Consider the following 109,289-nt stretch of genomic DNA (forward strand, 5'->3'; position numbering starts at 1 on the left):
TGATTGTCGGCCAATCCGGCCGCCTGCAATACGAGGCCGTTCTCTTTGCTGCCTCGCTGCGCGCCATGTCGCCGCAGTTTTCCGGCAAGCTTTTCGTGGCCGAACCCCAGCCGGGCCCCAGATGGGAAAAAGACCCGCGCATCTCCAGCCCCGACGTGCGCGCGCTTCTGGAAACATTCGATGTCACTTTCCTGCCGTTTGAAAACCGCCTCTTCGGGCAGTCCTATCCCGAAGGCAACAAGATCGAATTGCTGACCGCCCTGCCCAGGGGCGAACCTTTCGTGTTCTTTGATACCGACACCCTGATTACCGGCGACCTGACGACGGTGCCATTTGATTTCGACCGCCCCTCCGCCTCGTTGCGCGTCGAGGGGACCTGGCCCCAGATCGAGCTTTATGGCCCCGGTTACACAGAAATCTGGCAATCACTATATGACAGGTTCAGGTTGGATATGACGTCTACTCTGGACCTGTCCCAGCCGGATGAGTACTGGCGCCGCTACATGTATTTCAACGCGGGCTTTTTCTATTTTCGCTGCCCGTATGAGTTCGGCACCCGGTTTGCAGACTTCGCACAGAGCATCCGCAACGATCCCCCGCCCGAGCTGGTCTGCCAAAGCATGACGCCCTGGCTTGACCAGATTGCGCTGCCACTGGTCATTCACTCCTTCGGTGGTGGACGTGACAGCCTGCCCAAGGGGTATCTGGACGGCAAGGTCAGCTGCCATTACCGGGTGCTCCCCCTGCTTTATGCGCGGGAAGGTGACCACGTGGTCGAGGTCCTCGAACAGGTCTCCGCCCCGAACAGGATCAAGAAAGTTCTGAAACAATACGATCCGTTCAAACGCATGATCTACCAGGGCCGAGGACACAAGGTCCGCGCCCTGTTCGATCGCGATTTCCTGCCGCGCCGGGAACAGGCGATTCGCAACACCATCCGCAAAAACGGGTTCTGGATGCGCTAGACCGCGCCCCGCATCTTTCTTTTTCCAGAAATACCCCGGGGGTGAATTGAGCCTCCAGGCTCAAGAGGGGGCCCGCGGCCCCCTTCCCTGCAACATGCCTCAGGCCTGTCCAATCATGGTGCGCCCGCGCCGGTCATTGCGCAAAGCGGCATAAAGCACATGCGTGCGCCAGCGCCCGTTGATCTGCAGGTAGCTCTGCGCGACGCCCTCGTATTTGAAACCGGATTTCTCCAATACCCCGCGTGATGCGATGTTCTCGGGCAGACAGGCCGCCTCGATCCGGCTCAGGTCCATACGCTGGAACGCGTGATGCACCACCGCTTCGATCGCCTCGCGCATGTAACCGCGGCGCGCGAATTCCTCTCCGATCCAATACCCCAGCGTTCCGGCCTGTGCCGGGCCACGTCGGATATTGTCCAATGTGATCGCGCCCAGCAGAGTCTCATCGCGCCGCCGCACCAGAAACAGGGGCAGTGCGCTGTCATTGCTGATCGAACGCTGCGCCCAGTAGACCCGGTTCGTAAAACTTTTGCGGCTCAGGTGTGTGGGCGACCAGACCGGTTCCCAAGGCACTAGAAAACCGGCGCTGGCGCTGCGCAGCTCGGCCCAGTCGCGAAAATCCGAATGCACCGGCGGACGCAGGACCAACCGTTCGGAATCGATCCGCACCTTGCGCCGGTTCAGGAGCATCAGGCAGCGCGCCTCTGCTGCAGCGCATCCAGGTCGGGCGCACCGGAGACCGGACCATAAAGCGCCATGGCCGGACGCGCGGCGACCGCCATGTGTTCGGCGATGCGACGCACATCCTCGTCCGTGACGGCGTCAATCCGCTCCACGGTTTCGCTCAACGCCGGGATGCGATCCCAGATTGCCAGCATCCGCGCCAGCCGTTCGGCACGGCTGGACGGGCTTTCCAGCCCCATCAGGAGGCCGGCCTTCATCTGGGTTCGCGCGCGCGCGATTTCCACCGGGCTCATGTCTTCGGCCGCACGCTTAAGTTCATCGATCGTGATCTGCGCCAGTTCGGCAATCTGGCCTCCGGACGTACCGGCGTAGATCGTGGTCATGCCGGTGTCGGCATAGGCCCCGGTCTGGGCAAATATCGAATAGCACAGGCCCCGCTTTTCGCGAATTTCCTGGAAGAGACGGCTCGACATGCCCCCCCCCAGCGCAGTGGTGTAGATCTGCGCGGAATAGATATCCGGGCTGCAATAATCCGGGCTTTCGAGCCCGAGCGCAAAATGCGCCTGCTCCAGCGCCTTCTCGGTGCGGTATTCGCCACCGCCAAATCTGGCCGGTGCAATCTCGATGCGGGGGCCGCGCTCGAGATGCCCAAACATCTCCTCGGCCAGCCTTACGATTTCTTCATGGTCGATGCCGCCCGCAGCCGACAGGATCATGCGATCCGGGCGATACTGTTCTCGCACGAAGGACGACAGGTCATCTCGTCCGAACCCCCGCACATGCGCCCCTTCCCCAAGGATGGTACGCCCCAGCGGCTGATCGGGATAGGCGCGCTCCTGCAGCCAATCAAAGATCACGTCATCCGGCGTATCGAGCGCCTGTCCGATTTCCTGAAGGATGACACCACGTTCGATCTCGATTTCGACCGGATCGAAAACCGGGTTCAGAACGATGTCCCCCACCACATCCAGCGCCAGCGCCACGTCATTGCGCAGCACGCGCGCGTAATAGGCCGTCACTTCGCGGCTGGTATAAGCGTTGATATAGCCGCCTACGTCCTCGATGGCTTCGGCGATCTCGAGCGCGTTGCGCCGCTTTGTTCCCTTGAAGGCCATGTGTTCGAGGAAATGCGCAATGCCGTTTTGCTCGGGGCGTTCATGACGCCCTCCCGCATTGACCCAAATTCCGATGGCTGCGGATTCCAGCCCCGGCATGTTCTCGGTGACGATCCGGAAACCGTTCGAGAGTGTGTGCAGTTCTACGGTCAACGCTGGGCAATCCGTTCTTTGATCAGGGCTTCGAGATACGCAAGGTCATTGGGCACCCGTGTCACGTGCTCCTCACGATCCATCATGTCCGCCATGTGCGGAGGCAGATCGGGGCGGCGCCCCATCGCCTGTTCCACGGCATCGGGGAATTTCGCAGGATGGGCTGTGGCCAAGGTTATCATCGGTGTCCCGGACAGGTTCTCGTTACCAACTTTTACCCCAACTGCCGAATGCGGGCAAAGAACTTCTCCACAAGCGGTAAACTCGTCGCGAATGGTGGCCATAGTCTCGTCTTCCGAGGCGCGGCCCGACTTGAAAGTCTCGCGCAGGATTTCCATCGCCCCCTGGCTGATCGGGAAGGACCCGTCCTTCAGTTCTTCCATCAATTGCGCGACCGCATTCCCGTCGCGCCCGTAGGCATCAAACAGCGCTCGCTCAAAATTTGAACTCACCTGAATATCCATCGACGGGCTGATCGAGGGCGTCACACCTTCCTTGGTGTAGGCGCCGGATTCCATCGTGCGGTGCAGGATGTCATTCTGGTTCGTGGCAATCACCAGGTCCTTGATCGGCAGTCCCATCTTCTTGGCAATGTAGCCCGCGAAGATGTCACCAAAATTGCCGGTCGGCACGGTAAACGACACCTCGCGATACGGTGCGCCAAGGCTTACGGCGGAGGTGAAGTAATATACCACCTGCGCCAGCACCCGCGCCCAGTTGATCGAGTTCACCCCGGCGAGCTTCACGCCGTCGCGGAAATCGAAATCGTTGAACATGTCCTTGAGCTTGGCCTGACAATCGTCAAAATCACCATCCAGCGCCAGCGCGTGCACGTTGGCATCGTCCGGCGTGGTCATTTGTTTGCGCTGGATATCGCTGACCCGGCCATGCGGGAACAGGATGAACACATCCACGTTGTCCAAACCCCGGAAGGCTTCGATTGCCGCCGAACCGGTGTCGCCCGAGGTGGCGCCAACGATGGTCACGCGATCATTCCGTCGCCCCAGCGAGAACTGGAACAGCTGGCCAATGAGCTGCATGGCAAAGTCTTTGAAGGCCAGCGTCGGGCCGTGGAACAGCTCAAGAAGGAAATGGTTCGGCGCCAGCTGCACCAGTGGCGCGCGGGCCTCGTGGCGGAAGCCCTCATAGGCGCGCGCGATGATGCCCTTGAATTCGTCGTCGGTGAACGCGTCACCAACAAAGGGGCGCATCACCCGGAATGCCGCTTCTTCATAGCTCACCCCGGCCAGCGCGGCGATCTCGTCCGCGCTCATTGTCGGGATGGTTTCGGGCACATATAGGCCACCATCGCGGGCAAGGCCGGTCAGCATGGCTTCTTCGAAGCTCAGAACAGGAGCGTTTCCGCGGGTCGAAATGTATTTCACCGGTCTCAGGCCTTCTTGGTTTTGCGCAGTCGGCGCAGGTAATAAAGCGTCATGATCACCCAGACAATCGCCAGACCGTACCAAGTGACAACATATTCAAGGTGATCGTTGGGAATCCCCGCGCTGTCGAGCGGCAGGGGCGTCACCGGAGGGTCGTTTTCAGACGTTTCACGCAAAACGATCAGAACAGGTTCGGTTGTCAGCGCCGCCGCCATGGTATCCACATCGCGTGCGAACCAGATATTCCCCGCCAGATCGTTTTCCGGTGTATAGCTGTCGATCTCGTCCGGCCAGTGCAGATTGCCCACAATGGTTGCGTCGACAGGCGCGCGGGCGGCATTCTTCTGGGGTGTTTTGATCCAACCGCGATCCAGCAACAGGCGGCGCCCATCCTCGGTCTCAAAAGCCGCAATCACACGATAGACCGCGCCCACGTCGCGGGTAGACGCCAGTACGTGCAGCTCTTCGATCGTGATCGTGCCACGTGCGGTGACCGGCAGAAAGCGGTCCTTGTCCGGGTCGGGCTCAATCGGGACAGCCACGGGATCCGAGGCAATCCGTGCGTCGATCTCGGCCAGTACGTCTGTTTTCCATGCCAGTCGCTGCACCTGCCAGGTGCCAAGGCTCACCAGCACGACAGTGCCGAGAATGCCAAAGAACAGGGGCAGAATGTAACGGGTCACACGGGCCTCATTTGAGCAAAGAAAATCGCGGGCAGCACCGGGCTGCCCGCGACGTGTTATTCTCTGTTTGGCAGCAGATTTCAACCGCTGCCGAAAGGCTTACTGGCCCCAGACGTAAATCGCTGCGAAGAGGAACAGCCAGACAACGTCAACAAAGTGCCAGTACCATGCGGCGGCTTCGAAACCGACGTGTTTCTCGGGGGTGAAATGCCCCTTCATCAGACGCAGCAGGCAGACGAACAGGAAGATCGTCCCGATGATGACGTGCGCGCCGTGGAAGCCCGTCGCCATGAAGAAGGACGCGCCGTAGATGTTGCCGGCAAAGCCAAAGGCCGCGTGGCTGTATTCATACGCCTGGAAACCGGTGAAGATCACACCCAGAGCGATGGCGATGATCAGGCCCCATTTCATATCCTGGCGGTTATTTTCATGCACGAGCGCATGGTGCGCCCAGGTGGCGGCCGCGCCCGAACACAGCAGGATCAGCGTGTTGATCAGCGGCAGGTGCCATGGATCGAAGGTCTCGATTCCCGCGGGTGGCCAGACGCCGTCCACCATGGGGCTATCGGGGCCCATCGGGTACATGGCGTGTTTGAAGAAGGTCCAGAACCATGCCGAGAAGAACATGACTTCGGACATGATGAACAGAATGAAGCCATAGCGCAGCCCGATCTGAACAACGGGTGTGTGATCCCCGGCATTGCTTTCCGCGATCACGTCAGCCCACCAGCCGAACATGACATAAAGAACGGCAATCAGGCCGATCAGGAACATCCACGGGCCATTGTCGTGGAACCACAGGACCGCACCAAACAGCATAATGAAGCCGCCCAGCGAACCCAGGAAGGGCCACCAGGAGGGGGCCAAAATGTGATAGTCGTGATTTTTAGCGTGCGCCATTTTTTTCTTTTCCCTCGTTGGAAGGCTTGCCTTAGTTTACGTCGGTCTCCCCCGCCCGCGTCAAGGACGCGGTTTCCTCGGGAAGATCTATTTCGAAGAATGTGTAGCTCAGTGTGATCGATTTGACGAACTTGGCGTCGCGGTCGTTCACGATCTCGGGGTCCACAAAGAAGCTCACCGGCATCGTCACCCGTTCGCCGGGCTGCAATACCTGCTCTTCAAAGCAGAAACAGTCGATCTTGGTAAAGTAGCCGCCCGCATCAAACGGGGCGACATTGTAGCTGGCCGACCCCGCGATCGGGCGATCGGTGGGGTTGTAAGCTTCGTAGAAAGCCAGTCCGGTCTCGCCGATGCGAATTTCCATCTCGCGCTGCAGCGGCTTGAACTCCCACGGCATGCCGCGTTCCTTGGAAGCGTCAAAGCGCACCTTGATGGTTTTTTCGAGGATCACGTCCGAGCCGCTGTCGGCGACATTCGTTTCCCCGCCAAATCCCGTTACCCGGCAGAACCAGTCATAGAAGGGCACCGAGGCCCACGCGAGCGCCCCCATGAGCACAACCACGCCCACGGTCTGGAACAGGGTCTTGTTCTTGCCTTCCATCGCCATCAGTTGCTCACCACCGCGTTTTCAGGTTCGTAGTCACCGCGCGTGACCTTGACCACGGTCAGGCCGAACACGATCACGATGAAGCCAACAAGAACCAGCGCCACACCCAGATTGCGCCCGAACCGACGCTTGTGCAGTTCATGATCGTCACGAAAGCTCATGGTCACCAGCCTCCCCACCCGTATGGTGCCAGCGCCGCTTCGGCGAGGATCGCACCGAAATGCAGGAACAGGTACAGAAGCGACAGGCCAAAGAATGCCTTTTCGCGCTTGTAACCGTCACGCTCGGCCACGGTTTCATCACGCCGCCAGATTGCCACTGCCCCTGCCAGGAACAGCGCGTTCAGCACCAGCGAGGTCACGAGGTAGATTGGACCGCCCACTCCGGTGAAGGCCATGCCCACCGCGATGATTGCGAGAAGGATCGTGTAGACGAGAATATGGTTGCGGGTCACGCGGTGCCCGTGGGTCACGTGCAGCATCGGCACGCCCGCGTCCTTGTAGTCGGATTTCATGAACAGGCAGAGCGCCCAGAAATGGGGCGGGGTCCACATGAAGATCAGGGTGAACATCAAAACGCTCTCGATCGAGATGCCCCCCGTCACCACGGCCCAGCCGATCATCGGAGGGAACGCCCCAGCAGCGCCGCCGATCACGATGTTCTGCGGCGTCCAGCGCTTGAGCCACATGGTATAGATCACCACGTAGAAGAAAATGGTAAAGGCCAGAAGTCCTGCAGCCACCCAGTTGGCAGCCAACCCCAGCATCACGACGGCGAATCCCGACAGCGCCACGCCGATCGCCATGGCTTCGTCCGGGGTTACCTTGCCCGAGGGGATGGGACGGCTCTGGGTGCGCTTCATCACCCGGTCGATATCCGCATCCCACCACATATTCAGCGCGCCCGAGGCGCCGCCGCCCACGGCAATGAACAGGATCGAGCAGAACGCCACGAAGGGATGTACCCCGCCGGGTGCGGCGAGCAGACCCACCGCGGCGGTGAACACCACCAGCGACATCACGCGCGGCTTGAGCAGAGCGAAGTAATCGCCAAAGCCCGCCTCGCCGGTGTCGGCCCGTGTGTTGATACTTGTGTCACTCATGACTGCGTCCTGTTCAATCGCTGCCGTTCGGATGGTCGAAGGCGGGGTCTCCCCCGCCATCAAGATCAATCAGCCGCGGCCACCTTGACCGAAGGCAGGGTCGACTTATCGCCTGCATATTCTTCGATCGCGCCTTCGAGCCACTTGTCATAGTCGGCCTGCGAAACCACCTGAACGGTGATCGGCATATAGGCGTGGTCCTTGCCGCAAAGCTCCGAACACTGGCCAAAATAGATGCCCTCACGCTCGGCGTTGAACCACAGCTGCGCGATGCGGCCCGGGACGGCGTCCTGTTTCACGCCAAAGGCGGGGATGGTCCAGGAATGGATCACGTCCGCACCGGTCACGTCCATGACGACGGTCTTGCCAACCGGCACGACAACCTTGGTGTCGGTGGCCAGAAGGTATTCATCGCTATTGTAACCGTTCTCGGCCAGTTCCTCTTTCGGCAGCAGAAAGCTGTCAAAGGCGAACTCGTGGTCGGTGTACTCGTAGCCCCAGTACCACTGATAGCCCGTCACCTTGATGTGCACTTCGCCTTCCGGGATTTCCTGCTGGTTGAACAGAACTGGCAGCGAGAAGGCACCGATGAACACCAGGATGATGATCGGGCCCAGCGTCCAGGCGATCTCGATCGGGGTGTTGTGGGTAAAGGTCGCCGCGTTCGGGTTGGCCCGGCGGTTGTAGCGCACGATCACGATCAGAATCAGCAGGCTGACAAAGGCCACAATGGCGGTGATGATCACCAGGAGAAGGTGGTCCAGCGAGTGGATCTGGCGAGCCAGTTCGGTGGCGGCCGGTTGAAAGCCGAGGCCGCCGGGCGTGGGTTTGCCAACGGTTTCAACGCTCTGTGCGAGCGCCGGAACGGCGGTAAAGGCTGCCAGGAGGCCCAGGATTGTCGAGAGAATGCGCATGTTTCACCCTGATCGGTTACTGTGTTGTTCTATTACGAGTCGGCGAGTCGCACCGGAAAACCGGCACAATCCCGCTGTTGTTTCGCGCCTAGAAACCATATTCTATCCCACAGATAAAGATCGAAGCATGCGGCAAACAGGCGCTTTTTTTGATTTAGATCAAAAACCGAGGGAAAACCACACATGACTCAGAACAACTTTCGCCCTTTCGAGACCGCCCTGGACGAGGGTGCCGCGCTGCGGCATCTGCGCGCGGCGACAGACGGGGCCGAGGATGGCGAACTGTTCTTCGAGCGCCGCAGTTCGGAGGCGCTGGTGTTTGATGACGGGCGCCTTAAGACCGCCAGTTATGACGCGGGCGAAGGTTTCGGCCTGCGCGCTGTCAAAGGGGATGTGTCGGGCTATGCCCATTCCTCGGACATCTCCGAAGCCGCGATTGGGCGCGCCGTGGAAACCGCCCGGCTGGCCGTTGGCGCGGGCGGAGGCGTGCTCGCCGAGGGGCCGCAACCGACCAACCGCAAGCTTTACACGGATGCCGACCCGATCGGCGGCATCGCCTTTCCGGTCAAGATCGAAACCCTGCGCGAGATCGACGCCTTTGCCCGTGCTCTTGATCCGCGCGTTGTTCAGGTTTCGGCCACGCTCGCCGCATCGCATCAGGAAGTGGTGATCCTGCGCCCCGATGGCACGCATGTCACCGACACCCGCCCCATGACGCGCGTCAATGTCTCGGTAATCGTCGAACAGGATGGACGCCGGGAATCCGGTAGCGCTGGGGGCGGTGGGCGCATCGGCCTCGATGGGTTGCTCGACCCCGCCGACTGGCAAGCCAAAGCACAAGAGGCGCTGCGCATTGCGCTGGTCAACCTTGAAGCGGTCCCGGCCCCAGCCGGCCCGATGCAGGTGGTGCTTGGCCCCGGCTGGCCTGGGATCCTGTTGCATGAAGCCGTCGGGCACGGGCTTGAAGGCGATTTCAACCGCAAGGGCAGCTCCAAGTTCACGGGCATGGTCGGCCAACAGGTCGCCGCGCGCGGCGTGACCGTTGTGGATGACGGTACCATTCCGGACCGGCGTGGCTCGATCACCGTGGATGACGAGGGAACGCCGTCCACAAAGACGACACTGATCAAGGACGGTATCCTTGTCGGCTACATGCAGGACCGCCAGAATGCCCGGCTCATGGGCGTGGCACCGACGGGCAACGGACGGCGCGAAAGCTATGCCCACACGCCGATGCCGCGCATGACCAACACCTATATGGAGGGCGGCGACAGCGATCCTGCGGATCTGGTGGCCTCGCTCAAGGACGGGATCTATGCGGTGGGTTTTGGCGGCGGGCAGGTCGACATTACCAATGGCAAGTTCGTGTTCTCCTGCACCGAGGCGTATCGCGTAGAAAACGGCAAGGTCGGCGCCCCGGTCAAGGGCGCGACCCTGATCGGGGACGGAGCGACGGCCATGATGCAAATCCGCGGCCTTGGCAATGACATGGCGCTTGATCCTGGCATGGGCAATTGCGGCAAGGCCGGGCAATGGGTTCCCGTCGGGGTTGGGCAGCCAACGGTGTTGATGGATGGGCTGACGGTGGGCGGTTCTGCAGCTTGAGCGGATGGCCGGCTTTTCGGACCGACAAAGAGGCCGCCGGAAAGGTTTTCTGGCGGCACCATGCGATTGCCTGCGCTGCTGTTCTCATAGTCCCATCGCTTCTGGGTTACATATACCTGATCCTCTTTATCTCATCCGAGACCAAGGCCACATTGAGCTGGGGCGGTGTTGACGGGCTGACGATCGGCCTGTTTGCAAGCTTTGCTGCCTTTTCCTTCTATTTCTCATGGATAGGGTTATTGATGGGCGTTCCGCTTGCCATCGCGGCCCTGAAACGCGGGATCGCAGGCTGGGGAATGGCGCTACTTGCCGGGGCGACCGTTGGGCAGGTGGTCGCGCTGGTTCTTTCCATGCCCATCGCGCTGGCGATGGGGCCGTTTCTGGCCTTGATCTACTGGATCGGCCTACGCCTGTCAGTGCCAGGCGCATTTGTTGGCTAAATCTGTTTACGGTTTACGCGCCATTAACCACCCGCGCGCTACATCTGATTCTGCAAGCGGATGGAGCCACGGATGACTGAAGACAATTATTCTTCCACTCACCCCCAACTCCCACCCACCACGGAAGAAGTTCGTTTTTCGTGGCTCCGTCTCTTGCGCTCTCGCCGGGTTGGCATTTCTACGTTCAATCGACTGATGGAGGAGCACGGCACCGCAGATGCGGCGCTTGACGCCCTGCCCGAAATTGCCCAAGCCGCCGGCGTCGAGAATTACGAACCCTGCCCCGAAGCCGTGATCAATAACGAGCTCAAGGCGGGATATGCGGCCGGGGCGCGTCTCCTGCTGCGCAGTGATCCGGACTATCCTGACGCTTTGCGCGATATTGCTGATGCCCCACCGGTCCTCTGGGCCAAGGGGCGCGCAGATCTATTGCAAAAACCGATGATTGCCATGGTCGGCGCACGCAATGCGTCGTCTCTGGGAACCCGCATGGCGCGCGCGCTTGCCCGCGATCTGGGGCAGAAGGGATTCGTCGTGGTCTCCGGCCTTGCGCGTGGCGTCGACACCGCCGCCCATATCGCCGCCCTGCCCACCGGCACGGTTTCGGTTTTCGCCAGCGGCATCGACATTGTCTATCCTGCCGAAAACACACGGCTGGCAGAGGATATCGCCCAACAGGGCCTGCGCCTGTCCGAACAGCCACCCGGCCTGATGCCCCAGGCGCGCCATTTCCCGGCGCGCAACCGGATCATCTCGGGCCTGTCACGCGCCGTCGTGGTTGTCGAGGCCGCCGTCAAGTCCGGCAGCCTGATCACCGCACGCAACGCCCTTGACCAGGGCCGAGAGGTTCTGGCCGTGCCCGGCCATCCCTTTGATGCACGGGCCTCCGGGTGCAACCTGTTGATCCGCGACGGGGCACAGCTTGTGCGGTCGGCGGAAGATGTGATCGAGGCGCTCGGACCGCTGGCAGGCTTGCAACTCGACACCCAGCCCGAACTTCCCAACTTGCCACCGCCCCCGAAACCCCGGAAACGCAGCCTGCGGGAAATCTCGAACCTGCACATGCAAATCCTGAACCGGCTGGGCCCGGCCCCCGTCGCTGAAGATCAACTGGTCAGGGACCTGCAGGCCGAGTCCGAAGACGTGGCCCCTGCGCTTGTCGACCTCGAGCTTGATGGCAAGATCACCCGACAATCCGGCGGGCTGCTGAGCCGGGTTTAGTTGATCCCGGTGCAGAACTCGGCGATCACCGGCCGGAACACCCGACAGGTCGGCGCCCAAGCCCACCAGACATCGGTCGCCCCCAAAGACCATTGCACTGCGACCCAAGTTGACCCCGATTTTTTGTAAAGCACATGGTACCAAGCCCCATCCATGTCTTCGGGATAGAGCTCTCCGCGCTGATAGGCCGGTGTGTCATAAAGGTTGATCGCACCACCGCCCGGGCGCTGCGCCCGCAACGAGGCAAAAGCGATGTCATCTGCGCGGCGCAAGTCTTCGACCACGAATTGCACCGGCGCGCCCAGCTGCCATTCTGCATGGGGGCGGATGGCGTCCATCAACGCCGCGCGCGTTGCCGTACCGCGGGCCGGTTCTTCCCACGCCAAGGCGGGAAATGTCACAGCCATGGCCAACAGGATCATCAACGCTCTCAACATCGCCATACCTCTTTCTGCATCCTTTGCACATCACCTTGCCACGGCGAAAATGCCACCGCATTGACAATTCCCCCTTTCACCCCACATTTTTCGCCGCCATAACGCTCGTCCCGAGTCGAGAGGAATTTTCATGCCCGTTGTCGTTGTCGAATCCCCGGCCAAAGCCAAAACAATCAACAAGTACCTGGGGTCCGATTACACGGTGCTGGCGTCTTACGGCCATGTGCGCGACCTGCCACCCAAGGACGGATCGGTCGACACGGATGATGACTTTGCGATGAAATGGGAGGTCGGCACCGACTCTCGCAAACATGTGAAGGCGATTGCCGACGCGCTCAAGGATGACAACAACCTGATCCTCGCAACCGACCCCGATCGCGAGGGCGAGGCGATCAGCTGGCATCTTGAAGAAGCGCTGCGCAAACGCCGCGCCATCAAGAAGGACACGCCGGTATCGCGCGTGGTGTTCAACGCGATCACCAAGTCCGCCGTGACCGAAGCCATGCAGAACCCGCGCCAGGTGGATCAGCCGCTCGTCGATGCCTATCTCGCCCGGCGCGCGCTCGACTACCTCGTCGGTTTCAACCTTTCACCGGTGCTTTGGCGCAAGCTGCCCGGCGCGCGCTCGGCCGGGCGCGTGCAATCGGTCTGCCTGCGTCTGATCGTGGAACGCGAGATGGAGATCGAAGCCTTCAACGCGCGTGAATACTGGTCGGTCAAGGCGGTGCTCACCACGCCGCGGGGTCAGGAATACGAAGCCCGCCTGACGGTTCTGGGCGGCAACAAGCTCGACAAGTTCGACATCGCCAACGAAACAGCGGCCGAACTGGCGGTGCAGGCCATCAATTCGCGCGACCTTTCGATTGCCAAGGTCGAAGCCAAACCGGCCAGCCGCAACCCTTCGGCCCCTTTCATGACCTCGACCCTGCAACAGGAAGCCAGTCGCAAGTTCGGCATGGGTGCACGTCAATGCATGTCCACTGCCCAGCGGCTCTACGAGGCCGGACACATTACATATATGAGGACCGACGGCATCGACATGGCCCCCGAAGCGGTCGCAGCCGCGCGAGACGCAATCAAGGATCGTTATGGCGCTGAATATGTGCCTTCCGAACCGCGCATGTACAAGAACAAGGCCAAGAATGCGCAGGAAGCGCACGAATGTATCCGCCCCACCGACATGGCGCGCGATGCCGCCGCGCTGAAGCTGTCCGACGATGATCAGCGCAAACTATATGACCTGATCTGGAAACGCACGATCGCCTGCCAGATGGAGGGTGCCCGCATGGAGCGCACCACCGTCGAGATCGCCAGCGGCGACGAGCAGGTTGGCCTGCGCGCCACCGGTCAGGTGGTGTTGTTCGACGGGTTTTTGCGGGTTTATGAAGAGGGGCGCGACGACGTGGTGGACGACGACGACAAGCGTCTTCCACAGATCATGGAGGGTGAGGCCGCGACCAAGAAGTCGGTCACACCGGAACAGCATTTCACCCAGCCGCCGCCCCGCTATACCGAAGCGACGCTGGTCAAGAAAATGGAAGAACTGGGCATTGGCCGTCCCTCGACCTATGCCAGCGTGATCACCACGATCCAGGACCGCGAATATGTCCGCAAGGAAAAGAACCGCCTTTTCCCCGAGGACAAGGGCCGGATCGTCACGATCTTCCTGCTGAACTTCTTCCGCCAGTACGTCGGTTACGAATTCACCGCCAATCTCGAGGAAGAACTCGATGACGTTTCGGCGGGCAACCGCAACTACAAGAACGTGCTGGCCCGCTTCTGGAAGGATTTCTCCGCTGCCATTGCGGAAACCTCGGAACTGCGCATCACCGAGGTTCTTGATGTACTTGACGATGCGCTGGCCCCACAACTTTATCCGCCGCGCGAAGACGGCTCCGATCCGCGTATCTGCCCGAAATGCGGTCAGGGGAAACTGCACCTCAAGACCTCGCGCACCGGGGGCTTCGTCGGCTGCGGCAACTATCCCGAGTGTACATACACTCGCCCAATTGCCGGAGAAGGCGCCGATGGTGACGAACGGGTTCTGGGCGAGGATGCAGGCGACGAGATCTGGCTCAAGGCGGGCCGGTTCGGGCCTTATGTGCAGCGCGGCGAGCCCACACCCGAGAACAAAAAGCCACCGCGGGCGTCACTGCCGCGCGGATGGAACAAGGATGACATGGATCTTGAAAAGGCCCTGACCCTGCTCAGCCTGCCGCGCGAGATCGGCGAACATCCCGAGGGTGGCATGATCAGCGCCAATTTCGGTCGGTTCGGGCCCTATGTCATGCACCAGCTGCCTGACGAGGCCAAGCCGGTCTATGCCAACCTCAAGGATCCCAACGACGTCTTTGAAATCGGCATGAACCACGCGGTCGAACTGCTCACCGAAAAGCGCAACAACCCGGGCCGCCGGGGCGGGCGGGCGGCTGCCAAGCCACTCAAGGAACTGGGCGAACACCCCGAGAGCGGCGGCGCCGTAAACGTAATGGATGGGCGCTATGGCCCTTATGTGAAATGGGAAAAGGTCAACGCGACCATTCCCAAGGACATCAAGGCTGAAGATGTTACCATGGAGCAAGCCATGGAATGGATCGCCGAAAAGGCCGCCAAGAAGGGCACCAAGCGAAAGGCCCCGGCCAAGAAAAAGGCCCCGGCGAAAAAGGCCGCAGCCAAGTAATGCCTCTTTGCTATGAATGTCAGACGGCGCCGGATGTCCGGCGCCGCCTTTTTTTGCGGGCACCTCGCGACTGCCTCAACAACTCGTGATTTGAATTCGTCACTGCGCCTCGACATTTTCGTGTCAAAACGAGCAGATTCAGGACCAATTCATGACCGACACGCGCTTCACACGCCGCGCGCTTTTGCTTGCGGCCCCTGCCCTTGCCCTCTCGCGACTGCCCGCCCACTCAGACGAGCGCGACACGTCCGTCCCGCCCGTGCCTCGGAATATTTCGTCCTTCCGCACACAGGATTGGCGCGATCATTTTGACACGCTCGGTGTCGCCACCATCGTGGCCGACACCACCTCGCGTGCCCTGCATTTCTGGAGCGGGGACGGCAGCGATTACCGGATGTTCCCGACCTCCGTGCCAATCTCGGAAGAGCTGACCAAGCGCGGATATACCAAGATCGTGCGCAAGCGCGTTGGCCCCGACTGGACCCCGACGCCAAGCATGATCGAGCGCAACCCCGAGTTGAAGTACATGCCCCCGGGCCCCGACAATCCGCTTGGCACTCACGCGATGTATCTCGACTGGCCCGCCTACCTGATCCATGGCACGCATGACACGCGCAAGATCGGGCGGCGCAGCTCGGATGGCTGTATCGGGCTCTACAACGAAGCGATTGCTGAGCTGTTCGAGATCACACCCGTCGGCACCCAAGTCCGCCTGATCTGAGCCCTCTCCCGTAGTAATACGGCCCTAACCAAGCCGCATTGACTCCGGGGCGACGTGGCGTCAAAACCCGTACAATTCCGGATTTGAGGGAGAATTCCATGAAAAAAGTCTATGCGAATGCCACCGAGGCACTCGACGGGCTGCTCAAGGATGACATGCTGATCGCCTCGGGCGGTTTCGGTCTCTGCGGCATCCCCGACATGCTTCTCGAAGCCATCAAGGAGTCGGGCGTCAAGGACCTGACCTTTGCCTCCAACAACGCGGGCGTTGACGGCGCGGGCATCGGCATCCTGCTGGAAACCCGGCAGGTGCGCAAAATGATCTCGTCCTATGTGGGCGAAAACGCGGAGTTCATGCGCCAGTATCTCTCGGGTGAGCTTGAACTGGAATTCACCCCGCAAGGTACACTGGCCGAGCGTATGCGCGCCGGCGGTGCAGGCATCCCCGGCTTTTTCACCCGCACCGGCGTGGGCACCGTGATTGCCGAAGGCAAGATGGAAAAACAATTCCCCACCGGCCCCGACGGTGCCATGGAAGACTATATCATGGAAGAAGGCATCTTTGCCGATCTCGCCATCGTCAAGGCATGGAAAGCCGATGAAACCGGCAACCTTGTATTCCGCAAGACCGCGCGCAACTTCAACGCGCCTGCCGCAACCTGTGGCAAGGTCTGCGTGGCCGAGGTCGAAGAAATCGTGCCCACCGGCTCGCTGGAACCGGACAGCATTCACCTGCCTGGCATCTACGTGCACCGCATCATCAAGAGCACCGCGGAAAAACGCATCGAACAGCGCACCGTACGCAAGCGGGAGGAAGCATAATGGCTTGGGATCGTAACCAGATGGCCGCACGCGCGGCCCAAGAATTGCAGGACGGCTGGTATGTGAACCTTGGCATCGGTATCCCGACGCTGGTGTCCAACTACATCCCCGAAGGCGTCGAAGTGACGCTGCAGTCGGAAAACGGCATGCTGGGCATGGGCCCCTTCCCCTATGAAGGCGAAGAAGACCCGGACCTGATCAACGCCGGCAAACAGACCATTACCGAACTGCCCCAGACCGCCTATTTCGATAGCGCGCAGTCCTTTGCCATGATCCGTGGTGGCAAGATCGCCATGGCGATCCTTGGCGCGATGGAAGTGGCCGAAAATGGCGACCTTGCGAACTGGATGATCCCGGGCAAACTGGTCAAGGGCATGGGCGGCGCGATGGACCTCGTGGCCGGTGTTGGCCGCGTGGTTGTCGTGATGGATCACACCAACAAACATGGCGACTCCAAGGTGCTGAAGGAATGCACCCTGCCGCTCACCGGTAAGGCCGTTGTTGACCGCATCATCACCAACCTCGGCGTCATGGACGTGGTCGAAGGTGGTCTGAAGCTGGTTGAACTGGCAGACGGTGTGAGCGAGGGTGAGTTCCGCGCTGCAACGCAGGCGACGCTGGTCAACTAATCGCGCCCTATCTGATTGAAAAAGCCCGGCAAATGCGCCGGGCTTTTTTGTTTTACGCTTCTGAAAACTCCAGCGTGTCGGGCAGGAACAACTCCTCAATCGTCAATTCGCGGGACGCCAACCCCTGTTGATGCGAATAGCGGAACAAGGTTTCCAGCGTCTTGCGGTTGGCTTCGATGCCATAAGGGTAAAAATTCCGCCCCATCAACTCCTGGGTCGCCTCAAGCTCAGACGCGTACCAAGGCAACATGTCGGTTGCCCAGCTCAGCCGCGTCTTGGTCGCATAGGCGGCTTCCTTGGCTTGGGAAAACGCCCTGACAGCGGCCATCGGAACGTCGGGATGGGCCTCGGCAAAGTCGCGCCGGATCGACAACACATGCATGATCGGGAAGACACCTGTGCGACGGAAATAATCCTGCTCGACGCGGCGCACATCCGGAAACAGACGTTTGATCCAGGGGTCGCCCTGAAGATAGGCCGCAGGCGTGGCCGCATGGATCAGCGCGTCCACCTCTCCTGCCAGCAATAACTCGGATTCATCCATCCCCGCAGGGCCCGAAATGATATCCACCCCATCCGCGCCGCGCTGTTCCTGCGCAGAGATTTTTCCCGCCTCAGCCGCCGAGCTGTCCTTGTTGGAAATCACCCAGGTCATGTCTTCAGGTTTGACGCCGTATTCATCTTCCAGCAGGCCGCGAATCCATGTGAGCGAGGTCGAGGAATAGCCGGGCGTGCCCACCCGACGCCCCTTGAGGTCCTCCGGGTGGGCAATGCCCGCATCTGCATGGACGAAAATACTCTTGTGGCGGAACTGGCGCAGCAGGAACACCGGCAAAAGCGCGTAATCGCGGAACCCCTCATTGGCATGGGCCAGCATAAAAGGATGCAAGCCAACTTCGGTGATCTGATGCGGGCCCTCACCCGAAAAAGCCAAGGTGTTCATGTCGCCGATGCCTGCTTCCACAAAGGTGGCCTTTACGCCGTCAATGGCCACCGTCCCGTCAAACAGTGCGGCGGTACGATCAAGGCGATACCCCGCCACGCTGACAGGAACGTCGCTCGCAAGGGCGCGGCTGGCAACCAGCGAAGGCGCGGCCAAGGCCGCACCGCTCATCATCATGAATTCTCTGCGCTTCATGGGGCTCCCCTGTCTCAATGATCTGCTTGCGCAAGCTTAGGCACACCGCGGGTCAAAGCGAAATGACAAAGCGGACAACGTCTGTGTCCCCTGTGGTCACACGATCAGCGGCACGCGACAGGATAGGTCAGCGCAAAGCCTCCCGAAATCGGCGTGCCCAGACAGCTTACCTTGCCGACACCGCCCGCCCATTTCAGATGCGGGTCAATGGCCACCCGCCCCTGCCCCGGCATGTCCTGCCAAAGTTCGAAATGCAGGTGCGGGAAACCCCCGGCAAGCGCGCCTGTTTTTCCCAGCGTCCCGATCTGCCCTCCGCGCGCCACAGTCTCCCCTTTGCTGACCAAGCGGCTGTCCATATGGGCATAGCGCGTCCAGCGGCGCGGCGATCCAACATGCGCAATCAATACGACATTGCCGTACGCCGGATCAAAGAAGGATTGATCGACTTTTCCGGATGCTGCAGCCAGTACAGGTGTGCCGACATCGGTGTGGATATCAATCCCCGCATGTTCGCCCCATTCCTGCCCTCGCGGCGAATGGGTGTCGGGGGCGCGGAACTGCTGTGTGATGGACGGCGCGTTGCGGGGAACCACGACCGCGATCGGATCGGGATAACGCGCGACGTAAGGCGCGCTTGCACCGAACGGCGCAAGTCCTGCCGCGCAGGCCGCCAGCGCCCCGACGCAAAGCCACAGCCATTTCCGCATTGATACGTTCCTTATTGTGCCGTCCAGCCCCCATCCACGGGAATCGAGGTGCCCGTCACATTATGGGCAATTGGGGCACAGAGCCACCGCGCAAGCGCGCCGATTTCCGATGGATCCGATGTGCGTTGCGAGGGCTGCTTTTCCGCTAATAGATCGGCGATGGCCTTGTCCCGATCGCCACCAAAGGTTCCGGCACGCGCGTCTATCTGCGGCTGGATGATTGCAGTTTCCGTCCAGCCCGGACAGATACAGTTCACCGTGACACCACCCGCAGATTTGCGTCCTTGGTTGGCATATTCCAACGCGGCCACCCGGCTCAGACCGACAAGGCCAAACTTGGCCGCGCAATAAGGAGCCTTTTCCTTGCTGGCGACGATGCCGTGCACGCTTGCAATGTTGATCACCCGACCATAGCCCCGTTCCGCCATCCCCGGCATCGCGGCACGCATGGTGTGAAAGGCGGCGGAAAGGTTGATGGCAAGGATCGCATCCCATTTTTCGGGCGGCATCTCGGCAAGCGGCGCGGTGTGTTGAATACCGGCGTTGTTCACCAGAATATCCACCCCGCCCCACGCCGCGACCGCGGCCATCAAATCGTCGATCTGTTGGGGGTGGCGCAGGTCGCCGCGAAAGAACTCGGCCTGTTGCGCTCCCTTGTCACGCAGATGGTGGCAGACCTCTTCGATTTGCGCATCCCCTGCAATCCCGTGCACCGCAATCCGTGCACCCGCCTCGGCCAAAGCCTCTGCGACCGCCAGACCGATGCCTTGCACCGACCCTGTGACCAACGCGGTTTTTCCTGCCAGTTCAGTCATTTACATGTCCTCCATCATCTTGCGCAGCTCGGTCTTGAGAACCTTGCCGTAATTGTTCTTGGGCAGTTCGGTGAGCGCAAAATAGTCCTTGGGTCGCTTGAACCGTGCGATCCGTTCAAGGCAATGCGCATCCAGCGCCGCCGTATCCATCTCGCCCTTGGCCACCACGAACGCGACGACATCCTCGCCCCATTCGGGATGGGGCCGTCCCACGACGGACACCTCGATCACCGAAGGATGGGTCAAAAGTGCCTCTTCCACCTCGCGCGGATAAATGTTGGTGCCCCCCGAGATAATCATATCTTTGGACCGGTCCTTGAGCGTCAGGAACCCGTTCTTGCTCAGACAGCCCACATCCCCGGTCTTGAGCCAACCATCGACCACCGTCTTGGCCGTGGCTTCCTCATTCCGCCAATAGCCCGGCATCACCGCATCGCCGCGCACCATGATCTCGCCAACCTCGCCTGCGGACAGGGGCAACCCGTTCTCATCGGCAATCGCCACCTCAACCACCGATTGCGCCCGACCAACCGAGGCCAGCCGCGCCTCCCAGCGGGGATGCGTGCGGTCCGACACCTCCTGACGGCTAAGTGCCGTAATGCACATCGGGCATTCGCCCTGTCCATATATCTGCACGAAAATCGGCCCGAAATGGTCCACTGCCTCGACAATGTCCGCCACGTACATCGGCCCTCCGCCATACACGATCGTGCGTAGCCCTTCGCCGCTTTCGCCCGATGCCGTGGCCACCATCGTGAGACGTTTGACCATGGTAGGCGCAGCAAACATGTGCACCCGCCCATGATGCCGTGCGAGGGCGAAAATCTCGGCTTCCTCAAATCCCCCACTGACGGGAAGCACATGACGCGCGCCCTTGAGCACATGCATCACGTTGTAGATCCCTGCCCCATGGCTCATCGGCGCGGCATAAAGCGCACAATCCTCGCCCGTCACCTCATCAACATCGGCAAAGTAGCTGAGCGCCATCGCCACCAACATGCGGTTGGTGATCATCACACCCTTGGGCCGCCCCGTGGTACCGGAGGTGTAGAACAGCCAGCACAGGTCTTCAGCGTCGCGCGGGGTCGCCGTTTCGAGCGGTCCATTCGCAATCGCCGTGGCCCAGACGGATCCGGTAACATCGACACAGGGCATATCGCACACATTACTTAGCGCGCCATGTAATCCCGGAGAGGTAAAGCACATGGCCGCATCCGCGTCTTTCAGAATCCACGCCGCTTCGCGCCCGTGCAGTTTCGCATTAATAGGCACAACAACAGCCCCAGCATACCACGCACCATATTGCGCGATCAGATATTCGGGCAGGTTCTTCATGAATATCCCGACCCGGTCACCCGGCGCGATGCCATGCGTGCGCAACCAACCGGCCACAGAAAGCGCCTTGGCATGAAAGCTGCCATAGGTTTCGACGCTATCCTCTCCCAGGAAAATCGCCGGGCGTTCCGGGTCCAGCCGCGCGGTACGCTCAAGCCATGACGCTATATTCATGTCCCATCCCTCCCTAACATGACCATAGAGCTATGCCGCGCCGTGTCCCAAGCGACAATTCGTAGAAATACGCCGCCCCTTGGCCTTTAAGACGGCTTGTGCCATCAACATGTCCATGGAACTGGACACCCTCGCCTTTGAACATGCCCCAGTGGGCCTTGCCATCCTGGAAAACCGCATCATCCGACGGTGCAACCTGCATTTTGGCGAGATGTTCGGCGAGGATCCTGCGGCCTGTGTCGATGTCTCGCTTGGCGAATTCTACGCCTCGGAGGAAGACTTTCAGTCCATCGGGGAACGCGGATTGGCCGCCATGCGCGAAAGCGGTCGGTATCACGACGAACGGGTCATGCGCCGGCGCAATGGCGAACTGTTCTGGTGCCGGGTGCGCGGCCAATCTCTTACCCCGGACAGCCCTTTCCAACGCGGAATCTGGTCCTTTGCCGATCTTTCGGACGAACGCCCGATTGTCGAGTTGACCCAACGCGAACGCGAAGTGGCGATCCTGACCTGCCGGGGCCTGACCTCCAAGGAGATCGGGCTCGAACTCGACATCTCCTATCGCACAGTCGAAGAATACCGTGCCCGGTTGTTGCGCAAGTTCGGCGCGCGCAAGCTGGCCGAGCTGGTGGCAAAACTCTCGGGCATGCCGCTCTGAGGCTGTTTTCTTTCCGCGTTTCCCCTCGAAAAACTGCGCACACATCCCTATTTTGCACAGTCAGTTCAGCTTTCATCGCCCGCGCTTTTCACCTATAAGCGCCGCAGGGGAAACCAACCAACGACTGGAAACGCGCAAAAGCGCCGCACAGGGTATAACAAATATGAGCAAATCCAATCACGAGTCCGATGTCGCCTTCATCAAGGCGCTGGCAGAACTTCTGCGCGAAAACGATCTGACCGAGCTTCAGGTCAAGCGCGACTACGGCGAAGATGACAGCCTGAACGTGCGCGTCAGCCGCCAACAGCCCGCGCCTGTCGCCGCGGCCCCCGTTGCAGTGGCCGCGGCCCCTGCCGCCGCTCCGGCACCTGCCGCTGCAGCTCCCGCGGCGCCGGCCGCAGGCGCGGCTGATGACCCTGCCAGCCACCCCGGCGCAGTGACCTCGCCCATGGTTGGCACCGTCTACCTTCAGCCTGAACCCGGCTCGCCCGCCTTCATCAGCGTTGGTGCGCAGGTGAGCGAAGGCGACACGCTGCTGATCGTCGAAGCCATGAAGACCATGAACCACATTCCCGCCCCAGCCTCGGGCACGGTCAAACGGATTCTTGTTGGGGATGGCGACACCGTCGAATATGGTGCACCTCTGGTTATCATCGAATAAGGCACTGACATGTTTCAGAAAATCCTGATCGCCAACCGCGGAGAAATCGCCCTGCGCGTGATCCGTGCGTGCCGCGAAATGGGCATCCAGTCGGTCGCCGTGCACTCGACAGCCGATGCCGACGCGATGCATGTACGCATGGCTGACGAGGCCATCTGCATCGGTCCGCCGCCGGGCACGGAAAGCTATCTCAACATGGCCGCGATCATCGCGGCCTGCGAAGTCACCGGCGCACAGGCCATCCACCCCGGCTATGGCTTCCTGTCGGAGAACGCCAATTTCGTGCAGATCGTCGAAGATCACGGCCTGACGTTCATTGGTCCGACCGCCGAGCATATCCGCGTGATGGGCGACAAGATCACCGCCAAGGATACGATGAAGGCGCTTGGCGTGCCCTGCGTGCCTGGCTCTGATGGAGGTGTAGCCGATCTCGACGCCGCGCTGAAAATTGGCGAAGAATTCGGCTATCCGGTCATCATCAAGGCCACGGCGGGTGGCGGCGGCAAGGGCATGAAGGTGGCCAACAACGCCACCGAGATGAAATCGGCTTTCCAGACTGCGCGCGCCGAGGGCAAAGCCAACTTTGGCAATGACGAAGTCTATATCGAGAAGTACCTCACTACGCCCCGCCATATCGAGATCCAGGTCTTTGGCGACGGCAAGGGCAACGCGGTGCATCTGGGTGAGCGGGACTGTTCGTTGCAGCGCCGCCACCAGAAGGTATTCGAAGAGGCCCCCGGCCCCTGCATCAGCGCAGAAGAGCGCGCCCAAATCGGTAAGGTCTGTGCCGACGCTGTGGCCAAGATCAACTATATCGGCGCAGGTACGATCGAGTTCCTTTACGAAAATGGCGAGTTCTACTTCATCGAGATGAACACCCGGCTTCAGGTGGAACACCCCGTGACCGAGGCCATCTTTGGCGTCGATCTGGTGCGCGAACAGATTCGGGTGGCCGAAGGTCTTCCCATGTCTTTCACGCAGGAAGATCTCGAGATCAACGGCCACGCCATCGAGGTACGGATCAATGCCGAACGGTTACCGAAATTTTCGCCCTGCCCGGGGCGCATTTCGCACTACCACGCCCCCGGTGGGCTGGGCGTGCGGATGGATTCGGCGCTGTATGACGGCTATTCGATCCCGCCATATTATGATTCGCTGATCGGCAAGCTGATCGTGCATGGGCGTGACCGCACCGAGGCACTGGCGCGTCTGAACCGGGCCCTGGGAGAGTTGATCGTCGACGGCATCGATACGACTGTGCCGCTGTTCCACGCGCTTCTGGGCGAGGACGATATTCATTCAGGCAACTACAATATCCACTGGCTGGAACGCTGGCTGGAAACCAACCTGAACGAAGGCTGAACCAAATGGGCGCGCGTCGGCATGGGTGAACTGACACCCGACCTGCTGATGCGCGCCTATGGCATGGGGGTGTTCCCCATGGCCGAGCATCGCGACGACCCCGAGGTGTTCTGGGTCGACCCGATCCGCCGGGGGATCATCCCTCTCGACCGCTTCCACATTTCACGGTCTCTCGCCCGCGCCATTCGCCACGCGGATTACACGGTCACGCTCAACCGTGACTTCTCCGGCGTCGTGGATGGATGCGCCAACCGGGCGGAAACATGGATCAACGCGGAAATCCGGCGCCTTTACATGGCTTTGCACGAACGGGGCGATGCGCATTCCCTGGAAATCTGGCACAATGAGACCCTTGCGGGCGGCGTCTATGGCGTGACGCTCGGGGCGGCCTTTTTTGGGGAGAGCATGTTCTCGCGGCGCCCCAATGCATCAAAGATCGCGCTGGCCTATCTGGTCGAACATCTGCGCCGCTGCGGTTTTACCCTGTTTGATACACAGTTCATCACAGACCACCTGGCCAGCCTCGGCGCGCTGGAAATCCCGCGGGCGGACTATCACAAGGCGCTGACTTGGGCGACGGGGCAGCAGGCCGATATCACGGCTCAGTCGTTGCCGTCCGCCTGGGATGTCTTGCAACGCAGAACCCAGACATCGTAGCGCGGGTGATCCAGCGCGTTGAGTGCGGGAGAAGAGGCAATCATCCATCCTTCGAAAACGGATGCCCCTTCGCCGTTGTTTTCCAGGATGGTGAGATAGGCATAAGCCTCGCCCGTGGCATTGTCCTCGGGGTGGCGGCATTGGGCCATGTCCACACGCAGCGCGCCGAAGTTCAGACTATAGCCGTTCTGCAATTCGAAATCGACCAGATCACCCGTCAGCTTGTCCAGCCCACGCAGCAGCGCACCTTCTGCGACCACGGCCCCGACAACGGTTTCGCTGGTGACATCACCTAATGGTTGGCGCAACGACTCAAAGGTCTGCGGTTCGATCTCAAGCGTTTCAACAACGATCTCTTGCGCGCTAGCCACAAACGGCGCGCAAATCGCCATTGCTGTCAGGAACCGCTTCATCCCTCTTCGTCCCCGCCTGTGACAAACTTCAACAAAAGCGAAACCAGGCTGACCGAGCTTTGCGTATCCTCGATCTCATCCCCTTCGGCGAAATTGAAGGGAGAGCCGCCCGGCAGGATTTCAACATAGTTCCCGCCAAGCAGCCCTTCGGAAGAGATCACGACCGCGCTGTCATCGGGAAGCTCAACCCCCTCCGCAACGGTAAACTCGGCGTCGGCGCGGAACGTCGCGGGGTTCAGGGTAATGTCCGTGACCGTGCCGATCTTGACACCGGCCAACCGCACATCGGTGCCCACGCTGACCCCTTCAATCGAACGGAACGACGCAGTGAGCGCATAGCCGGAGCCGTCACTGCGCAGGTTCGTGAACTGGCTGGCATAGACCAGAAACCCGATCGCCACGGCAACAACCGCAGCACCAACGGCAGCCTCTGTACGAACGGCCGACATGGTTTACTCGGGGCTCCACGCCTCGTAGTCGCGGCGCTCCTGCGGGGTGCCAGCGCGGATCGAACCGGCAGGTGCATAGGCCAATGCGGTACCCGACAGGTTTTCCTGATGCGGCTTTTCCCAGTCCTTGTGCTTGAGCGGCTTGTCGCTGGGAGCTTCGTCAAAAGTGTTGTGCAGCCAGCCATGCCAGTCGGCGCCGATCCGGCTCGCTTCGACTTCGCCGTTAAACATCACCCAACGCTTCGAATCATCGGCGTTGCGATAATAGACGTTGCCCTGATCGTCCTCGCCCACTTTGATACCCTTGCGACGCGTATAAAGCCGCGTGTTCAGGGTGCCACCGTTCCACCAGGTCAGGACGCTGTTGATCGTGCTCAGAATGCCCATGGATGCCTCCGCAAATTCCCCTTCCATATGAACCATTCCGCACCAAAGGTCCAGTGGTCGCCGAAAGGGAAAGGGGCGGACAAATTGCCCACCCCTCTCAAATTTCTTCCGTTTAACCTCAGCCCGCCGTTGCGGGCTCTTTCTCGGCTTCACCGTGAATCATCAGCGGCGCAGCGGCCCCGGTCGCGGCCTCTTCGTTCACGACAACCTCGGTCACACTATCCATACCCGGCAGCTCGAACATCGTGTCCAGCAGGATGTCTTCGAGGATTGAACGCAAGCCACGGGCGCCCGTCTTACGCTCGATGGCGCGCTTGGCGATGGCCTGAAGAGCATCATCCGTGAAGGTCAGCTGTGTGTCTTCGAGTTCGAACAGGCGCTGGTATTGCTTGACCAAAGCGTTCTTGGGAGCGGTAAGGATCGTGACCAGCGCGTCTTCGTCCAGATCTTCTAGCGTTGCCAGAACCGGCAGACGCCCCACGAATTCCGGGATCAGGCCGAATTTCAACAGGTCTTCCGGCTCAAGATCCTGGAAAATCTCGCCCACGCCACGTTCATCATTGTCGCGCACGTCGGCGCCAAAGCCCATGGCGCTGCCCTTACCGCGAGCCGAGATGATCTTGTCCAGCCCGGCAAAGGCACCGCCGCAGATGAACAGGATGTTGGTCGTGTCCACCTGCAGGAATTCCTGCTGCGGATGCTTGCGCCCGCCCTGCGGCGGCACGCTGGCCACGGTGCCTTCCATCAGCTTCAGCAGCGCCTGCTGCACGCCCTCGCCCGAAACGTCGCGAGTGATCGAGGGATTTTCGGACTTGCGGGTGATCTTGTCGACCTCGTCGATATAGACGATGCCGCGCTGCGCGCGCTCGACATTGTATTCGCTGGCCTGAAGCAGCTTGAGGATGATGTTTTCCACGTCCTCGCCCACATACCCCGCCTCGGTCAGCGTGGTCGCATCGGCCATGGTGAAGGGCACATCAAGGATTCGCGCCAGAGTCTGAGCCAGCAGAGTCTTACCGCAGCCCGTCGGGCCGATCAGCAGGATGTTGGATTTCGCCAGTTCGATATCACCGGATTTCGACGCGTGGTTCAGGCGTTTGTAGTGGTTGTGCACCGCCACCGACAGCACCCGCTTGGCCATCGCCTGACCGATCACATAGTCGTCCAGAACGTTGCAGATCTCGCGTGGGCTGGGAACACCTTCCGAAGCCTTCAGCCCACTGGCCTTGGTCTCTTCACGGATGATGTCCATGCAGAGTTCGACACATTCGTCACAGATGAACACCGTCGGGCCCGCAATCAGCTTGCGCACCTCGTGCTGGCTCTTACCGCAAAAGCTGCAGTAGAGGGTGTTCTTGCTGTCTCCGCCGGAATTGTTCGCCATATCCTACCTTTCAGGCCCTGTGAAGCCGCCCGGTTTCCCGTTTGGCGCCCGCGTTTCAGCCAGCTTAGGCCAGCCGTTTGGCGGGTACAATGTGAAATTGCCCCGCGCGCTGTGCATGCGCGGGGCGTCACGCATCAGCTCTCAGCGTCGTCACCCTTGGCGCGGCTTTCAACGATTTCATCAATCAGGCCGAACGCCTTGGCTTCTTCGGGCGACATGAAGTTGTCGCGCTCAAGCGCGGCTTCCACGTCTTCCAGTTTCTGGCCGGTGTGCTTGACGTAGATTTCATTGAGGCGCCGCTTAAGCTTTAGCGTTTCCTCGGCATGGATCATGATATCTGTCGCCTGCCCCTGGTAGCCACCCGAAGGCTGGTGCACCATGACCCGGCTGTTAGGAAGCGAAAAGCGCATTCCAGCCTCACCCGCAGTCAAAAGAAGCGAGCCCATCGACGCCGCTTGACCAATCACGAGGGTCGAAACCTTGGGTTTGATATATTGCATCGTGTCATAGATCGATAGGCCCGAGGTCACGACGCCACCGGGGCTGTTGATATACATGCTGATTTCCTTCGAGGGATTCTCGGCCTCCAGGTGCAGCAGCTGCGCAACGATCAGGCTCGACATACCGTCATGCACGGGACCGTTCAGGAAAATGATCCGCTCTTTGAGCAGGCGGGAGAAGATATCGTATGCGCGTTCGCCCCGGCTGGTCTGTTCCACCACCATGGGCACCAGGGTATTCATATATGTCTCGAATGGGTCTGTCATATCCGCCTGCCTGTTGTTCGCCTGGGGCCATCAATTGGCTCCCTCCCCCAGAGTCTTAGTGCTGCGCAAAAGGGGCTGCAAGACCAGCAGACAATTTTAGGGTTAACACCCGGTAAAGCTCCTGTGCGCGGCGTTAGCGGTACGACACTCTTGTCCCTCACAAACCGCGCTTCTTTTCCAACAAAAAAGGGCCGCCAACCGGCGGCCCAGTGGAGAAGTCTGTGATCCAGCTTAGCCGAACATGTCGCTAGTGATGCCCGCGTACCAGCCAACCGATTCCTCGAATGTGCGTGCGCGCAGCTCCGCACTCTCACCGGTCGCCGAGATAAACCCGTCAACCTTGGCAATCTTCTCGTCGGTCGCCTCATAGGTCGCCCCCACCTTGACTCCGTCTTCGGTGTCGATCAGCGACCAGCAGGTGTTCGAGAACTTGGCAGGGAAAACCTTTGACCCGGTCAGCGCGCCGCGAATGGCCATCGCCGCCACCTTGGCCTGGCTGTTGGCCGAGAACCCGGATTTCGGCATGTCGCCCTGCGAACTCGCATCGCCCAGTACGTGAATATTTTCGTCCGCGCGACTTTGCATCGTATGCGGGTTCACCGGCGCCCAGTTGCCCTCGGTGATCTCCGCCATCTCGCAGATACGCCCCGCCTTCATGGCCGGGATCACGTTACAGGCATCAACCTTGGTCACTTCACCATCAATGCTCACCGTCATCTCGTCAGCGTTCACCTCTACCACATCGCCCCCGAAATCCGGCCCGATCCAGTCGATCATGCCGTCGTAATGGTTGGCCCAACCTTCCTGGAAAAGCGCCATCTTCGAGAATTTCGGCTTGGGATCGGCAATGATGATCTTGGCCGTCGGGTTCTTTTCTTTCAGAACATGCGCCACCATCGACACGCGCTCATAGGGTCCCGGAGGGCAGCGGAACGGGTTCGGCGGGGCCACCATCGCATAAACACCGCCCTGCGGCATCGACTCGATCTGCGCCTTGAGCAGCTCGCTCTGCGATCCAGCCTTGTAAGCGTGGGGCATCTTGTTCTGCTTGGTAACATCCCAGCCCTGAACCGCCCCATCGACAAAATCGATCCCCGGCGACAGCACAAGCCGGTCATAAGGCAGTTTGCCGCCCCCGGCGAGGCTCACCATCTTGGCGTCACGGTCGATCCCGATGGCCCAGTCATGCACTACGTTGATGCCATACTGGCTGGCCAGCGTGCCATAGCTATGCGCAATCGACGACAGCTCGCGGAACCCACCGATATAGAGGTTCGAAAAGAAACAGGTGTAATAGCTGCGGGTCGGTTCAACGAGGGTGACGTCAATCTCGCCCTTGCTGCCCTTGGCGATATAGCGTGCCGCCGTGGCCCCGCCTGCCCCGCCGCCAATCACGACAACGCGCGGCTTGCCATGGCTCGCGCCCATCACCATCGGAGCCGTCAGAGCGGTCGCCGCCGCAACCCCGGTGCCAATAAATTTACGTCTGTTCAATGTCATGTTTTTCTCCTCCACAAGAAAACAAAAAAGCGCCCGAGGATTACTCGAGCGCGCCAAAATAGGATGCCAGTGCCGCGATCTCTTCATCCGAGAGCCGCCCGGCCATCATCTGCATCACCGGGTGTTTACGAATGCCCCGTTTATAAGCATGCATGGCGAGGACAAAGTCTTCGTCATACCATCCCGTGATCACCGGAATGCCGTCATAATCGCCGCTGGTCTGGTGACAGGTGGTGCATTCCGTCGACAGGTATTCGCCGTAATCCGGATCCCCTACGATGGCGAGAATTTCCGGTGACAACGCCACTTCCTGGGGCACGGCGGTTGGTGCAGCTTCGGGAATGTCCTGCGGGCTGGATGAGAACTGACGCAGATAGGCGAGCACGTCGCCGCGATCCTTGGCCTCTTCCATCCCCGAGAAATTCATGTTGGTGCCGCTCACCAACAGCTTGGGGTTGGTCAGATAGGCGTCAAGATTGGCAAGGTTCCAGACCATGCCATCGCGCCGCGCGCGGTTGATGCCTTCGGAATAGGCAAAATCTTCGAACTGGGCGATCTTGCGGTCGAAAATATTGTTGAGATGCGGCCCCTCGCCTTCGCCCGTGCCATGGGCCGCGCCATCACCAACTTCGTGACAGCTTCCGCATTTCTGAAAAAACAACCGCTCACCACGATCGGTATCCCCGATCGCGGTGGCGGTTTCCTCGGCCTGGGCCGCGCCAACCAGCGCCGCCCAGACAAAAAGAGCTACTCCTCCAAAGCGCACTGTTTACTGCACGCTCTTGAGGTATTCGAGGACGGCCGCGATTTCCTGCTCTTTCTTCAGTCCAGCAAAGGACATCTTCGTGCCCTTGAGATAGGCTTTCGGCTTGGCGAGGAAAGCAGACAGTTCGCCTTCGCCCCATACGGCGCCGGCTTCACCCAGCGCCGCCATGGGCTTGGAATACTTGAAGCCTTCAACCACCCCAACGGGTGCGCCAACGATACCGGTCAGCACCGGACCGGTCTTGTTCTTTGCGCCCTCGCCAACCTGATGGCAGGCCTTGCACTTCTTGAAGACCTTTTCACCCTTTGCCACCAGCTCTTCGTCAAGAGCGGCCACCGCCGCTTCTTCGACTACGGGCGCAGCTTCCTCGACCTTGGCCTCTTCCACCACGGCTTCTTCGGCAGGCGCGGCAGAAACTTCCTCGCTACCCTCTTCTTCAGGGGTCACATCCAGAACGGCGGCGCGCATGGTGATCTCGACGCTTTCCTTGCAGTTGCTCATGCAAGGCTCGGCCTTCCAGAAATGCTTCTCGCTGGTTTCGCGGTCATCAATGATGAACCCGCCAGCGTTGGGCATTTCGACGTCGAGGAAATTCTCGTTCGAAAGCTCGAAATCGTCATCCACGAGGTCGTTGGAATAAAGGATATAGGCCACGATGGCATAAACCTCATCCGGGGTGAGCGACTGCGCGTTGCCAAAGGGCATCGAGCGGTTCACGTAATCCCAGGTGGTCGAGAGATACGGCCAATAGGAACCCACGGTCTTGAGCGGATCGTCATGGTTCAGCGTATCCATGCCCCCGGCCAGCTTGGGCCAGTTGTCCACGCCTTCGGCAAAATCGCCGTGGCAGATCGCACAATTGTCGGCAAAGACTTCTTCGCCGGTGAACACGTCACCCGAGCCAACCGGCAGGCCCGTGCCATCGGGCGACACGTCCAGATCCCATGCGGCGATCTCGTCGGCCGTCGCAGGGCGGCCAAGGCCGTATTTCTCGGCCAGCGCAGGCGCGACCATCAGGGTCGAGGCCAGCGCGGTCCCCGCGACAAGCTTAAGAAACTTCGACATTTTCTGCCTCCCCGTTTGCCTTGACCCACCAGGTCTGGATGCAGTTGTTGTGATAGATCGAATTCAGGCCGCGCGTCTCGCGCAGTTCGGCCTTGGTCGGCTGGACATAGCCCGAGCTGTCGCGCGCCCGCGACTGCAGGAACATCTCTTCGCCGTTCCACTCGATATCGAGATAGAAGCGCGTCAGCGCCTTGTCGGTGCCCGGTGCGGCGAGACGGGCCTCCTGCCAGTTCTTGCCACCATCAATTGATACGTCCACGCCGGTGATCGCGCCACGGCCCGACCATGCCAGGCCGGTGATGACCAACGGACCTTTGCCGTGCTTGATCGGTGCTTGCGGGCTGGGCGAGGTGACAACCGATTTGGCGTCCATGACCCAGGTCCACTTGCGGCTGGTGCCGTCTTCCAGCGTGTCGGTGTATTTGCTGGTTTCTTCCCGGCTTTCAATGGCTTGGTTGGTCACTTCAATGCGGCGCAGCCACTTGACCCACATGTTGCCTTCCCAGCCCGGAACCACGAGCCGCACCGGATAGCCGTGCTCCTTGCGCAGCGCCTCGCCATTGGCCTTGAACGCCACCAGAACATCATCCAGCGCCTTTTCCATCGGGATCGAGCGACCATTGCTGGACGCGTCCGCGCCCTCGACATAGACCCACTTGTCCTTGAGATCACCCGCCGCATCCAGACCCGCCTCTTCAAGCAGTGTGCGCAGGCTGACGCCCGAGTATTCCATGTTGTGGATCATGCCATGGGTGAACTGGGCGCCGTTGAGCTGTGCCCCGGCCCATTCCATGCCCGTGTTCGCCGCACATTCGCAGAAATACACATGGTTTTCGCGCGGGAACCGTTCCAAATCTTCGTAGGTGAACACCAGCGGCGTGTCGACCAAGCCGTTGATCATCAGACGGTAATCTTCTTTCTTCAACTCGATCGCCCCCGAATGGTGACGTTCAAACGCGCAGCCCTGCGGCGTGATCGTCCCGTCCAGCGCATGGATCGGGGTGAAGTTGATCGAACTGATCGTGTCAGCGGTGAGCCACTCCACATTACGACGCACAACATCGCTCTCGTACTGGATCGGTAGACCGTAAGGGGTGGCGTCAACGCCCTCACCCGTAGCCTGTGCCCATTCCTGCACCTCGGTAATAAGCGGATCACCCGCTGCCTTGGCCGCACCCGCAGCCACGGCCCCTGCCCCGGCTGCCGCCGCGCCGGTCAGAAACTGACGGCGCGAGGGCTTCATGCCTTTGAAGCTCTCAGTCATCTGGCTTTGCCTCCTAAAAATATAAGGGGATTTGAAGAGGACGCGGAATTACGCGCCCACCACTTTCACATTGTCGCGCGGGGTCACGTTGACCGTGCCCAGCTTGCGGATATGGTTTTCCACCACGTCCCAGATCTGCGGTCCCTCGGTGCCCTCGTTGACCGAGGCCCAACCGGCGACGTTATAGGTCTTGGCCGGATCAATCGCCTCGCCCGTGCTCAACAGGGTCATCTCGCTGATCCGCTCGCCCTGCGGCTTGTTGATGTCGATGCGATAGCCCATGCCACCAATCCGCACCATGTCGCCGCCCTGCTGGTAATAGGGGTCCGGGTTAAAGATGTTGTCGGCCACGTCCTCAAGGATTACCTTGATGAATTCACCTGTCATCTCAGTGCGATAGGCTTCACCATAGCTCATCGAGGTGACGTTCCAGATATCCTCGCGGGTGATGTCCTGACCGGGCACGATGCTCGGCCCCCAGCGCACGCCGGGGCTCATCGCTATGTCCGCTTCCCGCTCGGAAATGAGCGCATCGCAGATCAGGTCGTCCCATGTGCCGTTGAAGTTGCCGCGGCGGTAGAGCAGGCTGTCAGCCTGACCGATCACCTCGGAGAGCTGGTCGGCAAACGGCGCGCGCTGTTCATCAATCAGCTTGGTGATCATCGGGTCCGGCGCGATCACGTCCGAGAAGATCGGGATCAGCTTGTGCTTCAGGCCCATCATCTGCCCGTCGCGCACGTCAAGATCGACGCGGCTCACGAACTTACCGTTCGATCCCGACGCGATGATATGGGTTTGACCAACCAGCACCGGCTCGGGCAGCGCGTCGTGGGTGTGACCTGACAGGATCACGTCGATACCGGACACGACGCTCGCCATCTTCTTGTCCACGTCGAACCCGTTGTGAGACAGCACGACCACCACGTCGGCACCCATGCCGCGCACTTCGTCCACCATCTCCTGCATGTTCTCGTCACGGATCCCGAACGAATACTCCGGGAACATCCAGCGCGGGTTGGCAATCGGCATATACGGGAACGCCTGCCCGATCACGGCAACCTTGGCGCCACCGCGCTCAAAGAACTTGTAGGGCTTGAACAGTTCGGCCGGCTCGTCCCACTCGGCATCAAAGATGTTCTGACCCAGGGCGGCAAAAGGCAGCCCCTCGACGATCCCGTTCACCCGCTCGGAGCCAAGCGTGAACTCCCAGTGGAAGGTCATCGCATCCGGTTTCAACGCGTTCATCACGTTGACCATGTCCTGACCTTCGGTCTGATAGCAGGTATACGAGCCATGCCACGTGTCGCCGCCATCCAGCAGCAGCGCATCGGGGCGATCCGCACGGATCGCGTTGATCACGGTCGAAACCCGATCAAGCCCACCCACACGCCCATAGGCCTGCGCCAGCGACGAGAAATCATCATAGGTCAACGCATAGGCCGACGGGCTGCCGTCATTGATGCCATAAGCCTTGCGGAAATCGGCGCCGGTGATGTGGGGGACCTGGCCCTTGTTCGACCCGACCCCGAGGTTGACCGACGGTTCGCGGAAATAGATCGGCTTGAGCTGGGCATGGATATCCGTGACGTGAATCAGGGAAATATTGCCGAAGGTCTCAAATTCCAGAAGCTGGTCCTGCGTCAGCGCCTGCTGCGCGGCCAAACGGGCCCAATTGCCAAAACCGCTGGTGCCCAGCATGGCCGAAGCAGCCATGGAGACCTGGAGGAAATCACGACGGGAGATCATCAGGAACAAGCCTTTCCAAGTGTCAATGCGACATACATTCGCATGTGTGAATTTGTTTAAGCAGAAAAACCCGCGCCAGTCTCCCGGCGCGGGCTTTGATACGTTTAGTTACGAACCGACGGACCCTCGACCGACAGACCGTTGGCGCGCGACGAAACATAAAGCTCCAGCGCAATGAACTCGGCGGAGCCGGGCTTGTAGGTTTCGGCGCGGGTGTCGCGCACGCAACCCTTGAAGCGGCTGTGCACACCGTTCAGCTTGGCATTCTTCAGACGGTAGGCCGGGAAGCCGTTGACCTGGCCCTGGCTGAGGTGGTCAGCACGGATCATGTTGCCATAGTTGTCTTCGTGGCAGTTGGCGCAGCTCAGATCAAGCTGACCGGTCCGGGTATAATACAGCTCTTTACCCAGTTCCCAGGTGGCCTGTGCGGGGCCGTCGATGGCCACGTTCATGGGCATGCCGCGCGACACGCTCGACATCAGGGCAACCATTTCAATGGCCGGCCCCTTGTCATATCCCCATGCCTCGGCTCCCATCCGCTTGGTGCGGCAGTCGTTCATGGCCATCTGCAGCGTGTACACGGTTTCGGCACCATCGTTCCACTTGGGATAGGTTGGCTTCACGCCTGCCATGTCCTCTGGTGCACCATGGCAGCTTGCGCAGGACTTGCCTTCGCTCCCCTCGGGTGTTTCCCAAGCAGCCATCGCGTTCTCGACAAACACCATGCCGGGGTTGTCAAAATCGTCCGCCTGCATCGTCTGGGTTTCGTCCGAGCGGAAGTGCCAGCCCGACATGACCTCGTCCATAGCGTCCGACAGATGCGCGGGTGCGGCGGTTTTCGTGACCATTTCAGTCTCGCCGTTCAGCACCAGAACGTCGTCGTCCGGATCGGCCATGGCCCACATCGGCACCGTTATGGCCAGCGCGGCAATTGTGCTCATTGCCTTGAATTTCATCGCATTTCCTCCCTTGGGTCCGTCCCGCCCCCTCAGCGGGGCGGAACTTTCTTGCCTAGGTTTTTCCGGGGCGCTTAGCCGACCGCAACCTTCTTGGTCTCGTCGTAGACCGACCCGTCATCATCGTACCAGGTGAACTTGAACTCGCCCGCTTCGGGGACAGTCGCGTCAAACTGGAAATAGGGGTTGGTCGAAACCGCAGGATGGATCTCGACGTCGATCACCGACTCGCCGTTGAATTCGCAAGTGAATCGGTTGATGATCGAACGCGGAATGAGGTTGCCCTCTTTATCCTTGCGCTGACCCGATTCCATCTTGTGGCTGATCAGGGTCTTGATGGTGATCGCCTCACCAGCAGCGGCTTTTTTCGGGACTTTTACGCGGGGTTTTACACCAGATGCCATGTCTCTAACTCCTTTGCCTTAGCCGCCGCAGCCGCCAATGGTCACTTTCACGGTCGACGACGCTTTCACAAAGCTGCCATCGGCCAGTTTGGCCACGGCCACCACGTCCTGCGTACCCGCGAGGCGGATACGGGTCGACGCGGCCTGGCTAGCGGCCAGCGGGCCGAAGTTGAAGGTCGCCACACCCGGGGTCGGGTTGCCTGCGGCCAACACCATGATGGCGGATGCACCCGGCGCCGATACTTCGATCGGAACCGTGTTGCCGTTTTCCGCGATTTCAGGCGCGGTCAGCTCGATGCCACCCTCGCCCACGTCTGCGCCACCGGTAAAGGCGGCAATGGCTTCGTCCGCCAGACCGCCATGCGAACCGGCAAATGCCTTCAGCGGCAGAGCGGCTGCCAAAGCAGCACCCGCGCCGAGGGCCAGGGTTTCACGTCTCGTGAAGTCCATTTCTGTCTCCTTCGTCAGAATACCTTGATCACTCTTCTTTGAGCGTCATCAGGAATGCGATTACGTCTTCGATTTGTTCCGCGCTCAGCAGGGGCCCGAACGTATCGTCCGCCGCCTTGCCGGTATAGGCCTTGCCCGGGCGCGTGAAGCCATCCACCTTGTAATAAGCCGGCATCACGGTCCCTTCGAAGGTCATCTTCGAGTTGACCAGAATGCCGCGCAGTTCTGCTTCATTCCAGCGGTCGGCCACACCATCCAGCTGCGGACCGACATTGCCCGGGAAAGCCACGTCCTGCGTGGTGATCTCGTGGCAAGCGACACAGTTGCCAAGCTTCTTGGAGCCGTAAACTTCGGCGCCCTTCGCGGCATCTCCGGCTTTTCCGGTCAGCGAGGCTTCGACGGCCCCGTCTTCGGTAAAGGCCACTTTCGTCGGTGCAACCATCTCGGCGTGCGCGACGCCCGCGACCATAACCGCCGCCGCTGTCAGTGTTGAAAGCTTCATGTTTCCTCCCTTGGCTCCCTGTTCGTTCCCTGGGTAAGCTCGGCATACCGTAGTCCACCGGTCGTGCCGAACGCAACAACAAATTCACGAATATGAATTTTTGAAAGCAATTTTCTTACCATGCTCCAGTGAAACAAGGCGTGATTGTTGTTCCATACGTGCGTTCGCAGGGCCAAATCCTGCTCTACATAGCGGAATCGGCCAATCGGGCCCTGATCGGCCCTAGTCGGTGCTTCCGTCGCTGCGCTCTCGAATCATGCGGGCATGATAGCGCTGAAAGTCCTCCTCGGACTGATCGAGATACCGCTCCTCCCTGACCCAGGTCAGAAGATCATAGGTGGTACCCGGCGCAAAGGCCCCCGGCATGATGGCAACCGCCTGTGCCGAGGCAGAGGCGTCCATGTCGACCTCCGTGGGGAAGAAGATCATCGTGGGAGTGAACATGATGCCCCACTTGCGAGCCATGGCCCTTTCGCTCAGTTCCTCGCCATCCGTGTCAATCATCTCGGTCGCGCCATGCAGGTTGATCTGCACAGGAAAGAAATCCTCCTCCAGCCGCTTCATGACCCGCGGATCCAAAAAAGTGGTCTCGTGCATCTTGGCGCAATAGATACATCCGCGCTGCTCCACGATCACCAACAGCCGTTTGCCCTCTGCCGCCGCTTCGGCGGCATCCTCCTGCAAATCCTTGAACGTATCGCGATACCACGCGGTCTTGTGTAGACCGTCATCACCCAATTCCGCCGCCCAGACCGGCAGCGCCATCAACGCGCCCGCAAGCGCACCCAACCAAGCTTTCATTGTCGCACTCCTCCCAAAGCCCTTATCCAATGGCGCCGAAGCCGGGCACCCATTCAATCATGAATTGCGCAATCAGGTTAACCGCATTCGTCGCGATCAGGATCGCAAAAATGATCAACATCGCCCCCATGACCTTTTCCACATAGGCGAGATATTTCCGATTGCGCTGCATCCAGCGCAGGAACGGCTTGGCAAACAAGGCTGCGATGACAAACGGGGCCGTCATGGCCAGCCCGTAAACCAACAGCAACAACGCGCCCTTCCAGATGTCGCCCATGCCACTGGCCACCATGAGAATCGACGCCAGCGCCGGCCCCACACAGGGCGTCCAGCCAAAACCAAAAGCCAACCCCATCACATAGGCCCCGATGACCGTGGTCGGCTCTGCCTTGCTCTCCAGCCGCGCCTCTCGATAAAGGAAAGGCACCTTGATCACGCCCAGGAAATGCAGCCCGAACAGCGCCAGCACCGCCGCAGCCAAATAGGAGAGCGGGTCCCGCCATTGTGCAAAGGCCTGCCCCAGAGCCGTTGCCCCCATTCCCAGAAGAACAAAGATCGTCGTGACGCCCAGCGCAAAGAAAATGGCCGACACCACAAGCCGCTTCTGCGCGCCCGGCGCGATTCCCCCGTCGCCCTGCAACTCGGACATGGATATCCCGGCCATGTAGCACAAGTAGAACGGTACCATTGGCAACACACAGGGCGTAAAGAACGACAGCAAACCCGCCAAAGCCGCCCCGGCATAGGAAATCTCGAGCATGCGCGCTCCTTGATCAATTCACATATTCATATTATGTTGAGTGTAACGAGACACCGAATGAAGGCAATCATGTTTTTGCGCTCCTCTCTGTTGGCAACCGCGTTCGCCGCGTTTTCGACCCTGCCCGCGTGGGCGGTGGAACTGATCATAGTGGAACAGCCCGGGTGCTACACCTGCAAGCAATGGAATGCCGAGATCGCGCCGATCTACCCCAAAACAGAGGCTGGTCAATTCGCGCCCTTGCGCCGCGAGCAGTTGCGCGAAAAACCGGACGATGTGACCTATGCGCGTCGCGTGAACTTTACCCCGACCTTCATCCTTGTCGAAAACGGAACCGAGGTCGCCCGGCTCGAAGGCTACCCCGGTGAAGATTTTTTCTGGTGGCATGTTGAAACCATGTTGACCGAACATGCCGGGTTCAAAGGCGCAACCCGGTGAATCACCCCAAAGCGTTGCCTTATCGCTGCGCTTTCTGACGAACCTGAACGGCCCACTGGCCAAAAACGGACAAATAAATTAACGAGCGCCACAAAACCGGCCCGTCGCCCCCCCATTTCACCCCGGGTCCGGTTCACCAAAAGGGGACAGACCTATGGCACTACCCGTCTTCAGTGACGACATCTCGGACGAAGAAATGGACCGCATGGTCGATAACGCGACCACGGCCTCGAACTTCCTCAAGGCAATCAGCCATGAAGGCCGCCTGATGATCCTCTGCCATCTCGTGTCCGGCGAAAAATCCGTGACCGAACTCGAAGACCTGCTGTCCGCTCGCCAGGCGGCTGTATCGCAACAACTTTCCCGCCTCCGCCTCGAAGGTCTGGTGATCCCGCGCCGCGAAGGCAAAACGATCTATTACCGTTTGGCAGACCACCGCCCCCGCCGTATACTCGAAGTGGTCTACGACCTGTTCTGCAACGACGAGTGACTGCGGAACCCGGTCAGACCCCTGTGTGGTTGTGCGAGTGGGGAGGCTCTGACCAATGCTAGATTCGCTGATTGAGACGCTGGGCGACAACAATCTGGCGACCCTATTCGGCCTCCTTGGCGGCATCCTTCTGGGGCTGGCTGCGCGTTTGGGCCGGTTCTGCACACTCGGCGCAATCGAAGATCTGCTCTACGGTGGTTCCACCCTGCGCATGCGCATGTATGTGCTTGCCATCGGAGCCGCCATCCTAGGAAGCTTTGCCGCTATGGCTCTTGGCGGCCTGCAGCCCGAAACCTCTTTCTATTTCTCGATTCGCTGGATGCCGGTTGCCTCGGTCCTAGGTGGGTTGATGTTCGGCTATGGCATGGCGCTGGCCGGGAATTGCGGCTACGGCGCCATCGCCCGGCTTGGCGGCGGCGATCTGCGGTCTTTCGTGATCGTTCTTGTCATGGGGGTTTCGGCCTATGTCGTTCTGGCAGGCCCGCTGGCGCCTTTGCGCAACATGGTCTTTCCACAGGTCGACGTTACCGGCACCCCCCCCGGCATCGCCCACTACCTCGGCGCGTCACTTGGCCTGTCGCCGATCTCCATAGGCCTCGCCATCGGAAGCGTGATCACCATTGCTGCCCTGGCATCGCGCGACTTCCTGCGCGAACCGGTTTCAATCTTCTGGGCTCTCGCTGTGGCGTTTGCCGTCGTGTCCGGATGGGTTGGCACGTTCTGGATTTATCGGAACGGCTTTGAGGGGCTGCAACTGGTCTCACACAGCTACTCCGCCCCGGTCGGCGAAAGCATCCTCTACGCCATGACCGGCTCGGTACGCCCGCTCTCCTTTGCCGTCGGGTCGGTTGCGGGCGTCTGGCTTGGCGCTTTCATCGGCTCGATGATCCGGGGCCATTTCCGCTGGGAGGCCTGTGAGGACCCCCGCGAGCTGCGCCGCCAGATCCTCGGCGCTGTGATCATGGGCGTTGGTGCGGTCATCGCCCTTGGCTGCACTGTCGGACAGGGCATCACCGCCTTCTCGCTTCTGGCCATCTCTGCCCCGATCACCCTTTTGGCGATCTTCGCCGGGGCCGCCCTCGGATTGCGCCAACTGATCGAAGGCTTCCAGGTCGCGGAATGAAGCCCCGGCCCGCGCGGGCCGATCTTCGTTTTGCCCAAAGTACTCCCACCGGAGGCATCCTGCCCCGGCCACAAGGACCAACCGATGCGCCCCTTTGACGACATTTTCGCCATCTCCGCCGAACGCAAGGGCGGAATTGACGCCCTCGAAGCCCTTTTGCCGGTCCCTGCCCCACCCGAGGCACTCGCTAAAATTCCTGAGGACCGCTGGCTCGCTCAGCTGACCAAAGGCGTGTTTCAGGCCGGGTTCAACTGGCAGGTCATCGAAAACAAGTGGGACGGGTTCGAAGAGGCCTTTCACGGTTTCGATGTCGACCGCTGCGCCTTTCTGCATGACGAAGACTTGGACCGCCTGATGTCCAACACCGCCATTGTGCGCAATGGTCCCAAAATACGCACCGTGATCGACAACGCCCATTTCCTGCAAGGGTTGCGTGATCAGGGCGGCGCCGGCGTAGTGCTGGGGGGGTGGCCCTCGACCGATTACGTGGGACTTCTGGAGTTCATGAAAAAGGAAGGGTCTCGCATTGGCGGCAATACCGGCCAATATGCAATGCGCTTCATGGGGCGCGACAGTTTCATCCTGAGCCGCGACGTCGTGTCCCGACTGATTGCCGAAGGGGTAATCGACAAGCAACCCAGTTCCAAGGGGGCAATGCGGGCAGTTCAATCCGCCTTCAACACGTGGATGGAGCAGTCTGGACGCGGCCTGACACAGATTTCGCGCGTTCTTGCCATGAGTGTCTGATCGGCACATCCGCCCAATTGGGCTTCAAAGAATTCTGCGTTTTCGCAATGCTCTTTCAAAAATTCATTGAAAAAGTCGTCTCGGCAATGCGCTATACTGGGGGCAAAACACCCCCGCGCCGCAAGTGCAAGAGACCCACATGCCCTATCTGGAAAGCCTCAAAGTGTTCGTGCGCGTGGTCGAGCTCGGCTCGATCACATCGGGCGGGCGTGATCTGCGCCTGACCCCGGCGGTGGCCTCGAATAGGGTCAAGGAACTTGAAGCACGTCTTGGCGTGCGCCTGTTCAACCGCACCACACGGAACCTTTCGCCAACTGAAGTGGGAAAGGTGTTCTATGACCACGCGCGCAAGGTGATTGATGCGCTGGAAGAGGCCGAGGCCGTGGTCGCCGGGTTTTCGGACACCCCGCGCGGCACCATACGGGTCACCGCACCGTTGGGGATTGGGCGGCGCGTGATTGCGCCGTTGATTCCCGAATTCACAACACTCTACCCGATGGTCGACGTGCGCCTGCGCCTGTCGGACCGAAAGGTCGACCTGTTCGAGGACGGGCTCGACGTGGCCTTTGTTTTGGGTGAGCTCAAGGACTCCAACCTCAAACTGCGCAAAATCGCCGATTGCGACCGCATCCTTGTCGCCGCGCCGTCCTACCTCGAAAACAAAGGCACGCCGCAGACGCCCGATGATCTCCTGAGCGGGCACAACTGCCTGCTGCTGCGTTTCCCCCGCTCGCCCGAGTATTTCTGGACCCTGCAGACCCCTGCAGGGGTGCGCAAGATCGAAGCCAAGGGGCGTTTTGATGCCGATGATGGTGATGTTCTCACGCAGTGGGCTCTTGATGGGGCAGGCATCGCGAACAAACCACGTTTCGATGTAGCCCGACACATCGCTGCGGGAGCGCTGGTCGAAGTGCTGCCCGCCACTCCGCCCCTGCCCGCCAGCTTTGGCTGCGTTTATCCGCACCGCAAGTTTCAGGACCCCAAGATCCGCCTGTTTGTCGATTTCATGACCGCCGAGGCCCGCAAACGCATGGACATGATCGCCAACGGGTGACGGTTTCATGTCAAAGGACGTCTGGCGAGTCTTTCTGGCGCGGACAAGGTGCAAAAATCGTATAGGTCGCCCGCCCTTTGTGCTTGGAGGCATAAAGGGCCCGGTCTGCATCGGCCATCAACTGATCCACCGTTGCCTCGACATCACCGGGGAAGACGGCAATCCCCACGCTTGCGGACACCTTGCAAGTTTGTTCCTGAAACGCGATGGGTTTTTCCACTTCGCTGATAATGCGTTGCGCAATCCGCCCCAGGGTCTCGTCATCGGTGATCCCGCGAAAAACCAAGACGAACTCATCCCCGCCGACCCGCGCTACACAATCGTCATCACGGCTTGACTCCACCAAAACCCGCGCCACGCGTTGCAGGACGTGATCGCCGGCGGGGTGGCCCATCGTATCATTCACTGCCTTGAAGAAGTCCAGGTCCAGGTGCATCAGCCCGAAGGCACGCCGCTCCTGCACCAACCGGGGCAGGATATGATCCAACGCCCGACGGTTTTTCAAACCGGTCAGTGTATCGGTAAAGGCCTGCTCCTCCGCCGCGATCATCGCCCCCTGAAGCCGCTGGTTGAGCTTGCGTGACGCGGCCATTGCCGCCGACTTGGCCTCAACAAGGTAGAGCATCTCGATCGTCAGATCGGTCGCCGCAAAATCCGCCGAAGTCAGCGCGTAGTCCCGCACGGCATCCAGGATCGAGATCCCGAAACTCAGGTTGACAACCGCCCCGCCCCCATCCGGAAGCGGCACGAGAACACCCTTGATCCCGCTCTGCGTCGGCTCGCGGGTACGTAGATGAAGCTTGACCCCGGCCACCTGCAGAAGCTGCGCCATAGACGTCACCGCGCGTGGGCGCAGCAGCTCGAACAGTTCCAGAAACCGCTCTCCGACCAGCGGGCGATCGCCGGCAATCTTCACGGCGGTCGGCCCCGCATGACTGACATGGCCCGATGTGTTCAATACCACATGCATCGGGCACAGCACGTCCAACAATGCGAACAGAGTGCGCTGACAAGTCATCGTCTACCCGGCCCTCGCCCCAAGATCGAATTGCCGCCCTCGTGCAAACGCGGTTTCGATCAGGGTGATGTCGATCACCTCAAAGCCCTCTTGCCCGCCCTGATGCTCCAGAAAAACGAGCGCGCCATAGTCATCCGCAAGCGTTCGCAAAATTCCCATCATCACGTGACCAAAACCCGGATGCGAATAGCGACAGGTCAGGCTGAAGCGGTCACTTGCATGTTCCCGCAGTTCCAGCGCCGGGAGGCGCAGGTCATCCACGGCCAGTCGCGCGCGGTCTGGGAGGTCATCCAGCGAATGCAGAAACTCGACAAAATTCACCCCGCCAAACCGCAATAACCGACGCAACGCTTCGACATTGGGGTGCGAGACCAGGTAGGTACCGATATCTTCCAGAACGGTTTCGCGTGGGGCGCCGATTTCCACAGCCGCCGCATCAATCAACTGGTCCGTTATGGCATCCTCGTAATGCAGCATGGCCTCGAACTCGAGAATATCGAGTCCCGCGCGCTCGGTCACATCGACCCATCGCTGCTGTCCATAACTATCTTGAACGAAACATTGAATCGCCCTGTTGATCAGCCCGTGCATGACTGTTTCCCCTGCATTGCCCAAGCAGTCTAGGCGGAAGGGGCTTAAGAAAATCCCAACGGGATCAGTTCTCGGGGAAAAGTTCCGTTTCGCCGACCCACAGCGACCGCCGGCTTGATGGCGCAACGCGGTATTGCCCCGCTGCAATCGCCGCAACATCACTCCGGCTCAGGATACCGGAGCCATAGCCTCCGATATAGCTGCCCACCATCACCCGGCCGGCTTCGATCCAGACATGCATGGCATCATAGGTCTCATTGCGGCCGGGCAGGAACACGATACCCTCACTTCCGGCACGGGACGGGTTGAAATCCGCCATCACCAGCACACAACCCGGCGCCCGCGCCGCGCTGCAAAGCCGTTGCCAATCCTCGACCAGATAGGCCGGAAGCGTGCCCAGCACATCCGCGCCCGGTGCCGCCCCTTCGGGCAGCACCTGCAACAGGGCCAAAACCGCCTCGCCACGCAATCCACCATCAGGGACAGACGTAGCCCGCTCGGTTTCGGCCGCCACCATCGCCTTTTGCAACGCGTCCGCCTTTTCTCCGGCTTTGGCCAAACCGCGCTCAAGCGCCGCCCGTCCCGGACGCCCCCAATCATGGGTCATCTCCCAAACCGCGCCCTGTCCGATCTCGACCCGACCGTCCAGAATGCGCGCCATCTGGCTTCTCGCCGCAATCGCCTCTGCATTAAGCACCGGGGTTAACCACACTGCACAAGCCACCAGAATGCCCCCCGCGATCATCATGTTCGCCCGCCGGACATGCGCCATCCACGCACCACGCAGCGCCACCGCAACGGCATAGCTCACGGCATAGGCCAGCACGAACAGTGCAATCACCACCGCAGCAAGCCGCCCTGGCGTCCAGCCGTGTTCCCCAACACGCAGCCACAGCGCATAGGCCGCCATGCCCCCGATCACCGGCAGCAAAAGCGCCAAAAGCGCCGCCGCGCTCCGCATCCAGCCTGCGCGCACTGCCCTGTCATCCTGCTTGTCGATTGCGATACTAACCAGCGACACCATGCCCAGCGCCACCGCCAAAAGCGTCGCCGTCGGACTCAGCCCCCCAAACAGCGTTCCGGGTCCGCGCAGCAAAAGCGCCCCGACGAACACGATCACCACCACCAGCATGACCGGCACAAGCAGCCGCAACAGGCGCAGCAGCAGGAAGGGAGACAGGTACTCGCGCATCTCGTAGACGACCGCCAGCGCCAGCCCAAGCACGGCGCCAATGACAAGATGCGGCACCAGATCATGGTCCAGCAGGTCCTCGATGATCGACACGCCAACAAGCTGCAGCAAAGCGTCCGACAGGAATACCACGGCCCAGAATACGCCCACAAACAGCCATGCCGCGCCATAGCGCACCACGATGCCCCATGCACAATCAAACAGCCGCGCATAGTCCCTGACCTCGCGCGGATTTTCGAGCCACGCGGCAAGGAATGGTGTGCCGACAAACAGGAGCACGATCCAGGCAATCACCGGATGCCCCGCATCGAAAAAGGCCTCCAGCGTATCAAATCGCATGCTGGCCCAACCGGCCAGCCCCGCGGCAGGAAGGCTGAGCACCCCCGCCGCAATACCGGCCCGCCGGATATTCGCCGGACCGGCCAGCGCCAGCAGCACCGCAAAATACCCGGCCACGGCGCTGGCCACGGTCAGGAACAGGTGCGGATTGGTGAGGACATCAGGCGCCTTTTCAATCAGCACCCACATGGCCAGCCCTGCCAGCGCCCCAATCAGCGTCAGCTCGGCGCGCCCCACAAGGCTCTGTCTGTCTTTGGCCCGCATCATGCTCTCCTGCAAAACTGCCTCAGTCTAGGCCCGTTTTGCATCCCGGAACAATGCGCCATTCACGCAAGTGCCCCCACGACATCAGAAATCTGTCGGTGCGCCTCCCTCAGCCTTGCGTCGCGCCACGAAATCGGCCAACTCCTCGCGGATTGCCACATCCATGGCAGGTTCTTCGAAATCGGCCAGGATTTCCTTGTAAACCTGATGCGCGCGCTCTGGAGTCCAGACCGCCCCGGCCGCCTCCCATGCTTCGAAATTGCGCCAATCCGACACGAAGGGCTGATAAAACGCGCTCGTATACCGGTCCTGCGTGTGTTGGATACCAAAGAAATGCCCCTCGCTCCCCACGGCCTTGATTGCGTCGATAGCGATTTCGTCTGGCCCTGTCGCCCAGACTTCGGGTTCCATGTACCGCTGGATCATCTGCAGCACTTCGCAATCCATGACGAATTTCTCGGGCGACGCGATCAGCCCCCCCTCAAGCCAGCCCGCCGCGTGATAAACCATGTTGGCCCCCGACTGCACCGCCGACCACAGGCTGTTGCTTGTCTCCCACATCGCCTGCCCGTCCGGCACGTTGGCCGCACAAACGCCGCTGGCCCGCATCGGCAAGCCATAATACCGGGCCATCTGTCCCGTCATCTGCGTGGCACGCATGTATTCCGGTGTCCCAAAGGCCGGGGCACCCGATTTCATGTCGACATTGCTGGTAAATGTCCCGATCGCACAGGCGGCACCGGGCCGGATATACTGCGCCAGCGCAATGGCACACAGCCCCTCGGCCAAAGACTGCGCCACCGCGCCCGCCATGGTTACGGGCGCCATAGCCCCGGCCAGCGTGAAGGGCGTCACCACCAGCCCCTGGTTGCGGCGCGCCATCCGCATCCAGCCATCCATCATCGGCTCGTCATGCTTGAGCGGCGACGTGGAATTGATGTTGGTGTACATCTTCGGGCTGTCTTCGAACTCCGCGTCCGTCCAGCCGCCGGAGATGCGCACCATCTCCATCGCGTCTTCCACCCGCTCCTTACCCAGCGAATAGGTGTGCGCCACCTTGTCGGTCAGCGTGAGCTTGTCAAACAGCACGTCCAGATGCCGAATGCTGGCATGGATGTCCTGTGGCTCCACAGGGTAGCCACCGACAAAGTGGATACAGTTGAAATACTGGCTCAACTTGAAAAGATTGGCGCACATCTCGCGCGTGCCGGGCACCTTGCGCCCGATTTCCATGTCCCAGAAATTCGGCGGCGAGCTGACATTGCCAAACAGGATATGGTTGTCACCCATCACGATCTGGCGGTCCGGGTTGCGCGGTGTCAGGGTCCAGCTTGGCGGCGCTTTCTTCACCATCTCCATGATGAACTCGCGCCCCATGCGCACGTTGTCCCCGTCAACGATACAGCCTGCTTCTTTCAGGATGTCGCGCGCCTCGGTATTGTAGAACTCGATACCGATCTCTTCGAGAATGCGCATCGCGCCTTCATGGATGCGCTCGACCCCCTCCGCACTCAGCGGTTCGGTTGGGCGGTCCATGTTGACGGGCAAGCGCCAGGGCATCTGTTCGATCGCCCCCTTCACCTTGCGCCGCGCTGCATTTCCGGCACGTCCACCACCGCGCCGCCGCCGTGTTTCGCCTTCGCCCATTTCGGCCTCCCGTATCGCTGTCACGATTCAGAAGATCACGAGCCCGCGCCGCGAACCCGTGCCTTTACGACACACCCTGTCGCATTTGATGCATCAAGCGCCGCGCCCGCCCATTGCGACTTCGAATTCTCTCGCGATGGCGGGGACGATCCCGGTCTTTTCTCAGGCCCGCAGCCATTCCGGCAAGTGCCCGATATCGTCCAAAACCACGTCCGCGTGCGGATAAAGCTCCTCGGTTCCGGCCATGCCGGTTAGCACGGCCACAGTCTGCATCCCCGCCCGACGCCCGGCGATCAGGTCATGAGTGCTATCCCCGACCATCACGACACGTCCCGGATCAAGCTGCAGCGCGTCGGCAAAAGCCAGAAGCGGGCGGGGGTCAGGTTTGGCCCCGAACCCGCTGTCAAACCCGGCTATGAAATCGAAATGGCCCTCGACCCCCACAGTGCGCAGTTGCGCGCGCGCGGCGAACTCGGTGTCATTGGTCATCACCCCAAGGCGCAGCCCCGACGCGGCCAACCCCTCAAGATAGGGCGCAAGGTCAACCGCCGGCACAAGCGGAGCCTCGGCAGCATCCTCCATGAGCTTGATCTCGATCTCGCCCACGTCTGCCCCCGGCAGCGCCCGCGCCACCGCCTCGGCGGCTTCGCGGTTGGTCCCGGCAATCACGAAGCTTTCGGGCAGGAAAGCGCCCGCCTCGAGGTCAAAAACCAGTTCCTGCGCGATACGTCTCGCAAGCGCTTCATCACCCTTAGCAAATCCCCGGATCGCATCCGCCGCCCAGACATTCCACGTCGCCCCGAAATCGAACAACGTACCGTCCTTGTCGAACAAGATTCCATCTGCGCGCATGTTCTGCCTCTCTCTAATTTCAGGACGCACACTGCCCCGCCAAGTGCCATGGCACAAGCGCAATACGCTTGGAGGACATGTATCTCAGGTCCAGTGCATCCGCGCCTCGCCCGAAAGCGTCTGCGCCGCCATCATTGGCGTTTCATAAGGAAAGCCTTCCGCATCACAGAATGCCACCACCCAGGCGTCATCCATCGTCAGGAATTCCAGAACCGACCCGAGAAAACCGCCATCAGCAGCCTGCCCCTTGAGGTCATCCACGGACGCCCCCGTCGCCCCCAGGAACACGGGAAGCAACTCGTCATTGGCCACAAGCCAGGTCAGGGCCCGAAGAGCAATCGTTTCGGCGGTTTCGACAGACAAGGACATTTTTCACAGCTTTCGAAATGTTTTCTTAACCAATGCACATACAAATTGATTCAACCCTTTGGCAACTTCCCAGGTTCTTTCATGCCCGGACGTATTCTGATCATCGACAGCGTTGCCACGAACCGCATCGTACTCAAGGTCAAGCTGTCCTCGGCCTTTTACCAGGTTGAACAGGCCGCGACTGCCCAAGATGCACTGGCCCAGATCACCCGTACCGCACCCGATTTGATCCTTCTTGGCAATGACCTGCCCGACATGACCGGCCTGTCACTTTGCCAACGACTCAAGACGCGCGAAGTGACCGGGCAGATTCCGGTGATCATGGTGGCGCCGGACAACAGCCGGGGCGCCCGGCTTGCCTGTCTTGATGCGGGGGCGGATGACGTGATCTGCAAACCGCCCGAAGACGCCGTGTTGCTGGCGCGCATCCGCAGCCTGATGCGGGGGCACGATACGATAGAAGAGCTGCGCCTGCGCGATACCACCGCCCGGATGCTGGGCTTTGCCGAAGTCGCGCCAAGATTCGAACACCCGGCCTCGGTGCTTTTTGCAACTGCGGCACCGGACCAGGGGGTGCGCTGGCGCACCCATCTCAAACCACTGGTTCCCTATGAACTACGTCACCATCCGCTCAGTGTGGCACTCTCCAATCTCGCCAAATACCCGGTTCCAGATGCTTTCGTGATCGCGCTCGATCCCGACGCACCCGAAGAGGGGCTTCGTTTCATCGCCGAGATCCGCGCGCGCTCTGCAACCCGCAAGGCGGTCATTCTTGCCGTGCTGTCCACTCCGGACAACGCCACCTGCGTCGACGCGCTTGACCTTGGGGCCAATGACGTGATGACCGAAGGGTTCGACGCCGAGGAGCTGTCTTTCCGACTGGCGACACTGATCAAACGCAAGCGTCTCGTTGATCGCTTGCGCCAGAACGTGCAGGACGGGTTGAACGCCGCCGTGACCGATCCGCTCACCGGTCTGCACAACCGCCGCTATGCGTTGCCGCAACTGGCCCGCATCGCCCGACAGGCACGCACGATGAACCGCAGTTTCGCGGTCATGGTGGCCGATCTGGACCACTTCAAGTCCATCAACGACCGCTACGGCCACGCGGCCGGTGACGTCGTGCTGGCAGAGATCGCCCGCCGCATGCGAGAAACCCTGACCGAGGCCGATCTAATTGCCCGGATTGGCGGAGAGGAATTCCTGATCGTGTTGCAGCGGGCAGACAGGGCACACGCCACTAATGTTGCCCGCCGCCTCTGCGCAGCCGTGCGCGCCGATCCGGTCTACCTGCAAGGGAGGGACATCCAGATCCCGGTCACGGTCAGCATCGGTGTCACCATCGGCAATCCACCCGCTTTGCCCAAGGCCGGGGAAAGCCCTGCCCACAGCGCCACGGACCTGATCGATCTCGCCGATCAGGCGCTTTACGGCGCCAAGGCCCATGGCCGCGATCAGGTCACACTTGGACAGGCCCCGGCCTAGGCCTAGGCCACACAGCGATCAGTCGCGCTTGTCGTACTTCTTCCTGTTGCCGTGTTTAAGGCTATCCTCCAGCCGATCCGCATAAGCGGCACGTTCCGCACCGCTCATGGCTTCGACTTTTTCAAGCCAGAGCCCCTGCGCCATGTCGCGGCGAACCGCACTTCCGCTGGCCTGTTTGACCAGTTCTTCGCGCAAGGCATGCCTATCCAGCGGTGTCGCGCGCAACAGGGCGACCACGCGCTCGAAACTCTGCCGATCACCGTGCCGGTCCACATCCGCCTGTCGATAGGCCTGCCGCAGGGCCTTGCCCATCTCCCGCCGGTGTTCGTGCGAAAACGCCCGCACATAGGGAGAGCCGAACCGGTCCGGGTGCCCGCCAAACACGCCCCGCTGGTGGGAGATCACTGCGCCGCCGACGACACCCACCACCAAAAGGTTGAGCGCCAGCGAGCCGATCAGCAACAACCGCAGTCCGCGCCGCATTCCGGGTTTCTTTTCCGTGTCTTGCGTCATGATCTTCCCCTAGTCCAATAGGAACGCATAACTATTGTCGAACTCGGACAGAACCGCGTCCTGCCCTCCTGACAACACCTGCGCTCCAAGCGTGCTGCCGATCTGGCTGGTCGATCCTGCGATCCCGATCCAGAGCCCGGCGACCGCCGCCGTTGCCAGACCACCTACCGATGGCCAACCACCCAGGTTGCGCAACAGAGCCCTCCAGAACCCGTCACGTCGCCCCTGCACTGCCCCGGGCTCTGCTATTTTCTGCAACGCCGACGCATCTTCCAGCACGCGCGCCATCAGCGACGCTGACGGGGTGGCTGCTACGTCCTCACGCGCAGCGTCAAACAGGGCGTCCAGCATCTTGTCGTCCGTGTCTTTCTCAGTCATCCGAATACCCCAACGCTGCGCGCTGCCCGGCCAATGCCGCCGCCAGCGCCCTTTTTCCCCGCGCCGTCAGGCTTTCCACCGCCTCGACGCTGATCTCCAAAATCTCGGCAATCTCTGGATTGCCCAAACCTTCGATGTGGCGCAGCACCACCGCCTGACGCTGCCGATCGGGCAACTCACCAAGCGCTGCCTGCAACGCATCCATCCGCGCCTGCTCAAGCAAGGTTTCTGCCGGCCCACGCGCGTCGTCCGCCGGTTCGGCCACCGCATCCAGCGCCACACCCCGCGCCTTGCGCAGTCGATCCGTGCAGAGATTGGCCACCACCCGATAAAGCCATGTCGTGACCTTGGCTTCTCCTTGCCGCCAGTCCGGCGCGACCTTCCACAACCGGATCAATGCCTCCTGCGCCACGTCCTCGGCCTCGTCCCGGTCGCCCAGAACCCGGTAGGCATGGGAAAATACCCGAGGCGTCAACCGCAGCGTCAGGACGCGCGCCGCCGCAGCGTCCCCGTTGGCATAAAGCACCAACAAGGCGTCGTCGGGAATATCCTCTTGCGTATCGTAGGGCATGTCCATTGGGACCGATGGCTAGCTGTTCACGCGTGATCTTGCAATTGCCGGGCGGGCAAAACGCATGCCCGCCCGACCATCAACCTTACTGGTCCACACCTTTCATTTGACCCTTCATGCCGCCGTGCATGCCGCCATGCATCTTGCCATGACGCTTGCCCATCTGCTCGCGGGCTGCATCGAACTCTGCTTTCGAGATCTTGCCGTCCCCGTCGCTGTCGAACCGCGCGATCATTGCGCCCTTGCCCTCGGCCCGTTTCATACCCATGCCCTTTCGGCCCTGCTGCATCTCATCCATGCTCAGCGCACCGTCACCATCGGCGTCCATGTGCTCCATCATCTTGGCGCTGCGCCGCTCGACGCGTTCCTGGGCGCGTTTCATCATGCGCGCCTTGAGCTCGTCGGCGCTGATCACGCCATCGCCGTTGGCGTCCATGGCATCGAACCGCGCCTTGTGATGCGCATCCAGTTCGTCCTGGGTGACGAACCCGTCTCCATTCGTATCCAGTTCCTCAAAGCTCATCTTCGGACCGTGCGGTCCCTTGTCTTTTCCGCCATATCCGCTGGCGGCAACGCTGACTGCCGTCAAACCCAATGCCGTGGCAACGATACCAGCAATGAAATAATTGCGTTTCATATCTCAGAACTCCTTTGGTCGGTTCCGTGGTGTCCAGTGTTCCGAACCCGGCCTCCTGCCCGGTTCGTTGCATCTGAAACGCGCCGACCACAGTTTTCCGTCGAAAAAAATGCGACAACACGGCAGCGCGTTTTTGCGACATCGGGACGCAAGGCATTTTGCACCCTTTAAATATGGGCCGAATGCCCACATTTTGTGCCGATACAGCGAGGGAAAAAATGAACACCATGACCGCCACAGCGGAAGACCGACCAATCTGGCCGGCCCTGATCAAGGGCTGGCGCAGGAAATGTCCCAATTGCGGAAACGGCCCCCTTCTCAAAGGGTATCTCAAAGTGCGCGATCACTGTGCCGTCTGCAAAGAGGATTTCACGCCCCAGCGCGCCGATGATGGCCCCGCCTACCTGACGATCCTGTTCGTCGGGCACCTGATGGCGCCGCTTCTGCATATCGTGTTCGTGACCTGGCGCCCCGAGCCCCTGATCATGTTCACCATTTTTGCGGTTGGCGCGGTCGCGCTCTCGCTTTACCTTCTGCCAAGACTGAAGGGGGCGGTTGTCGCGTTTCAATGGGCGCGACGGATGCACGGGTTCGACAACTCGCGTGGCTAGCCCCGAACAAGAAAGCAGGGGCAGACATGACTATTGACAAGACCGCCATCCGCAATGCGGCCACCGTGATCGTCCTGCGCGATCGCGGTAGCGACCCCCATATCCTGATGGGGCAGCGTGGGGCCAAGGCGGCCTTCATGCCCAACAAGTTCGTCTTTCCGGGCGGCGCGGTGGATGCGGCCGATGCGGATATCCCGCTGGCCACGCAGATGCCCGCCGTCTGCCGGGACCGCCTGCAGGAAGACGCGGACGGATCGCTCGTGCATCCGCTTGGCGTGGCCTGCATCCGGGAGCTTTGGGAAGAGACCGGACTCATCCTTGGCCAGCAAGGAACATGGGATATCACTCCGCCCACTGACTGGGAAACCTACGCCGCCACCGGCCACGTACCCACGGCACACCCTCTGCAATTCGTGTTTCGCGCCATCACCCCCCCGGGCCGCCCGCGCCGCTTTGATGCGCGTTTCTTCCTTCTGGACGCGGACGAAATCGCAACGGATCTTGACGATTTCTCCGCCGCCTGTGACGAGCTTTCTCATCTTCAGTGGATTCCGCTGCAAAAGGCCCGCGAATTTGACCTGCCCTTTATCACCGAGGTCGTTCTGGCCGAGGTCGAAGGCCGCGTGAACGACCCGACGCCGCCCGCGAATGTCCCGTTTTTCAAGAATGGCGACGAGGAGAGCCTGTTCCTGCGTCTCAAGGGGCGCGAGCCCAACATGGCCGACGAATAATCAGGCCAGCGCCACAAGCCCCAGGATCGACAGCGCCAGCAGCGTGATACCAATGTATTCACGCCCGCTGATCTTTTCGCGGAAAATCAGCAATGTAGCCAGCACGCCAAAAATCAGCTCCACCTGCCCCACGGCTTTCACATAGGCGGCGTTCTGCAGGGTGAAGGCCGTGAACCAGCAAAACGTCCCGGCCATGCTGGTCAACCCGATGAACCCCGCGCTGCGCCACGCGCCCAGTACCCGGCCCACCTCGCCCGGCTCCCGGAAGCGCAACCAAACCCACATGCCCAGCATTTGCATCATCGTGACCGCCGCCAGCGTCACCAACGCCCGCAACATCGGCGCTTGTGCCATAACCTCCAGCGAAGCCGCCCGGTAAAACACCGCCGACACCCCAAAAAGCGCGCCCGCCCCAAGGCCCAGCGCCGCCGAAGGTGACAGGAACCGCCGCCAGCTTCGCCCGCCTTCCAACGGCCCAGACAATACCAGCACACCGATCACCCCCAAAACGATTGCCAGCAATCCAATTCCCGACACCGCCTCACCCAGCACCACGAAGCCTATCAGCGCGGTCAACAATACTTCGCTTTTGATAAAGGTCATGCCCACGGCCAGATTACGCCGCCCAAAAAGCATCACCGTGCACACCGTCGCCGTGATCTGCGCCGCGCCGCCAACCGCGCCATAGGCCCAGAACGCCGGCCCCGGCCACCCCACGTCAGGGCGCTGGCTCCACAAAACGACCGCCAAGATCAGGCCTGCCAGGGGCGCTGAGTAAACAAACCGGGCAAAGGTCGCCCCTGCCGCAGACAGCTTCACCTGCGCGAGATGTTTCTGCAGCATGAAGCGCACCGACTGAAACAGCGCGGCCGCGACCGAGGCAATGATCCACAGTTCCATGGGGCGTTAGTGCCCGCTCCTCACTGTTTTGGCCAGAGCGGATGTGGCACCGGATCCTTGCGCGCCCAGAGATAGCGGCGGAAAACCTCACCGTAAGAGCGGTAATAATACCCATCATTTCGCGACAGGTACCGGTCGCGGTTTTCGCGAAACAGCACGGGCAGGCGATACCATGGCATGCGCGGATGCATGTGATGCACTACATGCAGATTGTTGTTCAGGAAAATCCACGCCAGCGGCCCCTTGTCCTCGATGATCACGGTCCGCCCGCGCGCGCGCTCATGCGCCTGATGCTCAAGGAAGGTGCGGATTTTCAAGATCGACAGCGCGCAATAGGCCGATACGAGATAGGCCCAGACGGGCAACTGCGACGCAGAGAGCATCCACCACAACGCCAGCACCAGCGACGGGATATGCCAGAGCCATCCTTTCAGGACCGCCCGGTCCCCCGCCCGGATCGCCCGCCAGTCGGCCCGCATGAACGCCTCTTGCGCCACCAGCGGTCCTATCAACAGCCTTCCGGCAAGGGTGTTGTTGAAAGTCAGCACCTTCTGCCGCCACGCCGGAAGCTGCGCCCAGACCGCAGGGTCCTGATAATTGCTTTCGGGATCATCATAGGGGTCGGTCAGACGCGAATCCAAATGATGCGCCAAATGCGTATCGCGAAACCGGATATAGGGGATGAAGAGGCCAATGGCTGGAAACACCAACGCCTCGCTCAAAAAACGCGACCGGAACGGATGCCCGTGCAAAACCTCGTGGCTCAGCGAGGAATGCAACGCCAGGGCCAGCGCCGTCACGACCATCCCCGCAGGCAGCCACCACGCCGCCAGCCAAACGGTCCCGGAGACAAATGCACCGTAGCACAAGATCACCAACCCCAAAGTCGGCCACTCCACTCCGACGGGCGCTTGTTTGTGCATGTCACGCATGGAACCGCCCCCAGTGGATCTTCGACCAGATCCGCTCGTAAACGAAATAGAGCGTCAGCCCGATCGCCGTATTCACAATGGCAAGCGTCCCGCCCACCGCCGCCGATCCGGTCGCCACAAGGCCCACAACCGACATCACGCAGAGGCCAATCATGTTCCAGATCACGGCCTTGAGGATCGTTCTCCTGCGGGTCTCCATCTCGTCTCCAATGTCTTGCTTCACAAAACCGTTACCAACCCGCGCCCTGCCGCGGAATTCCGAATATGATTAACAAAACTCGACATCCGTGATAAAATTTATCATATGAGTGAATTTATCGACAAACGTCAGCGCGCCGCCCGGTTCCGCCAACGCCTTGCCATCGCGCTTCAGGATCAGGGCATGTCTCAAAGCGCATTGGCCCGCCGCATTGGTGTGGACCGCTCCACCGTCTCCCAGCTTCTCAAGGACGACGGCGCCCGCCTGCCCAATGCCCAGGTGGTGGGCGAATGCGCCGCGGCGCTCGGGGTCTCGGCGGACTGGCTTCTCTCTCTCACCGATCGCCCCGAAAGCACCGCCGACATCCTCGCCAACGCACTATCGTTGACCGCAGCGCCGCGCGCGCTGGTGGACGAACAAATCTTCAGCTGGCATCAGGAGGCCGCGGGCTACAAGATCCGCCACGTCCCCGCAGGTCTGCCAGACATGCTCAAAACAGACGACATGCTCGAATGGGAATACACGCCCCATCTGGGGCGTACGACGGAACAGGCCATCAACGCCTCCCGAGATCGCCTGAACTGGATGCGCTCCTCGCAATCGGACTATGAAATCGCACTGCCCCGCCACGAGGTCGACGCCTTCGCACGCGGTGTCGGCTACTATCAGGGCCTCGACGGTGACATCCGCCGCCGCCAGCTCGACATGTTTACCGACCTCACCGCCCAGCTCTACCCCCGCCTGCGCCTCTATCTCTTCGACGCGCACCGGCTATACTCCAGCCCGATCACCATCTTCGGCCCATTGCTTGCCGTGCTCTACCTCGGGCGCAATTACCTTGCCTTCCGTGATACCGAACGCGTGACCGCCTTCACTGAACACTTCGACAACCTGGTCCGACAATCCGACATCACCGCCCGCCAGATCCCGGATCATATCGCGGACCTCAAGTCGCTGATCTGACCACACAACTTCATTTTGCCGGAAATACACCGGGGGAGTCGCCCATGGCGACGGGGGCAGCGCCCCCTCTAAACCTTCGGGTCTGGGTTCACCGTAAACCCGTCCACCGCGATCACCTGCCCGCTCACGAACCGCGCCGCATCCGACGCCAGAAACACCGCCATTTCGCCAATATCGCGCGCTTCGACAAACGACCCCATCGCCGTCCCGGACGCATAACCGGCGTACACCTCGTCCCGTGTCATGCCCTTGGCCGCGGCCTCGCGCGCGAGAACCCCTTCCATGCGCGGCCCCTCGACCGATCCGGGACAGATCACGTTGGCCCGCACCCCGAACGGCCCCAACTCCATCGCCAATGTCTTGGTCAATCCGATCACCGCCCATTTCGCGGCCGCATAGGGCGCGCGATAAGGGTAACCATACTGACCGGCGGTCGAACTGGTCACAACAAGAGCCCCCCGACCGGCTGCCTTCAGCATGGGAGCGGCGTATTTCGCAGCCAGGAAAGCGCCTTCGAGGTTCACCGCAACACAGGCTTGCCAGTCCTTCAGGGCGATCTCCTCAACCGCCGCGGTCGGTCCCGCGACCCCGGCGTTGGCGCACAAGGCATCCATCCCGCCCCACTCCGAGGCAATCTCGGCAAAAAGCGCGGCCACCGAAGTCTCATCTGTAACGTCCACGACGTTCGCACGCCAATGTCCCGGCACAGACGCAACCGCGCCCGCATCCACGTCACAGATCCAAACCTGCCAACCGTCCCGGTCGAACGCCTCGCCCATTGCCCGCCCGATGCCCGAGGCCCCGGCGGTGATCAATACCCGCTTCAACGCGGCTGTCCCACATGGCGCCCCACGCCCTCGGGTGCAGGCAATCCGGCCTGTGCCGCGGCAAGGGTCCTTAGGTTTTCCGCAATCTCTTCGCTCGGCGGCGCCGGACGACGGGTCTCGAGGCTGACATGGATCAAAATATGCTCCCCCGTCGCCAAAAGCCGATCCCCGGCATACATCTCGTGCCAGACATGCATCTTCTTGCCCTCAGCGTTCAACACCCGCGTGCGCACTTCGATCCGCGCGCCAAGATGCGCCTCGTCGATATGGCGGATATGGGTCTCGGCGGTAAAGAAGCTGCCCCCCGTTGCGATATACTCCTGATCACACCCCACGATCTCCATCAACCGATCCGTCGCGTCGGCAAAGGCATGCAGATAGCGGCTCTCTGTCATGTGGCCGTTGTAATCCAGCCAATCCACCGGCACCGCCCGGGCCACCGTCACCACCGGCTGAGCCGGATCGGCAATATCGGCCATGCACCGCACCATGCCAGCTTCGCTCGACAGTCGTTTGTCATGCGCATTCAGCACCGCGCCGCTGGCAAAATCCTGCGCCTTCAACGCCCGCATCATCGACACGATATTGTTGTCGCGAATGCGTTCCATCTCGCGAATGCTCATGTGTCCCGACTGCGCATCCGACTGTCCCGCGATCAGGTCGACCAGTTCGTCGGTGAATTCCGGCACATCCATCAGCTTGGTCCACGGCCATTCCAGCGCGGGGCCGAACTGCGCCATGAAGTGTTTCATGCCCGCCTCGCCCCCGGCCACGCGATAAGTGTCGAACAGCCCCATCTGCGCCCAGCGGATGCCGAACCCCATTCGGATCGCCTCGTCGATCTCTTCCGTGGTCGCGATCCCGTCCTTGACGAGCCACAACGCCTCGCGCCACACCGCCTCAAGGAAACGGTCCGCGATATGGGCATCAATTTCCTTGCGGACATGCAACGGGAACATGCCAACACCCGTCAGGATCTCCTTGGCCTTTTCCACCATTTCGGGCGGGTTCTTGTCCGTTGGCACCAGTTCTACCAACGGCATCAGGTAGACCGGGTTAAACGGGTGCGCGACCATGATCTGTTCGGGGCGGCTGGCACAGCCCTGTAGCTCGCTCGGTTTGAACCCGCTGGTCGACGAACCGAGGATCGCGCCCGCATCACAATGCTCCTGAAGCGTCTGGTACACTTTCTGCTTCAGCTCCAGCCGCTCCGGCACGCTTTCCTGAATCCACTGCGCGCCTTGCACCGCCTCGGACATCGTCTCGTGAAAACTCAACCTGCCTTCTTCGGGCATGGCCGTATCGCTCAGCCCCGGCAAAGACCGGCGCGCATTGTCCAGCACCTCGCCAATCTTGCGGGTCGCCTCGGGGTCCGGGTCGAACACCCGTACATCCCAGCCATTCAGCAAAAACCGCGCGGCCCATCCGCCGCCAATTACCCCGCCGCCAATAATCGCTGCCGTCTTCATTTTGGGTCTTCCTTTCCCGCAAGATTCGGGTCGCCGCACAGCGCCGCCCCCCCTAGCGTTCCCCCATGCTAAGGAGAGCGCTCATGTCCATTCAATTTCAGGCCTTGCCCACCGACACCGTCACCGCCATCCGCACCACCGGCCTTGACGCCCATGGGCACCCGGTTGAACGCCACCGGTCCGACGGTGGCGCCTATCCCTGTCGCCATTGCCTTGGCGAAACGCCGCCCGGGCAAGACTATCTGATCCTCGCGCATCGCCCCTTTCAAAGGTTGCACGCCTACACCGAAACGGGGCCGATCTTTCTTTGTGCCGATGCCTGCACACGCGCGGCGCCTTCGCCCCATGTCCCGGCAATCCTCAAATCGCCGAGCTACATCCTCCGTGGCTATGATGCGAAGGAAAGGATTATCTACGGCACCGGACAAGTGACCCCGACCAATCTGATTGCCGACTATGCCACACAATTGCTTGCACTGGCCGACATCGCCTTTGTCGACGTGCGCAGCGCGGCCAACAATTGCTTTCAATGCCGGGTTGTCCGCGCCGGTTAACGCTTTGGCGCCATTCGAAGCGGCACGAAACCGGTACCGATGCGATACCGTCACAATACCGACGTCATACCGACGTGCCGTTCCCCGCCTACACCACGCGTTAACCATTGACCATTTCAGCCCCGAGTCACCCCTTGGGCGCGCGCTTCTCAAGCCCCAGCTTGGCCCGCACCTCGTCCGGTCCGATCACCCGCGCGCCCATGTTTTCAATGATGGTCTGCGCGCGTTCGACCAGTTGCCAGTTCTCCGCCAGCACCCCCTTGTCGAGCCAGAGGTTGTCTTCCAGACCAACGCGCACATTGCCCCCGGCCAGCACCGAAGCCGCCACATAGGCCATCTGGTTGCGCCCCAGCCCAAAGGCAGAGAAGGTCCAGTCATCCGGCACGTTGTTGACCATTGCCATGAAAGTATTGAGGTCATCCGGCGCGCCCCACGGCACCCCCATGCACAGCTGCACCAGCGCCGGACTGTCCAGAACGCCGTCCTTCACAAGCTGTTTGGCATACCAAAGATGCCCGGTGTCAAAGGCTTCGATCTCGGGTTTAACCCCCAGATCGGTCATCATTTTTCCCATCGCCGTCAACATGCCCGGCGTGTTGGTCATGACATAATCGGCCTCGGCAAAGTTCATCGTTCCGCAATCCAGCGTGCAGATTTCCGGCAGACACTCGGCCACATGCGCCACCCGTTCGGTCGCGCCGACCATGTCGCTGGCGTTCGACACCGGGAACGGTGCTTCTACCCCACCAAAGATGATGTCCCCGCCCATACCTGCCGTCAGGTTCAGAACCACGTCCGTCGCGCTGTCGCGCACCCTGTCCGTGACCTCGCGGTAAAGACCAAGATCCCGGCTCGGCGCCCCGGTCTCGGGATCGCGCACATGACAGTGCACAACCGCCGCCCCGGCCTTGGCTGCCGCGATCGCACTGTTTGCGATCTCTTCAGGTGAACGCGGTACATGTGGGCTGCGATCCTGCGTCCCCCCCGATCCGGTCACGGCACAGGTGATAAAAACCTCGCGATTCATTTCCAGCGGCATAGCGATTCCTTTCCGGTCGTTTGATCCAGTATTCACCCACTTGCCCCTCACAACTTTACATTTTACGAATTAAACTTGATGAGAATCGAAAAAACCGTCTTTTCACCTGACCCCAGACCGCTCAACACGGCGCTGCTCGTGTTTGATGACTGCAACACGCTCAGCCTTGCCGCCGCTGTCGACCCGATGCGCGCGGCCAACCGCCGCGCGGGCAAGGCGCTGTTCCGATGGCAGTTTCACACGCCCACCCCTGCCCCCGTCCACCTGACCAGCGGTCTTGCCGTCACCGGCACGCCCATCACGGATCTGACCCACTGCGACCTCCTGATCATCGTGGCCGGATTCCGTCTGCAGGACCATGCCACCCCACGCCTTCTGTCCAGCCTGCGCCGCCTGGCGCGGCTCGGCACACCCATGGCCGCCATCGATGGTGGCCCCTGGATACTGGCCAGCGCAGGTCTGCTTGACGGGCATCAGGCCACAACCCACTGGGAGGATCTCGACGAGTTTGCCAGCCGCTTCCCGCAGGTCGACACCCGTCGCGACCGCTTCTGCCTGTCGGGCCCTTACGCAACAAGCGGCGGCGCGGCGCCTTGCATTGACATGATGCTGCACCTGATCGCCACCCGCCATGGCACCGATCTCGCGCGCCGCGTCGCAGGCGCCTTTCTCTATGATCCCATGCCCGCCGGTCAGCAAAGCCCCGGATCAGTCCCCCGGCCCCTGCGGCATCACCCCCAAATTGCCCGCGCGCTGGAGCTGATGGAGACAACGCTCGACGATCCCTTGCCTCTCTCGGATATCGCGGCGCGCTGCGGCCTGACCCTGCGCAGCCTCGAGCTACGGTTCAAAAAACATCTCGGCCAATCCCCCAAGGCGCATTACCTGTCCCTGCGCCTAGCCGAAGCACATCGCCTTGCAACGGACACCGCACTCCCTTCCCGCGACATCGCGCTGGCCACCGGCTTCAACTCCCCGGCCAGCTTTGCCCGCGCCTTCCGAACCGCCTACGGCACATCCACCCGCGCCCTACGCCAATCCATGGCGCGGCCCTGATCTTCATCTTGAAAAAAGTACTCTCGCCGAAGGCCCTAAATCTCAACGCGCGACGGCCAAAAGCCCCGCGACATCAAGGTGCTGCTCGACATGGTCCGCCAATGCATCCAGAACGGTTTGGACAGTGGCATCATAACCGACACCCCCGACCGAGGCGCCAAGCCCCCCAAGCCAGGCAGCCCGGAACCCGTCCTCGCGGAACATGCCATGCAGGTAACTTCCCGCCACGCGCCCATCCGCGCTGACCGCGCCTTCTTCGCGCCCATCCACCCGCGCAAAGGGCCGCGACCGGTCCTCCCCCTCGGTTTTACCGATGTGGATTTCATACCCGCGAAATTCCTGCCCCGACCCGACATGCGTGGCCATGACCTCGCTCAACTGCTTGTTCGGTGTCATCACCGTTGCGACGTCCAGAAGCCCCAGCCCTGCGGTCTCTCCAGCCGGTCCTTCGATCCCCTCGGGATCACGCACGACCTGCCCAAGCATCTGATATCCCCCGCAAATACCAAGCACATGACCACCCCGCCGCACATGCGCCGCAAGGTCGACGTCCCACCCCTGCTGCCTCAGAAACGCAAGATCGCCGCGTGTCGACTTGCTGCCGGGAATGATCACCACGTCGGTGTCACCGGGTAACGCCTGCCCCGCACGCAGCATGGTCAGGCTCACGCCCGGCTCCTGCGCCAGCGGATCAAGGTCGTCGAAATTCGCAATGCGGCTCAAACCCAGGCACACGACCTTCAACCCGCCATCCCGCTCCGCATTGGCGATGTCCAGCGCATCCTCCGCAGGCAGCTTCCAGGCATCGGCGAAATAGGGCAACACGCCGAACCCCGGCCAGCCGGTTTGCTCTGCGATCATGGCATAACCATCGTCAAACAGGCTTGGGTCGCCGCGGAACTTGTTGACGAGGAACCCCGCAACACGCGCCGTATCGTCGGCATCCATGACGGCCTGTGTCCCGACGATCTGGGCGATCACTCCGCCCCTGTCGATGTCCCCGGCAAGGATCACCGGCACATCCGCCGCCTGCGCAAAACCCATATTAGCAATGTCGCCCTTGCGCAGATTGACTTCCGCCGGGCTGCCCGCGCCTTCGACAATCACCAGGTCATTCTGTGATTTCAATCTGTTGAAGCTCTCCAGCACAGCCCCCATAAGGGTTGGCTTCAACTTGGCGTAATCCCGCGCCTTGGCCGTAGTCAGCCTTTTGCCCTGCACCACGACCTGCGCACCAACGTCTGTTTCGGGCTTCAGAAGCACCGGGTTCATGTCCACCGTTAAAGGCTTGCCACAAGCCAGCGCCTGCAACGCCTGCGCCCGCCCGATCTCGCCGCCATCGCTGGTCACGGCGGCATTGTTGGACATGTTTTGCGGCTTGAACGGCGATACCGAAAGCCCCCGCCGCACCGCCGCCCGGCACAGCCCGGCCACAAGCATCGACTTGCCGACGTTGGACCCCGTTCCCTGTATCATCACCGCACGTGACATGACCTACCCCTGTTTCGGCAGGAAAGCTTCCACCGCCGCGCTTGCAATCACCAGCACATTGCCGCTGTCCGGGTTGGTTACGTTCTGCCCACCAAACACCGCCTTCACCTCGGCTTGCCCACGCGGCAGCGTCTTCAAAAGTGCTCCGCAATCTACCTTGTCCGGCTCTTGGACCCCAACCGTCACCTGAACTCGCATGGCCGCGTGATCCATACCGAGTGCATCGAACATCGGGATCGACGAATGCCGGATCGCATCCTCAATCGCGCGCGCTGCGGCCTTGGTATAATCCTGACCGTACTGGTCATTCCCCATACCCATCTCGATAATGAAGCGCTGCTCGCTCATGCCGCACCCTCCAGATCAAGCGCCACCGAGATGGCGACGTTGGCAATCACCGTCGGCTTGCCGCCGTCGTCTCGGGGCACATCCAGCCCGCCGGGACTGACGACGACAGACACTTCGCCGAAGGGAAAAATCTCGGCCACTTGCGCTACATCCACCGCATCCGGCTGTTGAACTGCCACATCAACGGTGATCTGCATCTTGTTCTTTTCCTTGCCGAAAAGTTCGGCCAGATTGATCGAGTTGTGCCACAGCGCGTCGCGCACCCCGCGTACGGCCGCCTCGGTGTAGTCCTGCCGCCGAAGCGACGTTCCCATGCCGAACTCGGTCAACAGACGTTTGACCGCCATCAGAATTCCACCCCCGCCTGCGCCTTGATCCCATCGCGGAACGGGTGTTTCACAAGCGTCATTTCCGTCACGAGGTCGGCGGCCTCGATCAACTCGGGCTTGGCGTTGCGCCCGGTGCAAAGCACATGGGTCATCTCCGGCTTCTCACTCAAGAGAAACTCCACCACATCATCAATGTCGAGATAATCGTTACGCAGCGCGATGTTGATCTCGTCCAGCATCACGAACCGGTTGACCGGATCGCGGATCAGTTCCTTTGCCAATTCCCAACCTGCTTGCGCCTTGGCAATGTCGCGCTCCCGGTCCTGCGTTTCCCAGGTAAACCCCTCGCCTGAAACGTGAAACTTCACCTCTTCGGGGAAATGCTCCTCCAGAAAAGCCCGTTCCCCGGTCGCCATCGCCCCCTTGATGAATTGCACCACCGCAACCGGCATGCCATGCGCGATACATCGCATGATCATTCCGAATCCCGAGCTCGACTTGCCCTTGCCGGGCCCGGTATGCACGATGATCAGTCCCTTCTCGTCCGTCTTTGTCGCCATCATGCGATCGCGCGCGGCCTTGATTTTCTTCATCTTTTCGGTGTGGCGCGTGTTCTGATCGGTCATGTCGCTCTCTTTGGGCAAGGGGTAATGCGCGGCACGAAACCATAGCGCTGCATCAAGTACAAGCGCCCCTCATTTTCCGCGTGCACCGCTGAACACCGGGCGCGGGACCGGCCCGTGCAGATGCGGCAGCATGACGACGAGGTGGATCAGCCAGCCTGCACACCACAGCCCCGCCGCTGCATCAAGCCACCCGCCCATGCGCAGGATCACCGCCGTCATGACAAGCCCGAATGCCACCCCCACGCCCCGGCGCGCTTTCAACACGCCGCTAGCGCGCCAAGCGAACGCCCGCGCCGAGACCGCCATGATCAACCCTCCCATCGCCCCCATCGACAAGGCATGAAACCCTGCTGCGATGGGCCATAAGTCCAACGCCCGCGCCACGCCCATCGCCAAGAGTCCAGCGGGCAGCCAAAGATACGCAACCACTAGTATCGCCAATAGAGTGTCTCGCGTTGCCACCCTGACCGGCCACCTCGCGACCTGAACCAACAACAGACCGCTCACGGCCAATGCCCATTCCCTCGGTGCCACGCCACTGACGGCAACGCCAAACGCCAGAGCCGTGGTCATCCAGGGTCCCGCGACAGGCTTGCTGCCAACCGCATTGAAAAGAAACGCCGGCACCATTCGCCCACCGACGAACACCAACAAGGCAGCAAAACCCAATACCGGCCACGTGCTCGCTTCACCCCGCCACAGGAAAAGAACCGACCCGACACCGGCCAAAAGACAGATCGTGATGAAGGCCGGGCGCCATTGCCTGCCCCCCTTCTTGGCCTCCCAGAACAGACAGCCCGCCACGCTCCAGAAAAACGCCGTGGATAATGGCGCTGCAAGCGCAGAGTCCAAAAGCACGAGCCCCCGCGCCACGATCCACAGCGCGGCAATCCCAATCAACCGCCAGCCGCCAACCGGAGCCCGCCCGGTCCAGCTGCTGCATGCGGTCAGCAAATATCCCGCCAGCGCCGCGCCGCCGAAACCGAATGTCATCTCGTGGATGTGCCACGCCAAACCCGCTTCCAGATTCGGCCAGATCCGTGCGCCCCATTGCCAAAAACCCACCGAAATCGCCGCCCAGACCGCAGCCAGCGGGAACATCACGCGAAAAGATGCGGCCCAAAGGCCGGTTTCGGGCCACACCCGGTCGCTTGTAGGGTTCTGGGACGTCAACAGCCCACTCTCCTGCTTGACAAAGACCCCCACGCTGCCTCACTTGGGCGCGCTGGTGCCTGTTTGTAGAACAGGTGAATAGGGAATGCGACACGGGGCAGACATTGCCCCCAAGCGCAGCCGCCCCCGCGACCGTGACCGGAAAGGTCGCCCGATGCCACTGGATCTCTTCCGGGAAGGCCGGGCAACCGCAGGCCAAAGTGCCGAAATCCGCAAGCCGGGAGACCTGCCAGCAGACGAGATGACGTGAACCGGACGGGGTGTTTCCGGTGTCGGGCTGATGCAATGCAACCCGTCGCTGTTCCCCGTCCCCGACAAGGGAAGACAAGATGGCCGACGCCGACGCACCTGTCGAATTGCTGGTCTGCACCACTTGCCGGGCCGGTGCGCCCACCGATCAGGAAGGCCCCCGCCCCGGCACCCGGCTCTTCGAGGCGCTGCAAGCGACGGACCTGCCGGCCAACGTGACCCTGCGCGGGGTCGAGTGTTTTTCCAATTGCGACCACGGCTGTTCCATCACCCTGCGCGGTGGCGACGAACGCTGGACTTATGTCTATGGCAATTTCACCGGTGCCGAGGACGCGGAACTGGTGGCAGACGGAGTCACCAAATACGCTGCAACCGCCGACGGGCTTGTCCCTTGGCGCGACCGCTCTATCCATTTCCGCAAGAACTGCATCGCCCGTATTCCCCCCCTGGAGATCCCCGAATGAGCACTCTCGAAAAACTCCCCGTCACCGTGATCACCGGCTTTCTTGGCTCGGGCAAAACCACGCTGATCCGCAACCTCATGCAAAACCCGCAAGGCAAGCGCCTTGCCGTGGTGGTGAACGAATTCGGCGACGTCGGCGTGGATGGCGAGATTCTGAAATCCTGCGCCATCCCCGATTGTCCGGCGGAAAACATCATGGAACTGGCCAATGGCTGCATTTGCTGCACCGTGGCCGATGATTTCATCCCGACGATTGAAGCCCTCATGGCGCTTGAGCCGCGCCCCGATCACATCCTGATCGAAACCTCCGGCCTTGCTCTGCCCAAACCGCTTTTGAAAGCCTTTGACTGGCCTGATATCCGCTCGAAAATTACCGTCGATGGCGTGATCGCGCTGGCCGATGCCGAGGCCGTGGCCGATGGTCGCTTTGCGCCCAACGTCGCCGCCGTCGATGCACAGCGGGAAGCCGACGAAGGGCTGGACCACGAAACCCCGCTTTCCGAAGTCTTCGAGGATCAGGTCTCCTGCGCCGATATCGTGCTTTTGACCAAACCCGACCTTGCCGGCCCCGAAGGCGTAGCCAAGGCCAAGGCCATCGTGCTCGCCGAAGCTCCTCGCCCCCTGCCTGTGGTCGAAGTCGCCGAAGGTGAAGTCGACCCGCGCGTGATCCTGGGTCTTGGCGCGGCTGCCGAGGACGATATGGACAACCGCCCCTCCCATCACGACGGCCATGACGATCATGAACATGACGATTTCGAAAGCGTCGTGATCGACATCCCCGAGCAATCGGACCCCGCAACATTCGCGGCCAAGATCGAGAAACTGGCCAAGGAACAGAACATTCTGCGCGTCAAAGGCTACGCCGCCGTCACCGGCAAACCCATGCGCCTCTTGGTTCAGGCCGTAGGCGCGCGCGTACGTCATCAGTTCGACCGCCCGTGGAAACCGGAAGAAGCCCGTCAGGGCCGCATGGTGGTCATTGCCGAACATGACGACATCAACCCCGACAAGATCCGGGCCGCTCTGGTAGACTAAATCCCATGCACGTTGTCTTTCGCGAAAGCCACGGGTTGGATGAGACCGAAACCCCGATCGACCTGGGCCAGTCCCCGGCCGATCTGGTGGTGCTGTCGTTTTCCGATTCCGACCTTGGCGCTTTCGCGGCAGGCTGGCACCGCGCGGGTGGCGATCTGCCCTCGCTCCGGCTCGCCAACCTTGCGGCGCTGAAACACCCGCTTTCCGTCGACACCTACATCGAACAGACTTTGCACGGTGCCAAGGCGATCCTGATCCGCCTAATCGGCGGCATTTCCTATTGGCCTTATGGCATCCAGCAGGTTCAGGCATTGGCTCAGGAAAAGGGCATCGCGCTCGCGGTCCTCCCTGCTGATGGCCGTCCCGACGAACGGCTGGATGAGGTGTCGACCCTTCCGACCAGCACGCTGCATCGTCTGACCCACCTCTGTGACACCGGCGGCGCGATCGCCGCGCAGGCCGCCTTGGCACAGCTTGCCTTGGCCGCAGGGCTATATGCGCGCCCGGTGCCCGGCTCCAAGAATCTGCCGGATGTCGGCGCATGGACGCCCGATTCCGGTCTCTGCAAAGCCGAGGATATCCGCGATCCGTCCAAACCCCTGATCGCACTGACCTTCTACCGCGCCTACGTCAGCGCCGCAGACACCGCGCCGATCGAGGCCATGTTTGCCGAGTTCCGCAGCCGCGGTTTTGACGTGATCGGCCTTTTTGCACCCTCACTCAAACAGCCGCAGGCCGCCGCATGGCTGGCTGAACAGTTGCGTACGCTCACCGCCGCCGCCATCGTCAACGCCACGGCCTTCTCCGGCAAGGGTGATGACGGCACCTCCCCGCTGGATGCCACGGACGCGCCGGTCTTTCAGGTCGCGCTCTCCACATCGCGCCGCAAAGCCTGGGCCGAGGCCGAACGCGGTTTGTCTCCGGCGGACCTTGCCATGCATGTGGTTCTGCCCGAGGTCGACGGACGCCTGTTTGCGGGCGTCACTTCGTTCAAGGAGCCGGGCAAAAAGGACGCTGCACTTGAGTATTCGCGCTTCGGCCACCGCGCCGAAAACGAACGTATCAGCGCGTTGGCCGACAAGGTGCAAGGCTGGGTGGCCTTGGGCCAAAAACCCAATGCTGACAAACAACTGGCCGTCGTCCTGAGCACCTATCCGGGGAAAGACTGGAACATGGCCCATGCGGTTGGCCTTGACCCGTTGGCAAGCGTCGAGGCAATGCTCGAGGACCTTGCGAGCGAGGGGTACAATACCGCCTCATCCCCACGTCCAGTGCGCGACAGCCTGCAATCCGAAACCCTGTGCTGGCCGCTCGAAGACTACAAGGCCGCGCTTGCGACCTTGCCTGAAACGCTTCAGGGCACGCTCACCGAGACATGGGGTGCGCCCGAAGCCGATCCGATCTTCCGTGATGGCGCCTTTCACTTCGTCGCCACAACCCGCGGCAATGTCCTGGTCGCCTTGCAACCCGAACGCGGGCAAGACGCGCTGCGCGACGACGAGTACCACGACCTCAGCCGCACACCCCGCCATTCCTATGTCGCCTTCTACCTGTGGCTGCGCCGGGTTCAGAACACCGATGCCCTGATCCATGTGGGCGCCCATGGCACGCTGGAATGGCTGCCTGGCAAATCGGTGGCCCTGTCCCGTGAATGCTGGCCCGATGCATTGATCGGCGGCACGCCGGTGATCTATCCGTTCATAGTCAACGACCCCGGCGAGGCGGCGCAGGCCAAACGCCGCATCGGCGCACTCACTTTGGGACATGTACCACCTCCGCTGAAAACATCAGCCACCCCACAGCGGTTTGCCCGGCTGGAATCCTTGCTTGATGAGTTTTCCAACGCCGACGGCCTTGATCCCAAGCGGCGCGACAGGTTGCAGCAAAACATTAGTGATGAAGCGCACGCCCTTGGATTACAAGAGGAACTTGGTCTTGGCGACGCCACATCCCTTGCCGAAGCGATCACGCGCATCGACACATTTGTGTGTGACATCAAGGAAAGCCAGTTCGGGGATGGCCTGCATATCTTTGGGCGCGCGCCCAAAGCGTCGGGCTGCTTTGATGCGACCCCTTCGGCTGCGTCCGAGAAACAAGGTTTCCTGCGTGCTCTCAATGGGTTGCGGATTGAAGCTGGTCCATCCGGCTCTCCCTATCGCGGGCGCCATGACGTGCTCCCCACGGGGCGCAACCTTTATACCACAGACCCCCGCTCTGTTCCGACCCGCGCGGCCTATGCGCAAGGGGTCAAGCTGGCCGAGGAACTGGTCCGCAAACACCTTCAGGACGAAGGCGACTACCCCAAAAACCTGATCGTCGATCTCTGGGGCTCGGCCACAATGCGCACTGCTGGCGAAGAATTCGCCATGGCCCTGCATCTTCTTGGCGCCAAGCCCGTTTGGGACGAAGGCAGCGAACGCGTCAGCGGTGTTGAACTCCTGCCCATCGCGATGCTCGAACGCCCGCGCATCGATGTGACCCTGCGCGTCTCCGGCCTGTTTCGCGATGTGTTCCCCACGCTTTCGGCCCTTTACGGGCAAGCCATCCGCGCGCTGAGCGAACGCGACGAGGCCGCCGACTGGAACCCGTTTGCGGGCCGCGTCACCGCCCCGCGCGTCTATGGCCCCGCGCCGGGCAGCTATGGGCTTGGCATGGGCCATGACCTTGAGGACTATTCCGAGGAAGGCCGCCGTGCGGCCGGTGAAGCATGGCTCAACGCCTCGTCCTGGGCACTGGATACCGGCGCCGAAACCCAGGATCGGGACGGGATCGCGGAACGTGTGGCACAGGCCGACAGCTTCGTGCATCTTCAGGACCTGCCCGAAACCGATCTGCTGCTGGCGTCGGACTATGCTGCGCACGAGGCCGGGTTCGCCGCCGCGCAGAAGATCACCGGCGGCAAGGCCGCGCTGTACCACGTCGACAACACCAACCCCAACGCTCCCCGCGCCCGTGGCCTGACCGAGGAAATCGCCCGCGTCGTGCATGCGCGCGCCACCAATCCCGACTGGCTCGCCGGCATGATGCGCCACGGTTTCCGGGGAGGTGCGGAAATGGCCGCCACCCTCGATCACATGGCCGCCTTTGCCCATCTCGCCGGGGCGGTGCCCCCCCAACTGTTTGATGCCTATCACGACGCAACCCTTGGCAGTGACGAAATCATCGCTTTTCTTGAACGCGAGAACCCCAAGGCGTTGGCCGCCATGCGGGACCGCTTTGCCGCCTTGCACGAAGCCGGGTTGTGGCAAACCCGCCGCAACTCGATCCTAGCCGATATGGAGCGCCTGTCATGATCCGCCCCGAGGCCAAAGGCTGGTGCCCCGGCGCCTATCGTCCGATGATGTCGGGTGACGGGCTTGTGGTGCGGGTGCGCCCCACCCTCGCGCGCCTGACGCATGATCAGGTATTGGGGCTTTGCGATGCGGCACAAAGCTTTGGCTCCGGCCTGATCGACCTGACCAGCCGGGCCAACCTGCAAATCCGGGGCGTGTCCGAGGACAATCACGAACCGCTTCTGGCACGTCTGCACGCGCTCGATCTTCTGCCCGATGACCCGGCATTGGAAGGACGCCGCAATATCCTCGTGGACCCGTTCTGGCAGGAGGGCGACGACACACACCGCCTTACAACCGAGCTGACCGCGCGACTGGGCGAATTGCCCGCAATGCCCGCCAAGGTCGGCTATGCTATCGACCTCGCGCCCAATCCGATGTTCACCGCCAACTCGGCCGATTTTCGGCTCGAACGGAACTCGAACGGCGACATCCTCCTGCGCCCCGACGGTATGTCACGCGGGCGACTGGTTACGCCGGACACGGCCATCGACGCCCTGATCGACATGGCCCACTGGTTCGTGAAAACTGGCGGCCCGGCGCATCGACGGATGGGCAACCACGTTTCCTTCACCCAGCCCCCGGCGGACTGGCAAGCCGCACTTCCAGCAGCCCCCGCGAAACCGGTGGCTCCGGGACAGACCGGGGCCGACGCCCTTTACGGGGCTGCCTTCGGCCAACTGGCCGCCTCCCCTCTTGCCGCTCTGCTCAACGCGACACGGGCCACGGCCATGCGCGTGACCCCATGGCGGCTCTTCCTTCTGGAAGACACCGAAATGGCGCTCACCACCGATTTCATCACCGATGAAAACGCCCACCTGTTGAAGATCGACGCCTGCCCCGGCGCGCCGCTTTGCACCGCGTCCAGCGTCGACACCCGCACGCTTGCCCGCAAACTTGCCCCACTGGCCCGGCGCCCTCTGCATATCAGCGGTTGCGCCAAGGGCTGCGCCCGCCCGCGCGCCTGTGCCACAACCCTTGTCGGCGAAAACGGCGCTTTCAACCTTGTCCGCAATGGCCGCCCGTGGGATGAGCCCAGCGAAACCGGCCTTGCGCCCGAAACCCTTGCCCAGCGCATCGGAGAGTTTTGATGCCATATGAATACGAAAAGAACGGCCAGGCCATCTATGATGAGAGCTTTGCCACCATCCGCCGCGAGGCCGACCTCGCCGGTTTCGACGCGGACGAAGAACAGGTCGTTGTTCGCATGATCCATGCCGCCGGAATGGTCGGCCTAGAGAAACACGTCCGCTTTACCCCCGGCATGGTCGCCGCCGCCAGAAAGGCCATGGAAGACGGCGCCCCGATCTTCTGTGACGCGCGCATGGTCTCCGAGGGTGTCACCCGCCCGCGCCTGCCCGCCGACAACGAGGTGATCTGCACTTTGCACGCCGACGGCATCCACGCGCTGGCCGCTGAAATGGGCAACACACGCTCTGCCGCTGCCCTCGAACACTGGCGTGACCGGCTGGGTGGTGCCATCGTCGCCATCGGCAACGCGCCCACAGCGCTCTTTCACCTGCTGAACATGCTGGAAGACCCGACCTGCCCGCGCCCGGCCGCGATCATCGGATGCCCGGTAGGTTTTGTCGGCGCACGCGAGAGCAAGGACGCACTCTGGGCCGATCAGCCAGTGCCCTGCATGATCGTCGATGGGCGTCTCGGCGGCTCTGCCATGACCGTCGCCGCCATCAACGCCATCGCCAGCCGTAAGGAATGAACATGGGCACGATCTATGGGCTGGGGCTTGGCCCCGGCGATCCCGACCTGATGAGCGTGCGCGCGCACCGCCTCCTGACCAATGCCAAGCACGTTGCTTTTTTCCGCAAAAAGGGCCGCAAGGGACAGGCGCGCCAGATTGTCGAAGGCCTCTTGCCGGAAAACGCCATCGAATTCCCGATGGAATACCCCGTGACCACCGAGATCTCGGTGCATGATCCGCGCTATAATGAACTTTTGTCCGCATTTTACGCCGAGGTCACGCAGCACCTGATCGAACTGGCAAACGCGGGCGAAGACGTTGTGGTGCTCTGCGAAGGGGATCCGTTCTTCTATGGCTCCTTCATGCATCTCTATGCGCGCCTGCGCGACGTGGTCCCGGTGGACGTGGTGCCCGCCATCACCGGTATGTCCGGCGCGTGGACAGCAACCGAAACCCCGATCACCTGGGGCGATGATGTGCTGACCGTGCTGATGGGCACGCTCGAACAGGACAAGCTGACCGATTACATCCGTCGCACCGACGCGCTGGTGATCATGAAGATCGGCTCGAACTACGACAAGGTTGTCACCGCGCTCAAGGATGGCGGCAAATTCGACGACGCGTGGCTTGTGCAGTTTGCGACTATGGGCAGCAAACAGACCGTGACCAAACTTTCTGAAATGACCGACCACGGCACGCCGTATTTTTCTATCGTCATCGTGCATGGACAAGGACGACGCCCATGACCGGCTCGCTGGTTATCGCGGGACTCGGCCCCGGCAACGACGCCCTGATCACGCCCGAAGTGCAGGCCGCGCTGGACCGGGCCACTGATATCGTTGGCTATATTCCATATGTGGAACGCGTCGCCGAACGCCCCGGCCTGACGCTACACCCATCGGACAACCGCGTCGAAATCGACCGCTCGTGCCATGCGCTTGAAATGGCCTCGGAGGGCAAACATGTCGTGGTAGTCTCATCCGGCGACCCCGGCGTCTTTGCCATGGCCGCAGCCGTGTTTGAAGCGGTCGAGAACGGTGAACCCGACTGGCGCGACCTCGACATTCAGGTCCTGCCCGGCATCACCGCCATGCTGGCCGCTTCCGCGGCCTGCGGAGCACCGCTCGGGCATGATTTCTGCGCCATCAACCTCAGCGACAATCTCAAACCATGGTCCCTGATCGAAAAGCGCCTGCGCCTTGCCGCCGAGGCAGATTTTGCCATGGCCTTCTACAACCCCCGCTCCAAATCCCGCCCGGAAGGCTTTGAGAAGGCGTTGAAAACGCTTCAAGATGCCTGCGGCGACGCCCGTCCGATCATCTTTGCACGCAATGTTTCGCGCCCGGATCAACGGATAAACGTCGTCCCCCTGACCAAAGCCACACCGGACATGGCAGACATGCGTACCGTTGTCCTGCTTGGCTCGTCCCGCACCCGGATTATCGAGCGCAACGGCGCGCCTTTCGTCTACACGCCGCGCTCGGTTGAAGGCGAATGATCTGTGAAGGCCCATTGTCGCCCAAAACGGGAGGGGACGGGGCGTCCGTGTCAGGTCGACTGAACCCGTTCCAATACCTCTTCAACCACCGCCAGCTCCAGCCGCGGCGGCAACTTCGGTCGATCGATCATGATCACAGGCAGCCTCAGGTCTCGCGCAGCCTGCAACTTGGCCTCTGCCCCAACACCTCCGGCATTTTTGCACACAACCACATCCACACGGTGTTCCCGGAACAATACCGTATCCCCGGCCACATCAAACGGCCCTCGCGCAACTACAACCGTGTGATGCGGCAAGGCGATCTCGTCCTCGGGGGTATCGACCAGCCGGAGAACATAGTGATGCTGCGGTTGTGCGGCAAAGGCGGGCAGGTTCAGTTTGCCCAAGGCCAACATCACGCGCCGCGCCCCACCGCCCAAAGCCGCCACTGCCCCTGCTACATCCCTGACACGGGTCCAGTCATCCCCCTTCTGCGCAGACCACGCAGGCCGGGTCAGGGCGACAAGGTCCACCCCCGCTTCCCGACAGGCATGATAGGCATTCCAACTCATCTGCGCGGCAAAAGGGTGCGTGGCGTCAATGACATGCGTGATGTTATGCTCGTGCAGATAGCGGACCAACCCGTCCACCCCACCAAATCCGCCCACCCGTTGCGGGATCGGCTGGATCCTGGGTGCGGCAACCCGGCCCGCATAGGAAAACACGGCATTCATGCCGCGTTCCGCCACAGCGCGGGCAAGCATGCTGGCCTCGGTTGTGCCGCCGAGAATAAGGAGTTTGCAAGACATGGTTGACGCTCCGTGGCTGACCATCGTGGGCTTGGGCGAAGATGGACCGGATGGCCTCGCCCCCGCAAGTCGCAAAGCGCTGGATGAAGCGCAAGTGGTGATGGGCGCCGCACGCCACCTGTCCTTGCTGCCCGAACTCGACGCGGACACCATCGCCTGGCCTGTCCCCTTCAGCGACGGCATCCCGGTTCTGCTGTCGCACAGAGGGACGCCAACCGTGGTGCTCGCCTCGGGCGATCCGTTCTGGCACGGTGCGGGCGCAACGCTCGCCCGCCAGCTCACACCGGGCGAGTACATCACCCTGCCCGCGCCCTCGACCATGTCGCTGGCAGCCGCTGCCCTTGGCTGGCCTCTGGAACAGACCCCAACCATGGGGCTGCACGCTGCCCCCTTCGCCCGCCTGCGCCCCCACCTGCATCACGGCCAGCGCGCGCTTGTCACCCTGCGGGACGGACCTTCTGTGGCGGATTTCGCCGCTTGGCTCGTGCAACAAGGCTTTGGCCCAACCACCCTTCACGTGCTCGAAGCCCTCGGCGGCCCCCGCCAGCGTATTCGCTCCAGCCCCGCCCAGTCCTTTGACCTCTCCGACATCCGACATCCGGTCAGCGTCGGCCTCGACATTGCGGGCGATGGACCGGCACTCCCCCTTGCCACGGGACGTCCCGATGACCTTTTTGACCATGACGGCCAAATCACCAAGCGCCCCGTACGCGCCCTGACCCTCTCAACGCTTGCCCCAAAACCGGGCGAACATCTCTGGGACATCGGCGGCGGCTCGGGTTCGATCTCCATAGAATGGCTCTGGGCGCACCCAACCACCCAAGCCACCACAATCGAAAGCAATCCAACCCGCGCAGAGCGCATCCGCGCCAACGCTGCCGATCTCGGTGCAGACCGTCTAAGCGTTGTCACCGGCACCGCCCCCGAGGCGCTGTCGGATCTGCCTGACCCGGATGCCATCTTCATCGGCGGCGGTCTCAGCGATGAGATGCTGCAAACCGTCTGGGCGGCCATGCCGGACGGCGCGCGCCTTGTCGCCAATGCCGTCACCCTCGAAGCCGAAGCCCTGCTCTCCCTCTGGCACACCGACAAGGGCGGCGATCTGATGCGCATCGAACTGGCCCATGCCCACCCCCTCGGACGCAAGCGCGGCTGGAAATCCGCCTATCCCATCGTGCAATGGAGCGTTGAAAAATGATCGTCGCCGGGTTTGGATTTCGCGGCATCGCGACCACGCAAAGCCTGCGGGACGCTCTCGCGCAAACGGGGGCGCATGTCCCCACCCTGCTTGCAGCGCCCGCGGACAAAGCGTATGCCCCCAGCATCCAACAGTTAGCCCAGGAGCTTGGCCTCTCCGTGTTCCCCGTTCCCGCCCCCTTGCTGCAGTCGGCACAGACGCTGACCCAGTCGCCCAAGGCGCAAGAGCATCGCGCCACGGGCAGCGTGGCCGAAGCCTGCGCCCTTGCCGCAGCGGGTGCACACGCGGCCCTGCTGGCACCCCGCCAGATTTCAACCGACCGGCGCGCCACATGCGCCCTTGCCCAAGGATCGCCCGCATGACCGTGCATTTCATAGGCGCCGGACCGGGCGCTGCCGACCTGATCACACTCAGGGGACGCGACCTGATCGCCGCCTGTCCAGTCTGCCTCTATGCGGGCTCCCTGGTGCCGGACGAAATCCTGGCTCACTGCCCGGACAGCGCCACGATTATCAACACCGCCCCGCTCGATCTCGACGCAATTGTGGCCCATTGCAAAGCCGCCCATGCCAAGGGGCAGGACGTCGCCCGCCTGCATTCCGGCGACCTTTCGGTCTGGTCTGCAATGGGCGAACAGATCCGTCGCCTGCGCGCCGAAGGCATCCCGGTTTCCGTCACCCCCGGCGTGCCCAGCTTTGCCGCCGCCGCCGCTGCGCTGCAAACCGAACTCACCTTGCCGGGCCTTGCCCAATCCGTGATCCTGACCCGCACACCAGGCCGCGCCTCCTCAATGCCCGCGGGGGAAACGCTCACCAATTTCGCCGCCACCGGCGCGACGCTGGCGATACACCTCTCGATCAGCAATCTGGACACTGTGATCGCAGATCTCACCCCGGCCTATGGCCCCGGCTGCCCCGTTGCCGTGGTCTATCGCGCAAGTTGGCCTGATCAGCAGGTGATCCGCAGCACGCTCGCTTCCCTCAAGGACGACGTCACCGAAAACATCTCCCGCACGGCGCTGATCCTTGTCGGCCCGGCACTCGCAGGTGAAGGCTTTGAAGACTCTTGCCTCTATGCCACAGAATACGACCGCCGCTATCGCCCGCAAACGGCAGACAGCCCATGGTCTAGCTGGAGCCATGGCGATGACTAGACCAACTCCCAATCTTTCTTTTTCCCCAAATACCCCGTGGGTGTGGGAGCTGGCCCCCACCGTTCCCCCCAAAAAACGCCCAGAGGCAACCAACAAATGACCACCGCTCCCGGTCTCCTGATCTCCGCCCCATCTTCCGGCACCGGCAAGACCACGGTCATGCTCGGCCTCTTGCGCGCGCTGGCCGAAGACGGGCTGACTGTCCAGCCCTTCAAATCCGGCCCCGATTACATCGACCCCGCCTTTCACCGCGCCGCTGCGCATCGCCCGGCCTTCAACATCGACACATGGGCCATGCGCGAAGACCTGATCGGCGGTATTTCCCAGCAATCACAAGGCGCCGACATCATCGTCGCCGAAGGCTCGATGGGCCTGTTTGACGGCGTGGCCACGCGTGGCGAAAGCGGCTTTGGCTCTTCGGCGGAAACCGCCCTGAAAATGGGCTGGCCGGTCGTGCTGGTGATTGATGTCGGCGGTCAGGCGCAATCCGCCGCCGCCACGGCGCTCGGTTTCAAATCCTACAACCCCGATCTGCCCTTTGCCGGGGTGATCCTCAACCGCTGCGCTTCACCGCGTCACGAGCGGCTGGCCCGCCTCGGCATGGATCAGGCCGGGATCAACGTGCTCGGGGTGCTGCCCCGGCGTGGCGACCTGACCCTGCCAGAGCGCCATCTCGGCCTCATTCAGGCGGTCGAGCACCCCGATCTCGAACAGGCGATCCGGGGCTATGCCGCCTTCCTGCGAGAACATGTCGATATCGGCGCGATCAAGGCTGCGGCCAAGGCGGGGCCCGCCGCGACCGGCACACTGCCCAAGCCCCCGGCCCAACGCATCGCACTGGCCCAGGACGCGGCCTTTTCCTTCACCTATCCGCATGTCCTGACCGGATGGCGCAACGCCGGCGCGGAAATCCTGCCCTTCTCACCGCTGGCCAATGAAGCCCCCGCACCAAACGCCGATCTCGTCTGGCTTCCCGGAGGCTATCCCGAGCTCCATGCAGGCACTCTTGCCGCAAACACGACCTATCTCGATGGCCTGCGCGCTCACGCTCAGACAAAACCCGTGCATGGCGAGTGCGGCGGCTATATGGCGCTGGGAAAAGCGCTTATCGACAAGGACGGCACCCGGCATCAGATGGCCGGGTTGCTCGGCCTTGTGACTTCTTATGAAAAGCGCAAATTCCACCTTGGCTATCGACAGGCCACGCTTCTGGCGCCCATGCCCGGCTTTGCCGGTGGCGCCCGGCTCAGAGGTCACGAATTCCACTATTCCACCATCCTGGAAGAACCCGACGCGCCTTTGGCGCAGGTGGGCGATGCTGACGGAAACCCGGTTCCGGAAACCGGCTCCGTGCGCGGCCACACCACCGGCACCTTCTTTCACCTGATTGCAGAGGCAAGCGCATGAGCGGATTTGTCAGTTTCGTCGGCTCCGGCCCCGGCGACCCGGAACTTTTGACACTCAAGGCCGTTGACCGTTTGAAAAAGGCCGACGCCATCCTGTTTGACGACCTTTCTTCGGGGCCGATCCTCGAATACGCGTCCCCCGAAGCCGATCTTGTTGGGGTCGGAAAACGCGCCGGTCGCCCCTCGCCAAAGCAGGACCATGTCAGCCAGCTTCTCGTCGACTATGCCAAGGCGGGTGGCCATGTCGTACGCCTGAAATCCGGGGACAGTGGCATCTTTGGCCGACTCGAAGAAGAAATCGACGCCCTGCGCGCCGCCGGAATCAACTTTGAAATCATTCCCGGCGTCACCTCGGCCTGCGCTGCCGCCGCAGCGGCTCAAATCCCGCTCACCCGCCGCCTTGTTGCGCGCCGGGTCCAGTTTGTCACCGGCCACGATGTCGCCGGAGCCCTGCCCGGAGACCTGCACCTGCAATCCCTCGCCGATCCCGGTGCCACCACCGTCCTGTTCATGCCCAAACGTACTTTTCCGGCTCTTGCAGAGAAGCTCTTTGCCACGGGCCTGCGCCGCGACTGCCCTGCGCTCCTTGCTGAAAATGTCAGCCATCCTGACCAGACCCTGCAGCGCAGCACGATGGAGGAACTGTCCACCCAGCTCTCGGAAACCATCTCGAACGCGCCGGGCTTGATCCTGTTCGGGGAACTGGCCGAAAGCACCTGACATTTAACCGTTCCGCAATACGCCCCCGGAGGCACTTCAATGCGCACCCTCTCTCTTGTCGGTATTGGATCGGGTAACCCCGATCACCTCACGTTGCAGGCCATCCGCACACTGGAAAGCGCCGACCTGATCCTGTTGCCGCGCAAGGGGGACGAAAAAACCGAACTGGCCGACTTGCGCCGGATGATTGCGCGCGACCTTCTCAAGACTACGCCGAGAATTGTCGAGTTTGACTACCCGGTGCGCGACGCCAACACGCCCAAGTATCTCGATGGGGTGAACACCTGGCATGACGCTTTGGCAGAAATCTGGGGTGCGCTGATACATGAGCATGCCCCCGGCGACGGCCACGTCGCTCTCATGGTCTGGGGTGACCCCTCGCTGTACGACTCGACGCTGCGCATCGCCGATCGCCTGCGCGCCCGCGGGTTGACCTTTGACGTGTCTGTCGTACCGGGCATCACATCACTGCAAATGCTCACCGCCGCCCACGCCATCCCGCTCAACACGCTAGCTGGTGCCGTACAGATCACCACCGGGCGCAACCTGCGCATGCAGGGCTGGCCGTCGGACGCCGCTACAGTGGCCGTCATGCTTGATGGCGACTGCGCCTTTCAGACCCTCCCCGCAAATGACATCCATATCTGGTGGGGAGCCTATGTCGGCATGCCCCAGCAGATCCTGATCCAAGGCCCGCTACAAGATGTCGCCGAAACGATCGTCGAGACCCGCGCCAAGGCCCGCTCCGAGCATGGCTGGATCATGGATATCTACCTGATGCGCAGCAACTGACCCACTGAACCGGCGTCCGATTCGCATGAACGACACGGTCTAGCGCGCTGAATTCAGGCACTTTCGATCCTTTTTTGATGCGAACAGGCGTCATGACGTGGAAAATTCACGGCATTATCGTGTCAATTTCGAATAAACAAGCTTTCGCCCATTTCTCGACGCATTCCTTTAGCAGCCTTTAACCTGCACTGGCCCGAAGACCCTTCGGTCCGGTGTGTGTGTAAAGGTTCAGTTCTATGTTGATCCGCAGAATGAACAGCCAATGAAAGGGCTGACGATATGAAAATTCTGGCCGTCGACGATGACGAAAACATCCGCGAGCTGCTCACCGAAGCAGTCGCCGCCAAGACGTCACACACGATCATGACCGCCCCATCGGGCCCCGAAGCAATCCGTATAATGGCCCGCGAAGAAACACCGTTTGACTGCTTTCTTCTCGACATCCAGATGCCGGTCATGGATGGCATTACGCTTTGTGGCAAGATCCGCAAGGTAAAAGGCTACTCCCGAACCCCCATCATCATGCTTACGGCGATGTCGCAGAAGAAATACATCGACGGTGCTTTTGCGGCCGGTGCCACGGACTATGTCACCAAACCATTCGATTTTCTCGAACTATTCAGCCGTATCAGCGTGGCCGACAAGCTGTCCAAAGAACAGGCGCGCGTCAGTGACAGCATCTCAGAGATGTCTGCCCTCAAGCGCGACCTGATCACCAACACGGCCCACAGCCTGAATGAACCGGTCGAACTCACCGGCGTCACCCAGGTCGTCGGCTATGTGGCTTTCGAAAACTACATCATGCAACTGTCGCGCGGCTCCTTGCTGCGCGCGTCGGTCTTCGCTGTGAAAATCGCCGCTGTCGAACGCCTTTTCTCAAACGTGAGCCATATCGCCTTCCGCCAGATCCTCACCGACATCGCCAGCGAAACCGTCTCGGTCCTGGGCGACAACAACGCCATGGCAACGTACCGTGGAAATGGCGTGTTCCTGTGCATCGTGCCGCGGATCCGTGATTTCTCACACACCAAATTCGAGGTCGATCTCAACAGCCGCCTTGAATACGTGCCCTCGCTGCATGTGGAAAACCAACACGTCAAGATTTGCGTCGGCGAACCCGTCGCCATGCGATCTCTTACACGCGCAGGTGCCCTGTTTTCACTGCAGAAAGCGTCGGCCAATGCCGAACAGCGCGTGAAAAACCAACGCGAGGTATTGGCCATGCTGCGCAAGTCCATGCGCGTGCGCCCCCGCTCTGGTTTCCAGAGCGAAATGGAACGCCGCGCCTATGAAGTGCTGCTTCAGGACGCGCTTCAAGAGGACGATACGCCCAATCAGGGCGCGAAGGCATTCAGCTGACGCTGACCTTTCATGAAACAAAAAACAAAAGCGGCGCCCGATGGTGCCGCTTTTTTCATTAGTGATGCGTGTGATCGAGATCCATCAGCGCCACCTGAACTCGGGCCCCGTCCATCTCCATGACCGGACCCGCTGGTTCCGCCAGCAGGCCCAGCCTCCCGATCCAGCGCGACCAGACCGCGGGGACCAACCCCAGCACCTTCTTGGCCCCGAGTTCACGCGCTGTTTCGATCAACTGGTTCATCAATTGCGCCTGAACTTTGGTGCGCATCTTGGCGGGTACGGTGTTGGAAATGAATACGCGGCTCGATTCCCAGATATCCGGATCAACCGGCGCCTCGAAATACAACAGGTTCGACGGTATCGACTCCAGCATTCCCTTCTGCGCATCGCGGATCATATAAGAATACATGCCGCATTTCGCCGTGGTTGGCGTGAGACGAATCCCCGCCAGAACCTCTCCATTCTCATGCACAGCGATCCAACGGCTCGCGGGCGTATCATACTGGTCATACTCCATGCCCTCGGCCTCGGGCAGGTCCCAGTTGTTCTGAACAATGAAACTCTGTCGGCGCGCCTTGAGAAGCTTGACTAGAAGCTCGCCATGGTTGTGCATGTTTTCAAAGGACAGGGTCGTCGTCAGCATATCCCCATCTCTCCTCAAGTATCAGGTTTCGTCCGAACCGCAGGCGTTACCGACATCACCGATCCCGGACCAGCCGAAATCGGGCACATTTTCACGAGACAATTCAGGATTACCCGGTGCACCTGTGTGCAGACAAGCCCGAGCGTGTTTGCCACGATCCCTACGCGTCGAATGCCATCTCGACAGGCGGCAGAGTTCCCCCTACGCATTCCGAACATCGCATCCAAAAACCGAAAACCAACACTATGCCTCAACGTTTTTCTTTTAGTAGAGACACATAACAGCCGTTCTTTCCACCCAAAAAAGCCCAAATTGACGCGACGGAGCACTGACTGTGGCGGAAACGCCCCGAAATTTTTCCCGTTATACGGTAGTTGCACAGTATTTCGCCCTAACTGGCATGCCCCGGAACAGAGTATGGCGCCCAGTTTCGTGGAATTACCCAGACCTGACCACGAATTCGCCACCTTGCCACAGCAGTCTCGAACCTGACCCGGTCCGCAGTCGGACCAAAAGATGATCGCTGCCAAGAGGATGCCATGACACCATATTTCATGACTTTTCACGTCAAGGGTGAGCTTGCCGGAACCCTGTTCCTGCGAGAGCCAGAACCCCGTCTTCTGATCGATCTGTCCCCTGCCCCGACCACAGGTGCCAAGGCGCCGGGACACGCCTATCCCGAGCGGGTCTGTTTCACGTTGCGCAGTTCCGAACTCATCACGCGGTTCCGGGACGAAATGCGCCCCGGTGATGTTGTCGAAGCGACTGGAACCTTCTCTCAGTCCGGCTACATCCCGCACAAGACAAGCCATATCGACACAACCTTCATGATGCTCGACTTCACCCGCGTCACCCGCAGGCTGCCGAACCTGAGCCATTCCGGCCGCACCTATCACATGCCCGAACTTGTCTGGATGCACTGAACGGCTTATCGAAATCATACCGAAACACGACCACGCTTCGGCCATAATCCCATGTTGAAATACGCGAAATTCACATAAGCGGGGCAAAATGCCCCTCCCACACCGGTAGACGCAGAATGCACACTGACTATTCCAAAGGCCATTCGAATGCCCACCCTGTCAGACGGGCATTGAAGCGTTTGTCGTCTATCGTTGTTCACACCGGCAAGCCCACCGTGGAAAAAGCCCACCGCCTGGAAAAGCAGGTCCATGATTTTGCCAGCGGCGGCCTGGCCCTATTCTGGCAGCGTCAGGGCATCTATTTCGGCGCCGCTTTGCTGTGCGGGTTCTACTACAGCCTGCCGGTCGCAGGCTTTTGCTACCTTCTGTGCCAACTGGCGGACATCTTTGATAGCGCCGTATCTCTCAAGGTCGTCAACAGAAAAGATCACTCCTTTCGCCACACGCGCCGCCTGTTGGCGGCGCTATTCGCGTCCAACACGTTTAGCTCGCTGGCCGTGGCGATCTTTACCTTGCTCGTGGCCGAGCTTGAGGGTCCGGCCGAGCACTTTACATCGCTGTTCTTCCTTTTTGCCGCCGGGCTTTTCGCAGCGGTGAACAACCATCAGCTGCCCCAGGTCCTGGCTGTCCGGCTGGTCATCTACGGTGCGCTGTTCATCTATATCCCCGCGCACGATATCTGGAACCATGGACCCAGTTACGGCTCCAAGATGTGGCTGCACTTTGCCACCGCCATCTTCGTGCTCTATTTCGTGTTGGAATGCTCGATGATCTTCCTGCGCCTCTACCAGCGCGGTCTTGACCAGTTGGAAGAACTGCGCGCAGAACGCGACAAGGCCCGTGACGCCTACGAGGTCAAATCCCAGTTCGTTTCTGTGGTAAGCCACGAATTGCGTACGCCCCTGACCTCGATCAACGGCGCGCTGGGTCTTCTGCGCGACACCGATCTGTCCGGCAACCCGCAAAGCGCGGCCCGCATGATCGACATCGCGCACAAAAACAGCCAGCGCCTGAGCAAGCTGATCAATGACTTGCTGGATATCCAGAAAATGGAATCCAGCAAGATGACCTACGATTTCGCCCCACTCGAACTGAGCGACCTGCTGGACGAAGCGGTACAGTCCAACTCTCCTTATGGCGACAAGTTCGACGTCCGCCTGTCCATCACCCGCACTGATCCAGGTCTGCATGTCATGGCCGACCGGGAACGCCTGATGCAGGTTCTCGACAACCTGCTGTCCAACGCAATCAAGTTTTCCTCACCCGGTTCCGAAGTCCAAATCAGCACAAGCCGGGATGATGATCTGGCCATTCTCGAAGTCCGTGACTTTGGCATCGGCATTCCAGAAAACTCACGCGACGCCGTTTTTGGCAAGTTCACTCAGGTCGATGGCTCGGATAAGCGAGACCATGACGGCACCGGGCTGGGAATGTCGATCGCCGAACAGATTGTCACGGACCACAACGCCCATATTGACTACGACAGCACTCCCGGCAAAGGCACCCGTTTTTATATAGAGTTCCCCCTCATTAAAGGGCCAAGCAAATGATGCATTTCCCCGACTCCCAAACCAACAACGGTCACTTCCCGTCAAGTCACATGGACAAGTTCGCCAAGTTGCGTGTCCAGTTCCTGTCCGGTTTGCCCGCACGCGAGGCCGAGTTGGAAGATTTGACCGCAATTCTTCTGACGCGCGGGGACTGTCCAAAGACACTCGACCTGTTGCATACGGCCATCCACAAACTGGCGGGGATATGTGCCACCTACGGCTTGACAGATGCTGGGAACCAGGCGGCACAGGCCGAAGCGGTCATCGTATCCAGACGCAGCACACGCCTGTGCGAAGAAGCGCTGTACGATATCCTTCTGGCAACGGATCTGGTGGCAGAGGAACTGCGGCGCGCCGTGGGCGAAGACTGACCGTCAGGCCTCCTACGACGCGGCAATCGCGCGAATCTGGTCCGGCAAAGCAATGGGGTCGAACGGTTTCTGTATTGTCCCAACCGCTTCCTGCTTGAGAACTTCCTCGTATTCCGTCGCCACGTCCTTGGCTGTCATGAAGATCGCCGGGGTGTTCCTGAAAGCCTCGATTTCTCGTAGAGCCGCCAGCGTCTCAATCCCCGTCATGCCCGGCATCATCATGTCGAGCAGGAGCACGTCCGGCGCAAAGCTCTCCGCCTGTGCCAGCGCCACTTCTCCGTTTTCACATTGCAAGAGTTCAAACCCGCCGAAATCGACCAATGCCATCTTGGCGATTTCCCGGATGTCCGGGTCATCCTCCACGTGCAGGATTTTTCGAAGTTCGTTCATGTCGGCCCCGTGCAGTTGTTGCCTGCACCCTAGCCACGCCGCGGACGGGCGCGAAAGAGTGGGTTTGTGTCACACTGACCTCAATGAGGGTCAGCCCCGGAAGACCCGCCATTACATGCGGCAGACTTCCGGAACTCAACTTTTACACGAAATTGATATGATGATACAGCGGCAATTCGCGAATCCGCTGTCCCGTGGCTGCAAAGATCGCATTGGCAAGGGCCGGTGCCGCCGGCGGCACCGGTGGTTCGCCGATTCCGCGCACAGCATCGCCGTTCTCCAACCCCCGTACCTCAATCTCTGGACATTGGTAAAGCCGCATCCCTTCGAAGCTGTCATAGTTGCGCTGTTCGGCCATGCCATCGGCATAGGTGATCTCACAATTGATGGCATGACCAAGGCCAAAGACAACGCCCCCCTGAACAAGGTTTTCGAAGTTGACAGGGTCAATCACCGTGCCGACCTCTGCCGCAACCCAGACCTTGTCAATACGAATGCCCGCATCCGTGGCGCTGACCTCGATCACTTCCGCAGTAGGCACGCCGAAACTCTCGACAAAGGCAACTCCGCGCCCTTTTCCCGCACCCAACGGGCTACCCCAGTCCGACATCTCAGCCACTGCCTCAAGCACCTTGCGGCTTACCTCATGCTGCATCAGGCGAATGCGTTCCTCCATCGGGTCCGCTCCGGCGGCATGGATCAGTTCGTCCAGCGCGCAATCGAAGAAGAACCCGCCCGCTGAGGCACCAACAGAGCGCCATGACGACACGGGCGCCAATTCCTCCACGCGGTAGGCCCGCATGCGGAAATGCGGCAGGCCATAGGGGTTGTTCCACGCACCCGCGGCAATCTGGCTATCCGGCCCCGGCACTGGCAACCCGGCCCGCCCCATCTGCGATGTTATCACCGACGGCATTGCGACCTGCAGGTCCAGCGCCTCGACCTTGCCGTCGCGCACTGCACCGCGCGCCCTTGCCATGCCCGGATGACGTGGGAAATCATGCGCGAAATCTTCCTCGCGCGAATACGTCAGCTTGACCGGCGTGCCGCGCATCTTGCTGGCAATCTCGGCCGCCTGCTTGACATGCTCGAACTCGAGCCGGTGGCCAAAGCTTCCGCCCATGTAGTGATTGATGAAATTGACCTGCTCGGCATCATGCCCTGTGATCGCGCCAACCAGTTGCTGCAGCAGACGCGGAAACTGGTGACCCGTCCACACCGTAACACCGTCTTCTTCCACCAGCACGGTCGCGTTCAATGGCTCCAGCGGCGCATGCGCCACATATGGTACGCGGTATTCGGCCTCGACCTCCGCGCCGGAACGCAGAGCCGCATCCGCATCCCCCTCATTGCGCCAGATCTTGTCCAGCTTGTCCTCTGTAAACGACGCTTCGATCGCCGCCCAATGCCCGTCCTGCTCGGACGGATATGGCGCCTTGCCCCAATCGCATTCAACCGCCTCGGCCGCCTTGATCGCCCGCCAGGTGTTATCCGCAATCACCGCGATACCACCGGTCACTTCGACCACGTCTTTCACGCCCCGCATTCTGCGCGCCTGAGTCGCGTCAAAACCATTCAATCCGCCGCCCTGGCGCGGATTGGTCCGCACCGCCGCCTTCACCGCGCCGGGAATTTCAACGTCGATCCCATAGATCTGTGTGCCCGTGGACTTGGCCACGATATCAAGCCGTTGCGTCGGTTTCCCGATCAGCCGCCACTGGTCCGGGCGGCGCAGCGTCACTTTTGTCACCGGATCAATCCCGGCCGCAGCCTTGGCCAACGACTGGTAGGACAGCCTACGCCCATCCGGTAGGATCACATGGCCGGCTTCGGTCCTGAGTGCCGTGGTGTTGATCCCGGTTTCCTCTGCCGCTGCCGCCTTGAGCGTTTCCCGCGCAATGGCGCCGGCCCGCCGCAGCTTGTCAAAGCTGTCCGGCATCGAGGTCGACCCCCCGGTGCCCTGTAGCCCGATGAGTTTCATCACTCCGCCCATGACGCCCCGCATGGACTCGGCCACCATCCCCGTATCCGTGGCCATGAAGGGGACGCCCTCCTCGGCCATAGCGGTATTCCAATAGGCTTTGTCCGGCTTGCCGAAGCTGGTCTCGAACTGCCCCAGCTCAAGGTCCATTTCCTCGGCGATCAAAAGCGACTGTGAATGGGCGACACCCTGCCCCTTGTCGCCATGCGGACCGATCAGCGTAATCTTATCACCGTCAATCACCACCCATGGGTTGAAGGTCGCCGCCCCTTCGCTCAATCCATCCTCAAGCGGGTTCCCATAAGGTGTCTTGACCCGGTACACCCCGAAGGCCACGCCCCCCAGAACAGCCGCCGACCCAATCAGGAAGGACCGACGTGCAATCTTGCCAACTTTACCCATGGATCAGGCCCCCTGTGCTTTCTGCGCAGCAAGCTTTACCGCCGCGCGAATACGTGGATAGGTGCCGCAACGGCACAGGTTGCCCGACATGGCCTGGTCAATCTCGGCATCACTCGGCATCGGCGTCTGCTCAAGCAGAGCAGCTGCCTGCATCACCTGCCCGGACTGGCAATAGCCGCACTGCGCGACCTGCAACTCAACCCAGGCTTCCTGCACCGCATGCAGTGCTCCGGGCTGACCCAGCCCCTGAATGGTCGTCACCGGCCCGTCCACGTCCGATACCCATGTCTGACAGGACCGGACTGCCTCGCCGTTGATATGAACGGTGCACGCTCCGCAGGCCGCGACCCCGCAGCCATATTTCACACCCTTGATGCCAAGTTCGTCCCGCAGCACCCACAAAAGCGGCATGTCCTCCTCGACATCCACCTCATGACGCTGACCATCCACGATCAATTCCAAAATGGCTCTCCCGTTCGCTGCGCTCTGCTTCTGAGATGCAACATAGGCAGGATTGGGCAAATTCAACTCGCAGATCGTGCCATTTTACCTACAGATAGCGCCAAACACAAAAAGGGGCGCCCACAGCCAATGCCTTGGACGCCCCTTTTAACTCACTGGAATCAATTCCAGAACTTCATAGACCTCCCATCGAACAACAATGTCCCGCCCAGCGTCACCTTGGTGTCGTCCTGGGCAATCAGCGTGCCATGACCATAGCGCCCAATGGCGTTGCTCGCACTCAACTCAAGGCTCAATGGCGACCGTGGCACGTGATAGCGCAGGCCCGCAGCCCACACAGTCTCGTCCGCATCCCCTGCAACCGGTGTCACCTCGGCTATCGCGTTCAACCCGTTCGCCACTTCAAAATTAACCCCCAGACCAAAGCCGAAGAACTCGTTCTGGCCCCAGGCTGAAACCTTGGGCTCGGCCATGAAGGCCAGCCGGCTTGATGATTTGTAGGACATCGGCAACCCGGCATAGAATGTGCCGTTCAAGTTGGCACTGGTATCCCGCCCCATCAGCAGTTTGACCGCTAGCGAGAACGGACTGCCGTTGTTCTGGTCCATGAAGCGTGCGCTGCCCCCAACCAGCCAGGCCGCGTCCGTGCTGGGCACCTTGGCGCCCGTCGTCCCGTCATCGGCGCGCTTCTCATAAGCCACCTCGACCTGGAAATCGTAATCGGGGCTGATCTTGAACCCACCGCCATAGCTGCCCTGCGATCCGCCAAACCCGGTGACGGCAAAGGTGCCAGGCGTCATCGTGTCCGGTGAACTCAGCGTGAACCCGTCCAACTGCAGATCGGTCTGGCGCCGGGTCAGCGGCTCTCCCGACAACCCGCGGTAATTGGGGCGGTATCCCGGCCCGGTGCCCGGCGTCCATGTCATCGTCGCGCCGATCAGCGTCGTATCGCCATCCGGGAAGAAGGTCAGTGCCCGCGTGGCAGGTGTCACGCCCATGCCATTGGTTGCAAAGAAATCCAGTGCGGTCTTGGGCGAAACGTTATACCGCGCGCCCACTGTCCAGACGGGCTCCCGGTCCATCGCACCGGACTGGCGGATCGTATTGTTCCCGGTCACCGGCACCGTGACCGAGCCATAGGCGCTCCAGCGCAGAGACGGCTTCCAGTTCACTCCCGCCCCGATATAGCCAAGCGTGCCATAAAGCGGCACACCTCCCATCTTGTCGGGCAGGAAAGACACCCCCGGCGTGACCGTGAACATCCATTGATCATTCGGCACATAGCTGATCGGCACGTTCAGCGCGCCGATTGCCCCCCGGAATTCATCGGCGGCGTTGCCGTTCAACCCTTCGAACAGGGCATGCTCGATCGACGCTTCCGCCGCAATTTTCCAGTTTCCGGTATCGACGAACTGATAGGCACCGCTCAGCGCCAGCACCTCCACCCGGATCGGGGGAATATTGCCGTTGATCGGTTTTGGCGGCGGGTCCTGAAACAGCGAATAGGACAGTCCGGCCTGAAACCGATCGGCAATCCCGTATTGAAAGCCACCGAAATAAAACTGGTTCCCGGTCCCGGTCGAATTTGTGTTGGTGCCCGGTATCGTGTGAAGCGCCCCGATCCACGTGTCCAAGGCGCCCTTGGGAAGAACAACGCCGGTGGGGAAGTTGAACTGGTGCCGATAGTGCTGCTCCAAGGGCGACTTTGCGACCGCACCGCTCCCGGCCCCATCAGCCCACCCCGGCGCGGCAACGCCGGTGGCTCCCGCTAGGACGGCTGCAAGACTCAGGGCACGCCGGTCAAAACTCAAAACATCAGACATAATCATTCACTTCCTTCAAAGAGCCTTCGGGTCAGACCCGCGATGGCGCAATAATCGCCATTCCCTCCCGATCCCCCAAGCTTTAGCCCCATTTCCATCGTCGGGCCAGCCTGCGCGTCTGACCGAGGGGGATTTTTGTCACAAGTCCTGCCCGAAGCTTGCGCATGGCGCATTTGCGGGCAGCGAAGCACCCTTGAATGAGGCAAAGCCCGCCGCGACGGCGCGATCGTTAGCGCCACCGGGCGTCACGCCGCCACATTTAACGCTAACACCTTCATTCCTTGGTGATTTCGCCCTTTCCCCCCAACCACTGTTCACTATAGGAAACCCCCAAATCGTACACGCATCTGATATTGGTCAGGAGAACATCATGACTGTTACCGTTGGTATTAACGGATTCGGCCGGATTGGCCGCTGCACCCTCATGCACATTGCCGAAGCCGCGCGCGACGACGTCAAGGTCGTCAAGCTGAACGCAACCGGCCCTGTGGAAACCGCAGCCCACCTGATCCGCTATGACAGCGTCCATGGCCGCTTTGCCAACGAGGTGACGATCGGCGACGGCACCCTCGACGTGGGCCGCGGCCCAATCGAGATGTACTCGACCTATGACATGGACGAGTTGGACTGGGGCGGTGTCGACGTGGTGCTGGAATGCACCGGCAAATTCAACGATGGCGAAAAGGCCAAGAAACACCTAGAACGCGGCGCCAAGAAAGTGCTTCTGTCTGCCCCTGGCAAGAACGTGGACAAAACCATCGTCTTTGGCGTGAACGAGGAAACTCTGGAAGCCGGCGACACGATGATCTCGAACGGCTCCTGCACCACCAACTGCCTCGCACCTGTGGCCAAGGTTCTCAACAATGCCTTCGGCATCGAATCCGGGATCATGACCACGATCCACGCCTATACCGGCGACCAGCCGACACTCGACCGCCGCCACAAGGACCTATATCGCGCCCGCGCAGCAGCGATGTCGATGATCCCCACCTCGACCGGTGCCGCCAAGGCGCTTGGCGAAGTTCTGCCCGAACTCAAAGGCAAACTCGATGGCTCGGCAATCCGTGTTCCCACACCGAACGTTTCAGCTGTGGACCTGACTTTCACCGCAGGCAAGGACGTGACCGAAGCCGATGTGAACGCCGTGATGGCCGAAGCCGCCGCCGGCCCGATGAAAGGCGTATTGGGCTATAACGAGGCGCCTCTGGTGTCGATCGACTTCAACCACACCACCGAAAGCTCCACCTTCGCAGCCGACCAGACCAAGGTCATCGGTGGCCGTCTCGTGCGTGTGCTGGCCTGGTATGACAACGAATGGGGCTTCTCTGCCCGCATGGCCGACGTGGCCGCCCTGATGGGTCGCCTCTGAACCCATCTCCCCTACAACGCTTGCGCCCCCGGAGGCGGTCGGGCATATCTGTCCTGACTGACCACTATCCGGGGGCGCATCGCGTCATGACCAACCCTATTGCTGTTTTTCTGGCTGTCCTGATCCTCGCCGGGCTTGGCGCAGATCTTCTCCTGAATGACGGCGAAGCCACGATGGTGTTGGCCCGCAAGTTCTTTGACTTGATCGAATGGGTCGCCTTCTGGCGCTAACCCTCCTGCCCCGGATACATCGCAGCAGACTGCTCGATCCCACTTTGGCGTGGCTCAGCGCACTGAGCCTGTGGGGCGCTGCCCCGCCTCGCGCAGAATGCGCGGGACTCCCCAGGGTATTTGACACCATTGAGAAAACAAGACGCCTTCCTGCTCATCAATGGTCAAAAATACCCATGCGCGACCCGTCAGCTCTTGAGACGATAGCCGGTTCTGATCATCCGCCAAGCCAAAGCCGACACGACAAGCGTGACCCCGGCAACAACGCTCAGACCAAGAACTGGATCGCTGTCGGATACACCGATCACGCCAAAGCGCGCGCCATCAATCAGGTAGAAGATCGGGTTCACCCGGGTCAGTACCTGCAGCCCGCCGGGAAGCGCTGAAACCGAATAGAAAGTGCCCGACAGAAAGGCGAGCGGGGTGACAATGAAGTTGGTGATCGCCGCCATCTGGTCGAACTTGTTGGCGAAGATCCCGGCGACGATTCCGACGCTCCCCATCAAGGCACCGCCGAGCGTCACGAATGTCAGCGCCCAAACGGGATGCGCCACACCGATTCCCAGCACAAGCACGAGGCCAATCGTGATCCCCAGAGCAATCACCACGCCGCGCGCCACAGCGCCAGCAAGATAGCCAACCACGATTTCCATCGGGGAGAGTGGCGGCATCAGCGTATCCACGATATTTCCCTGAACCTTGGAAATCACGATTGAGGACGAAGTATTGGCGAAGGCGTTCTGAATGACCGTCATGGTCATGATCCCCGGTGCGAGAAACTCGATGAAAGGCACGCCCATCACAGCCCCGCGCGACGGGCCAATGGCAATCGAGAAGATCAGCATGAACAGCCCAGCCGTCACCAGGGGCGCCAGAAGGGTCTGCGTCCACACCACCCAGAAGCGCAAGACTTCTCGCCTCATCAGCGTCCAAAGCCCCAACCAATTGACCCGGCCGAAGCGTCGGACACCCATATCGAGCTGATTCATCGTCTTCTCCCGCGCCTGAGTACGTCCAAGGGTGATTCTCGGCCTTGTAACTCCGAATGGGGTGGCTAGAATAGGCCCCTGACCAAGAAATGCAGAGGCGGCCTGATGCGGGCCGCTTTTTAGCTGAGGAAACACGGATGTCCTGGACCGACGAGCGCGTAGAGCTTTTGAAGAAACTTTGGGGCGAAGGCCAGTCGGCCAGCCAGATTGCCAAGGAACTGGGTGGCGTGACCCGCAACGCGGTCATTGGCAAGGTGCACCGGCTTGGCCTGTCCAACCGCACCTCCGGCGGCGCCAAGGCCGAAGCCAAACCCAAGGCCGAGGCCAAGCCAAAGCCCGCACCCAAGCCCAAACCCGCGCCAAAACCCAAACCCGAGGCCGAGGCCAAACCCGAACCCAAAACCGAACCGGCGGTGGCTGCGCGTCCCGCGCAATCGATGCGCAAGGCCATCATCCCTGCCGGTCAGCCCCTGCCGCCGCAGCCTTCGGCCAACGAGATAAGCCCCGAGGCTCTCGCCAAGGTCAACGAGGTTGAAAAGACGGCCAAGAAGCTGTCGCTTATGGAACTGACCGAACGCACCTGCAAATGGCCCGTGGGCGACCCGGCGACCCCGGATTTTTGGTTCTGCGGTCTGCCTGTACAAGCGGGCAAACCCTATTGCGAAGCCCATGTCGGCGTTGCCTTCCAGCCGATGAGCTCGCGGCGCGACCGCAAGCGCTGAGCGCCCCCCGGCTGCTCCCGGACAAGACCTGCAAACCCCGGGCCCGCAGCCCGGGGTTTTCCTTTGGATCACGCCTCAAATTGGGTCCGCAGCTTTTCGGCGCGGGCAAAGAACGCATCGCGCACGCCGGCGGCATAAGGGTTGGCTGCCTCGATCGCGTGCAGCACCGTGGGGGGATCATCCTTCACCATGGCAATCGCATCTCGCAACAGATCAAAGCTTGCCGTGGTCATCCGTTCCGGCAACGGTCCCAGATCGCTCAGCACCTTGGCAATCAGATGGGTCAGCCCCTGCACCGTCGCCGCTTCGCGATCATGGGCTTCGGGCGTCGTTACGATCACCTCCAACCCCAGCCGCCGCAGGAACGCCGCCACCACGCGCCACCGTGCACCGCGCAGGGGACAGAGCGCAATCTTGCGCCCCGCAACGCCGCCCTGTGCGCTTTGCGGACCAAAGAGCGGATGCGTACCGACAATGTCCACGTCACGCGGCAGGTGCTCTTCCATGACCTGCATCGGACCAAGCTTGACCGACCCCACATCCAGCACCAGGGTCCCCGGGCGCAACATCGGCCCCAGTTTCTCACACAGATGCGCCATCCGCGCCACCGGCACGGCAAGCACCACCACATCGCAAGCCGCGATTTCTTCCAGCTCCCCCGTGGCAAAGGCACGCCCATCCTCCAGCACCGCGCCGACATAGGCCGGATCACTCACAACCAGATCGAAATGCGCGCCAAGCTCACGCGCCACAAGCTTGCCAAATGCGCCAAAGCCGACGAGGCCGAGCGACAGATTTTCGTGAACTCCCATGACAGGGGCCCTTTCCTTGGGCCGCGCATCGCGGGATGTCGATTTGTCGATGTTTGCCTCTCATCAACCCCCGGTCAGGCGGCGGTTGAACATGATGAAAGCCCCGCCACTATGTGGTCAGGGGATAATACACAACAGAGATGAGGCGGTTCAGTGTCATGACCTGCTCATGCCATGCGCCAAAGTGGTTCGTCAAGCCGGGAGCGGGTCACGCAGGTCTACCCAACGCACATATAGTGCTGCCACAAGCGAAATCGCCACACTCCCGAGCATGATCAACAAAAGCGCCAACGCGCCGTTCTCCGGCGTCAACAGAGATCCCGCCATCCATGTCAGCACGGCGCCCCCGGCCACGCTCATCGCGCCCGACAGTCCCGAGGCACTGCCTGCCAGTTGCGGACGCACCGACATGACACCGCTGCCCGCCGCGGGCATGGTCAGCCCGTTGCCAAAGCCCACGAACATCACGCAACCCACGTAGCTCACCGGATGCACCAGCCCACTCAGAACCAGCACAACCCCAAGACACAGCCCAAGGGTCGCGGCCAACCGCCCGGCCAGCACGGTGACGAACAAAGGATGCCGCCGCGCCATGCGCCCGGACAGGAAACTGCCCAGCGCAAAGCCCATGGTGATCGCTCCAACCGTCACGCCAATCTGGGCCGTCGACAAGCCAAACACCATTGCCCCGACCAGCGCCGCCCCGGCGACGTAGACATAGAAAGCCCCAAGCGAGAAGGTGATACAGATCGCATACCCCCAGAACCGACGCGACCGGAACAGCTCAGGGTAGGTGCGAAACTGCGACAGAATGGTTTTCGAAGGCGAGGTATTGGTCTCGCCCAGATCGGCCCAAGCGAGGATGAACAACCCGGCCCCCGCCAACGCAAAAAACACGAAATTCGCCCGCCAGCCAAAGACCTGATCCAGCACCCCGCCCAGCATTGGCCCCGTCATGGGCGCAACCGCCATGGCCATCGAGATATAGCCCAGAAGGCTGGCCGCCTCACGCGCGTCGAACTGGTCGCGCACCATCGCCCGGCTGATCGCCATGGCGCCGATCACCGTACCCTGCGCCATGCGAAATGCCAGGAACACACGGATATCCTGCGCCAGCAGCGCGCCGATCGACGCCAAAACGAAAATCGCCAACCCGACAAGAAGCACCGGGCGCCGTCCATACCTGTCCGACAACGGCCCCATGATCAGCTGCAACACGGCCGTCACCGCAAGGTATCCCGCAATCGACAGGTTCGCGACACCATATGGCACGTCGAAATCTTCGGCGATATGGGCCAGCGATGGCAGGAACATGTTGAGCGACACCACCGACATCGCGGTCAAAAGGACCAGCGTCGTCACATGCGGTGGGGTGCGGGCGGCGGTTATCATGACGCCTTTCTGTCACGGACCGGGCCTCTTGCCCAGAGCCGTCAAATCTGCCCGACTAGTCCTGTCCCAACAGTTTCAACAGCCCCTTCTTGGCCTCGTCCTCCAGCCGTTTCTTGACCGCGTCCTCGGTCGACTGGCCTTCCTCTTTCACGATGCCAAGCTCCTCTTCCACGCGCTTGGTCGCCTCTTCCTCAAGCGCCTTACGCTCTTCAGCAAGGTTCTGCTTGAGCACCGCGTCCATGTCAGGCGTGATCCGCGGGTTGTCCCAACGCCCCTCAACCTTGACCGGCACCGCCAGCCCCTTGCCGTCTTCCCGGCGCAGCTGCGGGGTCAGCGTGTAGTCGATACGTCGCTTGCCAAGCCCCACGCTGCCCTTGCCCCGCGCAATCACCTTGGGCAATTCCATCAGCAGGTCATCGTTTTTCATGACGCCCTTGTCGATGGTCCAACTTGCCGACATCTGGTCAAACACCGTCGTACCCCCCGTGGGATCGCCGCGAAACAGTTTGTCGAGGTCGATCCCCTCGATGGTTCCACGACCCACAGCCACGTTCCCGCTGCCCTGAAGGCTGTCCATGATCGCCTGCACCGAACCGCCCGCCCCAAGGAAATCCATTGTCATGTCCGCCTTGCCGGTAAACCGGTTCAATCCCGCTGTCGCCCCCAGAAGCCCCTTGAGCGCAATCTGGCGCATGCTCAGATCACCGCGTACGGAAAACCCGCTGCGCCCGTTGGCAACAAAGGTCCCCTGCACTGCACCCTCGTAAGCCGCCAGTTCCTTGAGCGTGGCCACAGCCCGCGCATTGTCGATTTCCACAACGGCCCGTGTGCGGCCAATGTCGATCCCGCCCAGATCAATTGCTTCGGCACCAAACACGACGCGACCATCCACCAGACCAAGCGCGCTGGTATCAATCGGCGCCTTCGACCACCCATCGGCGGGCGCCGTCGTACCGCTGTCCGCACCCCCTCCCATCATCGCATCAAGATTCAGCTTCCCGGCAACGATATTGGCCGTCACCTTGGGCCGCTTGCCGCCAAGTGCCACATCCGCCTCGGCATTTACCGTGTTGCCCAAAGCGGTCACGATCCCCTTGCGCAGCGACAGGGTCTGCGCCCGCGTCAGCGTCACCTCCCCTTCCATGCGCGCACGCCCTGTCAATCCGGCCTCCAGCCCCAACGCCCGGAGAAACGCCGCCGAATCCGGCAGATCGGCGACGACGCGCCCCGCCGCCTCGGGCGCCATGCCGACACGCCCGTCAAAATCCACGCGTCCACCTGCGGCCTTGATCGTTGCGCCAAGCGACGACACCGCCCCCGCGAGCAGATCGTCCAGACGCCCGACCGTCGCCGCAATTTCCACATCCTTGCCCGCGGGCCGCGCCGTCACCGCGATCTCTGCCGGTTGGTCCACGCCGGGCCAGCGCAAGTCCAGATCGAGATCCGCCACCTCGAAACGATCACCGCCATGATCGACATAACGCACCCGCGCCTTTCGGATGCTCAACAATTCCAGCGACACCTGCCGCGCAGGCCCGGCAGCCTTCGCACCTTCGTCGTCCGGAGCGTCGCCTGCGGGCACCAACGCCCAGTTCACTCGTCCATCCGCAGCCTTTTCCAGCAAGACGTCAGGCGCCACCGCCTCGATCCGGGTGATCCGGATATTGCCCGACAAGGCGCTCATCACATCCACCCCGATCGCCGCGCTCTCGGCCTGGAACATTGCGCCGCCCGTGGACCAGTCGGCGTTGCTGAGCGTCACCGGCCCGGTCGACACCCCCAGCACGGGATACCAGCTGATCCCGACCTCGCCCTCGAACACAAGATCCCGCCCGGTCATCGCCTTGACCTGATCGGCGGCCAGCCTGGCGATCTTCTCACCCGGCAACAGCATCACCAGCCCCACCAGCCCCAACGCCACGACAACAATGACCATGAAAAGAATACGGATCAGACGCATGGGTCCCTCCTGTGACTGCTCTCGTTTCAGCCTACGCCCGCCCAAGCGCCCCACGCAACTCAAACGCACGTGTACCCAAGGGGGAAAAGCCCGCCCCCCTTCACCGCAACCGAAACCGCTGCCGCAATCCGAGACCAAGGAAAAAGAGCATCGGCAGGCTAAACACCGTCTGAAGACCCGACCAAGCTTTCAGCACCGTCGGCAATCCTCTGAGCACGTCTTGCAGATACAGCCGCCCAAAACCGAACAGCGGAAACAGGTTGGAAAAACTCACCCCCATCGCCTTGCCCAGCCCACCTTGCCCCGTGCTGGCGAAATACCCCCAGAACGCCGCAACCCCCAGCGCCCAACAGCCAATCAGCCACCATGTGGGCCGTGCAATGGAATGGCCGTATTCCGAAAAGATGCGAAAAAGATGATAGGGAAGCCGCTGCCAGAGGTTCCCGATCTGCCCCGCCGCTGCCATCTCCCTCCGGAAAAAGAAATGCGCGTCTTCGGGCAGACCTTGTTGGGTCAGGACATGTCGAAGCGAGGCACAACTGTCACGCACCTGCTTGGCCTCCTGATTTGTCCCCTTTGGCCAATGGGCCTCCTCAGCGGTGAACACCGTCGTTGGGTGCAGCATCGCGCCTTCCAAAATCGGGTAGGCATCCCGAAACTTTGCATCGCGAAAGGTGCTCGGCTGGTCGAACTGGCAATCCGTGAAATCCGAAAGGCAAGTGCCTTCGTCCCTCGTATGTCCGAATAATGCCTCAGAGAAATAGCTTCTATTTACGAATGTGGCCCCCCAGAAGCTTGCTCTTGCTTGGAATTTGGTCGCCCGAAAATGCGCAAGTCCACCAAAAAAACACTCTGAAAACGATACGTCTGACAAGAGCTCTGCTTTAGAAAAATCTGCTGTTTGTTGGAACTTCGTTTCGCTGAAGCGCGCGTGGCGGAACGATCGCGCTTCAGGCATGAATGTCGGTCCGCGAATTGTGGAACGAAACAAACTGAACTCATTGAAACTCGCATGCGCGGCATAGAAACCGCCAAAAATCTCAGCACTTTCGACAAAAAACCTGTCTTGAATATCAGCAGATGTAAGAAAAAAGTCATGCTGAAAGCAAGTTCGATAGGCCCTTAATTCACTACAAAATCTGGCGTCCACAACCGAAAGGCTGGAAGGAATGAAAAAACCGTCCAGCACAAGTTTGTGATGGAATAACACGCCCCTTAAGTCGATCGGGGAATAAGACCTTGGCATACTTACAGGTGTAACTCCTCCACCAATTCGCTTCCAAGCATCGCTGAATAAGTTTTCCGTGGTTTTGGCCAGTTGCTGTCCTCCCGACAACTCACGCGCTCCAACTTTCAGTTTTTGCGCAATTTCTTTGAGTTTAGTATGAGGAACGTCCTTCCCTGCCCAGGCATTCCACGCCTGCCGGTTCTTCGCGTGCAGCTCCCAATCAATCTCCTCCCCCTCCTGCTCCCCATAAAGCGTCATCAGCACGTACCACGGGTTCTCGTTCGCTGGTGTCAGCTTCCGCTCCGCAGTTTCCCCCATACCGGTCTCCCATCACGAACCACTCAACCCGCACCATAGCCCACCCCCACAATTCAGCAATTCCCAAACCCGCCGTCATCCCCTATATGCCCCCCATGTCCACGAACCCGCCCGATCTCCGCCCCGACCTCGCCCGTGCCACCCTCACCGGCGACAAACGCCCCGGCCAGCCCACCATTGGCATGGTCTCCCTTGGCTGCCCGAAGGCGCTGGTCGACAGCGAACGCATCCTCACGCGGCTGCGCGCCGAAGGCTATGGCATCTCGCCCGACTATTCCGGCGCGGATGCGGTGATCGTGAACACCTGCGGCTTTCTCGACTCGGCCAAGGCCGAATCCCTCGACGCCATCGGCGAAGCGCTCAATGAAAACGGCAAGGTCATCGTCACCGGCTGCCTCGGCGCCGAACCCGAGTTCATCACCGGTGCCCACCCCAAGGTGCTCGCCGTGACCGGCCCGCATCAATATGAACAGGTGCTCGACGCGGTGCATGCCGCCGTCCCCCCCGATCCGAACCCCTTCGTGGACCTGCTCCCGGCCTCGGGCGTCAAACTCACCCCGCGCCATTTCAGCTATCTCAAGATTTCCGAGGGCTGCAACCACGCCTGCAAATTCTGCATCATCCCCGACATGCGCGGCAAACTCGCCTCACGGCCCGCCCACGCCATCCTGCGCGAGGCCGAGAAACTTGTCGAAAACGGCGTCAAGGAACTCCTTGTGATCTCACAGGACACCTCCGCCTACGGGCTGGATCGCAAGTATTCCACCCACCCGTGGAAAGACCGCGAGGTCCGCTCGCATATCACCGATCTCGCCCGCGAACTGGGCCAACTCGGCACACCCAAGGACCTCTGGGTCCGCCTGCACTATGTCTACCCCTACCCGCATGTGCGCGACCTGATCCCGCTCATGGCCGACCCGGATACGGCGCTGCTGCCCTATCTCGACATCCCGTTCCAGCACAGCCACCCAGACACGCTCAAACGCATGGCCCGCCCCGCCGCCGGGGCCAAAACGCTGGACGAGATCGCCCGCTGGCGCGCCATCTGCCCCGACATCACCCTGCGCTCGACCTTCATCGTCGGCTACCCCGGCGAAACCGAGGCCGAGTTCCAGCACCTTCTGGACTGGATGGACGAAGCTCAACTCGACCGCGTCGGCTGCTTCCAATACGAAAACGTCGACGGCGCGCGCTCCAACGCCCTGCCCGATCACGTCCCCGAAGACGTCAAACAGGATCGCTGGAACCGCTTCATGGAAAAGGCGCAAGCCATCTCCGAGGCCAAACTCGCCGCCAAGGTGGGTCAGACCTTGGACGTGATCGTCGACGACATCGACGCCGAAGGCATCGCCACCTGCCGCACCAAGGCAGATGCGCCGGAAATCGACGGCAACTTGTTCATTGATGAGGGGACCGAGGGGTTGTCGGTCGGGGATATCGTTCGCGTTGAAGTTGACGAAGCGGGGGAGTATGATTTGTGGGCGGAGGTAAGTGCCCATGAACGGATCAAACGGTAATTCTAGCAAGTCGCCGGAAGAGCGTATTAGCATCATTGAAGGAAAGTTTTCAGCGATCAACGACAACCTGAACAAGATTCTGACCAGAGATGTAATCTCACTCGCTGTTTTGGCCGCGATAGTTTCAGTCATTTCTGGTTTTTTTGGGATAACGATCAAAAACTCTACTGAAAAGCAAATGAATGCTGCGGTTGACAAAGCTGATGCGCAATTAAAGGAGATTGAACTTCAGGCCACATATTCAGAGAAAAAATCTGAGGTCATTTTTGAAAAAATAGAAAGCAACATAGAAAGAAAGATCGCGGAACTCGATCAGAAGATCGAAATCTTTGATGAAAAAATGAAGGAGATAACCTTAGGAAAGACACCGTCACTGGGGTACATTTAGATTCTTACAGAAGACGGGTTCAATCGAGAGCCGCCCTCTGCAATCGTTGAAATCTCAATGGGTCGCGCGAAAGAAACACGTACTACACCCGAATACGTGTACTGCTACGCGCGAGCGACCGTCTGGCTCAATACCAGAATTGAAGGCGCAACAATAGCAAAACTCATTTCTTACAAAGTAACTTGGCCAAACAGTCTGGTCGACATACTCACCAAGAAAGACTTCAATCAAAGACCGAGCGTTATAAACCATTTCAACAAAATTGGCTGGAACAGCAAAGTAAAAGAACAGGACGCCGATGTCCACAAAGACGTAGGATCTCGCTCTTCTATAAGCTACCAATCGGGTAGGATTAGTTGCGAGAGCGCTGAAACCATCGTTACAGAAGCGACGAAACTCCAGCACTTCGATGATTTCTCCGTGCAACCGATATTTGACGTAGATTTTCCAACCGAGATCGCAAGCACGACGTTGTTTCCTCGCAAAGGAGCCTACGTTACCGAGGCAGACATTGACCGATTTTTCAAAACCCACCTTATAGAAGGTGGTCCGCTAAGCGAAAAATCTGATTCAGAACACTCAACAATCGGCGACTTTGGAACGACTGGTTCGCCTGATGCCTCTGCCCCATAGCGCAACCCAACGGTTGGGGGCTGTGTATAAACCAATCCACCGCCCCCCTTCCCCCGTACCCCTCCTGACACCCAATCAGGAGCCCCCATGCCCGCCGAAACCCGCGTCCTCTTCAATGCCGACTGCCCGGTCTGCAACGCCGAGATCTGTCACTACCAGCGCTACACCGACGCCCGCGCCCTGCCCGTGCGCTACGACGATCTGAACGGCCCCGACCGCGCCGCGTGGGGCATCGATCCAAATACAGCCGCTCAACGCCTGCATGTCATGCATCTCGGTCTGGTCTACTCCGGCCTCGACGCCTTCCGTATCTTATGGAAACAAATGCCGCGCTATCGCTGGCTTGCCACGCTCACCGGGCTGCCGGGGCTGTACCGGATCGCATCTTTCACCTACGATCACGTCCTTGCCCCAACCCTTTATCGCCGCCATCTCAAACGCACTCGGCACGGAGAAACCGCATGACAGACACCCCCATCATCGCCCAGACCGCCCCCTACCCGACCGAAGTCGAAGAAGGCAAAACCTACTTCTGGTGCGCCTGTGGGCGCTCGTCCAAGCAACCGTTCTGTGATGGTTCGCACAAGGATACCGGCCTCACCCCGGTCAAATATACCGCCGAGGCCAGCAAGAAGGTCTTCTTTTGTGGGTGCAAGCACAGCGGCAAAAAACCGCTCTGTGACGGATCACACAACCATCTGGACTAAGCGCCCATCACTTTCTTTTTCCCGAAATACCCGGGGGAGTCGCAGTGACAACTGCGACGGGGGCAACGCCCCCTTACCCGGCCTTCAATTCGTCCAGCAGGTCCTGGTTCTCGCAATATTCCGGCGCGTGCTTGGCGCTGTGGTGTGTCTTGAGCCACCCCTGGCACGCCCCCACATCCCGGCACTGGGTGCATTTCATCACCGCAGAGCGATACTTCACGGCCAACTCCGGGCGGGTCGTCAAAACCTCTTCCCAATCCACACCAACCCGGTCCGACATCTCCGACACGAGGCCGGAATGCTTGTCCAGCTTGCTAAAAAGTCCCATCTTTCGTCCTCTCTCAAGGGATCAGCGGCGGGCAGCCAGCCGATCCAGTAGTTCCTTGTGCATGCAGCACTCCGGCGCGTCCTGCCCCGGCCCCGACGCCGTGGCCAGCCATGCCTCGCATTGCGCCACGCTCGGACAGGTCCGGCAACGCGTCACCAGATCGGCATAGCCGTTGGCCGACAGATGCCCTTCGGCCATGGCTTCGCTGAGTGACAGGCCCATGGCCCGCGCCACGCTCCGCGTCAGCCAGAAATGCTTTGCCGGGTCTCCCAGCGGCTGCACGATCCCCATTACTCCAGCGCCTCCAACGCATCCTTGAGTTTTTCAAACTTGTCCTGGTTCACGCAGTCCCGCGGCGGTGCCTCTGCGCTTTCGGTGTCATGCTCCGCGAGCCAGCGCTTGCAGCCGCGGGTCCAGTCACACCCCCGGCAGTCTTCCACCATCTCGGCCCATTCCGCCTGTGACAGCTCCGCCTGCGCCATTGCCGCAACCAGATCGGTTTCCGTGACCTTGGCCATGCGCTGCGCCAGCCAGTAATGCGTGTTGCTTTCGCCAAGAGGCTTCATCCGCCCTGCCTCCCGAGCTCGGCCATCAAACTCCGGTTCCGGCAGAAGCCCGGCAACCCGTCAGCGCCCGCCGGAAGCACACCACACACACTGTCCTGCCATCTTGCACAGGCATCCGGATCGTCGCAGGCCATACAACGCTGCATGGCCTCGCCGATCCCTTCGAACGGCAGGGCACCTGCAATGGCCGCCTCCTGCAAATCAACGCCGGCGCGGCGCGCGGCCCCGTCCAGCAGCGCGGCATGTCGTCTCGTCTTGGTCCTGTCTGTCATCGCGGCCTCCGCAAATGCTCATGCAGGACACGATATCACCGACATGGAAAGGTGCCCTTGACTTGCATCAACCGCGTGCATCGAGATAGGCGCGCACGCAATCCTGAACCCGGCGGAACCGGTCGCCCCCCAATTTTGTGCCTCCATACCAACGCGTTACAACCACAACATGATCATGAAGCCCCTCGCGTTCGAGCATCCGCAAGATCACCATTCCGGCGCCAGACTCGCCGTCATCCCCCTTGAGAGGCGTTCCGTCAGCAAACAACGCAGCCCAGGTGTTGTGAGTTGCCTTGGCGAATTTCCGGTCCCGCTTCAGATCCTTGAGAAAGGCGTCCACTTCGCGCCTGTCCCGCGCCACGCCCCCCGAAACCGCGTATTTCGAGCCGCGATCCGTGACGACATTCTTCAGTTGCAGCATCACTCAGAGCTTGGCCGCTGTCTGGCGCACGATGGCCATGCGCGCCTTGTTGGGCGGATGCGTGCCAAGGAACTGATCGCCGGGATCGGGAATACGGTTGAAGAACTCGGCCCCGCGTACAGGGTCATAGCCCGCACGATGCGCAATCACCGTGCCCAGCGCATCCGCCTCCAGCTCGTATTCCTTGGAAAAGGACCGCGCTCCCACATCCGCACCCACGTTCATCGCAAGGTCGACCATCTCGGCGTTGCCCCCCATGACACTCGCCAGGATCGCGCCCACCGCCGCCCCGGCCAGCGCATCCTGCTGGGTGCGGTTCAGATGTCCAGCCACGTGATGCGCCGCCTCGTGCCCCATGACAAAGGCCAGTTCATCCTGGTTTCTGGTCTGGGCAATCAGGGCAGCCGTAAAAATGATCAGCGGGCGCCCGGAACGGTCTTCCGTCTGATAGGCATTGGCGGGCAGGTTCAGACGCTTGTCGACGGAAATTGCGTAATCACAGTTGGTGTTTTGCCGCGTGCGCTGGCGGCATTCACGTTCCGCCACGGGTTCCAGCCGCGACTTGACGGGGGCCAGGCGCCGGTTGGCTTCGTCAAGGCTGATGGCCGGGGTCGCCGCCCGTGTCGCCGCGGGTTTCGACGGCGCGGGATCAGAAGTCGTGCTGACACATCCGGCAATCAACAGAACAAGAGGTAATACACTCAGACGCATGACACTTCTCCCTTTGGGGTTCCGGAAATTTAGCCCTGCGCCGCCGCCGTTTCCAGTGCGAAATGCTTGCAGTCCGGCGCGGGCGCGCTACTCTGGGAGCATGTTCAGCATCGAGCACGAATTTGACGCCACGATTGTCACCCTTGTCGACGAAGGCACTCAGCCTTTGGGCGAAGATGTGATCATCCACCTGTTCGAAGACTGCATCACTATCGAACAATATGATGCGCGTACGGATACGGTGCAGAAAATCACCCTCACCAATCATCAGGCCCAGGATCTTGCGGCCGCGCTGGACCTGCCCGAAGGGGTCTACATTCTCAAGCGCGACGAGGACTGAAAGCGACAGCGGGGCGCTGCCCCGTTACAGCAAAGCTGCGACTCCCGGGATATGTGCACCCATTGAGAAGCGGCGAGGCTGCGCGATTCCAGCCGGGGCCTCACCCTGTCTCCAAGCGAAAAGTCTTGTCCCGTGTGCTTTGGCCACGTACCAGCGTCAGGCGAGATTTGGCCACGCCCAGTGCCTTGGCCACAAGCTTTTGCACGGCGGCATTTGCCTTCCCACCTTCCGGCACGACTGCGACATAGACCCGGATTACGCCGTCCTCTACCGTGATCCGGTTACGGGCGGCGCGCGGTGTCACCCGCACTGCGAACTCCGCGCCCGGTCGGATCAGGTCTTTCAGCTCATCATTCATATGCGCCTCCGGGGAGATTTACTTCGCGCTACCTTGCTGCTTATCTACCCCTCAAAGGCGACGGGAGAAAGCAGCGATGACAACAGGGTTTTTCTGGGACGAACGCTGTTTCTGGCACTCGGGCGGGAATTATGCGCTAACCCTGCCCGTCGGCGAGCTTGTTCAGCCGCTCGCCTCAGGGGGGCTGCCCGAAAGCCCCGAAACCAAGCGTCGCCTCAAGAACCTGATGGATGTGACCGGGCTGAGCAAAGACCTTGATCTGCAGAGCGCCGACCCGGCTAGCAAAGAAGAGCTTCTGCGCGTCCACCCCCGCGCCTTTCTCGATGAGTTCAAGGACATGTCGGATCAGGGCGGCGGCGACCTTGGCCTGCGCACCCCCTTTGGTCAGGGCGGCTTCGAACTTGCCGCGCTCTCCGCAGGGCTGGCTACCGCCGCCGTCCGCGCAGTGCTGAGCGGCGAGGTGGACAATGCCTATGCGCTCTCGCGCCCGCCAGGGCACCATTGCCTGCCCGACTGGCCCAACGGCTTCTGTCTTCTGGCCAATATTGCCATCGCCATCGAAGCCGCCTTTGCCGAGAACCGGTGCCGGAAGGTTGCCGTCATCGACTGGGACGTGCATCACGGCAACGGCACCGAAGCCATTTTCTATGACCGCGACGACGTGCTGACGATCTCACTGCATCAGGAATACAACTACCCGCTCGACACGGGCGACAAACAGGATCGCGGCACCGGGGACGGATTGGGCCACAACATCAACATCCCCCTGCCGCCGGGTTGTGGACATGTCGCCTATCTCGATGCAATGAACCGCATTGTCCTGCCCGCGCTGGATACCTACCAGCCCGACCTGATCGTGGTTGCCTGTGGCTATGACGCGGGCATTTTTGATCCTCTGGCCCGCATGCTTGCCACCGCCGACACGTTCCGCCAGATGACCCGGCAGGTAAAGCAGGCCGCCGAAAAACTCTGTGGCGGCAAACTGGTGCTGGTGCACGAGGGTGGCTATTCCGAGGCTTACGTCCCCTTCTGTGGCCATGCCACGATCGAGGAACTGTCCGGCTCGGACAAACACGCCCCCGATCCCATGGCAGCCACCGTTGCAAAACGCCAACCCAACGCGCGCTTTGATGCGTTCATTGCCGAGCAGATCACCGAAATGGCCGCCTATTTCGCAACATCACCCGAAAAAGGTTGAACTTTTGCGGCCACGCGCCGACATGAAGTCCAACGGAACGACAGGACCAGACATATGCCAGATCCAAACCCGCAGGCGCTCGATTTTCTTCTGACGCGCCGCTCGCGCCCCGCCAAAACCCTGACCACCCCGGTCCCGACCCGCGAGGAGCTCGCGCCGATCCTGCAAGCCGCCCTGCGCGCGCCCGATCACGGCAAGCTGGAACCCTGGCGGCTCATCGTGCTGGAGAAACCCGCCCTGAACCGCCTTGCGGGGCTGGTCAAAGACCGCGGCGCAGCGCTTGGCATTGACCCGGACAAGATCACCAAGAACCACGATCAATTCGCCCATGCCGACCTTGCCGTGGCCGTGATCGAAGCCCCTGTCATTGCCGAAAAGATCCCGGCCATTGAACAGACCTATTCGGCGGGCGCTGTCTGCCTGCAACTGCTGAATGCCGCGCTGGCATCGGGCTGGGGCGCCAACTGGCTCTCGGGCTGGGCCAGCCATGACCGCCTGTTCATCGAAAAGGGCCTCGGTCTTGCCCCGCATGAACGCGTCGCCGGGTTCATTCATATCGGCACCGAACGCGCTGCGCCCCCCGAACGCCCCCGTCCCGACATCGAGGAAAAGGTCACATGGGTATCTCAGTAGTCGTCACCTCGTTTTTCAAGGCCCTCGGACAGATGGGCGACCGGCGCTTTCGCCGTGTGCTCCTGCTTGGCGTTGGGCTGACCTTTGCGCTTCTGGTGGCCGCCTATGTCGCCTTTCTCGCCTTCCTGAACTGGATTGGCGCCGCCGAAACCGTGCAGGAGCTGATTGGCGAAGTCACGTGGCTGCCCGACCTGATCACCTGGACCTCGTTCTTCGTGATGATCGCGCTTTCGGTCTTTCTCATGGTGCCAGTGGCCTCGGCCATCACGTCCATGTTCCTTGACGAGGTCGCACAGGCGGTCGAGGACCGCCACTACCCCAACTTGCCACCGGTCGACCCGGTGCCCTTCTGGGATGCGGTGCGCGACACCGTTAACTTCCTTGGGGTGCTGATCACCGCCAACCTGCTGGCACTGGTGCTCTACGTCTTTTTTCCACCCCTGGCGCTCTTCATTTTCTGGGGCATGAACGGGTTCCTGCTGGGACGGGAATACTTCCAGCTGGCTGCCATGCGCCGTATCGGACGCGAAGGCGCCAAGGCCCTGCGCAAGAAACACATGGGCACGATCTGGCTCGCCGGAACGCTGATGGCGATGCCGCTGTCCATTCCGTTGGTGAACCTGCTGATCCCGATCTTGGGCGCTGCGACCTTCACGCATCTTTATCACCAGATAGGCGATCGCTAGGGCGCGGGTTTCACCCGCCCTAACCCCGGTTCGCCAGTTCTGCGGCGTCTGACCCTACTGGGTCGCCTCGACAGGCGCTGGCCCCATCCGGTTGAACCAGTCAAAATCCCGCACGGTGATCACGCCCGTGGTGATGATCCAGTAAAGAATGCCCCACATCACCGCCGCCGCGACCGTGGTGATCTTGGCCTTGGTCTTGAGGTTGTGATGCTCCGGCGCGCCCGCATGGGTGCCGGGAACAACCTCCCCAACATCCCCCTGCGTCTGCAGACGGATCGGGATCACGATCAGAAAAGTCATGAACCAGAGAACCGCGTAAAGCACGATAGCCGAGGTGATCGTCATGCAGGGAGCCTCCCAAAAGCTGCGGGCGGCCTGATCGCCGCCCGCCTCTCATATGTTATACCTGTTCCAGTTCTACAAGACAGCCGTTGAAATCCTTGGGATGCAGGAACAGCACCGGCTTGCCGTGCGCACCGATTTTCGGTTCTCCGGTTCCCAGCACCCGCGCGCCGGTTTCCTTGAGGTGATCGCGCGCGGCGATGATGTCATCCACCTCGTAGCAGACGTGATGGATACCGCCCGACGGGTTCTTGTCGAGAAAACCTTGAATCGGGCTGTTTTCGCCCAGCGGATACAGCAGTTCGATCTTGGTGTTGGGCAGTTCGATGAACACCACGGTTACGCCGTGATCCGGCTCGTCCTGCGGAGCCCCCACCTTGGCGCCAAGCGCGCTGCGGTATTGCTCGGAAGCGGCTTCAAGGTCGGGTACGGCAATCGCCACGTGGTTCAAACGTCCAATCATGTCGGTATCCTCATGTCATAAAGGGTCTCAAGTCCGCACCTCTTATGATCATCCCAGCCCGCCTGCGCAAGCGTCAGGGGGTCGCGGCTTGCTTAACGCTTCGTTAGGCAAGTTTGCCCTACTCTGATCCGGTCTGATCGCCTTACTGCCAGAGGAGTTTCGCAATGGATGACCGCTCGCTCATTAATCCACTTAACGTGCCCACCCCACAACGCCCTCTTCTGGGCCTCACCATTCTTGTGGTCGAGGACAGCCGTTTTGCCTGTGACGCGCTGCGGCTGATGTGTCTGCGCTCCGGGGCACGCATCCGGCGGGCCGATTGCCTTGCCTCGGCGCGTCGGCACCTGCAGATCTATCGCCCCAATGTCGCAATTGTCGATCTCGGCCTGCCTGATGGCTCCGGGACAGACCTGATCAGGGAGTTGACCGACGCCGCGCCGCGGATCGACGTTATATTGGGGACGTCCGGCGATGATCTTGGCGAAAAGCTTGCCTTTGGCGCCGGGGCGGATGGGTTCCTGTCCAAGCCGCTCTCCAGCCTGACCACATTCCAACAGGCCATCCTGTCCCGCCTGCCCGGCGATCGCCGCCCGCCGGGACCACGCATAGTGGCGGATGAAACGATCATGGCCGATCCCGTGGCCTATCGCGATGACCTGATGCACGCCGCCGACGCGCTGCAGGACGGACCGAAGGATACCACCATCGACTATGTGACACAGTTCCTCTCCGGGATCGCGCGCAGCGCCGAGGATACGCCGCTTCTCAACGTGGTCGAATCCATCAGCCGCGCGCGACGGGCTGGTCAGATGCCGGTCTCGGAACTGGCACGTCTCAACGGGATGATGCGGGATCGTCTGGCGCAAGCCTCCGCGATCTGACGCGGCTCAGAGCGTCGGGTCCTCGGCCACGCGCACCAGACGGGTCAGGTCGCTCAGGCTTTCATTCTGTCGTCCCGCAGCATCAAAGTTGCGTGGCGACAACCAGACCTCGAAGGCCTGCTTGAGCGCGGGCCATTCCTTGTCGATCGCGGCGAACCACGCGGTATCCCGGTTCCGGCCCTTATAGACCAGCGCCTGCCGGAACACGCCTTCATAGCTCAAGCCCAGCCGCTGCGCCGCCCGGCGCGACGGCGCATTGAGCGCATCACACTTCCACTCATAGCGGCGATACCCGGCCTCGAACGCCCATTGCATCATCAGGAACATGGCCTCGGTCGCCGCCCGCGTGCCCTGCATCATCGGGGCAAAGTTGATATTCCCAACTTCGATCGACCCGGCCGCGGGGTTGATCCGCAGATACGACGCAACCCCGGTAAAGGCAC

At 61.1% G+C, this 109,289-nt stretch carries 125 protein-coding genes and 1 riboswitch (2 of these 126 cut by a window edge); of the genes, 53 read left to right on the forward strand and 72 right to left on the reverse strand.

The genetic code is table 11. The annotated features are described in order from the left end of the window. Nucleotides 1-965, forward strand: partial view of a hypothetical protein gene (locus BMZ35_RS15750; protein WP_093094832.1) — the 3' portion only. It extends 40 nt beyond the left edge of the window; the window shows 965 of its 1,005 coding nt (coding positions 41-1,005); its start codon lies beyond the left edge, outside the window; the stop codon is at nt 963-965. Between the two features lie 99 nt (nt 966-1,064). On the opposite strand, the gene BMZ35_RS15755 is transcribed toward BMZ35_RS15750, so the two are convergent. The 9 genes from BMZ35_RS15755 to coxB form a co-directional block, all read right to left on the reverse strand. Then, on the reverse strand, nt 1,065-1,655 hold the full coding sequence (locus BMZ35_RS15755; protein WP_093094833.1) for a GNAT family N-acetyltransferase: 591 nt from the start codon (nt 1,653-1,655) through the stop codon (nt 1,065-1,067). Beyond that, nucleotides 1,655-2,917, reverse strand: a complete 1,263-nt coding sequence (locus BMZ35_RS15760) for a M16 family metallopeptidase (RefSeq protein ID WP_093094834.1) — start codon at nt 2,915-2,917, stop codon at nt 1,655-1,657. Before BMZ35_RS15760 ends, BMZ35_RS15755 begins: the two co-directional genes overlap by 1 nt. Further along, the gene (gene thrC, locus BMZ35_RS15765) at nt 2,914-4,302 is read right to left on the reverse strand and encodes a threonine synthase (RefSeq protein WP_093094835.1); all 1,389 of its coding nucleotides are present in this window, start codon (nt 4,300-4,302) and stop codon (nt 2,914-2,916) included. Before thrC ends, BMZ35_RS15760 begins: the two co-directional genes overlap by 4 nt. Nucleotides 4,303-4,307: 5 nt before the next feature. Continuing rightward, entirely contained in the window at nt 4,308-4,985 is a 678-nt protein-coding gene (locus BMZ35_RS15770; RefSeq protein ID WP_093094836.1) for an SURF1 family protein, read from the reverse strand. A gap of 99 nt (nt 4,986-5,084) precedes the next feature. Further along, nucleotides 5,085-5,885 carry a cytochrome c oxidase subunit 3 gene (locus tag BMZ35_RS15775; RefSeq protein ID WP_093094837.1) on the reverse strand — a complete coding sequence of 267 codons (801 nt, stop codon included), beginning with the start codon at nt 5,883-5,885 and terminating at the stop codon, nt 5,085-5,087. Nucleotides 5,886-5,916: 31 nt separating this feature from the next. Continuing rightward, nucleotides 5,917-6,492 carry a cytochrome c oxidase assembly protein gene (locus BMZ35_RS15780; protein ID WP_093094838.1) on the reverse strand — a complete coding sequence of 192 codons (576 nt, stop codon included), beginning with the start codon at nt 6,490-6,492 and terminating at the stop codon, nt 5,917-5,919. After that, nucleotides 6,492-6,653 (reverse strand): hypothetical protein, encoded by a 162-nt coding sequence (locus BMZ35_RS20980; protein ID WP_165610104.1) that lies wholly within the window; start codon nt 6,651-6,653, stop codon nt 6,492-6,494. The genes BMZ35_RS15780 and BMZ35_RS20980 overlap by 1 nt, the downstream gene beginning before the upstream one ends. Before the next feature lie 2 nt (nt 6,654-6,655). Continuing rightward, the gene (gene cyoE / locus BMZ35_RS15785) at nt 6,656-7,594 is read right to left on the reverse strand and encodes a heme o synthase (RefSeq protein WP_093095138.1); all 939 of its coding nucleotides are present in this window, start codon (nt 7,592-7,594) and stop codon (nt 6,656-6,658) included. A gap of 65 nt (nt 7,595-7,659) precedes the next feature. Beyond that, nucleotides 7,660-8,508 (reverse strand): cytochrome c oxidase subunit II, encoded by an 849-nt coding sequence (gene coxB, locus BMZ35_RS15790; RefSeq protein WP_093094839.1) that lies wholly within the window; start codon nt 8,506-8,508, stop codon nt 7,660-7,662. A 183-nt stretch (nt 8,509-8,691) separates the two neighbouring features. Between coxB and tldD the strand changes: the two genes are divergently transcribed. From tldD to dprA, 3 genes are all read left to right on the forward strand, one after another. Further along, nucleotides 8,692-10,113, forward strand: coding sequence for a metalloprotease TldD (gene tldD, locus BMZ35_RS15795; protein ID WP_093094840.1), 1,422 nt, complete (start codon nt 8,692-8,694; stop codon nt 10,111-10,113). Next, nucleotides 10,110-10,553: a hypothetical protein gene (locus BMZ35_RS15800; protein WP_093094841.1), complete on the forward strand. Its 444-nt coding sequence runs from the start codon at nt 10,110-10,112 to the stop codon at nt 10,551-10,553. Before tldD ends, BMZ35_RS15800 begins: the two co-directional genes overlap by 4 nt. Before the next feature lie 72 nt (nt 10,554-10,625). Then, nucleotides 10,626-11,774 (forward strand): DNA-processing protein DprA, encoded by a 1,149-nt coding sequence (dprA, locus tag BMZ35_RS15805; RefSeq protein ID WP_093094842.1) that lies wholly within the window; start codon nt 10,626-10,628, stop codon nt 11,772-11,774. Here dprA and BMZ35_RS15810 read toward each other — a convergent pair. Continuing rightward, nucleotides 11,771-12,217 (reverse strand): hypothetical protein, encoded by a 447-nt coding sequence (locus tag BMZ35_RS15810; protein WP_093094843.1) that lies wholly within the window; start codon nt 12,215-12,217, stop codon nt 11,771-11,773. The two genes, dprA and BMZ35_RS15810, sit on opposite strands and share 4 nt — an antisense overlap. Nucleotides 12,218-12,341: 124 nt before the next feature. Between BMZ35_RS15810 and topA the strand changes: the two genes are divergently transcribed. The 4 genes from topA (at nt 12,342) to BMZ35_RS15830 (ending at nt 17,062) form a co-directional block, all read left to right on the forward strand. Further along, nucleotides 12,342-14,891 (forward strand): type I DNA topoisomerase, encoded by a 2,550-nt coding sequence (topA, locus tag BMZ35_RS15815; RefSeq protein WP_093094844.1) that lies wholly within the window; start codon nt 12,342-12,344, stop codon nt 14,889-14,891. Between the two features lie 151 nt (nt 14,892-15,042). Beyond that, entirely contained in the window at nt 15,043-15,612 is a 570-nt protein-coding gene (locus tag BMZ35_RS15820) for a L,D-transpeptidase (RefSeq protein WP_093094845.1), read from the forward strand. A gap of 98 nt (nt 15,613-15,710) precedes the next feature. Beyond that, nucleotides 15,711-16,433, forward strand: a complete 723-nt coding sequence (locus BMZ35_RS15825) for a CoA transferase subunit A (RefSeq protein ID WP_093094846.1) — start codon at nt 15,711-15,713, stop codon at nt 16,431-16,433. Further along, a complete protein-coding gene (locus BMZ35_RS15830) occupies nt 16,433-17,062 on the forward strand; it encodes a CoA transferase subunit B (RefSeq protein ID WP_093094847.1) in 630 nt (209 codons plus the stop codon). The genes BMZ35_RS15825 and BMZ35_RS15830 overlap by 1 nt, the downstream gene beginning before the upstream one ends. A gap of 52 nt (nt 17,063-17,114) precedes the next feature. Here the strand turns inward: BMZ35_RS15830 and BMZ35_RS15835 are convergent, their stop codons facing one another. The 4 genes from BMZ35_RS15835 to BMZ35_RS15850 all read right to left on the reverse strand — a co-directional run bounded on the left by BMZ35_RS15835 (nt 17,115) and on the right by BMZ35_RS15850 (nt 21,231). Then, entirely contained in the window at nt 17,115-18,200 is a 1,086-nt protein-coding gene (locus BMZ35_RS15835) for an ABC transporter substrate-binding protein (RefSeq protein WP_093094848.1), read from the reverse strand. Between the two features lie 104 nt (nt 18,201-18,304). Further along, entirely contained in the window at nt 18,305-18,907 is a 603-nt protein-coding gene (locus BMZ35_RS15840; RefSeq protein WP_093094849.1) for a M23 family metallopeptidase, read from the reverse strand. 11 nt (nt 18,908-18,918) lie between these two features. Then, on the reverse strand, nt 18,919-19,722 hold the full coding sequence (locus BMZ35_RS15845) for a 3-hydroxybutyrate dehydrogenase (protein ID WP_093094850.1): 804 nt from the start codon (nt 19,720-19,722) through the stop codon (nt 18,919-18,921). Beyond that, nucleotides 19,723-21,231 carry a class I adenylate-forming enzyme family protein gene (locus BMZ35_RS15850; RefSeq protein ID WP_093094851.1) on the reverse strand — a complete coding sequence of 503 codons (1,509 nt, stop codon included), beginning with the start codon at nt 21,229-21,231 and terminating at the stop codon, nt 19,723-19,725. A gap of 121 nt (nt 21,232-21,352) precedes the next feature. On the opposite strand from BMZ35_RS15850, the gene BMZ35_RS15855 reads away from it, so the two are divergent. From BMZ35_RS15855 to aat, 4 genes are all read left to right on the forward strand, one after another. Next, on the forward strand, nt 21,353-21,889 hold the full coding sequence (locus BMZ35_RS15855; protein WP_093095140.1) for a helix-turn-helix domain-containing protein: 537 nt from the start codon (nt 21,353-21,355) through the stop codon (nt 21,887-21,889). A gap of 163 nt (nt 21,890-22,052) precedes the next feature. Then, on the forward strand, nt 22,053-22,550 hold the full coding sequence (gene accB / locus BMZ35_RS15860) for an acetyl-CoA carboxylase biotin carboxyl carrier protein (protein WP_093094854.1): 498 nt from the start codon (nt 22,053-22,055) through the stop codon (nt 22,548-22,550). A gap of 9 nt (nt 22,551-22,559) precedes the next feature. Next, nucleotides 22,560-23,912: an acetyl-CoA carboxylase biotin carboxylase subunit gene (gene accC / locus BMZ35_RS15865; RefSeq protein WP_093094858.1), complete on the forward strand. Its 1,353-nt coding sequence runs from the start codon at nt 22,560-22,562 to the stop codon at nt 23,910-23,912. A gap of 21 nt (nt 23,913-23,933) precedes the next feature. Continuing rightward, nucleotides 23,934-24,569 (forward strand): leucyl/phenylalanyl-tRNA--protein transferase, encoded by a 636-nt coding sequence (aat, locus tag BMZ35_RS15870; protein WP_093094861.1) that lies wholly within the window; start codon nt 23,934-23,936, stop codon nt 24,567-24,569. Here aat and BMZ35_RS15875 read toward each other — a convergent pair. The 16 genes from BMZ35_RS15875 to BMZ35_RS15950 all read right to left on the reverse strand — a co-directional run bounded on the left by BMZ35_RS15875 (nt 24,515) and on the right by BMZ35_RS15950 (nt 38,183). After that, a complete protein-coding gene (locus BMZ35_RS15875) occupies nt 24,515-24,982 on the reverse strand; it encodes a DUF2155 domain-containing protein (protein WP_093094862.1) in 468 nt (155 codons plus the stop codon). The genes aat and BMZ35_RS15875 overlap by 55 nt on opposite strands. Further along, on the reverse strand, nt 24,979-25,431 hold the full coding sequence (gene mlaD / locus BMZ35_RS15880; RefSeq protein WP_093094866.1) for an outer membrane lipid asymmetry maintenance protein MlaD: 453 nt from the start codon (nt 25,429-25,431) through the stop codon (nt 24,979-24,981). Before mlaD ends, BMZ35_RS15875 begins: the two co-directional genes overlap by 4 nt. 3 nt (nt 25,432-25,434) lie before the next feature. After that, entirely contained in the window at nt 25,435-25,818 is a 384-nt protein-coding gene (locus tag BMZ35_RS15885; protein WP_093095142.1) for an NADH:ubiquinone oxidoreductase subunit NDUFA12, read from the reverse strand. A gap of 118 nt (nt 25,819-25,936) precedes the next feature. Next, nucleotides 25,937-27,202: an ATP-dependent Clp protease ATP-binding subunit ClpX gene (gene clpX, locus BMZ35_RS15890; protein WP_093094868.1), complete on the reverse strand. Its 1,266-nt coding sequence runs from the start codon at nt 27,200-27,202 to the stop codon at nt 25,937-25,939. A gap of 134 nt (nt 27,203-27,336) precedes the next feature. Further along, the gene (locus BMZ35_RS15895; RefSeq protein WP_093094870.1) at nt 27,337-27,969 is read right to left on the reverse strand and encodes an ATP-dependent Clp protease proteolytic subunit; all 633 of its coding nucleotides are present in this window, start codon (nt 27,967-27,969) and stop codon (nt 27,337-27,339) included. A 231-nt stretch (nt 27,970-28,200) separates the two neighbouring features. Further along, nucleotides 28,201-29,469: an NAD(P)/FAD-dependent oxidoreductase gene (locus BMZ35_RS15900; protein WP_093094874.1), complete on the reverse strand. Its 1,269-nt coding sequence runs from the start codon at nt 29,467-29,469 to the stop codon at nt 28,201-28,203. Nucleotides 29,470-29,509: 40 nt separating this feature from the next. Beyond that, nucleotides 29,510-30,235: a c-type cytochrome gene (locus BMZ35_RS15905; protein WP_093094878.1), complete on the reverse strand. Its 726-nt coding sequence runs from the start codon at nt 30,233-30,235 to the stop codon at nt 29,510-29,512. Nucleotides 30,236-30,238: 3 nt separating this feature from the next. Next, complete coding sequence (locus BMZ35_RS15910) at nt 30,239-31,300, reverse strand: c-type cytochrome (RefSeq protein ID WP_093094883.1); 1,062 nt, start codon at nt 31,298-31,300, stop codon at nt 30,239-30,241. Further along, nucleotides 31,284-32,564, reverse strand: a complete 1,281-nt coding sequence (gene soxC, locus BMZ35_RS15915; protein ID WP_093094886.1) for a sulfite dehydrogenase — start codon at nt 32,562-32,564, stop codon at nt 31,284-31,286. Before soxC ends, BMZ35_RS15910 begins: the two co-directional genes overlap by 17 nt. Before the next feature lie 48 nt (nt 32,565-32,612). Beyond that, nucleotides 32,613-34,310, reverse strand: a complete 1,698-nt coding sequence (gene soxB / locus BMZ35_RS15920) for a thiosulfohydrolase SoxB (RefSeq protein WP_093094889.1) — start codon at nt 34,308-34,310, stop codon at nt 32,613-32,615. Nucleotides 34,311-34,414: 104 nt separating this feature from the next. Beyond that, nucleotides 34,415-35,266: a sulfur oxidation c-type cytochrome SoxA gene (gene soxA / locus BMZ35_RS15925; RefSeq protein WP_093094892.1), complete on the reverse strand. Its 852-nt coding sequence runs from the start codon at nt 35,264-35,266 to the stop codon at nt 34,415-34,417. A 74-nt stretch (nt 35,267-35,340) separates the two neighbouring features. Further along, complete coding sequence (gene soxZ, locus BMZ35_RS15930; protein ID WP_093094895.1) at nt 35,341-35,670, reverse strand: thiosulfate oxidation carrier complex protein SoxZ; 330 nt, start codon at nt 35,668-35,670, stop codon at nt 35,341-35,343. A gap of 18 nt (nt 35,671-35,688) precedes the next feature. Beyond that, a complete protein-coding gene (gene soxY / locus BMZ35_RS15935; RefSeq protein ID WP_093094898.1) occupies nt 35,689-36,120 on the reverse strand; it encodes a thiosulfate oxidation carrier protein SoxY in 432 nt (143 codons plus the stop codon). A gap of 28 nt (nt 36,121-36,148) precedes the next feature. Next, nucleotides 36,149-36,622 carry a sulfur oxidation c-type cytochrome SoxX gene (gene soxX / locus BMZ35_RS15940; protein ID WP_093094901.1) on the reverse strand — a complete coding sequence of 158 codons (474 nt, stop codon included), beginning with the start codon at nt 36,620-36,622 and terminating at the stop codon, nt 36,149-36,151. Between the two features lie 222 nt (nt 36,623-36,844). Further along, nucleotides 36,845-37,423: a thioredoxin family protein gene (locus tag BMZ35_RS15945; protein WP_093094903.1), complete on the reverse strand. Its 579-nt coding sequence runs from the start codon at nt 37,421-37,423 to the stop codon at nt 36,845-36,847. A gap of 22 nt (nt 37,424-37,445) precedes the next feature. Then, complete coding sequence (locus tag BMZ35_RS15950) at nt 37,446-38,183, reverse strand: cytochrome c biogenesis CcdA family protein (protein ID WP_093094905.1); 738 nt, start codon at nt 38,181-38,183, stop codon at nt 37,446-37,448. A 69-nt stretch (nt 38,184-38,252) separates the two neighbouring features. On the opposite strand from BMZ35_RS15950, the gene BMZ35_RS15955 reads away from it, so the two are divergent. The 5 genes from BMZ35_RS15955 to BMZ35_RS15975 all read left to right on the forward strand — a co-directional run bounded on the left by BMZ35_RS15955 (nt 38,253) and on the right by BMZ35_RS15975 (nt 42,035). Next, nucleotides 38,253-38,621 (forward strand): thioredoxin domain-containing protein, encoded by a 369-nt coding sequence (locus tag BMZ35_RS15955; RefSeq protein WP_093095144.1) that lies wholly within the window; start codon nt 38,253-38,255, stop codon nt 38,619-38,621. A gap of 154 nt (nt 38,622-38,775) precedes the next feature. Next, on the forward strand, nt 38,776-39,111 hold the full coding sequence (locus tag BMZ35_RS15960) for an ArsR/SmtB family transcription factor (RefSeq protein WP_093094907.1): 336 nt from the start codon (nt 38,776-38,778) through the stop codon (nt 39,109-39,111). A 55-nt stretch (nt 39,112-39,166) separates the two neighbouring features. Further along, nucleotides 39,167-40,234: a YeeE/YedE family protein gene (locus BMZ35_RS15965; RefSeq protein ID WP_093094909.1), complete on the forward strand. Its 1,068-nt coding sequence runs from the start codon at nt 39,167-39,169 to the stop codon at nt 40,232-40,234. 84 nt (nt 40,235-40,318) lie between these two features. Beyond that, entirely contained in the window at nt 40,319-40,981 is a 663-nt protein-coding gene (locus tag BMZ35_RS15970; protein ID WP_093094912.1) for a DNA-3-methyladenine glycosylase I, read from the forward strand. A gap of 139 nt (nt 40,982-41,120) precedes the next feature. Beyond that, nucleotides 41,121-42,035, forward strand: coding sequence for a LysR family transcriptional regulator (locus BMZ35_RS15975; RefSeq protein ID WP_093094916.1), 915 nt, complete (start codon nt 41,121-41,123; stop codon nt 42,033-42,035). 10 nt (nt 42,036-42,045) lie between these two features. Here the strand turns inward: BMZ35_RS15975 and BMZ35_RS15980 are convergent, their stop codons facing one another. From BMZ35_RS15980 to BMZ35_RS16005, 6 genes are all read right to left on the reverse strand, one after another. Then, nucleotides 42,046-43,017, reverse strand: coding sequence for a diguanylate cyclase domain-containing protein (locus BMZ35_RS15980; protein ID WP_341350641.1), 972 nt, complete (start codon nt 43,015-43,017; stop codon nt 42,046-42,048). A 39-nt stretch (nt 43,018-43,056) separates the two neighbouring features. Next, nucleotides 43,057-43,644, reverse strand: coding sequence for a heme NO-binding domain-containing protein (locus tag BMZ35_RS15985; RefSeq protein ID WP_093094920.1), 588 nt, complete (start codon nt 43,642-43,644; stop codon nt 43,057-43,059). A gap of 64 nt (nt 43,645-43,708) precedes the next feature. Next, complete coding sequence (locus BMZ35_RS15990) at nt 43,709-45,442, reverse strand: DUF4153 domain-containing protein (RefSeq protein ID WP_093094923.1); 1,734 nt, start codon at nt 45,440-45,442, stop codon at nt 43,709-43,711. A gap of 81 nt (nt 45,443-45,523) precedes the next feature. Then, a complete protein-coding gene (locus tag BMZ35_RS15995) occupies nt 45,524-47,086 on the reverse strand; it encodes a trimethylamine methyltransferase family protein (RefSeq protein WP_093094926.1) in 1,563 nt (520 codons plus the stop codon). A gap of 162 nt (nt 47,087-47,248) precedes the next feature. Further along, on the reverse strand, nt 47,249-47,938 hold the full coding sequence (locus tag BMZ35_RS16000) for an HAD family hydrolase (protein WP_093094928.1): 690 nt from the start codon (nt 47,936-47,938) through the stop codon (nt 47,249-47,251). A gap of 84 nt (nt 47,939-48,022) precedes the next feature. Continuing rightward, complete coding sequence (locus tag BMZ35_RS16005) at nt 48,023-48,307, reverse strand: DUF3572 domain-containing protein (protein WP_093094929.1); 285 nt, start codon at nt 48,305-48,307, stop codon at nt 48,023-48,025. Between the two features lie 81 nt (nt 48,308-48,388). Here BMZ35_RS16005 and BMZ35_RS16010 point away from each other — a divergent pair, with 81 nt between their 5' ends. Beyond that, nucleotides 48,389-49,792: a diguanylate cyclase gene (locus BMZ35_RS16010; RefSeq protein ID WP_093094930.1), complete on the forward strand. Its 1,404-nt coding sequence runs from the start codon at nt 48,389-48,391 to the stop codon at nt 49,790-49,792. Between the two features lie 18 nt (nt 49,793-49,810). Here the strand turns inward: BMZ35_RS16010 and BMZ35_RS16015 are convergent, their stop codons facing one another. The 4 genes from BMZ35_RS16015 to BMZ35_RS16030 form a co-directional block, all read right to left on the reverse strand. After that, entirely contained in the window at nt 49,811-50,305 is a 495-nt protein-coding gene (locus BMZ35_RS16015; protein WP_093094933.1) for a periplasmic heavy metal sensor, read from the reverse strand. A gap of 9 nt (nt 50,306-50,314) precedes the next feature. Next, on the reverse strand, nt 50,315-50,683 hold the full coding sequence (locus BMZ35_RS16020; RefSeq protein WP_093094937.1) for a hypothetical protein: 369 nt from the start codon (nt 50,681-50,683) through the stop codon (nt 50,315-50,317). Then, nucleotides 50,676-51,260 carry an RNA polymerase sigma factor gene (locus tag BMZ35_RS16025; RefSeq protein WP_093094942.1) on the reverse strand — a complete coding sequence of 195 codons (585 nt, stop codon included), beginning with the start codon at nt 51,258-51,260 and terminating at the stop codon, nt 50,676-50,678. Before BMZ35_RS16025 ends, BMZ35_RS16020 begins: the two co-directional genes overlap by 8 nt. A 79-nt stretch (nt 51,261-51,339) precedes the next feature. Beyond that, entirely contained in the window at nt 51,340-51,891 is a 552-nt protein-coding gene (locus BMZ35_RS16030; protein WP_093094946.1) for an EF-hand domain-containing protein, read from the reverse strand. Nucleotides 51,892-52,109: 218 nt separating this feature from the next. Between BMZ35_RS16030 and BMZ35_RS16035 the strand changes: the two genes are divergently transcribed. Beyond that, on the forward strand, nt 52,110-52,502 hold the full coding sequence (locus tag BMZ35_RS16035) for a DUF983 domain-containing protein (RefSeq protein WP_093094948.1): 393 nt from the start codon (nt 52,110-52,112) through the stop codon (nt 52,500-52,502). Nucleotides 52,503-52,528: 26 nt separating this feature from the next. Further along, nucleotides 52,529-53,233: an NUDIX hydrolase gene (locus BMZ35_RS16040; protein ID WP_093094952.1), complete on the forward strand. Its 705-nt coding sequence runs from the start codon at nt 52,529-52,531 to the stop codon at nt 53,231-53,233. Here the strand turns inward: BMZ35_RS16040 and BMZ35_RS16045 are convergent, their stop codons facing one another. The 3 genes from BMZ35_RS16045 to BMZ35_RS16055 are packed head-to-tail and all read right to left on the reverse strand — an operon-like array spanning nt 53,234 to nt 55,264. Beyond that, on the reverse strand, nt 53,234-54,133 hold the full coding sequence (locus tag BMZ35_RS16045; protein ID WP_093094954.1) for a DMT family transporter: 900 nt from the start codon (nt 54,131-54,133) through the stop codon (nt 53,234-53,236). 20 nt (nt 54,134-54,153) lie between these two features. After that, nucleotides 54,154-55,065: a fatty acid desaturase gene (locus BMZ35_RS16050; RefSeq protein WP_093094957.1), complete on the reverse strand. Its 912-nt coding sequence runs from the start codon at nt 55,063-55,065 to the stop codon at nt 54,154-54,156. Continuing rightward, the gene (locus BMZ35_RS16055; protein ID WP_093094960.1) at nt 55,058-55,264 is read right to left on the reverse strand and encodes a DUF2061 domain-containing protein; all 207 of its coding nucleotides are present in this window, start codon (nt 55,262-55,264) and stop codon (nt 55,058-55,060) included. Before BMZ35_RS16055 ends, BMZ35_RS16050 begins: the two co-directional genes overlap by 8 nt. A 105-nt stretch (nt 55,265-55,369) precedes the next feature. Here BMZ35_RS16055 and BMZ35_RS16060 point away from each other — a divergent pair, with 105 nt between their 5' ends. Further along, nucleotides 55,370-56,227, forward strand: coding sequence for a helix-turn-helix domain-containing protein (locus BMZ35_RS16060; protein ID WP_093094964.1), 858 nt, complete (start codon nt 55,370-55,372; stop codon nt 56,225-56,227). Between the two features lie 68 nt (nt 56,228-56,295). On the opposite strand, the gene BMZ35_RS16065 is transcribed toward BMZ35_RS16060, so the two are convergent. Continuing rightward, nucleotides 56,296-57,054: an SDR family oxidoreductase gene (locus BMZ35_RS16065; RefSeq protein ID WP_093094968.1), complete on the reverse strand. Its 759-nt coding sequence runs from the start codon at nt 57,052-57,054 to the stop codon at nt 56,296-56,298. After that, the gene (locus BMZ35_RS16070; protein ID WP_093094970.1) at nt 57,051-58,523 is read right to left on the reverse strand and encodes a carnitine 3-dehydrogenase; all 1,473 of its coding nucleotides are present in this window, start codon (nt 58,521-58,523) and stop codon (nt 57,051-57,053) included. Before BMZ35_RS16070 ends, BMZ35_RS16065 begins: the two co-directional genes overlap by 4 nt. A gap of 83 nt (nt 58,524-58,606) precedes the next feature. Between BMZ35_RS16070 and BMZ35_RS16075 the strand changes: the two genes are divergently transcribed. Further along, nucleotides 58,607-59,077, forward strand: coding sequence for a DUF1203 domain-containing protein (locus tag BMZ35_RS16075; RefSeq protein WP_093094974.1), 471 nt, complete (start codon nt 58,607-58,609; stop codon nt 59,075-59,077). 127 nt (nt 59,078-59,204) lie between these two features. Here the strand turns inward: BMZ35_RS16075 and bcoG are convergent, their stop codons facing one another. Further along, entirely contained in the window at nt 59,205-60,116 is a 912-nt protein-coding gene (gene bcoG / locus BMZ35_RS16080; protein WP_093094977.1) for a 3-dehydrocarnitine:acetyl-CoA trimethylamine transferase BcoG, read from the reverse strand. A 78-nt stretch (nt 60,117-60,194) separates the two neighbouring features. Between bcoG and BMZ35_RS16085 the strand changes: the two genes are divergently transcribed. Further along, the gene (locus BMZ35_RS16085; RefSeq protein WP_093094979.1) at nt 60,195-61,172 is read left to right on the forward strand and encodes a GlxA family transcriptional regulator; all 978 of its coding nucleotides are present in this window, start codon (nt 60,195-60,197) and stop codon (nt 61,170-61,172) included. A 42-nt stretch (nt 61,173-61,214) separates the two neighbouring features. On the opposite strand, the gene BMZ35_RS16090 is transcribed toward BMZ35_RS16085, so the two are convergent. The 5 genes from BMZ35_RS16090 to BMZ35_RS16110 all read right to left on the reverse strand — a co-directional run bounded on the left by BMZ35_RS16090 (nt 61,215) and on the right by BMZ35_RS16110 (nt 65,139). Continuing rightward, nucleotides 61,215-62,663: a cobyric acid synthase gene (locus BMZ35_RS16090; RefSeq protein WP_093094981.1), complete on the reverse strand. Its 1,449-nt coding sequence runs from the start codon at nt 62,661-62,663 to the stop codon at nt 61,215-61,217. 3 nt (nt 62,664-62,666) lie between these two features. After that, complete coding sequence (locus BMZ35_RS16095) at nt 62,667-63,011, reverse strand: Lin0512 family protein (protein ID WP_093094984.1); 345 nt, start codon at nt 63,009-63,011, stop codon at nt 62,667-62,669. After that, complete coding sequence (locus BMZ35_RS16100) at nt 63,008-63,358, reverse strand: Lin0512 family protein (RefSeq protein ID WP_093094986.1); 351 nt, start codon at nt 63,356-63,358, stop codon at nt 63,008-63,010. Before BMZ35_RS16100 ends, BMZ35_RS16095 begins: the two co-directional genes overlap by 4 nt. After that, nucleotides 63,358-63,966, reverse strand: a complete 609-nt coding sequence (gene cobO / locus BMZ35_RS16105; protein WP_093094988.1) for a cob(I)yrinic acid a,c-diamide adenosyltransferase — start codon at nt 63,964-63,966, stop codon at nt 63,358-63,360. The genes BMZ35_RS16100 and cobO overlap by 1 nt, the downstream gene beginning before the upstream one ends. A 69-nt stretch (nt 63,967-64,035) precedes the next feature. Continuing rightward, nucleotides 64,036-65,139, reverse strand: coding sequence for an NnrS family protein (locus BMZ35_RS16110; protein ID WP_131814394.1), 1,104 nt, complete (start codon nt 65,137-65,139; stop codon nt 64,036-64,038). A 36-nt stretch (nt 65,140-65,175) separates the two neighbouring features. Continuing rightward, nucleotides 65,176-65,387: riboswitch (cobalamin riboswitch) on the forward strand. 81 nt (nt 65,388-65,468) lie between these two features. On the opposite strand from BMZ35_RS16110, the gene BMZ35_RS16115 reads away from it, so the two are divergent. From BMZ35_RS16115 to cobJ, 7 genes are read left to right on the forward strand one after another with little or no spacing between them, the layout of a single operon-like run. Then, complete coding sequence (locus BMZ35_RS16115; RefSeq protein ID WP_093094992.1) at nt 65,469-65,852, forward strand: DUF1636 family protein; 384 nt, start codon at nt 65,469-65,471, stop codon at nt 65,850-65,852. Continuing rightward, the gene (gene cobW, locus BMZ35_RS16120; protein WP_093094994.1) at nt 65,849-66,886 is read left to right on the forward strand and encodes a cobalamin biosynthesis protein CobW; all 1,038 of its coding nucleotides are present in this window, start codon (nt 65,849-65,851) and stop codon (nt 66,884-66,886) included. The genes BMZ35_RS16115 and cobW overlap by 4 nt, the downstream gene beginning before the upstream one ends. Before the next feature lie 5 nt (nt 66,887-66,891). Further along, nucleotides 66,892-70,179 carry a cobaltochelatase subunit CobN gene (cobN, locus tag BMZ35_RS16125; protein WP_093094998.1) on the forward strand — a complete coding sequence of 1,096 codons (3,288 nt, stop codon included), beginning with the start codon at nt 66,892-66,894 and terminating at the stop codon, nt 70,177-70,179. Next, complete coding sequence (locus tag BMZ35_RS16130) at nt 70,176-71,309, forward strand: cobalamin biosynthesis protein CobG (RefSeq protein WP_242654828.1); 1,134 nt, start codon at nt 70,176-70,178, stop codon at nt 71,307-71,309. Before cobN ends, BMZ35_RS16130 begins: the two co-directional genes overlap by 4 nt. Continuing rightward, nucleotides 71,309-71,938: a precorrin-8X methylmutase gene (locus BMZ35_RS16135; protein WP_093095000.1), complete on the forward strand. Its 630-nt coding sequence runs from the start codon at nt 71,309-71,311 to the stop codon at nt 71,936-71,938. The genes BMZ35_RS16130 and BMZ35_RS16135 overlap by 1 nt, the downstream gene beginning before the upstream one ends. Then, entirely contained in the window at nt 71,935-72,666 is a 732-nt protein-coding gene (gene cobI, locus BMZ35_RS16140; RefSeq protein ID WP_093095002.1) for a precorrin-2 C(20)-methyltransferase, read from the forward strand. The genes BMZ35_RS16135 and cobI overlap by 4 nt, the downstream gene beginning before the upstream one ends. Next, nucleotides 72,663-73,418, forward strand: a complete 756-nt coding sequence (gene cobJ, locus BMZ35_RS16145) for a precorrin-3B C(17)-methyltransferase (RefSeq protein WP_093095006.1) — start codon at nt 72,663-72,665, stop codon at nt 73,416-73,418. The genes cobI and cobJ overlap by 4 nt, the downstream gene beginning before the upstream one ends. A gap of 50 nt (nt 73,419-73,468) precedes the next feature. On the opposite strand, the gene BMZ35_RS16150 is transcribed toward cobJ, so the two are convergent. Continuing rightward, entirely contained in the window at nt 73,469-74,206 is a 738-nt protein-coding gene (locus BMZ35_RS16150; protein ID WP_207502996.1) for a cobalt-precorrin-6A reductase, read from the reverse strand. Between BMZ35_RS16150 and cbiE the strand changes: the two genes are divergently transcribed. The 7 genes from cbiE (at nt 74,205) to BMZ35_RS16185 (ending at nt 80,834) form a co-directional block, all read left to right on the forward strand. Next, on the forward strand, nt 74,205-75,404 hold the full coding sequence (cbiE, locus tag BMZ35_RS16155) for a precorrin-6y C5,15-methyltransferase (decarboxylating) subunit CbiE (protein WP_093095010.1): 1,200 nt from the start codon (nt 74,205-74,207) through the stop codon (nt 75,402-75,404). The two genes, BMZ35_RS16150 and cbiE, sit on opposite strands and share 2 nt — an antisense overlap. Continuing rightward, nucleotides 75,401-75,766 carry a cobalamin biosynthesis protein gene (locus tag BMZ35_RS16160; protein ID WP_093095012.1) on the forward strand — a complete coding sequence of 122 codons (366 nt, stop codon included), beginning with the start codon at nt 75,401-75,403 and terminating at the stop codon, nt 75,764-75,766. The genes cbiE and BMZ35_RS16160 overlap by 4 nt, the downstream gene beginning before the upstream one ends. After that, nucleotides 75,763-76,557, forward strand: a complete 795-nt coding sequence (gene cobM / locus BMZ35_RS16165; RefSeq protein ID WP_093095015.1) for a precorrin-4 C(11)-methyltransferase — start codon at nt 75,763-75,765, stop codon at nt 76,555-76,557. Before BMZ35_RS16160 ends, cobM begins: the two co-directional genes overlap by 4 nt. A 96-nt stretch (nt 76,558-76,653) precedes the next feature. Next, nucleotides 76,654-77,964: a cobyrinic acid a,c-diamide synthase CobB gene (locus BMZ35_RS16170; RefSeq protein ID WP_093095016.1), complete on the forward strand. Its 1,311-nt coding sequence runs from the start codon at nt 76,654-76,656 to the stop codon at nt 77,962-77,964. Beyond that, a complete protein-coding gene (gene cobA / locus BMZ35_RS16175) occupies nt 77,961-78,683 on the forward strand; it encodes a uroporphyrinogen-III C-methyltransferase (RefSeq protein ID WP_093095018.1) in 723 nt (240 codons plus the stop codon). Before BMZ35_RS16170 ends, cobA begins: the two co-directional genes overlap by 4 nt. A gap of 39 nt (nt 78,684-78,722) precedes the next feature. After that, nucleotides 78,723-79,475 (forward strand): precorrin-6A synthase (deacetylating), encoded by a 753-nt coding sequence (gene cobF / locus BMZ35_RS16180; protein WP_093095021.1) that lies wholly within the window; start codon nt 78,723-78,725, stop codon nt 79,473-79,475. A gap of 279 nt (nt 79,476-79,754) precedes the next feature. Beyond that, nucleotides 79,755-80,834 (forward strand): response regulator transcription factor, encoded by a 1,080-nt coding sequence (locus BMZ35_RS16185; RefSeq protein ID WP_093095026.1) that lies wholly within the window; start codon nt 79,755-79,757, stop codon nt 80,832-80,834. A gap of 58 nt (nt 80,835-80,892) precedes the next feature. Here BMZ35_RS16185 and BMZ35_RS16190 read toward each other — a convergent pair whose 3' ends face one another. Further along, nucleotides 80,893-81,480 carry an acyl-homoserine-lactone synthase gene (locus tag BMZ35_RS16190; protein WP_093095029.1) on the reverse strand — a complete coding sequence of 196 codons (588 nt, stop codon included), beginning with the start codon at nt 81,478-81,480 and terminating at the stop codon, nt 80,893-80,895. Between the two features lie 539 nt (nt 81,481-82,019). Here BMZ35_RS16190 and BMZ35_RS16195 point away from each other — a divergent pair. The 3 genes from BMZ35_RS16195 (at nt 82,020) to BMZ35_RS16205 (ending at nt 84,324) form a co-directional block, all read left to right on the forward strand. Beyond that, complete coding sequence (locus BMZ35_RS16195) at nt 82,020-82,403, forward strand: hypothetical protein (protein ID WP_093095031.1); 384 nt, start codon at nt 82,020-82,022, stop codon at nt 82,401-82,403. A gap of 179 nt (nt 82,404-82,582) precedes the next feature. Beyond that, on the forward strand, nt 82,583-83,953 hold the full coding sequence (locus BMZ35_RS16200) for a sensor histidine kinase (protein WP_165610106.1): 1,371 nt from the start codon (nt 82,583-82,585) through the stop codon (nt 83,951-83,953). Then, nucleotides 83,950-84,324: an Hpt domain-containing protein gene (locus tag BMZ35_RS16205; protein WP_110680264.1), complete on the forward strand. Its 375-nt coding sequence runs from the start codon at nt 83,950-83,952 to the stop codon at nt 84,322-84,324. Before BMZ35_RS16200 ends, BMZ35_RS16205 begins: the two co-directional genes overlap by 4 nt. Before the next feature lie 12 nt (nt 84,325-84,336). Here BMZ35_RS16205 and BMZ35_RS16210 read toward each other — a convergent pair whose 3' ends face one another. The 4 genes from BMZ35_RS16210 to BMZ35_RS16225 form a co-directional block, all read right to left on the reverse strand. Beyond that, a complete protein-coding gene (locus BMZ35_RS16210) occupies nt 84,337-84,714 on the reverse strand; it encodes a response regulator (RefSeq protein ID WP_093095037.1) in 378 nt (125 codons plus the stop codon). Between the two features lie 142 nt (nt 84,715-84,856). After that, a complete protein-coding gene (locus tag BMZ35_RS16215) occupies nt 84,857-87,097 on the reverse strand; it encodes a xanthine dehydrogenase family protein molybdopterin-binding subunit (protein ID WP_093095039.1) in 2,241 nt (746 codons plus the stop codon). Nucleotides 87,098-87,100: 3 nt separating this feature from the next. Beyond that, nucleotides 87,101-87,559 (reverse strand): (2Fe-2S)-binding protein, encoded by a 459-nt coding sequence (locus tag BMZ35_RS16220; RefSeq protein WP_093095041.1) that lies wholly within the window; start codon nt 87,557-87,559, stop codon nt 87,101-87,103. A gap of 161 nt (nt 87,560-87,720) precedes the next feature. Then, a complete protein-coding gene (locus tag BMZ35_RS16225) occupies nt 87,721-89,382 on the reverse strand; it encodes a hypothetical protein (RefSeq protein ID WP_131814395.1) in 1,662 nt (553 codons plus the stop codon). 370 nt (nt 89,383-89,752) lie between these two features. Between BMZ35_RS16225 and gap the strand changes: the two genes are divergently transcribed. Together gap and BMZ35_RS20985 are read left to right on the forward strand one after the other, a co-directional pair. After that, on the forward strand, nt 89,753-90,751 hold the full coding sequence (gap, locus tag BMZ35_RS16230) for a type I glyceraldehyde-3-phosphate dehydrogenase (protein ID WP_093095047.1): 999 nt from the start codon (nt 89,753-89,755) through the stop codon (nt 90,749-90,751). Between the two features lie 86 nt (nt 90,752-90,837). Beyond that, nucleotides 90,838-90,981: a hypothetical protein gene (locus BMZ35_RS20985; RefSeq protein ID WP_093095050.1), complete on the forward strand. Its 144-nt coding sequence runs from the start codon at nt 90,838-90,840 to the stop codon at nt 90,979-90,981. 188 nt (nt 90,982-91,169) lie between these two features. Here BMZ35_RS20985 and BMZ35_RS16240 read toward each other — a convergent pair whose 3' ends face one another. Then, nucleotides 91,170-91,970 (reverse strand): ABC transporter permease, encoded by an 801-nt coding sequence (locus BMZ35_RS16240; protein ID WP_242654829.1) that lies wholly within the window; start codon nt 91,968-91,970, stop codon nt 91,170-91,172. Nucleotides 91,971-92,107: 137 nt separating this feature from the next. Between BMZ35_RS16240 and BMZ35_RS16245 the strand changes: the two genes are divergently transcribed. After that, entirely contained in the window at nt 92,108-92,692 is a 585-nt protein-coding gene (locus BMZ35_RS16245) for a GcrA family cell cycle regulator (RefSeq protein WP_093095051.1), read from the forward strand. A gap of 68 nt (nt 92,693-92,760) precedes the next feature. On the opposite strand, the gene BMZ35_RS16250 is transcribed toward BMZ35_RS16245, so the two are convergent. From BMZ35_RS16250 to BMZ35_RS21130, 4 genes are all read right to left on the reverse strand, one after another. Beyond that, on the reverse strand, nt 92,761-93,504 hold the full coding sequence (locus tag BMZ35_RS16250; protein WP_093095053.1) for a prephenate dehydrogenase/arogenate dehydrogenase family protein: 744 nt from the start codon (nt 93,502-93,504) through the stop codon (nt 92,761-92,763). 192 nt (nt 93,505-93,696) lie between these two features. Next, nucleotides 93,697-94,896, reverse strand: coding sequence for a multidrug effflux MFS transporter (locus tag BMZ35_RS16255; RefSeq protein ID WP_093095056.1), 1,200 nt, complete (start codon nt 94,894-94,896; stop codon nt 93,697-93,699). Between the two features lie 55 nt (nt 94,897-94,951). Continuing rightward, nucleotides 94,952-96,856, reverse strand: coding sequence for an AsmA family protein (locus BMZ35_RS16260; protein WP_093095060.1), 1,905 nt, complete (start codon nt 96,854-96,856; stop codon nt 94,952-94,954). A 100-nt stretch (nt 96,857-96,956) separates the two neighbouring features. Beyond that, a complete protein-coding gene (locus tag BMZ35_RS21130; RefSeq protein ID WP_242654830.1) occupies nt 96,957-98,402 on the reverse strand; it encodes a pentapeptide repeat-containing protein in 1,446 nt (481 codons plus the stop codon). A 95-nt stretch (nt 98,403-98,497) separates the two neighbouring features. Here BMZ35_RS21130 and rimO point away from each other — a divergent pair, with 95 nt between their 5' ends. The 5 genes from rimO (at nt 98,498) to BMZ35_RS16290 (ending at nt 101,647) form a co-directional block, all read left to right on the forward strand. After that, the gene (rimO, locus tag BMZ35_RS16270; RefSeq protein ID WP_093095155.1) at nt 98,498-99,919 is read left to right on the forward strand and encodes a 30S ribosomal protein S12 methylthiotransferase RimO; all 1,422 of its coding nucleotides are present in this window, start codon (nt 98,498-98,500) and stop codon (nt 99,917-99,919) included. After that, on the forward strand, nt 99,900-100,307 hold the full coding sequence (locus tag BMZ35_RS16275) for a hypothetical protein (RefSeq protein WP_093095064.1): 408 nt from the start codon (nt 99,900-99,902) through the stop codon (nt 100,305-100,307). Before rimO ends, BMZ35_RS16275 begins: the two co-directional genes overlap by 20 nt. Before the next feature lie 57 nt (nt 100,308-100,364). Then, nucleotides 100,365-100,940, forward strand: a complete 576-nt coding sequence (locus BMZ35_RS16280) for a hypothetical protein (RefSeq protein WP_093095066.1) — start codon at nt 100,365-100,367, stop codon at nt 100,938-100,940. An 87-nt stretch (nt 100,941-101,027) separates the two neighbouring features. Then, nucleotides 101,028-101,405, forward strand: coding sequence for a thiol-disulfide oxidoreductase DCC family protein (locus BMZ35_RS16285; RefSeq protein WP_093095068.1), 378 nt, complete (start codon nt 101,028-101,030; stop codon nt 101,403-101,405). Next, a complete protein-coding gene (locus BMZ35_RS16290; RefSeq protein WP_093095070.1) occupies nt 101,402-101,647 on the forward strand; it encodes a CDGSH iron-sulfur domain-containing protein in 246 nt (81 codons plus the stop codon). Before BMZ35_RS16285 ends, BMZ35_RS16290 begins: the two co-directional genes overlap by 4 nt. 73 nt (nt 101,648-101,720) lie before the next feature. Here BMZ35_RS16290 and BMZ35_RS16295 read toward each other — a convergent pair whose 3' ends face one another. From BMZ35_RS16295 to BMZ35_RS16320, 6 genes are all read right to left on the reverse strand, one after another. Beyond that, nucleotides 101,721-101,975, reverse strand: coding sequence for a DUF6455 family protein (locus BMZ35_RS16295; protein WP_093095072.1), 255 nt, complete (start codon nt 101,973-101,975; stop codon nt 101,721-101,723). Between the two features lie 21 nt (nt 101,976-101,996). Then, nucleotides 101,997-102,266: a DUF6455 family protein gene (locus BMZ35_RS16300; protein WP_093095073.1), complete on the reverse strand. Its 270-nt coding sequence runs from the start codon at nt 102,264-102,266 to the stop codon at nt 101,997-101,999. Beyond that, nucleotides 102,266-102,541: a DUF6455 family protein gene (locus BMZ35_RS16305; protein ID WP_093095076.1), complete on the reverse strand. Its 276-nt coding sequence runs from the start codon at nt 102,539-102,541 to the stop codon at nt 102,266-102,268. The genes BMZ35_RS16300 and BMZ35_RS16305 overlap by 1 nt, the downstream gene beginning before the upstream one ends. Then, nucleotides 102,538-102,813, reverse strand: coding sequence for a DUF6455 family protein (locus BMZ35_RS16310; protein WP_093095079.1), 276 nt, complete (start codon nt 102,811-102,813; stop codon nt 102,538-102,540). The genes BMZ35_RS16305 and BMZ35_RS16310 overlap by 4 nt, the downstream gene beginning before the upstream one ends. A gap of 67 nt (nt 102,814-102,880) precedes the next feature. After that, nucleotides 102,881-103,234, reverse strand: coding sequence for a YigZ family protein (locus tag BMZ35_RS16315; protein ID WP_093095081.1), 354 nt, complete (start codon nt 103,232-103,234; stop codon nt 102,881-102,883). Between the two features lie 3 nt (nt 103,235-103,237). Beyond that, nucleotides 103,238-103,945: a M48 family metalloprotease gene (locus BMZ35_RS16320; protein WP_093095083.1), complete on the reverse strand. Its 708-nt coding sequence runs from the start codon at nt 103,943-103,945 to the stop codon at nt 103,238-103,240. A gap of 100 nt (nt 103,946-104,045) precedes the next feature. Between BMZ35_RS16320 and BMZ35_RS16325 the strand changes: the two genes are divergently transcribed. Beyond that, nucleotides 104,046-104,285, forward strand: a complete 240-nt coding sequence (locus tag BMZ35_RS16325; RefSeq protein ID WP_093095087.1) for a hypothetical protein — start codon at nt 104,046-104,048, stop codon at nt 104,283-104,285. 100 nt (nt 104,286-104,385) lie between these two features. Here the strand turns inward: BMZ35_RS16325 and BMZ35_RS16330 are convergent, their stop codons facing one another. Beyond that, the gene (locus tag BMZ35_RS16330; RefSeq protein ID WP_093095090.1) at nt 104,386-104,643 is read right to left on the reverse strand and encodes a DUF167 domain-containing protein; all 258 of its coding nucleotides are present in this window, start codon (nt 104,641-104,643) and stop codon (nt 104,386-104,388) included. 76 nt (nt 104,644-104,719) lie between these two features. Between BMZ35_RS16330 and BMZ35_RS16335 the strand changes: the two genes are divergently transcribed. From BMZ35_RS16335 to BMZ35_RS16345, 3 genes are read left to right on the forward strand one after another with little or no spacing between them, the layout of a single operon-like run. Further along, nucleotides 104,720-105,841, forward strand: coding sequence for a class II histone deacetylase (locus BMZ35_RS16335; protein WP_093095092.1), 1,122 nt, complete (start codon nt 104,720-104,722; stop codon nt 105,839-105,841). Nucleotides 105,842-105,895: 54 nt separating this feature from the next. Continuing rightward, nucleotides 105,896-106,474, forward strand: coding sequence for a nitroreductase family protein (locus BMZ35_RS16340; RefSeq protein ID WP_093095093.1), 579 nt, complete (start codon nt 105,896-105,898; stop codon nt 106,472-106,474). Beyond that, the gene (locus BMZ35_RS16345; protein WP_093095095.1) at nt 106,459-107,160 is read left to right on the forward strand and encodes an EI24 domain-containing protein; all 702 of its coding nucleotides are present in this window, start codon (nt 106,459-106,461) and stop codon (nt 107,158-107,160) included. Before BMZ35_RS16340 ends, BMZ35_RS16345 begins: the two co-directional genes overlap by 16 nt. 54 nt (nt 107,161-107,214) lie before the next feature. On the opposite strand, the gene BMZ35_RS16350 is transcribed toward BMZ35_RS16345, so the two are convergent. Both BMZ35_RS16350 and mce read right to left on the reverse strand, forming a co-directional pair. Further along, nucleotides 107,215-107,505 (reverse strand): DUF1467 family protein, encoded by a 291-nt coding sequence (locus BMZ35_RS16350; RefSeq protein WP_093095097.1) that lies wholly within the window; start codon nt 107,503-107,505, stop codon nt 107,215-107,217. A gap of 55 nt (nt 107,506-107,560) precedes the next feature. Then, nucleotides 107,561-107,965: a methylmalonyl-CoA epimerase gene (mce, locus tag BMZ35_RS16355; RefSeq protein ID WP_093095100.1), complete on the reverse strand. Its 405-nt coding sequence runs from the start codon at nt 107,963-107,965 to the stop codon at nt 107,561-107,563. A gap of 164 nt (nt 107,966-108,129) precedes the next feature. On the opposite strand from mce, the gene BMZ35_RS16360 reads away from it, so the two are divergent. Beyond that, nucleotides 108,130-108,846, forward strand: coding sequence for a response regulator (locus BMZ35_RS16360; RefSeq protein WP_093095103.1), 717 nt, complete (start codon nt 108,130-108,132; stop codon nt 108,844-108,846). Between the two features lie 6 nt (nt 108,847-108,852). Here the strand turns inward: BMZ35_RS16360 and BMZ35_RS16365 are convergent, their stop codons facing one another. Then, nucleotides 108,853-109,289 carry the 3' portion of a GNAT family N-acetyltransferase gene (locus tag BMZ35_RS16365; RefSeq protein ID WP_093095105.1) on the reverse strand. The gene runs 277 nt beyond the window's last position, so 437 of the gene's 714 nt are visible here — the last part of the coding sequence; its start codon lies beyond the right edge, outside the window — the gene reads right to left on this strand; its stop codon occupies nt 108,853-108,855.

This window comes from Shimia aestuarii, from assembly GCF_900114635.1.
Lineage (GTDB): Bacteria > Pseudomonadota > Alphaproteobacteria > Rhodobacterales > Rhodobacteraceae > Shimia > Shimia aestuarii.

Excerpts from the sequence above, each read along its gene's own strand:
- clpX (WP_093094868.1), bottom strand. The coding sequence starts at position 27,202 with ATGGCGAACAATTCCGGCGGAGACAGCAAGAACACCCTCTACTGCAGC.
- soxA (WP_093094892.1), bottom strand. The coding sequence starts at position 35,266 with ATGAAATTCAAGGCAATGAGCACAATTGCCGCGCTGGCCATAACGGTG.
- BMZ35_RS20980 (WP_165610104.1), bottom strand. The coding sequence starts at position 6,653 with ATGAGCTTTCGTGACGATCATGAACTGCACAAGCGTCGGTTCGGGCGC.
- BMZ35_RS16285 (WP_093095068.1), top strand. The coding sequence starts at position 101,028 with ATGCCCGCCGAAACCCGCGTCCTCTTCAATGCCGACTGCCCGGTCTGC.
- BMZ35_RS16210 (WP_093095037.1), bottom strand. The coding sequence starts at position 84,714 with ATGAACGAACTTCGAAAAATCCTGCACGTGGAGGATGACCCGGACATC.
- BMZ35_RS16050 (WP_093094957.1), bottom strand. The coding sequence starts at position 55,065 with ATGCGTGACATGCACAAACAAGCGCCCGTCGGAGTGGAGTGGCCGACT.
- BMZ35_RS16360 (WP_093095103.1), top strand. The coding sequence starts at position 108,130 with ATGGATGACCGCTCGCTCATTAATCCACTTAACGTGCCCACCCCACAA.
- cobJ (WP_093095006.1), top strand. The coding sequence starts at position 72,663 with ATGACCGGCTCGCTGGTTATCGCGGGACTCGGCCCCGGCAACGACGCC.
- BMZ35_RS16350 (WP_093095097.1), bottom strand. The coding sequence starts at position 107,505 with ATGACGATCACCTCGGCTATCGTGCTTTACGCGGTTCTCTGGTTCATG.
- BMZ35_RS15945 (WP_093094903.1), bottom strand. The coding sequence starts at position 37,423 with ATGAAAGCTTGGTTGGGTGCGCTTGCGGGCGCGTTGATGGCGCTGCCG.
- BMZ35_RS16135 (WP_093095000.1), top strand. The coding sequence starts at position 71,309 with ATGCCATATGAATACGAAAAGAACGGCCAGGCCATCTATGATGAGAGC.
- BMZ35_RS16005 (WP_093094929.1), bottom strand. The coding sequence starts at position 48,307 with ATGTCCTTGTCTGTCGAAACCGCCGAAACGATTGCTCTTCGGGCCCTG.
- bcoG (WP_093094977.1), bottom strand. The coding sequence starts at position 60,116 with ATGCCGCTGGAAATGAATCGCGAGGTTTTTATCACCTGTGCCGTGACC.
- BMZ35_RS16315 (WP_093095081.1), bottom strand. The coding sequence starts at position 103,234 with ATGCTGCAACTGAAGAATGTCGTCACGGATCGCGGCTCGAAATACGCG.
- BMZ35_RS16170 (WP_093095016.1), top strand. The coding sequence starts at position 76,654 with ATGACCACCGCTCCCGGTCTCCTGATCTCCGCCCCATCTTCCGGCACC.
- BMZ35_RS16205 (WP_110680264.1), top strand. The coding sequence starts at position 83,950 with ATGATGCATTTCCCCGACTCCCAAACCAACAACGGTCACTTCCCGTCA.
- BMZ35_RS16115 (WP_093094992.1), top strand. The coding sequence starts at position 65,469 with ATGGCCGACGCCGACGCACCTGTCGAATTGCTGGTCTGCACCACTTGC.
- BMZ35_RS15835 (WP_093094848.1), bottom strand. The coding sequence starts at position 18,200 with ATGAAGCGCAGAGAATTCATGATGATGAGCGGTGCGGCCTTGGCCGCG.
- BMZ35_RS16030 (WP_093094946.1), bottom strand. The coding sequence starts at position 51,891 with ATGAAACGCAATTATTTCATTGCTGGTATCGTTGCCACGGCATTGGGT.
- BMZ35_RS15995 (WP_093094926.1), bottom strand. The coding sequence starts at position 47,086 with ATGGGCGAAGGCGAAACACGGCGGCGGCGCGGTGGTGGACGTGCCGGA.
- BMZ35_RS16280 (WP_093095066.1), top strand. The coding sequence starts at position 100,365 with ATGGGTCGCGCGAAAGAAACACGTACTACACCCGAATACGTGTACTGC.
- BMZ35_RS15970 (WP_093094912.1), top strand. The coding sequence starts at position 40,319 with ATGCGCCCCTTTGACGACATTTTCGCCATCTCCGCCGAACGCAAGGGC.
- BMZ35_RS16215 (WP_093095039.1), bottom strand. The coding sequence starts at position 87,097 with ATGGGTAAAGTTGGCAAGATTGCACGTCGGTCCTTCCTGATTGGGTCG.
- BMZ35_RS15950 (WP_093094905.1), bottom strand. The coding sequence starts at position 38,183 with ATGCTCGAGATTTCCTATGCCGGGGCGGCTTTGGCGGGTTTGCTGTCG.
- BMZ35_RS16040 (WP_093094952.1), top strand. The coding sequence starts at position 52,529 with ATGACTATTGACAAGACCGCCATCCGCAATGCGGCCACCGTGATCGTC.
- BMZ35_RS16345 (WP_093095095.1), top strand. The coding sequence starts at position 106,459 with ATGGGTATCTCAGTAGTCGTCACCTCGTTTTTCAAGGCCCTCGGACAG.
- BMZ35_RS15965 (WP_093094909.1), top strand. The coding sequence starts at position 39,167 with ATGCTAGATTCGCTGATTGAGACGCTGGGCGACAACAATCTGGCGACC.
- BMZ35_RS16100 (WP_093094986.1), bottom strand. The coding sequence starts at position 63,358 with ATGGCGGTCAAACGTCTGTTGACCGAGTTCGGCATGGGAACGTCGCTT.
- BMZ35_RS15960 (WP_093094907.1), top strand. The coding sequence starts at position 38,776 with ATGGCACTACCCGTCTTCAGTGACGACATCTCGGACGAAGAAATGGAC.
- cobN (WP_093094998.1), top strand. The coding sequence starts at position 66,892 with ATGCACGTTGTCTTTCGCGAAAGCCACGGGTTGGATGAGACCGAAACC.
- BMZ35_RS15830 (WP_093094847.1), top strand. The coding sequence starts at position 16,433 with ATGGCTTGGGATCGTAACCAGATGGCCGCACGCGCGGCCCAAGAATTG.
- BMZ35_RS16010 (WP_093094930.1), top strand. The coding sequence starts at position 48,389 with ATGCCCGGACGTATTCTGATCATCGACAGCGTTGCCACGAACCGCATC.
- BMZ35_RS16325 (WP_093095087.1), top strand. The coding sequence starts at position 104,046 with ATGTTCAGCATCGAGCACGAATTTGACGCCACGATTGTCACCCTTGTC.
- BMZ35_RS15845 (WP_093094850.1), bottom strand. The coding sequence starts at position 19,722 with ATGACTGAACTGGCAGGAAAAACCGCGTTGGTCACAGGGTCGGTGCAA.
- cobF (WP_093095021.1), top strand. The coding sequence starts at position 78,723 with ATGCGCACCCTCTCTCTTGTCGGTATTGGATCGGGTAACCCCGATCAC.
- BMZ35_RS15985 (WP_093094920.1), bottom strand. The coding sequence starts at position 43,644 with ATGCACGGGCTGATCAACAGGGCGATTCAATGTTTCGTTCAAGATAGT.
- BMZ35_RS16130 (WP_242654828.1), top strand. The coding sequence starts at position 70,176 with ATGATCCGCCCCGAGGCCAAAGGCTGGTGCCCCGGCGCCTATCGTCCG.
- BMZ35_RS16245 (WP_093095051.1), top strand. The coding sequence starts at position 92,108 with ATGTCCTGGACCGACGAGCGCGTAGAGCTTTTGAAGAAACTTTGGGGC.
- BMZ35_RS16240 (WP_242654829.1), bottom strand. The coding sequence starts at position 91,970 with ATGAATCAGCTCGATATGGGTGTCCGACGCTTCGGCCGGGTCAATTGG.
- cobM (WP_093095015.1), top strand. The coding sequence starts at position 75,763 with ATGACCGTGCATTTCATAGGCGCCGGACCGGGCGCTGCCGACCTGATC.
- BMZ35_RS16260 (WP_093095060.1), bottom strand. The coding sequence starts at position 96,856 with ATGCGTCTGATCCGTATTCTTTTCATGGTCATTGTTGTCGTGGCGTTG.
- BMZ35_RS16025 (WP_093094942.1), bottom strand. The coding sequence starts at position 51,260 with ATGGACATGCCCTACGATACGCAAGAGGATATTCCCGACGACGCCTTG.
- BMZ35_RS16015 (WP_093094933.1), bottom strand. The coding sequence starts at position 50,305 with ATGACGCAAGACACGGAAAAGAAACCCGGAATGCGGCGCGGACTGCGG.
- soxB (WP_093094889.1), bottom strand. The coding sequence starts at position 34,310 with ATGATCTCCCGTCGTGATTTCCTCCAGGTCTCCATGGCTGCTTCGGCC.
- BMZ35_RS15955 (WP_093095144.1), top strand. The coding sequence starts at position 38,253 with ATGTTTTTGCGCTCCTCTCTGTTGGCAACCGCGTTCGCCGCGTTTTCG.
- topA (WP_093094844.1), top strand. The coding sequence starts at position 12,342 with ATGCCCGTTGTCGTTGTCGAATCCCCGGCCAAAGCCAAAACAATCAAC.
- BMZ35_RS15850 (WP_093094851.1), bottom strand. The coding sequence starts at position 21,231 with ATGAATATAGCGTCATGGCTTGAGCGTACCGCGCGGCTGGACCCGGAA.
- BMZ35_RS15990 (WP_093094923.1), bottom strand. The coding sequence starts at position 45,442 with ATGATGCGGGCCAAAGACAGACAGAGCCTTGTGGGGCGCGCCGAGCTG.
- soxX (WP_093094901.1), bottom strand. The coding sequence starts at position 36,622 with ATGAAGCTTTCAACACTGACAGCGGCGGCGGTTATGGTCGCGGGCGTC.
- BMZ35_RS15820 (WP_093094845.1), top strand. The coding sequence starts at position 15,043 with ATGACCGACACGCGCTTCACACGCCGCGCGCTTTTGCTTGCGGCCCCT.
- BMZ35_RS16295 (WP_093095072.1), bottom strand. The coding sequence starts at position 101,975 with ATGGGACTTTTTAGCAAGCTGGACAAGCATTCCGGCCTCGTGTCGGAG.
- BMZ35_RS15810 (WP_093094843.1), bottom strand. The coding sequence starts at position 12,217 with ATGGCGATGTTGAGAGCGTTGATGATCCTGTTGGCCATGGCTGTGACA.
- mce (WP_093095100.1), bottom strand. The coding sequence starts at position 107,965 with ATGATTGGACGTTTGAACCACGTGGCGATTGCCGTACCCGACCTTGAA.
- BMZ35_RS16045 (WP_093094954.1), bottom strand. The coding sequence starts at position 54,133 with ATGGAACTGTGGATCATTGCCTCGGTCGCGGCCGCGCTGTTTCAGTCG.
- BMZ35_RS15840 (WP_093094849.1), bottom strand. The coding sequence starts at position 18,907 with ATGCGGAAATGGCTGTGGCTTTGCGTCGGGGCGCTGGCGGCCTGCGCG.
- BMZ35_RS16330 (WP_093095090.1), bottom strand. The coding sequence starts at position 104,643 with ATGAATGATGAGCTGAAAGACCTGATCCGACCGGGCGCGGAGTTCGCA.
- gap (WP_093095047.1), top strand. The coding sequence starts at position 89,753 with ATGACTGTTACCGTTGGTATTAACGGATTCGGCCGGATTGGCCGCTGC.
- BMZ35_RS16020 (WP_093094937.1), bottom strand. The coding sequence starts at position 50,683 with ATGACTGAGAAAGACACGGACGACAAGATGCTGGACGCCCTGTTTGAC.
- BMZ35_RS16150 (WP_207502996.1), bottom strand. The coding sequence starts at position 74,206 with ATGTCTTGCAAACTCCTTATTCTCGGCGGCACAACCGAGGCCAGCATG.
- cbiE (WP_093095010.1), top strand. The coding sequence starts at position 74,205 with ATGGTTGACGCTCCGTGGCTGACCATCGTGGGCTTGGGCGAAGATGGA.
- BMZ35_RS21130 (WP_242654830.1), bottom strand. The coding sequence starts at position 98,402 with ATGGGGGAAACTGCGGAGCGGAAGCTGACACCAGCGAACGAGAACCCG.
- BMZ35_RS15895 (WP_093094870.1), bottom strand. The coding sequence starts at position 27,969 with ATGACAGACCCATTCGAGACATATATGAATACCCTGGTGCCCATGGTG.
- rimO (WP_093095155.1), top strand. The coding sequence starts at position 98,498 with ATGTCCACGAACCCGCCCGATCTCCGCCCCGACCTCGCCCGTGCCACC.
- BMZ35_RS15775 (WP_093094837.1), bottom strand. The coding sequence starts at position 5,885 with ATGGCGCACGCTAAAAATCACGACTATCACATTTTGGCCCCCTCCTGG.
- BMZ35_RS16250 (WP_093095053.1), bottom strand. The coding sequence starts at position 93,504 with ATGGGAGTTCACGAAAATCTGTCGCTCGGCCTCGTCGGCTTTGGCGCA.
- BMZ35_RS16075 (WP_093094974.1), top strand. The coding sequence starts at position 58,607 with ATGTCCATTCAATTTCAGGCCTTGCCCACCGACACCGTCACCGCCATC.
- BMZ35_RS16070 (WP_093094970.1), bottom strand. The coding sequence starts at position 58,523 with ATGAAGACGGCAGCGATTATTGGCGGCGGGGTAATTGGCGGCGGATGG.
- BMZ35_RS16000 (WP_093094928.1), bottom strand. The coding sequence starts at position 47,938 with ATGCGCGCAGATGGAATCTTGTTCGACAAGGACGGTACGTTGTTCGAT.
- coxB (WP_093094839.1), bottom strand. The coding sequence starts at position 8,508 with ATGCGCATTCTCTCGACAATCCTGGGCCTCCTGGCAGCCTTTACCGCC.
- BMZ35_RS16335 (WP_093095092.1), top strand. The coding sequence starts at position 104,720 with ATGACAACAGGGTTTTTCTGGGACGAACGCTGTTTCTGGCACTCGGGC.
- BMZ35_RS16275 (WP_093095064.1), top strand. The coding sequence starts at position 99,900 with ATGAACGGATCAAACGGTAATTCTAGCAAGTCGCCGGAAGAGCGTATT.
- BMZ35_RS16090 (WP_093094981.1), bottom strand. The coding sequence starts at position 62,663 with ATGTCACGTGCGGTGATGATACAGGGAACGGGGTCCAACGTCGGCAAG.
- BMZ35_RS16320 (WP_093095083.1), bottom strand. The coding sequence starts at position 103,945 with ATGCGTCTGAGTGTATTACCTCTTGTTCTGTTGATTGCCGGATGTGTC.
- BMZ35_RS15910 (WP_093094883.1), bottom strand. The coding sequence starts at position 31,300 with ATGTCGAAGTTTCTTAAGCTTGTCGCGGGGACCGCGCTGGCCTCGACC.
- cobO (WP_093094988.1), bottom strand. The coding sequence starts at position 63,966 with ATGACCGATCAGAACACGCGCCACACCGAAAAGATGAAGAAAATCAAG.
- BMZ35_RS16085 (WP_093094979.1), top strand. The coding sequence starts at position 60,195 with ATGAGAATCGAAAAAACCGTCTTTTCACCTGACCCCAGACCGCTCAAC.
- cobI (WP_093095002.1), top strand. The coding sequence starts at position 71,935 with ATGAACATGGGCACGATCTATGGGCTGGGGCTTGGCCCCGGCGATCCC.
- BMZ35_RS16305 (WP_093095076.1), bottom strand. The coding sequence starts at position 102,541 with ATGAAGCCTCTTGGCGAAAGCAACACGCATTACTGGCTGGCGCAGCGC.
- BMZ35_RS16055 (WP_093094960.1), bottom strand. The coding sequence starts at position 55,264 with ATGGAGACCCGCAGGAGAACGATCCTCAAGGCCGTGATCTGGAACATG.
- BMZ35_RS16035 (WP_093094948.1), top strand. The coding sequence starts at position 52,110 with ATGAACACCATGACCGCCACAGCGGAAGACCGACCAATCTGGCCGGCC.
- BMZ35_RS15875 (WP_093094862.1), bottom strand. The coding sequence starts at position 24,982 with ATGAAGCGGTTCCTGACAGCAATGGCGATTTGCGCGCCGTTTGTGGCT.
- BMZ35_RS15825 (WP_093094846.1), top strand. The coding sequence starts at position 15,711 with ATGAAAAAAGTCTATGCGAATGCCACCGAGGCACTCGACGGGCTGCTC.
- soxZ (WP_093094895.1), bottom strand. The coding sequence starts at position 35,670 with ATGGCATCTGGTGTAAAACCCCGCGTAAAAGTCCCGAAAAAAGCCGCT.
- BMZ35_RS16060 (WP_093094964.1), top strand. The coding sequence starts at position 55,370 with ATGAGTGAATTTATCGACAAACGTCAGCGCGCCGCCCGGTTCCGCCAA.
- cyoE (WP_093095138.1), bottom strand. The coding sequence starts at position 7,594 with ATGAGTGACACAAGTATCAACACACGGGCCGACACCGGCGAGGCGGGC.
- soxC (WP_093094886.1), bottom strand. The coding sequence starts at position 32,564 with ATGACTGAGAGCTTCAAAGGCATGAAGCCCTCGCGCCGTCAGTTTCTG.
- BMZ35_RS16225 (WP_131814395.1), bottom strand. The coding sequence starts at position 89,382 with ATGTCTGATGTTTTGAGTTTTGACCGGCGTGCCCTGAGTCTTGCAGCC.
- BMZ35_RS16190 (WP_093095029.1), bottom strand. The coding sequence starts at position 81,480 with ATGCTGACGACGACCCTGTCCTTTGAAAACATGCACAACCATGGCGAG.
- BMZ35_RS15755 (WP_093094833.1), bottom strand. The coding sequence starts at position 1,655 with ATGCTCCTGAACCGGCGCAAGGTGCGGATCGATTCCGAACGGTTGGTC.
- soxY (WP_093094898.1), bottom strand. The coding sequence starts at position 36,120 with ATGGACTTCACGAGACGTGAAACCCTGGCCCTCGGCGCGGGTGCTGCT.
- mlaD (WP_093094866.1), bottom strand. The coding sequence starts at position 25,431 with ATGTCGGCCGTTCGTACAGAGGCTGCCGTTGGTGCTGCGGTTGTTGCC.
- BMZ35_RS15900 (WP_093094874.1), bottom strand. The coding sequence starts at position 29,469 with ATGACATTGAACAGACGTAAATTTATTGGCACCGGGGTTGCGGCGGCG.
- BMZ35_RS20985 (WP_093095050.1), top strand. The coding sequence starts at position 90,838 with ATGACCAACCCTATTGCTGTTTTTCTGGCTGTCCTGATCCTCGCCGGG.
- BMZ35_RS15975 (WP_093094916.1), top strand. The coding sequence starts at position 41,121 with ATGCCCTATCTGGAAAGCCTCAAAGTGTTCGTGCGCGTGGTCGAGCTC.
- accB (WP_093094854.1), top strand. The coding sequence starts at position 22,053 with ATGAGCAAATCCAATCACGAGTCCGATGTCGCCTTCATCAAGGCGCTG.
- BMZ35_RS16095 (WP_093094984.1), bottom strand. The coding sequence starts at position 63,011 with ATGAGCGAGCAGCGCTTCATTATCGAGATGGGTATGGGGAATGACCAG.
- aat (WP_093094861.1), top strand. The coding sequence starts at position 23,934 with ATGGGTGAACTGACACCCGACCTGCTGATGCGCGCCTATGGCATGGGG.
- BMZ35_RS16310 (WP_093095079.1), bottom strand. The coding sequence starts at position 102,813 with ATGACAGACAGGACCAAGACGAGACGACATGCCGCGCTGCTGGACGGG.
- BMZ35_RS16195 (WP_093095031.1), top strand. The coding sequence starts at position 82,020 with ATGACACCATATTTCATGACTTTTCACGTCAAGGGTGAGCTTGCCGGA.
- cobA (WP_093095018.1), top strand. The coding sequence starts at position 77,961 with ATGAGCGGATTTGTCAGTTTCGTCGGCTCCGGCCCCGGCGACCCGGAA.
- BMZ35_RS16185 (WP_093095026.1), top strand. The coding sequence starts at position 79,755 with ATGAAAATTCTGGCCGTCGACGATGACGAAAACATCCGCGAGCTGCTC.
- BMZ35_RS16255 (WP_093095056.1), bottom strand. The coding sequence starts at position 94,896 with ATGATAACCGCCGCCCGCACCCCACCGCATGTGACGACGCTGGTCCTT.
- BMZ35_RS16160 (WP_093095012.1), top strand. The coding sequence starts at position 75,401 with ATGATCGTCGCCGGGTTTGGATTTCGCGGCATCGCGACCACGCAAAGC.
- dprA (WP_093094842.1), top strand. The coding sequence starts at position 10,626 with ATGACTGAAGACAATTATTCTTCCACTCACCCCCAACTCCCACCCACC.
- BMZ35_RS15780 (WP_093094838.1), bottom strand. The coding sequence starts at position 6,492 with ATGGCGATGGAAGGCAAGAACAAGACCCTGTTCCAGACCGTGGGCGTG.
- BMZ35_RS16340 (WP_093095093.1), top strand. The coding sequence starts at position 105,896 with ATGCCAGATCCAAACCCGCAGGCGCTCGATTTTCTTCTGACGCGCCGC.
- BMZ35_RS16290 (WP_093095070.1), top strand. The coding sequence starts at position 101,402 with ATGACAGACACCCCCATCATCGCCCAGACCGCCCCCTACCCGACCGAA.
- BMZ35_RS15885 (WP_093095142.1), bottom strand. The coding sequence starts at position 25,818 with ATGGGCATTCTGAGCACGATCAACAGCGTCCTGACCTGGTGGAACGGT.
- BMZ35_RS16300 (WP_093095073.1), bottom strand. The coding sequence starts at position 102,266 with ATGGGGATCGTGCAGCCGCTGGGAGACCCGGCAAAGCATTTCTGGCTG.
- accC (WP_093094858.1), top strand. The coding sequence starts at position 22,560 with ATGTTTCAGAAAATCCTGATCGCCAACCGCGGAGAAATCGCCCTGCGC.
- cobW (WP_093094994.1), top strand. The coding sequence starts at position 65,849 with ATGAGCACTCTCGAAAAACTCCCCGTCACCGTGATCACCGGCTTTCTT.
- tldD (WP_093094840.1), top strand. The coding sequence starts at position 8,692 with ATGACTCAGAACAACTTTCGCCCTTTCGAGACCGCCCTGGACGAGGGT.